The sequence below is a fragment of the Acinetobacter johnsonii CIP 64.6 genome (assembly GCF_000368045.1).
In the GTDB taxonomy this organism is placed as follows: Bacteria; Pseudomonadota; Gammaproteobacteria; order Pseudomonadales; family Moraxellaceae; genus Acinetobacter; species Acinetobacter johnsonii.
Genome location: NZ_KB849235.1, coordinates 888,601 through 971,917, shown reverse-complemented (window position 1 = coordinate 971,917; position 83,317 = coordinate 888,601). Strand labels below are relative to the sequence as shown.

The 83,317-nt window shown below is 42.4% G+C and carries 71 protein-coding genes and 6 pseudogenes; 50 read left to right on the top strand and 27 right to left on the bottom strand.

Translation table 11 applies throughout. The features are described 5' to 3' along the window. The 3 genes and pseudogenes from F986_RS10490 to F986_RS10480 all read right to left on the bottom strand — a co-directional run. Positions 1-342 (bottom strand): annotated as a pseudogene (locus F986_RS10490) (transposase); the annotation flags it as partial. Positions 343-566: 224 nt separating this feature from the next. Further along, positions 567-901, bottom strand: a pseudogene (locus F986_RS10485) (gamma-glutamylcyclotransferase family protein). Positions 902-914: 13 nt separating this feature from the next. Next, positions 915-2,168 (bottom strand): MFS transporter, encoded by a 1,254-nt coding sequence (locus tag F986_RS10480; RefSeq protein WP_004694810.1) that lies wholly within the window; start codon positions 2,166-2,168, stop codon positions 915-917. A gap of 96 nt (positions 2,169-2,264) precedes the next feature. Here F986_RS10480 and F986_RS10475 point away from each other — a divergent pair, with 96 nt between their 5' ends. After that, positions 2,265-3,176 carry a LysR family transcriptional regulator gene (locus tag F986_RS10475; protein WP_004694809.1) on the top strand — a complete coding sequence of 304 codons (912 nt, stop codon included), beginning with the start codon at positions 2,265-2,267 and terminating at the stop codon, positions 3,174-3,176. A gap of 159 nt (positions 3,177-3,335) precedes the next feature. Here F986_RS10475 and rarD read toward each other — a convergent pair whose 3' ends face one another. Further along, the gene (gene rarD, locus F986_RS10470) at positions 3,336-4,241 is read right to left on the bottom strand and encodes an EamA family transporter RarD (RefSeq protein WP_004694807.1); all 906 of its coding nucleotides are present in this window, start codon (positions 4,239-4,241) and stop codon (positions 3,336-3,338) included. 107 nt (positions 4,242-4,348) lie between these two features. Between rarD and F986_RS10465 the strand changes: the two genes are divergently transcribed. The 6 genes from F986_RS10465 to F986_RS10440 all read left to right on the top strand — a co-directional run bounded on the left by F986_RS10465 (position 4,349) and on the right by F986_RS10440 (position 9,716). After that, complete coding sequence (locus F986_RS10465; RefSeq protein ID WP_004694805.1) at positions 4,349-4,810, top strand: Lrp/AsnC family transcriptional regulator; 462 nt, start codon at positions 4,349-4,351, stop codon at positions 4,808-4,810. A gap of 296 nt (positions 4,811-5,106) precedes the next feature. After that, positions 5,107-5,928, top strand: a complete 822-nt coding sequence (locus F986_RS10460) for a hypothetical protein (RefSeq protein WP_004694803.1) — start codon at positions 5,107-5,109, stop codon at positions 5,926-5,928. Positions 5,929-5,997: 69 nt separating this feature from the next. Next, positions 5,998-7,650 carry a nitrite/sulfite reductase gene (locus F986_RS10455; protein WP_004694801.1) on the top strand — a complete coding sequence of 551 codons (1,653 nt, stop codon included), beginning with the start codon at positions 5,998-6,000 and terminating at the stop codon, positions 7,648-7,650. Position 7,651: 1 nt separating this feature from the next. Continuing rightward, positions 7,652-8,068, top strand: coding sequence for a CidA/LrgA family protein (locus F986_RS10450; protein WP_004694799.1), 417 nt, complete (start codon positions 7,652-7,654; stop codon positions 8,066-8,068). Further along, positions 8,061-8,771 (top strand): LrgB family protein, encoded by a 711-nt coding sequence (locus F986_RS10445; protein WP_004694797.1) that lies wholly within the window; start codon positions 8,061-8,063, stop codon positions 8,769-8,771. Before F986_RS10450 ends, F986_RS10445 begins: the two co-directional genes overlap by 8 nt. An 18-nt stretch (positions 8,772-8,789) precedes the next feature. Beyond that, positions 8,790-9,716 carry an HPP family protein gene (locus F986_RS10440; protein WP_004694794.1) on the top strand — a complete coding sequence of 309 codons (927 nt, stop codon included), beginning with the start codon at positions 8,790-8,792 and terminating at the stop codon, positions 9,714-9,716. A 128-nt stretch (positions 9,717-9,844) separates the two neighbouring features. On the opposite strand, the gene F986_RS10435 is transcribed toward F986_RS10440, so the two are convergent. The 8 genes and pseudogenes from F986_RS10435 to pdxR all read right to left on the bottom strand — a co-directional run bounded on the left by F986_RS10435 (position 9,845) and on the right by pdxR (position 21,488). Then, positions 9,845-11,251: an aminotransferase-like domain-containing protein gene (locus F986_RS10435; protein ID WP_004694792.1), complete on the bottom strand. Its 1,407-nt coding sequence runs from the start codon at positions 11,249-11,251 to the stop codon at positions 9,845-9,847. A 79-nt stretch (positions 11,252-11,330) separates the two neighbouring features. Next, on the bottom strand, positions 11,331-11,453 hold the full coding sequence (locus F986_RS18265) for a hypothetical protein (RefSeq protein WP_004694789.1): 123 nt from the start codon (positions 11,451-11,453) through the stop codon (positions 11,331-11,333). Between the two features lie 14 nt (positions 11,454-11,467). Further along, complete coding sequence (cydB, locus tag F986_RS10430) at positions 11,468-12,472, bottom strand: cytochrome d ubiquinol oxidase subunit II (protein ID WP_004694788.1); 1,005 nt, start codon at positions 12,470-12,472, stop codon at positions 11,468-11,470. Then, the gene (locus F986_RS10425) at positions 12,465-13,925 is read right to left on the bottom strand and encodes a cytochrome ubiquinol oxidase subunit I (RefSeq protein WP_004694786.1); all 1,461 of its coding nucleotides are present in this window, start codon (positions 13,923-13,925) and stop codon (positions 12,465-12,467) included. Before F986_RS10425 ends, cydB begins: the two co-directional genes overlap by 8 nt. Before the next feature lie 549 nt (positions 13,926-14,474). Continuing rightward, positions 14,475-15,172 (bottom strand): annotated as a pseudogene (locus F986_RS10420) (alpha/beta hydrolase). Positions 15,173-15,615: 443 nt separating this feature from the next. Further along, positions 15,616-17,724 carry a TonB-dependent receptor family protein gene (locus F986_RS10415; protein WP_004694781.1) on the bottom strand — a complete coding sequence of 703 codons (2,109 nt, stop codon included), beginning with the start codon at positions 17,722-17,724 and terminating at the stop codon, positions 15,616-15,618. A 400-nt stretch (positions 17,725-18,124) separates the two neighbouring features. Further along, a complete protein-coding gene (locus F986_RS10410) occupies positions 18,125-19,570 on the bottom strand; it encodes an amino acid permease (protein WP_004694780.1) in 1,446 nt (481 codons plus the stop codon). Positions 19,571-19,985: 415 nt separating this feature from the next. Then, complete coding sequence (gene pdxR, locus F986_RS10405; RefSeq protein WP_004694777.1) at positions 19,986-21,488, bottom strand: MocR-like pyridoxine biosynthesis transcription factor PdxR; 1,503 nt, start codon at positions 21,486-21,488, stop codon at positions 19,986-19,988. 578 nt (positions 21,489-22,066) lie between these two features. On the opposite strand from pdxR, the gene gabT reads away from it, so the two are divergent. The 4 genes and pseudogenes from gabT to F986_RS10385 all read left to right on the top strand — a co-directional run bounded on the left by gabT (position 22,067) and on the right by F986_RS10385 (position 26,871). Next, complete coding sequence (gene gabT / locus F986_RS10400; protein WP_004694776.1) at positions 22,067-23,329, top strand: 4-aminobutyrate--2-oxoglutarate transaminase; 1,263 nt, start codon at positions 22,067-22,069, stop codon at positions 23,327-23,329. A gap of 16 nt (positions 23,330-23,345) precedes the next feature. Further along, a complete protein-coding gene (locus F986_RS10395) occupies positions 23,346-24,794 on the top strand; it encodes an NAD-dependent succinate-semialdehyde dehydrogenase (protein WP_004694774.1) in 1,449 nt (482 codons plus the stop codon). Between the two features lie 623 nt (positions 24,795-25,417). Beyond that, positions 25,418-26,379 (top strand): annotated as a pseudogene (locus tag F986_RS10390) (IS5 family transposase). A 129-nt stretch (positions 26,380-26,508) separates the two neighbouring features. After that, positions 26,509-26,871 carry a hypothetical protein gene (locus F986_RS10385; protein ID WP_004694767.1) on the top strand — a complete coding sequence of 121 codons (363 nt, stop codon included), beginning with the start codon at positions 26,509-26,511 and terminating at the stop codon, positions 26,869-26,871. A 25-nt stretch (positions 26,872-26,896) separates the two neighbouring features. Here F986_RS10385 and F986_RS17910 read toward each other — a convergent pair whose 3' ends face one another. Further along, positions 26,897-27,115: a transposase gene (locus tag F986_RS17910; RefSeq protein ID WP_256732999.1), complete on the bottom strand. Its 219-nt coding sequence runs from the start codon at positions 27,113-27,115 to the stop codon at positions 26,897-26,899. Positions 27,116-27,157: 42 nt separating this feature from the next. Next, entirely contained in the window at positions 27,158-27,580 is a 423-nt protein-coding gene (locus F986_RS10380) for an Lrp/AsnC family transcriptional regulator (RefSeq protein WP_004694764.1), read from the bottom strand. A gap of 203 nt (positions 27,581-27,783) precedes the next feature. Between F986_RS10380 and F986_RS10375 the strand changes: the two genes are divergently transcribed. The 8 genes from F986_RS10375 to alr all read left to right on the top strand — a co-directional run bounded on the left by F986_RS10375 (position 27,784) and on the right by alr (position 38,415). Then, entirely contained in the window at positions 27,784-29,058 is a 1,275-nt protein-coding gene (locus tag F986_RS10375) for a Glu/Leu/Phe/Val family dehydrogenase (protein WP_171057595.1), read from the top strand. 76 nt (positions 29,059-29,134) lie between these two features. After that, the gene (locus F986_RS10370) at positions 29,135-30,352 is read left to right on the top strand and encodes an aspartate aminotransferase family protein (RefSeq protein WP_004694761.1); all 1,218 of its coding nucleotides are present in this window, start codon (positions 29,135-29,137) and stop codon (positions 30,350-30,352) included. 13 nt (positions 30,353-30,365) lie between these two features. After that, positions 30,366-31,397, top strand: a complete 1,032-nt coding sequence (astA, locus tag F986_RS10365; protein WP_004694759.1) for an arginine N-succinyltransferase — start codon at positions 30,366-30,368, stop codon at positions 31,395-31,397. Beyond that, on the top strand, positions 31,397-32,866 hold the full coding sequence (gene astD, locus F986_RS10360) for a succinylglutamate-semialdehyde dehydrogenase (protein WP_004694757.1): 1,470 nt from the start codon (positions 31,397-31,399) through the stop codon (positions 32,864-32,866). Before astA ends, astD begins: the two co-directional genes overlap by 1 nt. Positions 32,867-32,889: 23 nt before the next feature. Further along, complete coding sequence (gene astB / locus F986_RS10355; RefSeq protein ID WP_004694755.1) at positions 32,890-34,230, top strand: N-succinylarginine dihydrolase; 1,341 nt, start codon at positions 32,890-32,892, stop codon at positions 34,228-34,230. 21 nt (positions 34,231-34,251) lie between these two features. After that, on the top strand, positions 34,252-35,229 hold the full coding sequence (gene astE, locus F986_RS10350) for a succinylglutamate desuccinylase (RefSeq protein WP_004694752.1): 978 nt from the start codon (positions 34,252-34,254) through the stop codon (positions 35,227-35,229). A gap of 403 nt (positions 35,230-35,632) precedes the next feature. Then, the gene (locus F986_RS10345) at positions 35,633-37,132 is read left to right on the top strand and encodes an amino acid permease (RefSeq protein ID WP_004694749.1); all 1,500 of its coding nucleotides are present in this window, start codon (positions 35,633-35,635) and stop codon (positions 37,130-37,132) included. A 56-nt stretch (positions 37,133-37,188) separates the two neighbouring features. Further along, positions 37,189-38,415 (top strand): alanine racemase, encoded by a 1,227-nt coding sequence (gene alr, locus F986_RS10340; protein WP_004694746.1) that lies wholly within the window; start codon positions 37,189-37,191, stop codon positions 38,413-38,415. 79 nt (positions 38,416-38,494) lie between these two features. Here the strand turns inward: alr and pcaU are convergent, their stop codons facing one another. Beyond that, positions 38,495-39,319 carry an IclR family transcriptional regulator PcaU gene (gene pcaU / locus F986_RS10335; protein ID WP_004694744.1) on the bottom strand — a complete coding sequence of 275 codons (825 nt, stop codon included), beginning with the start codon at positions 39,317-39,319 and terminating at the stop codon, positions 38,495-38,497. A 279-nt stretch (positions 39,320-39,598) separates the two neighbouring features. Between pcaU and F986_RS10330 the strand changes: the two genes are divergently transcribed. The 14 genes from F986_RS10330 (at position 39,599) to F986_RS10265 (ending at position 56,429) form a co-directional block, all read left to right on the top strand. Next, on the top strand, positions 39,599-40,279 hold the full coding sequence (locus F986_RS10330) for a 3-oxoacid CoA-transferase subunit A (RefSeq protein ID WP_004694742.1): 681 nt from the start codon (positions 39,599-39,601) through the stop codon (positions 40,277-40,279). A gap of 13 nt (positions 40,280-40,292) precedes the next feature. Further along, positions 40,293-40,946: a 3-oxoacid CoA-transferase subunit B gene (locus tag F986_RS10325; RefSeq protein ID WP_004694740.1), complete on the top strand. Its 654-nt coding sequence runs from the start codon at positions 40,293-40,295 to the stop codon at positions 40,944-40,946. A gap of 109 nt (positions 40,947-41,055) precedes the next feature. Next, entirely contained in the window at positions 41,056-42,261 is a 1,206-nt protein-coding gene (gene pcaF, locus F986_RS10320) for a 3-oxoadipyl-CoA thiolase (protein ID WP_004694738.1), read from the top strand. Between the two features lie 22 nt (positions 42,262-42,283). Next, the gene (pcaB, locus tag F986_RS10315) at positions 42,284-43,639 is read left to right on the top strand and encodes a 3-carboxy-cis,cis-muconate cycloisomerase (RefSeq protein ID WP_004694736.1); all 1,356 of its coding nucleotides are present in this window, start codon (positions 42,284-42,286) and stop codon (positions 43,637-43,639) included. Continuing rightward, positions 43,636-44,424 carry a 3-oxoadipate enol-lactonase gene (gene pcaD / locus F986_RS10310; RefSeq protein WP_004694733.1) on the top strand — a complete coding sequence of 263 codons (789 nt, stop codon included), beginning with the start codon at positions 43,636-43,638 and terminating at the stop codon, positions 44,422-44,424. Before pcaB ends, pcaD begins: the two co-directional genes overlap by 4 nt. A 42-nt stretch (positions 44,425-44,466) precedes the next feature. After that, entirely contained in the window at positions 44,467-45,822 is a 1,356-nt protein-coding gene (locus tag F986_RS10305; RefSeq protein WP_004694731.1) for a 4-hydroxybenzoate transporter PcaK, read from the top strand. Between the two features lie 14 nt (positions 45,823-45,836). Further along, positions 45,837-46,271, top strand: coding sequence for a 4-carboxymuconolactone decarboxylase (gene pcaC / locus F986_RS10300; RefSeq protein ID WP_004694728.1), 435 nt, complete (start codon positions 45,837-45,839; stop codon positions 46,269-46,271). A 26-nt stretch (positions 46,272-46,297) separates the two neighbouring features. Continuing rightward, positions 46,298-47,023, top strand: a complete 726-nt coding sequence (gene pcaH, locus F986_RS10295; protein ID WP_004694726.1) for a protocatechuate 3,4-dioxygenase subunit beta — start codon at positions 46,298-46,300, stop codon at positions 47,021-47,023. Between the two features lie 15 nt (positions 47,024-47,038). After that, on the top strand, positions 47,039-47,668 hold the full coding sequence (pcaG, locus tag F986_RS10290; RefSeq protein WP_004694724.1) for a protocatechuate 3,4-dioxygenase subunit alpha: 630 nt from the start codon (positions 47,039-47,041) through the stop codon (positions 47,666-47,668). Positions 47,669-47,825: 157 nt separating this feature from the next. After that, the gene (gene aroD / locus F986_RS10285) at positions 47,826-48,683 is read left to right on the top strand and encodes a type I 3-dehydroquinate dehydratase (protein ID WP_004694723.1); all 858 of its coding nucleotides are present in this window, start codon (positions 47,826-47,828) and stop codon (positions 48,681-48,683) included. Between the two features lie 44 nt (positions 48,684-48,727). Further along, the gene (locus F986_RS10280) at positions 48,728-50,188 is read left to right on the top strand and encodes a right-handed parallel beta-helix repeat-containing protein (protein WP_004694721.1); all 1,461 of its coding nucleotides are present in this window, start codon (positions 48,728-48,730) and stop codon (positions 50,186-50,188) included. A 60-nt stretch (positions 50,189-50,248) separates the two neighbouring features. Further along, on the top strand, positions 50,249-51,568 hold the full coding sequence (locus F986_RS10275; RefSeq protein ID WP_004694720.1) for a carbohydrate porin: 1,320 nt from the start codon (positions 50,249-50,251) through the stop codon (positions 51,566-51,568). A 177-nt stretch (positions 51,569-51,745) separates the two neighbouring features. Beyond that, positions 51,746-54,169: a glucose/quinate/shikimate family membrane-bound PQQ-dependent dehydrogenase gene (locus F986_RS10270; protein WP_004694718.1), complete on the top strand. Its 2,424-nt coding sequence runs from the start codon at positions 51,746-51,748 to the stop codon at positions 54,167-54,169. A gap of 94 nt (positions 54,170-54,263) precedes the next feature. Further along, positions 54,264-56,429, top strand: coding sequence for a TonB-dependent receptor (locus F986_RS10265; protein WP_017396947.1), 2,166 nt, complete (start codon positions 54,264-54,266; stop codon positions 56,427-56,429). A gap of 99 nt (positions 56,430-56,528) precedes the next feature. On the opposite strand, the gene F986_RS10260 is transcribed toward F986_RS10265, so the two are convergent. From F986_RS10260 to F986_RS10245, 4 genes are all read right to left on the bottom strand, one after another. Next, a complete protein-coding gene (locus F986_RS10260) occupies positions 56,529-56,915 on the bottom strand; it encodes a carboxymuconolactone decarboxylase family protein (protein WP_004694713.1) in 387 nt (128 codons plus the stop codon). 255 nt (positions 56,916-57,170) lie between these two features. Next, a complete protein-coding gene (locus tag F986_RS10255) occupies positions 57,171-57,818 on the bottom strand; it encodes a 3-oxoacid CoA-transferase subunit B (protein WP_004694711.1) in 648 nt (215 codons plus the stop codon). 2 nt (positions 57,819-57,820) lie between these two features. Beyond that, positions 57,821-58,525: a CoA transferase subunit A gene (locus F986_RS10250; RefSeq protein ID WP_004694710.1), complete on the bottom strand. Its 705-nt coding sequence runs from the start codon at positions 58,523-58,525 to the stop codon at positions 57,821-57,823. Between the two features lie 237 nt (positions 58,526-58,762). After that, entirely contained in the window at positions 58,763-59,644 is an 882-nt protein-coding gene (locus F986_RS10245; RefSeq protein WP_004694708.1) for a LysR family transcriptional regulator, read from the bottom strand. A 575-nt stretch (positions 59,645-60,219) separates the two neighbouring features. Here F986_RS10245 and F986_RS18260 point away from each other — a divergent pair. From F986_RS18260 to F986_RS10230, 3 genes and pseudogenes are all read left to right on the top strand, one after another. Beyond that, positions 60,220-61,644: pseudogene (locus tag F986_RS18260) on the top strand (GntP family permease). 37 nt (positions 61,645-61,681) lie between these two features. Next, a complete protein-coding gene (locus F986_RS10235; protein ID WP_004694702.1) occupies positions 61,682-62,467 on the top strand; it encodes a 3-hydroxybutyrate dehydrogenase in 786 nt (261 codons plus the stop codon). A gap of 490 nt (positions 62,468-62,957) precedes the next feature. After that, positions 62,958-63,920 (top strand): IS30-like element IS18 family transposase, encoded by a 963-nt coding sequence (locus F986_RS10230; RefSeq protein ID WP_004691346.1) that lies wholly within the window; start codon positions 62,958-62,960, stop codon positions 63,918-63,920. Between the two features lie 78 nt (positions 63,921-63,998). On the opposite strand, the gene F986_RS10225 is transcribed toward F986_RS10230, so the two are convergent. Both F986_RS10225 and F986_RS10220 read right to left on the bottom strand, forming a co-directional pair. After that, complete coding sequence (locus F986_RS10225; RefSeq protein WP_004694700.1) at positions 63,999-64,193, bottom strand: hypothetical protein; 195 nt, start codon at positions 64,191-64,193, stop codon at positions 63,999-64,001. A gap of 218 nt (positions 64,194-64,411) precedes the next feature. After that, a complete protein-coding gene (locus tag F986_RS10220; protein ID WP_004694697.1) occupies positions 64,412-65,344 on the bottom strand; it encodes an IS5-like element ISAha1 family transposase in 933 nt (310 codons plus the stop codon). A gap of 344 nt (positions 65,345-65,688) precedes the next feature. On the opposite strand from F986_RS10220, the gene sbmA reads away from it, so the two are divergent. From sbmA to F986_RS10185, 7 genes and pseudogenes are all read left to right on the top strand, one after another. Next, on the top strand, positions 65,689-66,882 hold the full coding sequence (gene sbmA / locus F986_RS10215) for a peptide antibiotic transporter SbmA (protein ID WP_004694695.1): 1,194 nt from the start codon (positions 65,689-65,691) through the stop codon (positions 66,880-66,882). A 143-nt stretch (positions 66,883-67,025) separates the two neighbouring features. Then, positions 67,026-68,078 carry a hypothetical protein gene (locus F986_RS10210; protein ID WP_004694692.1) on the top strand — a complete coding sequence of 351 codons (1,053 nt, stop codon included), beginning with the start codon at positions 67,026-67,028 and terminating at the stop codon, positions 68,076-68,078. 59 nt (positions 68,079-68,137) lie between these two features. Then, complete coding sequence (locus F986_RS10205) at positions 68,138-69,001, top strand: hypothetical protein (RefSeq protein ID WP_004694691.1); 864 nt, start codon at positions 68,138-68,140, stop codon at positions 68,999-69,001. Positions 69,002-69,111: 110 nt separating this feature from the next. Then, the gene (locus F986_RS10200; protein ID WP_004694689.1) at positions 69,112-69,630 is read left to right on the top strand and encodes a hypothetical protein; all 519 of its coding nucleotides are present in this window, start codon (positions 69,112-69,114) and stop codon (positions 69,628-69,630) included. A gap of 174 nt (positions 69,631-69,804) precedes the next feature. Continuing rightward, positions 69,805-70,074: a hypothetical protein gene (locus F986_RS10195; RefSeq protein WP_228127907.1), complete on the top strand. Its 270-nt coding sequence runs from the start codon at positions 69,805-69,807 to the stop codon at positions 70,072-70,074. Between the two features lie 66 nt (positions 70,075-70,140). After that, a pseudogene (locus F986_RS10190) lies at positions 70,141-70,906 on the top strand (IS5 family transposase). Further along, entirely contained in the window at positions 70,907-71,251 is a 345-nt protein-coding gene (locus tag F986_RS10185) for a hypothetical protein (protein ID WP_017397167.1), read from the top strand. A 117-nt stretch (positions 71,252-71,368) separates the two neighbouring features. On the opposite strand, the gene F986_RS10180 is transcribed toward F986_RS10185, so the two are convergent. Together F986_RS10180 and F986_RS10175 are read right to left on the bottom strand one after the other, a co-directional pair. Beyond that, entirely contained in the window at positions 71,369-71,947 is a 579-nt protein-coding gene (locus tag F986_RS10180) for a DJ-1/PfpI family protein (protein ID WP_004694682.1), read from the bottom strand. A gap of 223 nt (positions 71,948-72,170) precedes the next feature. Next, a complete protein-coding gene (locus F986_RS10175) occupies positions 72,171-72,644 on the bottom strand; it encodes a hypothetical protein (RefSeq protein WP_004694679.1) in 474 nt (157 codons plus the stop codon). A gap of 248 nt (positions 72,645-72,892) precedes the next feature. Between F986_RS10175 and F986_RS10170 the strand changes: the two genes are divergently transcribed. Next, a complete protein-coding gene (locus F986_RS10170; RefSeq protein ID WP_004694678.1) occupies positions 72,893-74,101 on the top strand; it encodes a toll/interleukin-1 receptor domain-containing protein in 1,209 nt (402 codons plus the stop codon). A 48-nt stretch (positions 74,102-74,149) separates the two neighbouring features. Here the strand turns inward: F986_RS10170 and gatB are convergent, their stop codons facing one another. Genes gatB through gatC form a run of 3 tightly spaced genes read right to left on the bottom strand, consistent with a single transcriptional unit; the run spans position 74,150 to position 77,471 of the window. Then, entirely contained in the window at positions 74,150-75,625 is a 1,476-nt protein-coding gene (gene gatB / locus F986_RS10165; protein ID WP_004694676.1) for an Asp-tRNA(Asn)/Glu-tRNA(Gln) amidotransferase subunit GatB, read from the bottom strand. Further along, positions 75,625-77,103, bottom strand: coding sequence for an Asp-tRNA(Asn)/Glu-tRNA(Gln) amidotransferase subunit GatA (gatA, locus tag F986_RS10160; protein ID WP_004694674.1), 1,479 nt, complete (start codon positions 77,101-77,103; stop codon positions 75,625-75,627). The genes gatB and gatA overlap by 1 nt, the downstream gene beginning before the upstream one ends. Before the next feature lie 53 nt (positions 77,104-77,156). Further along, the gene (gatC, locus tag F986_RS10155; RefSeq protein ID WP_004694671.1) at positions 77,157-77,471 is read right to left on the bottom strand and encodes an Asp-tRNA(Asn)/Glu-tRNA(Gln) amidotransferase subunit GatC; all 315 of its coding nucleotides are present in this window, start codon (positions 77,469-77,471) and stop codon (positions 77,157-77,159) included. Between the two features lie 133 nt (positions 77,472-77,604). Between gatC and F986_RS10150 the strand changes: the two genes are divergently transcribed. The 6 genes from F986_RS10150 to F986_RS18590 all read left to right on the top strand — a co-directional run bounded on the left by F986_RS10150 (position 77,605) and on the right by F986_RS18590 (position 82,318). Next, a complete protein-coding gene (locus tag F986_RS10150; protein ID WP_004694670.1) occupies positions 77,605-78,651 on the top strand; it encodes a rod shape-determining protein in 1,047 nt (348 codons plus the stop codon). Between the two features lie 15 nt (positions 78,652-78,666). After that, complete coding sequence (gene mreC / locus F986_RS10145) at positions 78,667-79,524, top strand: rod shape-determining protein MreC (protein ID WP_004694667.1); 858 nt, start codon at positions 78,667-78,669, stop codon at positions 79,522-79,524. Further along, a complete protein-coding gene (gene mreD, locus F986_RS10140) occupies positions 79,511-80,002 on the top strand; it encodes a rod shape-determining protein MreD (RefSeq protein WP_004694666.1) in 492 nt (163 codons plus the stop codon). The genes mreC and mreD overlap by 14 nt, the downstream gene beginning before the upstream one ends. Then, positions 79,990-80,556: a Maf family nucleotide pyrophosphatase gene (locus F986_RS10135; protein WP_004694664.1), complete on the top strand. Its 567-nt coding sequence runs from the start codon at positions 79,990-79,992 to the stop codon at positions 80,554-80,556. Before mreD ends, F986_RS10135 begins: the two co-directional genes overlap by 13 nt. 38 nt (positions 80,557-80,594) lie before the next feature. Then, complete coding sequence (gene rng / locus F986_RS10130) at positions 80,595-82,049, top strand: ribonuclease G (protein WP_004694663.1); 1,455 nt, start codon at positions 80,595-80,597, stop codon at positions 82,047-82,049. A 131-nt stretch (positions 82,050-82,180) separates the two neighbouring features. After that, positions 82,181-82,318, top strand: a complete 138-nt coding sequence (locus tag F986_RS18590; RefSeq protein WP_004694661.1) for a PA1571 family protein — start codon at positions 82,181-82,183, stop codon at positions 82,316-82,318. A 16-nt stretch (positions 82,319-82,334) separates the two neighbouring features. Here F986_RS18590 and tnpC read toward each other — a convergent pair. Next, a partial coding sequence (gene tnpC / locus F986_RS10125) for an IS66 family transposase (protein WP_004694658.1) occupies positions 82,335-83,317 on the bottom strand: 983 nt, incomplete at its 5' end.

The window sequence follows — 83,317 nt, the reverse complement described above, 5'->3', positions numbered from 1 at the left end:
TATTGTTATGGATAAAATCCACCATTATTTGTGTGGGCGGTCGAGCTCCGACTGGGCGAAAAAAGCGGCTGCTTTGCGTAGAATTTCATTGGCACGTTTTAATTCTTTAATTTCACGTTCCATTTGCTTCATTTTTTCTTGGTCAGATATCTGTTGTACTTTGGCAGGATTTAGTTGATCCAGATGCTTTAAATACCAAACACGCAATGTTTCAGGAGTACAACCGATTTTAGGAGCAATAGCTGTGATTGCTGCCCAAGTAGAAGGATAATCTTTTTCAGATTCAATTAGTAATTGAACCGCTCTTTCTCTGATTTCAGGGGTATATTTTAATTTTGTCATCGGCATAGTCTCTCAGAATATTGACTCTCCGACAAACCTGGTACGGTTCAGTTGGTCTGGATTGCAGGCATGGTTAGAAAAACAGAACTTTGCATGAGTTTGATAATGCATATCAAGGATTCAAAAATTAGCGGTACTTGAATATTAGGAATAACATTCAAATACCGCATAAGTTTTCGATGTATGCACAACCTTTATACGCTAACGATATGATGTCATGCTTTTTATGTATTTGGGTTTAACGCATAAACATAAGCCTGTTGTATTTGTCCATTTTCTAAAGTGACTTCAGTTAAAACACGCTGATATTCACTTCCTTCAAATTCATCCAAGCTGTTCCACAGCGTATTAATTGCTCTGAACTAAATATATATCCATCAACAGTTGGTCCATCTGGGCCCAGCATCAGCCCAGGAAAACCAAGTTCTGCACCCCAACCCGCTTCCTTAAGCAAACCTTTCACAGAGCCTTTGTTCCATGTACCGGCAAGCGCTTCTAAAATATGAGCATTAGGTTTGTTTGGCGCTAAAGTACCGTAGACAAATAAGTGTTGTTGCATGATGTAAATGTTCCTAATGGGTAACAGATGGAGAATGAAGCGGTTTTATTGAAAAAATAACGATGAGTGCAATTAGAATCAGAAAAATATTTAATATAACGATGCCATTCCAGCCATGGCTTTGCCAGATATTTCCACCATAAGCACCTACAATGCTTGAACCTAAATAATAGAAAAGCAAATATAAAGAAGTGGCATGACCTTTATTGGATATTGCAAGTTCTCCAACACGACTGCTGGCAATGGCATGGGCAATGAAAAAGCCGGTGGTCACACAGCCAATACCGAGAATAATCAAAAGCAACGAGGCAGAAAGGGTGAGTAGCACGCCTAAGAGCATGCACAAAAAGCCTAAGATCATCACCTGCTTTTTGCCTATTCGGTCTGCAATATTGCCTGCAATCGAAGAGGAAATAATACCCAAACTATAAGATAAAAAAATGAGGCTAATCTGGGTTTGGCTTAAATGATACGGTGCTGCAAACAGTCTGAAGGTCACATAGTTAAACAGTGTGACAAATACACTGGTGAGTAAAAAGCCAATCCCATAGATTTTTAACAGCCGTGTATGACTTAAGTGTGCATACCATGCATGTAGATGGAACTTAAAAGAAATACTTTGCTGGGCAATGAAATTTCGTGAATTGGGTAAGAGTTTCAAAAAAACCAATGCACAGAACAGACAGATGACGCCGAGAATGGCCATGGAAATACGCCATGAGAAAAACTCGGTCAAAATGCCCATGCCAACACGTCCCATCATGCCGCCAAATGCTGTGCCTGCAATATATAGCCCCATGGTTTTACTTAGGTTTTTGGGACTAATTTCTTCTGCAATCCAAGCCATTGCAACAGCGGGAACTCCACCTAGAACAAAACCCTCTAAGCTTCTTGAAACCATGAGCACATGCCAACTCGGTGAAACCGCGCATACCACATTGAGTATAGAAGCCAAAAGCATAGAGAAAAACATCAGACCTTTTCTGCCCAATGTTTGTGAAAAGGCACTGGATAGCACGATCGACATAGCCAAAAAGCCTGTGGTTAAGGACAGTGCTAAAGCACTTGCACTGGGTGCAATATGGAAACTCTGACTTAAGTTGGGCAGTAAGGGTTGTACGCAATAGATCAGTGAAAAACTGGCAAAGCCCAACAAAAACAGCGCCATGCCCGCTCTTTTATATTCAACTGTACCTTGGCTGATGGTCTGTGGAATCGGCTGTTGAGGGGTAGACCAATCTGCTTCTAGTGAAGAGCTCAGTTTCATAACTTGGCGGATTTAAAATGGAGAGAAGCTTTATTTTAATAACTACATGCATATATGTATAATATATATAACTCAATAATGGTATAGCTTTAATATATGGAGTTGCGCAATATTCAATATTTTATTGCTATCGCGGAAGAGCAAAGTTTCTCTAAAGCTGCCTTGCGTCTTGGCATAAGTCAGCCGCCGTTGAGTATGCAAATTAAAAAATTGGAAAGGGAAATCGGTGTTGAACTTTTTTATCGCTACTCTCATGGTGTAGCTCTGACACCAGCAGGAGAAACTTTTCTTAAAATGATTTTGCCTGTTCAGAACCAACTGAAAAATGCGGTGAAATTGACCCAAAGTGCAGCAAATGGTGAATTGGGAGAACTACGGCTCGGTTTTACAGGCACCTCAATTCTAAACTCTTTAATTCCAACAGCCATTCAAGCATTTCAACAGCAATACCCTCATGTGAATTTGGTATTAAAAGAAGCCAACTCTTTGATTTTGATTGAAAGTTTATTGAATAATGAATTAGATATTGCGATTGTGCGGCCACCTGCGTATTATCCTAAAGCCATTACGATTCGTAATTTTATCGATGAAAAATTGATTGCAGCCTTGCCGATTCAATATCCCGCAGAAGATGAGGTAATAGATTTGGCAGAGTTTAAGTATGAAAGCTTCATTGTCTCTCCACCAGAGGTGAGTGCAGGGCTGTATGCTGCGATTTTAAATAGCTGCCAACAGCATGGCTTCACGCCTAAAATTGGACAGCAAGCCCCTCAGATTGTTTCAATTTTATCGTTGGTTGCGGCGAATTTGGGCATTTCTTTGGTGCCTGAGTCCACCCAACAGCTCAAAATTGAAGGGATTAAATATAAATACCTGAAGAATAAGACCGCGACAATTGGACTCGGTATTGCGTTCAAGGCGGATTTGCATAGCCAACCTGCAATCAACTTTTCCAGTTTATTGAATAGTATTGTGAGGCAGCATCATTATTTAAAAGGTTCGCTGTAATTCACTCTATGTTGTTTTAAATATGAATTGTCAGCACGTAACTCGCGGAGTCAAATAGCCATTTAAATACAATCAGATAGTCAGTTCTCGATTCAGCACCAAAACATGTCTAGACGGCTAAATTTGAGTAATCTAGAGTAAAATATGCATAAAAAATGCCTATGTCGCTAATTTACGATTCTTTTTAAAGCTGCGTAATCCTTCCAGCATGAGGGTAAAAACTGCGAGCCAAATGGCGATATAGGTTGGCCATTCTGCTGAAGTAATGCTTTCCCCTAAGGCGATTGAAACGGCCACTAACAATATCGGTTCAACATAAACCAACAGTCCAAACAGGCTTAAGTTTAAATGCGGGGCAGACAAGGACTGAAATGCCAAAGCCAGTGCACTGATTAGTCCAAGTCCTGAAATGAGCCAAAGCGTATGTGAGCTTTCAGATAGGCTTTCTGTGACGATACTGCCTTGCATGATAAAGAAAATACAAACAGGGAGACTCAACATCATGTCAAACCAAAGTCCGCCTATATTATTCGTCTTCGTTTTTTGTCTGAGCCAAAAATAGATCGGATAACCTAAGCAAATCAGTAGAGTGGGCCACGCCAGTGTTTGAGAACTCGCCAAGAGGTTCAAGATCCCCAGCACTGCAAAAATACAGGACAGTTGCTGAAAGCGTGACATTTGCTCTTTAAATGCGATGCGACCGACAATCACCATGCTAATCGGCATCATAAAATAACCGAGTGAAACATCCAGTCCATAGCCATGACTGGGTGCCCACATAAACAGCCACAACTGAATTCCAATTAAAAACGAAGATAAAATTCGCGTTAAAAAGAAAAAGCGCTCTTGGTAGAAGCGGCGATAAATAACAACTACCTGAGACCAATTGCCTTTGAGCCAAATAAAAAGCGTCAGACATGGAATAGTCAATACTATGCGCCAGCCGTATATTTCTGTACCTGCCAACGTGCCCAAAAGTGAGGTATAGGCAAACATTAAAGCAAATAACACCGAGGCTGTGACATTTAAGCTAATGCCAAGTGCTGTATTGGGATGCGTAGACATAGGTGGTTCTAAAACTGTATGTATAGATGCTATTTTATTGCAATAATCTTGAAAAAATGCTTGTAATCATTAGTTTGGATGAGAAAATTTCTCGCAGGAAGCTGCTCATGCAATTAGATAAGTTTGATTTCGCTTTATTGGAGCATCTGCAAAAAGATTGCTTAACGCCGCTCCGAGAATTGGCTGATTTAGTGCATTTATCAACGGCCTCGGTACAACGTCGCATTCAAAAATTAAGAGACAGTGGCTATATTATTGGCAATACCGCATTGCTTGATCCCGACAAATTGGGGCAAGTGATTACGATTTTTGTCGAGGTTCGTGTCAACCAAACCCATGTGACTGACCTTGACGAGTTGAAAGCAAGTTTTTCAATTCCAGAAGTACAGCAGTGCTATTACGTAACAGGCGAGGCGGATTTTATGTTGGTACTCTTGGTGCCAAGTATGAGTCGATTTCAAGCCTTATGTGATCAGCTTTTTCATCATAATGCGAATGTGCAATGGTTTAAAACTACCGTTGTATTAGAGCGTATCAAAACAACTTTAGAGGTGTCTTGTCAGCCATAACTTTTATTCTCTTTTCTATATTCCACCTTATATTCAATGGCTAAAGGGGCTGCTTGAAATAGGAAAAGAGAAAAGTCGTTTCTGAATTTTTAGGCACTCAAAATAACGCCATGATGGAATTGGGCTCCTATTTATATAACGAATTTATTTTTCTAATTTTGATGGTTTTGCACCTATAAAACTTGAGAAGGAGGCACGCTGTTATAGTTTTTTCAAGCCTTACTGTAGCTACTCATTCACACCAAAATAGCTGAAAATTTGACTCAAGAAGGGATCACAATCTTGATGGTGGCGTAATGTTTATAACACAGCAACTGAATACAATTTCTGAATTGGTTGAGGGGCAGGGTCTTTCAGATCAACTGCAACATCTACTTGCGCAGCAGTATTTAAACTTAGAAGCAACTTTGCTGCGTGCTAAAGTCTTACGTGATTTTTCAAGCGCTAAAGTTCAGTATATTGTGCAATCTGCCATTCAAGCAGAACATGCCGAGGTCGCATTTTTATTTGCGCCTTTTATCTTGGCAAATTTAAACCATCCTGTGATTTATAGCAGTCCCGCAACGCCGACCGTACTCAATATCCTCAATCGTTACTATCAAGCAGAGCAAAAACAAAACCTAAAAATAGATGATGTACTTGAGGCACTCAATGTTTATTTAGATTTGAGTGATAGCGTATTTAATGATGTCGATTTTTTCTATTTTTCATTGATCAAAGCACTATGTCGAACTGATGTCTCGCAGATTTTTTTGGTGACATCATTAGTGCTCAATACACAAAAACTCGCGGAGCTGGAACAGTTTTTTAAAGTCAAAATTAACTATATTTCTATCCATGCGCATGATGCCATCATCGACAGTAGTGAATGGAATATGCGGAAATTGTTCTTTAAAAACAAAGATCAGCAATATATCGATTTATGTGAAAAATTCGCCACATTGAATGCGCAATTATTGTTGAGTTATGGCAGTTATAACCAGCAGCAAGCGACCCAGTTGGTTGAAGATATGTTCTATGCGGAGCATATTTATGAAAAGTTATCGGTCTATGCCGAGTATATGCAGACCTGTTTACAACATGGTGTGTCCCGAAAGCAGGCGGCTTTTTTCGCCTAACTTGCATTTTTGATGTGCCATTCAAAACAGCTTTTCTTTCATATTGATGCATATACCTAGGTCATCCCCATGTTTTTATATACAGACTTTGATCAAAATTTATTAAATGAACGTGTCGCACAGTTTCGTGACCAAACGCAGCGTTATTTAGAGGGGAAACTGACCGAAGAAGAATACCGTCCCTTACGTTTACAAAATGGTTTATATGTTCAACGCTATGCACCCATGCTACGTTTGGCAGTGCCTTATGGCTTAATGAACTCAGCACAACTGCGGAAGGTGGCTGAGGTTGCACAGAAGTATGACCGTGGTTATGCGCATATTTCTACGCGCCAAAATATTCAATTGAATTGGCCGCAGCTTGCAGATGTCCCCGATATTTTGCAGGAACTCGCTACAGTACACATGCATTCTATTCAGACCAGTGGCAACTGTATTCGAAACACCACCACAGACCAATATGCAGGTGTAGTTGAGGGCGAGCTCACAGACCCGCGCCCCACCTGTGAACTAATTCGCCAGTGGAGTACTTTCCATCCAGAGTTTTCATTCCTTCCGCGTAAATTCAAAATTGCAGTTTGTGCACACCCTGAACAAGACCGTGCTGCCACAACTTTTCATGATGTTGGGGTCTATCTGGTAGAAAATGGAACGGGGGAGTTAGGTTATCAAATTAAAGTCGGTGGTGGGCTTGGACGCACCCCTTTAGCGGGACATGTGATTAAGCCATTTTTAGCCCGTGAAGATTTAATTGCCTATTTAGATGCCATCATGCGCGTATATAACTTGCATGGTCGCCGTGATAATAAATACAAAGCGCGTATTAAAATTTTAGTGAAAGCCCTCACTCCAGCGGGCTTTGCGGAAAAAGTGGAAGCTGAGTTTGCACATACTCAAACACTGCTCAAAGTTCAGCCTAGTGTTTTAGCGCAAATGGATGCCGTATTTCGACCGTTTGCCTATGAACCTTTAGATGCAGAAAATTTTGAGGCGTTGTTCCAACAGTATCCGAAGTTTAAACACTGGTTCAATATCAATACCCATGCACATAAAGTCGCGGGCTACCGCATCGTTACGATCAGCTTAAAACGGGCGGGTGTAGCACCGGGGGATATGACTTCCGATGAAATGCGTTTAATTGCAGATTTGGCTGACCAATATACCTTTGGTGAGCTGCGAACCACGCATGAGCAAAATATTGCCTTAACCGATGTACGCCAAAAGGATCTGTTTGAACTGTGGCAAGTCTTAGATCGTGGCAATTTGGCTCGTGCGCATATTGGCTTTCTGACTGACATGATTTGCTGTCCGGGTGGCGATTTTTGCTCCTTGGCAAATGCCAAATCTATTCCGGTGTATGAAGCGATTGCTCGCCGTTTTGATGATTTGGATGCTTTATATCATTTAGGCAAGGTCGATCTGAACATTTCAGGCTGTATGAATGCGTGTGGACACCACCATGTAGGCAATATTGGCATTCTAGGTGTCGATAAAAAAGGCGCTGAATATTACCAAATTAGTTTAGGCGGTAACTCAGATCATGATGCATCCATCGGTGATATTTTAGGACCATCATTTCCTGCAGAAGATATTCCCGATGTGCTTGAAGAAATTCTGAATACTTATCTGGATTTGCGTTTGGAGCATGAATCTTTTTTAGAAACCTGCAAACGTGTCTCGATTCAGCCGTTTAAAGAGCGGGCTTATGCGGACATAAATTGAGATGTTGGACGACCGAACTCGGCTGAAGAAGTTAAAAACTGCGAGCTACCAAATCATCATTATTTTGGCCGTTTGGAGCTGTGCTGATGTGTTACAAAAGTTGGTGAATTTGCCTGTGGCATCAGGGGTACTTGGGTTTTTTCTGCTGTTGTTTTTACTTGAAATGAAATGGTTGAAATTAGCCCACGTTGAACGCGGTGCCAATTTGTTACTGGCGGAACTGCTGCTGTTTTTCATTCCGCCAGTGGTCGGTGTGATTCAATATCAGGATTTATTGATCACCAGTGGTTGGAAAATTCTGCTAGTGATTTTAATCAGCACCGCTTTAGTGATGATGGTTTCTGTATATAGCGTGCGGTTGTTGTTAAAGCAGCCAGAGCTAAATCAAGAACCAAAACTGGAAGATCAGTATGACTGAATGCTGGGGGCTTTTTTACTTGGTTTGGACTGTGCTGTGCTATTTCATGGCAAAGCAGCTTTTTGTTCGAACACAAAAAATTTATTTATCCCCCATTATTGTTGTTCCTAGCTTGAGCATCGTACTGATCTTTCTTTTACAGCATCAGTTCCAAGACTATTACTTTTATACCCAATATTTGGTGGCCATGCTCGGTCCAATCACAGTGGCTTTTGCTATTCCTGTTTTTCGTTATCGCCGCATGATTCAGCAACATTTTAAAGTGTTGCTCTTCAGTTCTAGCCTCGCCATGTTGGTGGGTATTTTCAGCAGTTGGTTTTTGGCGAGCCTATTGGATTTTGATGACATCGTTAAAAATAGCCTGTTGGCGCGTTCCATTTCGATTCCTTTCGCTTTGGTGCTTACCGAAAAAGTGGGGGGCTCTATCAGCCTGATTCCGCTATTTACCGTGATTACAGGTTTGGTCGGTATGTTGTTGGGAGACCTCCTCTTGCTTTGGATCAAATATAAAAATCACTTTGCTTCAGGCGCAGCACTGGGTAATGCCGCACATGCTATGGGCATAGCTCGGGCAAGACAGCGGCATGAATTGGAAGGCGTCATTGCCAGTCTCTCGATGATTATTTCAGGAATCATTATGGTGCTATTTGCGCCATCTTTGATTGCAGTGACGAAGTATTTACTTGGCTTTATATCGTTTTAAATCAATAAGGAATCGAATATGAATCCTATGTCACATGCAAAGACACTCTTAAACCCCAAAAGTTATCTCGCGGCCTTTGTCTTTATAGTACTCATAGTGGCGGCTGCCTATGGACTGAATGATCGTGAAATTATTCTGCCTGAAATGGCGGCGATGGCCGTTGGGCTGTGGGTCTATCGAGATAAACAGTGGCTGAATCAGCCAGATAAAATTTTTATTTTACCCAGTTTGACCGCTGTTATTGGCTTCTGTATTAATTTGATGCCAATTTCATATCTGTTCAAACTGGTTTTGGTTCTCTGTGCCATGTTGCTCGTGATGCTGATGTTTAACTATATATTACCGCCCGCACTGGCTACAGGTTTCTTGCCGATTGTGACCCAAGCCTATGAAATATCGTTTTTGATTTCGATTTTTGCCACCAGTTTTATCCTGATGTTGGGTGTTGTGCTCTTTAAACTGAACCAAGGTGTGGAGAGGAAAGGCAATTTTGATCGACGAAAAATAGGTGTGTATGCCAGTATTACTTTAATCGGTTTTGCACTCGCTGCTATTTTCAAGATTGAAGCGATGGCACTGATTCCACCGATTACAGTGGTGGTGTACGAATCATTAAATATGATGATGTATTCGTTGAAAATGTATCTTAAGCAGGTTGCTGTGTTGACACTGTCGATTTCAATGGCCGTGCTTATGCAGTTGTGGATTCAAGATTGGATACTGCTCAGCCTCATATATATGCCCTTGATGTTTCTTTTGCTCAAGCTCTTTGATATGCGAATTCCTGCAGTATATGCCTTTCCATTTTTGGTTTTCGTCTTTCCACAAGACAGTGTGATGCATTTACCTGTCGCATCTGGTCTGATGGCTGGTTTTTCACTCGGCTGTGTCTATATCTATCGCACCTATTTTCAGAATATGAGTGCTGAGAAATCCTATACCTAACTTGAGAGGAATGACATGATCTGATCATGTCATTTTATCTCTGGGATGGTGATATTTGCAGTATGGGCAGTGAGTCTCTTCAAATAAAAAGATGGTTTAAATCAGTCTGGATTTAAACCATTCAACTTTTATTCAAATGCTTCTGGATAAATACATTGGATCAAGGCATCTAAGGCATTTTGAATACGTTCATTGATTTCAAATGAACAATTGATCCGAATATGATGTGGAATATTATCCGTTTGATAAAATAATGAGCCGGGCGCAATGCTGATATTTTTCTCTAAGAGCTGCTCATAAATCAAATTTCCATTGATCTGCTCAGGCAAGGTAATCCATAAAAAATAGCCCGATGGATAATAATGAATTTGATAATCTTCAGACAAATGTTCAGATAAATAATTGTAATACTGATTTTTGAGACGTTTTAAGGTGTTACGTAAGGTTTTTAAGTGCTTTTCATAGTGTCGATGCGATAAATAATCGACCAAGGCATTTTGAATAAATGAGTTGACGGAGAGCGTGCTCATCAGCTGTAGATGTTGAATATGCTCCGAAAATTTACCCGCATAGACCCAACCAATCCGAAAACCCGCACCTAAAGTTTTTGAAAAAGAAGAGCAGTGTAAAACCAAATTTTTCTGATCAAAGTATTTCATCGACAGCGGTTTTTTATGATCAAAATAAAGTTCTTCATAAACATCGTCTTCAATTAAATAAATATCGCGCTCATGCAGTAGCTTTGCCAGTTGATATTTGATGTCATCACTGACCGTAAAACCAATTGGGTTGTGACTGTTGAGCATCAGCAAACAGACTTTAATTGGATAACGTTCAATTGCATCTTTAAAAGCCTCAAGGTCAATACCGTGTTCTTCATGTTCAGGAATACTAATGACTTTTAGGCCCAAATGTTCAGCCGCTTGCCATGCGCCATAAAATATAGTTTTTTGAAGTAAAATATAGTCACCCGGTTGGGTCATAGCTTGTAAGGAGAGGTTTAAAGCATCTAATCCGCCCGAGGTGATTACGATATCGGAGGGGTCTGTTGGAATCCCTTGCATACAGTAGCGCTGCGCAATCAGTTTTCGCAGCTCAAAGTTTCCGGGAGGTAAACTTGGCATCTGTTCATAACTAAGACGGTGTTTGGCACGTTGTCCTAACGTTTGCATCAGCTTGGCAGAGTAGAGCAGTTGGCTGTTGGGAAAGGCAATGCCAAAGGGGACCATTTGTTCAGATTGGATCGATTTTAAATATCTGAAAATTTTAGAGTTGATTTCAATTTTTTCGTTGAGGATGACACTATTGGAGTTGCTGTCTGAGCGTGCATCGCCTGTCACAAAGTAACCGAGTTTTTCTTGTGAATAAATCAGCCCTTGCGCTTCGAGTTCTTGATAGGCATTCATCACCGTCATCAGGCTAAAACCCGATGTTTCAGCTTGTTGACGGAGTGAGGGCAGTTTATCGTTGGCTTTCCAAAAACCACTTTCAATCAAATGTTTCAGGCTGAGCGCAAGTTTTTCTGATTTATACATATGGGTTCGCTGCAATTAAAAGGCACAGGACATGTATTGAAAGTCCCGTGCCTAATTCATAAAAAATGCTTGGCTGGCTTTAGTAAGCAAAACTCAGCAACAGCTTAAAGAAACCCGCAATCAGTGCGAGAGAAATAAAGCCAAAGCACCACAATAAAATAAACCATAATCGTGGGCTGAGTCGATCAACAAATTTTTTCATGTCTATCTCCTCAATTAATGATAACCCTGATCCCCTATACGTACTTTGTCACGGAACACCCAATAGGACAAGAAGGTATAGGCAATGATGATTGGGATTAAAATTGCAGCTCCCACCAAGGTGAACTTCAAACTTGACTCAGGTGCAGCGGCCTGCCAAATAGTGACCGATGGCGGAATAATATTGGGCCATAAGCTGATGACGAAGCCAGTAAAAGCCAAAAAGACTAAAGCCAAAGTATAGATAAACGGTTTTAGTTCATGCTGCTTTTTGCATGCAGATAGAATCAAGCCAACAAACAGTAAGACTAAAATTGGCACGGGGCTAAAATAGTATAGATTCGGCAGAGAGAACCAACGCTGTGCAATTTCAGGATGGGTCAGTGGGGTATATAAACTCACGGCACCGAAGATAATGAGTAAAGCAATAATCAGCCTAGGCATCAGATGATACATCCGTTGCTGTATCTCTTTTTCGGTTTTCCAAATGAGCCAGCCACAGCCTAAAGTGGCGTACATGACCACGACCCCTAGACCGGTAAAACATGTAAATGGCGTGAACCAGTCCCATCCACCCCCGCTGTAAATACCATTGGTGGTCTGAATACCTTGGATATAAGCCCCTAAAATCACGCCTTGGAAAAAGCTTGATAAGATAGAGCCCCAGATAAACGCGAGATCCCAGAGGTATTTGGTACGCGTGGCTTTGAAACGAAACTCGAAGGCCACACCGCGGAAAATCAAGGCAACCACCATAAAGATAATGGGCAAATACAGTGCCGATAAAACAGTTGAATAGACCAAAGGAAATGCTGCGAATAAACCAGCACCACCCAGTACCATCCATGTTTCATTGCCGTCCCAAACGGGCGCGACGGTATTCATCATCACATCGCGTTCTTGCGTTCCGTTCATAAAGGGAAACAGAATGCCAATGCCTAAGTCGAAACCATCCATAACCACATAGATGAGTACCCCGAGCCCGATAATACCGACCCAAACCAAAGCGAGATCAATCATGTGGTTTCTCCTTACTATTTTGAGCAGAAGGATCAGTGGTCTCGATAGATTCTTCAACAGCACTGAGTGGACGTAAAGGGGTTTTAAAATGCCCCGGGCCAGTATCTTGCACGGCATCTAAAGGCGTAGAAAAAGCAGGGCCTAATTTGATTAAGCGCAGCATGTAGTAAATACCCGCGCCAAAGACGACGGTATAGACCAGAACAAAAATAATCAGGCTCAAGCCGACTTGATCTGCGGTGACTGTATGCGATAAACCGTCTTTAGTTCGAATCACACCATACACCACCCAAGGCTGACGGCCAACTTCTGTTGTGACCCAACCTGCTAGGAGCGCGATATAACCTGTAGGCCCCATGATGAGGGCAAATTTATGAAACCAACTGCTTTCGTATAGAGAGCCTTTTTTACGTAGCCACAGCGCTGTTAACGAGAGTAAAACCATTAACATGCCCAAGCCAACCATGACCCGGAAACTCCAGAATACAATCAGTGCATTCGGACGGTCTTCAGCTGCGAAGTCTTTTAAACCAGTAACCTGACCCTCTAGGGAATGCGTCAGAATCAAACTGCCCAGATTGGGAATACCAATCTCAAGATCGTTCGATTCTGTTTCCATATTCGGTAAAGCGAACAATAATAAAGGCATGCCATGATCACGATTGGTTTCCCAATGACCCTCAATGGCTGCCAATTTTGCAGGTTGGTGTTTTAAGGTATTTAAACCGTGGTTATCCCCAATCACAACTTGTAAGCAAGACGTGACCAGTACCATCCATAAGCCCATAGAAAAAGACTTTTTTACCAATTCATCACGACGACCTTTCAGCAAATGCCAGGCTGCCGTGCCAACCACCAAAAGTGATGAGACAAGGAAGGCCGCTGCTGCCATATGAGCAAATCGGTAGGGGAAGGATGGGTTAAACACAATTGCCCACCAGTCTGTGGGGACAATAATGCCATTTTCGATGGCAAAGCCTTGAGGTGTCTGCATCCAACTGTTGGAGGATAAAATCCAGAACATGGAAATACAGGTACCGATAGCGACCATTAAAGTGGCAAAAAAGTGGGCTTTGGGGCTAACCCGTCCCCAACCAAATAGCATAATGCCCAAGAAACCGGCCTCTAAAAAGAAGGCGCTCATGACTTCATACGTGAGTAGTGGTCCAGTGACACTACCTGCGATGCGTGAAAATTCACTCCAGTTGGTCCCGAACTGGTAGGCCATGACAATGCCCGAAACAACCCCCATAGCAAATGCCACGGCAAAAATCTTAATCCAGTACTTAAATAAGTCCTTATAAATTGGATTTTGGGTGCGCAGCCACTTCCATTCCAGTATGGCAAGAAAGCAGGCTAAACCAATAGAGGTTGCAGGAAAAATAATATGAAAGGAAACAGTAAAGGCAAATTGAATTCTTGCCAACTCAAGTGCGGTTAATCCGAGGCTCATTGCGTCCTCCATGGCTGGCAGGAATATCGACGGTTCGATACCCAGTTGCTGTCTAAATCGGAATGATAAAAAAGCATAGATCGTTTCATTAAAAACTACCTACTTAAAATACTGATGATGATCTTGCATTAGGATGTCTAGAAGATGTAGGTACAAGAATTGGAGAGAAAAAATATAACAAAATAGAAAATTGCACTTAGTCTGTTATATTTTTTGAACTGTTTTTATGATCTATTCATTCTTATTGCTTAATTAAAATATACAGAAAGTTTTGATGCTGAGTTAGTTAAAAAATGTTATTCAAAACCCGCATAACACATTGTTTGAAATAGTGTAGTTTGAATAAAACTTTTAACGAGGGAGCTTCATTATAAAGGATAGTTTCAGTAGTAAAAGCTGAAGTCTAGCTGACAGCCATCGAACCGAGTATGTGCGAATATTTACACCTACAGGATAATGATATTGCGCTATCTATTGTGATTCGAAGTCGTTTGATACTTAAAATAGCTCTAAAAAGGGAGTTTGTAGACTCCCTTCAATATAGATAGTTTAACGCGCAAGGAAAGTTGCGGCTTCATCAATTAAATCAGCAACGGCTTTGGGTTGAGACGCGAGTGAAGCATGACTGGCATCTAAAGAAATGACTTTTTGAGCATTTAAGCGTGAAGACATCATGGCTTGGTTTTCAGGGTGAATCATGCGGTCTTCAGTTGAAATTTGGTACCAAGATGGTTTGTTTTTCCATGCTGGGTTTGAAATGGTATCGCCAAAAGTACTCGCAACAGGGGCTTTCTGGGTGATGCCCATGACCAGTCCTTCATCATTCGTTAAGTCCTGACAGAAGCTTTCATGGTATTTATCGGCTTTGACCCAAAGGTATCCGTCACTGTCGGGTTCTAAGTTGGGGGCACCAACGGGTAAATGTTGCTGCGTAATGCCACCTGGACTTTCACCAGCATCGGGTGCAAAAGCTGCAATATAGACTAGACCCACAACATTAGGTTGATTACCCACTTCGGTAATGACCGCCCCCCCATAGGAGTGGCCAACTAAAAGTACATCGCCTTGTACTTGAGCAATCATTTTACGGGTTCTTTCGACATCATCCGCCAAAGAGGTGAGGGGCACAGTTCAACGGCGCGTAGGGCTTCATAACCTCGGTGAGATAGGTCAGTAATGACTTTAGACCAATGGGCAGCGCCGCCCCAAAATCCATGTACTAATATAATTGTTGGCTTCTTATTTATCTTCTTATCCCTAGAGTAAAAATATCATCTTATCGTGAAAAATTTAGTGAGACTAGCTTGGTTTTATGCTTCTCTGTATTGTTACAATCAACTGATTGTAAGTTAAAGAGATGAGTGGGCTAAATTTTCGCAGTCATTTTGAAAACATATTTATTATTTAAATACTTAATTTTTATATTGAATCTAAAATTTAGTAAAAATAGGGCATAACCTTTTATCGGTTTATTTTAAGGGATTCTAGTATCTTTTATTAGATTTGAAGGTTGTAGGTTGAGTTGAGCAGCTTATGCCGAGGGGCTGACATTTATCAGATAGAGTATCCATTTCAGCTTTTGGTGCTGTCTAGAAATAAAGGGAAAGTTGTTTCAGGCGAGGACATCACTTTTGCAAAGATGAATGAGAGGTGTCTCTGCCTGAATATTTGCTTTTCTAGAATTGAGTGTCTAGAAATCAAATGAGGTTTGTAGATAATACGTTTGTGGCGCACCTACATACATTCCACCGACTTGATCCGCTGAACGAGTGTAGTATTCACGGTCAAATAGGTTCTTCACACCGAAGCCCACTTTGAGACCATTGAGTTGTGTGTTGGAAAAATCATAGGATGCCCGAACACCCACTAAACCATAACCAGGAATGTTGCCATAGCGTCCAGTAGCATCATGGGTGCCCGATGCGGTTTGACCAGATTGACCGTAGAAATTAGTGTTTAGTGTCCATTGATCAACTTTATAGTCTATTCCAGCATTGCCGACCAATTGTGAATAAAAGTCGAGATCTTGTCCTTTGTTTTCCCCAGCAGATGCGGTTGCTTTGGTATAAGTGGTATTGGCATATAGCGAAATACCGCTGAGTTCGTCACTGATTGCACCGAGATTATATTTAAATCCGAACTCGGCTCCTTTGTGTTCAGTGGCACCTAAATTTGAGTAAGTTTGAGTTGCATCATCTCGTTTTAATTCATCAGAAAAATCAATATAAAACAGAGTGAATTCTAGGGATAGATATGGGTCTAAATAGTGTGTACCAATTTCATAATTATTGGCTTTTTCAGGTTGCAAGCCTTGCATGGTCAGATAGGCACCTGACGCATTGGTATTAGCCATTTGGCTATATTGTAGTGGTGCAAAAGATTTACCGTAGTTTGCAAAAATATTCCACAAATCATTGGCTTTATACATGACTGAAAAGATTGGTAATACTGCATCATAGGATTTTTCAGCATGTACTCCGTTGAGTACCGATGCATCTTTATTTAATTTGTACATATTTTCGGTGGTTTTGATTTTCTCAAAACGAACACCAGGAATCAGAGACCATGCACCCACATCTGTGCGGTTGTCGATGAACAATGCATGTGCATCTGTTTTCCCGTCTGCTTTGGTCCAAGCATATTCATTTGTAGGGACTGTGACCGTGTTATAGCTTGCACGATTAACCGCTTCTTCACTGGTTTCATGTAGATAGCGATAGCCCACAGAAACTTCATTTTCAGTAGTCCCAAGTTGGTATGCATGCGAATACCGCGGCTCGATTGCCGTCACTTTATAATTACGTGGCGCCGTTTGGTACAGTTTTGATCCACTACGTTCCATTCCTGCATCACGGAAGGTGTCAGTGTGATAGGCCAAAAGCTCAAAGGCATTGTCATCTTTTTTATAGCTGTATTTAACTGAACCGTCAGTACGATGCCCTTTCATATAATCATGATTGCGCAAGGACTGATATGGATTTTCAGCAAATTGAGCAGGGGTTAAACCTCCAGGCATATCTACATCTGCATCGTAGCGGTGTAGATTGGCTTCAATTTTTGCATATTCATCTATTGCATAAGCTGCTTTTAAGCGAATATCGTTGATGTCAGAGTCATCATTTTTATCGCGAAAACCCTCTCCATTAACGCCAGAATATAACAACGCTAAGCCTAAACCGTTGTCTAAGGTTCCACCCACAAATAAGTTGGGGCTAAATTTTACATGACCGTTTTCTGCAATTTCTGTAGTGAGGTCTACCGTTCCAGCAAAGGTTTCAGGAATTGTACGCGAGTTAAAGTTAATAATCCCGCCTACATTTTGTGGCCCAAAGCGAACAGAGCCCGCACCACGCACCACGTCGATGCTTTCAATATTGCCTAAGCTAGTGGGTGCTAAGGAGAGTTGTGATTGACCATAAGGGGCAAATGAAAGTGGAACACCGTCCACGAGTACCTGTGAGCGTGGTGAAAACCGTGACGTTAAACCACGGACACCGATGCTTAACGATGCATCACTCCCAGCTGTTCCTGCATTTTCAGGAGCTTGAATACCAGGCACAGTGCGTAAAGCCTCTTTGACAGAAGTTGCGCCTCGGTTAATCAACTCATCACGCTGAATGACTGTACGCGCTCCAGCATGATTTAGTACTTTCTGTGCATTGGCTTCATCTAACCAGTTGCCTTCGGCTTGCACAGTTATCGGGTTAAGCGTCACAGTAGGGGCTGTATCGGCTGCATAAAGTATGGAGGGAAATAAGCAGAGTGCGAGGACTGATTTTTTGAACTGAGGGAGCGACACAAGAGATCCTTAAAATGATGTATAGGTTAAATGTGAAGAAAATATGGAGAATTTGTAAGTTTGTGAAATGATAAGCTGACTAGCGAAATCCGTAAATGATAATCGTTTGCTTTTTATTCAAGTGTTATATAAAAATTATTAGAATAAAGGGAATAGTGAAAGCACTTAAAAGTGAGGCGGCAATCTATACAAAATTTTTTTCTGAAAGGGCTCTGCAATATCAAACAGACTGACAGTTTTCTAGTATATGAATACAAAAAGATAGATAAAAACGGCGGCTAACATTTGAGTGAAAATTAAACTTATTTCTGAGTTTAGCCTAAAAAACCAATGGCTTTCACTGGGAGGCCATTGGTTTTAGTGTATGTTGAATTTTGCTCAATCTGACATTAGTTTAACATTACAGATTGTTGGTCAAGTCCGCCTGAGTGTTCATCGGCTTATCTTGAGCATGCTTTCCCCAGTTAAATTTCTGTGCACAGATGCCCAATCCAACAATAAACAGAGCAAGTAAACTAGTGTAAGTCACTTCTTTGAAGTAGGTGCCTTCCACAAGCATGGTAATGAGTGCGCCAATGATAAATGCGATGGCAAGATAAGTGAGCCAAGGGAATAACCACATTTTAAAGTCAATCACTTGTCCTTCGGCTTCTAATTTTTTACGCATACGTAATTGTGAGAAGGCAATGGTCAGGTAGACATACAACGCTGCTGTACCTGTTGCTAACATAAAGATGTCATAGACATTCATACTTTCAGTTGCAGTAAGGTACGTTGCCACCAGTGCAAATAATGACGACACTAGAACGCCCATCCACGGACTACCATTACGGTTGATTGAACCGAAGCTTTTCGGTGCATCGCCACGTTTTGACAGTGAAAATAACATCCGTGAACAGGTATAAAGTGCCGAGTTAAAGCAGCTACATACCGAGGTCAGTACTACAAAATTTACAATGTGTTTTGCTTCTGGAATGCCAAGTGCTGACAAAGTCACACTATAGGTTCCCCACGTTGGATCTTTTAATAGTGGATTGTTATGTGGAATTAGGCAGACGGTAATAAACATTGAACCGACATAGAACAACATAATTCGCCAAACCACGGAGTTAGACGCTTTACGGATTTCACGGGCTGGATTTTCTGATTCTGCCGCCGCAACCGTAACAATTTCAGCACCGATGTAGGCAAACATAACCCCGAGTAAGGCGGTGATGACTGCCGAGAAACCATTCGGCATGAAGCCGTCCGCAGTTAAATGTGTGATTCCTGATGCAGTTGCTTGACCCCATGGCCATAAATGCATGATAGCCAAGCTACCAATTACTAAGAAAATCACAATCGCAATTACTTTGATGAGTGCAAACCAAAACTCAAATTCACCATAGTTTTTGACATTTTGTAAGTTAACCAAAACTAAGGACATAATTACGACCAGCATGTAACCCCAGATTGGGATAAAGGGAAACCAACTGTTGAGAATTTTACCTGCGACATAGGCTTCCCAGCCCATCAGCAAAGCCCAAGAACACCAATACAGCCAGCCAATGGTAAAACCAGCCCAACGCCCAATGGCACGATCTGCATAGGTTGAAAATGACCCACTGTCTGGATTGAGAACGGCCATTTCACCTAGCATACGCATGATTAACAGAATGAGTAATCCACCAAACGCATAGGCCAAAACTGCAGCAGGGCCTGCTGAATAGATAACATTTCCCGAGCCGATGAACAGTGAACCACCAATGACACCTGCAATCGAGATCATGGTGAGATGACGCGACTTAAGTCCATTTTTTAAGCCCTGAGATGCATCCGGCACAGCGCTTTGTTTAGGTGCTTCCATATAATTTTCCTTAATCTTAAGGAGGTAGTTTCAAAAGGGGGCAAAGCCTTTTTCGGACTACTCATCCTTTAAAACTGTAACCGAATGATCAGAGGCTTTATCATTATTAAGGCAAAAATGAATAAATCTGATATTTCTGTCAAAGCGTGAAAAATCACACTTTGGCTACAAAACGGTTACATGTTGTTTATGTATGCACCTAATCTCTCTTTTTTGTTCTCAGTAAACGAGAGCCATTTTTTAGCATTTGGAAGGAGCCAATTGCAGCTAAAATATGAAAAGCTGGGGAGCCAATGTTTACTCTCATCTCAATAATTTATAGAATGAAGCAGCAAAACTCAGCTTTGTAACTGCGTCTTTAGTCGTAAGTAGAATGGTTGTAAAAAAAACTTAAGTATCTAATTTATAAAAACAATCAACTCAACGTACGAACTCCTGAATTTCGCAGACATTTGAGTAACACACCAAAAGCCACCAATATTTCCTGTTCACGGACACAGGCAAAGCCTAATAGTAGTCCTTTCTGCCGTGTTGAATAATGCTTGGTATAGTACTGTGACAGCGCTCGAACTTTTACGCCTTGATCAAGTGCATTGCTGGCAATCAACACATCATCCATGTTGCTCGGCAGCTTTAAAATCAAATGTAAACCAGCAGCGGTATTGTATTCATGCAGGAAATCTGCCCCAAGATGACGTGTAATCAGATCGATTAAAAAGGCGTGACGCTTGCTATAGAGTAAACGCATACGACGAATATGTGCTTCATAATGGCCCTCACGGATGAACTCTGCCAAGACTTTTTGATCCAGTAAATGCCCGCCCCGATATAGTTCCGATGCCACAATACGCAGCGGTGAAAACAGCTTTTTAGGGACCACCAAATAACCAATGCGCAACGCAGGGTAGATAGTTTTACTGAAGGTTCCCATATAAATGACAGGTGCATCTGGCTCCAAACCTTGTAAAGAAGGGAAGGGCTGACCCGAAAAGCGGAACTCACTGTCATAGTCATCTTCCACAATCCAGCTTTTATGCTGGCGTGCGATGGCAATCAGTTGTTTACGACGCTCTAAACTTAAGTGAGAGCCTAAAGGGTATTGATGTGAAGGCGTCACAAAAATCAGTTTAGGTGGGGTTTTAGGGTCTAGGTCAGGAATAATGCCTTCTTGATCGACAGGCAAGGAGCGTAGATTTACGCCATTAATGCGTAAAATATTACGTGCCCCCCAATAAGCAGGATCTTCAATCCAAACTTCATCGCCAGGGTCACTTAAGGTCCGTGAAACCAAATCGATCGCCTGGTGTGTCCCTTCAGTAATAATGATTTGGTCTGCATCGCATTGCACCGAACGTGCAATTTTGAGGTATTCCGCCAGTTCTTGGCGCAGCTCTAAACAACCGCCCGCATTGCTATAAATGAGACTGTTGATTTCGGGTTCACGGCTGAGGCGGGTCTGAATACGGCTAAAAATATGGTGCGGAAATTCTGTGACATCGGGTGCACCGGGCACAAACGCGCCCCATTGGTAAGGCGATGCAGCTGAATAGCCGATGAGATAGGAACCGCGTTGCGACAAATTATAATTCTGCTGGGGCTTTTTTTCTTGAGTTTGGCTATTGGTATTTTCAGCTTTGACCAAAAAGGATTCAGGTAGTTTTTCAGCGACCCATGTGCCTTGGCCTGTACGTGCTTCAACATAACCTTGCGCTTGTAATTGTTCATATGCACTGAGCACGGTATTGCGTGAGACTTTAATTTCTTTGGCCAAATCACGTGATGCAGGTAGGCGAGTTTTGGGTGCGAGCACACTGTCAATAATGGCGTTGCGTAAGCAGCGAAACAACCGCAATTGTAGGGTTCCGTCAATATCTTGCTGTAATCGTTGCAGTAAATAATCTCCAAGCAAGCTACGCAATTGGCTCTCTCCTACAATATTAAAATGGCTTTTCGTGAGCGATTACCATAAATGCAAAATTATCTCGTCAGGCAGCCGTTGTAAAGCATTTCGCTTGTAGACGTTGGGAGCAAATGCCCGCGACTAAGGGGCTGGAAATATACACAAGTCGCATCCAAAGCAAAAGTTTTTTTAGATGATTTACATAATCGCGTACAACGGCTTGAAAATACAATTAGAAAAGCCTAAAGAAGGACATAAATGGTTTCTAGGTTAGCCTAGTCATTTGCTGAATTTTGGGCTTCTTTAGCATTTTGGGTGATTCGGTTGAATACCGTAATGGCCCTCTTGTATAAGTATGCCTTTTTTAAGTTTATATTTTTTAAGTTATTAATTTTTAATAAATAAATATTTTATCTGGAAAATGATTATAAAGGGGGAAGGTGAATTGGCTCCATCTGTCTGATGAAAAGTGGCTCTCGTCTAGTGCCAATAAAAGCGCAAAATGCAATAAACCCCACGTCCTTTGTATATCAGCAAAAAGCATGATCGGGACGCTGAAATTTTATAAATGTATGAATCAAGAATGAGGATACAAAATGGACAGTAAACACTCTGCACTGAACGCACGTAAACTAAAAGCGACTCCTCGTGGCGTTGGTGTCATGTGTCAATGGTATGCGGAGAAAGCAGAAAATTCCACCATTTGGGATGCTGAAGGGAATCAATATACTGACTTCGCAGGCGGTATTGCGGTACTGAACACAGGTCACCGTCATCCTAAAATTATTGCTGCTGTTACTGAACAATTAACTAAATTCACCCATACAGCGTACCAAGTTGTCCCGTACGAAATTTATGTTTCTTTGGCTGAACGTATTAATGCACGTGCGCCAATTGCAGGTGAAGCGAAAACAACATTCTTCTCTACTGGTGCTGAAGCTGTAGAAAATGCAGTGAAAATTGCACGTTCTTACACAGGTCGTCACGGTATTGTGACTTTTGGTAACGGTTTCCACGGTCGTTCATTTATGACCATGGCAATGACGGGTAAAACTGCACCGTACAAACGTGACTTTGGTGTGATGCCTGCAGGCGTTTTCCATGCACGCTACCCAGTAGAGTCAAAGGGCATTACTGTAGATATTGCAATTGAAAGCATTGAAGACATTTTTGCAGAAGATATTGCGGCACATGATGTAGCCGCTATTGTGCTTGAACCTGTTCAAGGTGAAGGCGGTTTCAACGTTGTTCCTGCTGAATTCTTAAAACGTTTACGTGCGCTGTGTGATCAACACGGTATTTTGATTATTGCAGATGAAGTACAGACAGGCTTTGCACGTACTGGTAAGTTATTTGCCATGGATCACTACGAGACCAAAGCCGATTTAATCACGATGGCGAAAAGTCTTGGTGGTGGTTTCCCAATCTCTGGTGTGGTTGGCCGTGCTGAAGTGATGGATGCACCAAACCCAGGTGGTCTAGGTGGGACTTATGCAGGTAACCCAGTGGCTGTAGCTTCTGCACATGCCGTACTGGACGTGATTGAAGAAGAAGGTCTTTGCGAACGTGCAAATGTATTGGGCGCAGAGTTGGTTGAAGTTCTGAATGAACTCAAACAGTCTTCGTCTACAGTCCAAGAAATTCGTGCGTTGGGTTCAATGGTCGCGATTGAGTTGGAAACGGCGGATCAAGCGAAAGCAATTCAAAACTATGCAATGCAAAATGGCTTGCTTATTTTGACCTGTGGTCGTTATGGTAATGTGATCCGCTTCTTATATCCTTTAACGATTCCTGCAGAACAATTCCGTGCTGGCTTAAACATTTTAAAACAAGGTTTTGCACTTTCTGCTGCAGCATAATTGAAGAGTAATGACTATGCTTCAAGCGCAATATAAAGATTTATTACAGCATCCAGATATCCGTTTTGATCAGCCTGAAAATGGCGGTTATATCGAAGTGAAAGATGCAGCAACACATGACACCTTGGCATGGGTGAAATCCCATGACCGCGCGTCAGTTGAGCAAGTGATTGCTCGTTCTCAAAAGGCACAAACTGCGTGGAAAGCACAAACAGCTCTACAACGCGCTGATGTGCTTTGGGCTTGGTTTGATTTGATGCAGGAAAATAAAGAGTCATTGGCTCAGATTTTGACTGCTGAACAAGGTAAGCCTTTAGCTGAAGCACGTGGTGAAATTGGCTATGCTGCTTCATTTATTCGTTGGTTTGCTGAACAAGCACGCCGTATCGATGGTGAAGTTTTAACACCAACACTGCCGAACCAGCGTTTGTTGGTGATCAAACAGGCGATTGGTGTTACGGCAGCAATTACGCCGTGGAACTTCCCCGCAGCAATGATCACACGTAAAGCAGCACCTGCCATTGCAGCAGGGTGTTCAATGATTGTGAAACCTGCTGAGCAAACGCCTTTAACAGCTTATGCTTTAGAAGTGTTAGCACTGCGTGCTGGTTTGCCACAAGACGTGTTATTACACATCAGTGGTGATTCAAGCGAAGTGGGTAAAACATTGTGTGAAAGCGACACGGTGAAAAAGTTGAGCTTCACCGGTTCAACTCAAGTCGGTCGTATCTTGATGCAACAATGTGCGCCAACCATCAAAAAACTGTCTTTAGAATTAGGCGGTAATGCACCTGTTTTGGTGTTTGATGATGCCAATCTTGAGCAAGCAGTACAAGGCATTATGGCCAGCAAGTTCCGCAATAGCGGACAGACCTGTGTATGTGCCAACCGTATTTATGTACAAGATGGTATTTACGATGCTTTGGTTGAAAAACTGGCAGTTGCTGTCGCGAACTTAAAAGTGGGTGATGGCCGAGTTGAGACTTCAACCCAAGGGCCGCTGATCGATGAAGCTGCGATTGAAAAAGTACAGTCGCATATTGCCGATGCCATCAGTAAAGGTGCGCAGGTTAAAACCGGTGGTCAACGCTCAAGCCTAGGTGGTACTTTCTTTGAACCGACACTTTTAACCGAAGTGACGCAAGAGATGAAAGTCGCGAAAGAAGAAACCTTTGGTCCATTGGCACCCTTGTTCCGTTTTAAAACGGAAGAAGAAGCGGTTCAAATGGCCAATGACACTGAGTTTGGTCTGGCAACTTACCTATTTACGCAAAACACGGCACGTCAGTGGCGTGTTGGTGAAGCGCTTGAATACGGTATGGTTGGCATCAACACGGGCGCGATTTCAAATGAAGTGGCACCCTTTGGTGGTGTGAAGCAGTCTGGCTTAGGTCGTGAAGGTTCTAAATTTGGTATCGATGAATATCTCGAAATGAAATATTTGTGCGTGGACTTATCTGTTTAAGATAACCCCGCAACCATCAGTTAAAGAATCAGCCTTGCCCATTCAAGGCTGATTTTTTATGGGCGTATTATTGGAGGAGGGGGATTCATTTTAGACTATTGTGTGATTCAAAAAATGGTTTGATCATGAGGATTGTAAATATAATGTATAATTAACCTGATAAAATTAAATTTCTGTTTTTAAATTATTGTTAAAGCATAACAAATATAGGAATAAAATATTAAAATAAATATAGGAAATGTAAAAAATATAAATAATTTTATTTTCATTCTTATATTTTTCAATAAAATACTCTTCAGTGAAGATGTTATCTCTAGCTTTATGTAATATAGATAGTTTATCCCACTCTCCACAGATAAATATTTAAAAAAACCTTCTTATCCAAATAATAACCTGGATTACATTTATCTAAATAATAACCTAGATTACATTTATCCAAATAATAACTGGATTACATTTATCTAAATATAACGAAAAATAAACTTTAAATTTTCTTCCGCTATCTAAATCATACAATATATAATTATTTTTCTTATAAAATGGGAACTCACCTCTTTTCATTCCAGAGCGGCTTTGTTGCACAAAGCTGTTCTTAAGGGCTTCTTCAGCAATATAATTTCCACATGAAGAAGCCTACACACAAAATCTACCGCACAACCAATTGGCCCGCATATAACCGAGCGCTCATTAATCGTGGGAATATTGCCATTTGGTTCGATCCAAAGACCCTGTGGTATGCACAATTACAAGGCAAGCATGGTCGAAATCAAACTTACTCTGACACCGCTATTCAATGCTGTTTAATGATCAAATCTTTATTCAGACTCTCTTTATGCATGGTCACAGGTTTTGTTCAAAGTCTGATTAACCTTTGCGGATTAAATTGGGCAGCACCAGATTACAGTACGCTTTATAGAAGACAAAAGCATATTGATATTCAAATTAGCTATGAGAAGAGTTGCAATGGACTGCCTTGCGCAATATATTGCTCATCGTCGATTCCGCGAGCTTGAAGATCTTAGGTGAAGGTGAATGGAAACGTAAGAAACATCAACCTGAATATCGTCGCCAATGGCGTAAACTACATATTGGGATAGATTCTAAAACCCTACAAATACGAGCAGTTCAGCTTACAACCAATAACGTGAGTGATTCGCAAGTCCTTGTGGATTTACTAGATCAAATTCCGTTGAATGAACACATTGATTCAGTCTATACAGATGGGGCTTATGATAAAAAACAATGCCGTCAGGTCATTGCAGATCGGCAAGTACATGCAGTGATTCCTCCTAGAAAAAATGCGAAGCCTTGGAAAGATACAAAGACCAGGTCGCTAGAGCGAAATGAATTACTACGAACAGTTAATCTTGCGAAGCAGTGCTTCTCAGGCAGGACACTATGGAAAAAATGGTCAGGCTATCATCGGCGAAGTTTGGTTGAAACTAAGATGCATTGCATCAAGTTATTAGGCGATAAACTCAGTGTAAGGAATTTTGACAGCCAAGTGAATGAGATCCATGCACGCGTAGCCGTATTAAATAAATTTACAGAATTAGGCAGACCTCATACACAAGTTGTAACCTAAATTTTAGTAACTTAGGAAAACTCTGCCTCACCATACTACTGTCAGCATTGTTACGTTAAGCTACAATAGTAATTTAACAAAGATAGGAGTTTAAGTCTTACTCCTATCTTTTATTCTAGAGACAAATATATGACTAGCAATCCTAAAATTGGACCACACGAAGAAATAGAACTTGAGTTAATGAAAGTAAATCAAAAAAAAATTGCATTATTTGATTTTTTTCCAGAAGAATTCAGAGAACCTTGTGATAATGGTGAGATAAATTTAATTTTTAGTAAGATTAAATCTAGACTGAAAGACTTAGAGATTGATGTATATATTTTTTATATACATAATGAAAAAGATAATGCTTATAGATTATTAGAATTAATTAATAAACAATTAAATATCACAAAAATAAATATAGATTTAGAACGAGAAATCGGGCATCTTTTAGGCTATAAAGAAAAAGATATTGATTTTTATATTGATAAAATTCAAAAAGCAAAATAGGTGAATTATGAACCTCTTTCATAAATCATTTTTTACTCAATTCTAGATTATAGATTCCAGCAATTAAATTGAATCTCAAACCTAGTCTTTTACCTCTATTTCGATAGCGTTCTGCAAGGATTTTGAACGTTTTTAGGCTGCCAAATACATGTTCAATCCCAATTCTTCTTTTGTTGATCTCTTGGTTGTAGAGTTTCAGTTCAGGATCTAATTTACAGTGTCTTTTCGCTTTTAAAGGAAGCAGGTTAGAGAGAAGTATAAATTTTCCAGATTGTCTTTATCGACTTTAAACTTTATAGGTTGACAGTAAAATGCTGGTTTCAGTATTGTAAATTCCTGAAATATTTCGAATTCGTTCTAAAATTCGGTCAAAGTTTTCTAAACTGTCAGACTTCAATTCTACCAACAGATCCCACTTACCATTGGTGCTATGCAAGGTATGCACGGCAGGGTCGATTCGGAGCTCTTTGACCACCGCACTGGTCTTGGTGCCTTCGACCATAATATTCATCCAAGCACGGATACTATTTTTCTCAGTCCCCGGTTTAATCCGCACTGTATAGCCTGTAATGACGCCACTGGTTTCCAAATATTCAATACGCTTTTGCACCGTATTTCGAGAGATACGGAGCTTGTTGGCAATCTCGGTAATCGAGATACGCGCATTGTCTTGCAGTAAGCCGAGGATTTGACTGTCCGCATCATTCATTTTGATTTTTCCTGTTATCAATTTGATGAAATTTATTTCATTTTAATCAAAATTACAACTTTTTCGGCGCAGTTTGATTTTTCATACTATGCATATTGAGCAGTATTCACATGAACGTTACATCGAGCTGAGGCGATGTGTTCTGCGGGTAATGTCTCATATCTATTTAATGGATTTGATTCACCAAATTTTCAAAGGGAAACATCATGTCTTTGTCATATGAAATGGACAATAGTGGCGCTTGGCAGACCTATCTTGCACAGATTAACCGTGTTGCGCCATATCTGGAAGACGACTTAATTCCATTCATCGATACTTTAAAGCGTCCAAAGCGCGCTTTGATTGTTGATGTACCAATCGTGATGGACGATGGTTCGATCCAGCACTTCGAAGGTTATCGTGTACAGCACAATTTGTCGCGTGGACCGGGTAAAGGTGGTATTCGTTATCATCCAGACGTAGAACTCAATGAAGTCATGGCACTCTCAGCGTGGATGACGATTAAAACTGCGGTATTGAACTTACCGTATGGCGGCGCTAAAGGTGGTGTTCGTGTAGACCCTCGCAAATTGTCTCCACGTGAACTTGAACGCTTAACTCGCCGTTTTACTAGCGAAATTAGCCTAGTGATTGGCCCACAAGTCGATATTCCTGCTCCAGATGTAGGCACCAATGCAGACATCATGGGTTGGATGATGGATACCTATTCAAGTATCAAAGGCCATACCGTAACAGGTGTTGTGACAGGTAAGCCTGTGCACTTGGGTGGCTCTTTAGGCCGTGTGCGTGCAACAGGTCGTGGCGTATTTGTGACTGGTTTAGAAGTTGCTAAGAAAATCAATCTTGCGCTTGAAGGCAGTCGTGTAGCGATCCAAGGTTTCGGTAACGTGGGTAGCGAAGCGGGTTACTTATTCCATAAAGCCAATGCGAAAGTGGTGTGTGTACAAGACCATACAGGCACGATCTTTAATGCTGAAGGTATGGACGTTAAGCAGCTACAAGACTACGTTGCGATTCATAAAGGTGTAGCTGGCTTCCCAGATGCGACTTTAATTGAAGACGAAGCGTTCTGGTCAGTTGAAATGGATATTTTAATTCCAGCGGCTTTAGAAGGTCAGATTACTGCTGAACGTGCGCAAAAATTGACTGCAAAATTAGTTTTGGAAGGTGCGAACGGTCCAACTTATCCAGACGCAGAAGACATTCTATTAGAACGTAAAATTACGATTGTACCTGACGTACTGTGTAACGCAGGCGGTGTAACCGTGAGTTACTTCGAATGGGTTCAAGACATGGCGAGCTACTTCTGGACAGAAGAAGAAATTAACCAACGTTTAGACAAACTCATGATGTCAGCAGTTGAAGACGTTTGGTTCACTGCAAGCGAAAAGCAGTGCAGCCTACGTACGGCAGCATATATCTTGGCGTGTAAACGTATCTTAAAAGCACGTAAAGAACGAGGAATTTTCCCAGGTTAGGGGAAGTTCCGTGCCCTTCGGGGCACACCATATTATTAGAAAGAACAACATCAGATTTATTAAGGACGAACAAACCATGAACCATAATACTCAACCCGCTCGCCAAGATTTTAATCAGTACATGGTGCCAGTTTTTGCACCCGCTCAGTTTATTCCTGTGCGTGGCGAAGGTTCTCGTTTATGGGATCAGCAAGGTAAGGAATATATCGATTTTGCAGGCGGTATTGCGGTCAATGCGCTTGGACATGCTCACCCTGTGGCGGTGAAAGCTTTGGTTGAACAAGGTCAAAAGCTTTGGCACATTGGCAATGGTTATACCAATGAACCCGTACTTGCGCTTGCAAAACAATTAGTTGATAACACCTTTGCAGATAAAGTGTTCTTCTGTAACTCTGGTGCAGAAGCCAATGAAGCGGCTTTGAAACTTGCGCGCAAAGTGGGCCTACTTTCAGGCTCTGCACGCAAAAATAAAATTATTGCATTTAAAAATGCTTTCCACGGTCGTACTTTATTTACGGTTACGGCAGGTGGCCAACCGAAATATTCACAAGATTTTGCACCACTTCCAGAAGGTATTCACCACTTACCATTCAATGATTTAGACGCAGTACGTGAAGCGATTGATGCAGACACGTGTGCGGTGATTGTTGAGCCGATTCAAGGTGAAGGTGGTGTAATTACGGCAAGTCCTGAGTTTTTAAAAGGCTTACGTGAACTGTGTGACCAACATGGTGCGGTACTGATTTTTGATGAAGTGCAAACAGGTGTCGGTCGTACAGGTGCTTTATATGCGTATATGAATACGGATGTGACCCCAGACATTTTAACCACAGCCAAAGCACTCGGCGGCGGTTTCCCAATTGGTGCCATGATCACAACAGATAAGTTTGCCAACGTGTTTGTGGTGGGTGACCATGGTACGACTTATGGTGGTAACCCATTGGCGTCTGCTGTAGCCAATGCCGTATTTGGTTTGATCAATACCCCAGAAGTGTTGAATGGTGTACGTACACGTGCGCAAATTTTTGCCGACGGTTTAAACCAGTTAAATGCACGTTATGGCCTATTTGAAGAAGTCCGTGGTCAAGGTTTATTAATCGGCTGTGTACTGAAAGCTGAATATGCAGGCAAAGCCAAAGACATCGTGACTTTAGCGGGCGAAGAAGGCTTATTGGCGCTGGTTGCAGGTCCAAATGTCGTTCGTTTCACGCCATCATTAATTATTCCAGAAGCAGATATCGAAGCAGGTTTACAACGCTTTGAACGTGCGCTCGCGCGCTTTGTTGGCGCGTGATAGGCCACTGGTTATGATGATTGTTAGACATGCAGAGCATCGAGATTTAGATGATATCTACATTCTGGCGGGGAAGTCTGGCATTGGCCTGACTTCTTTACCCCAAAATAAAGAGATCTTATCGGCTCGTATTGCACGCACGCAAAAGACTTTAGCGGGTCAAGCAACACCAAGTGAGCAGGGTTATTTATTTGTCCTAGAAGACACCTTGTTACAACGTGTGGTTGGCGTCAGTGCAATTGAAGTTTCAGTGGGTTTAACTGAGCCTTTCTATAACTACCATGTGGGCAAACAAGTCCGTGCCTCACAAACTCTGAATGTTTATAAAACCTTAAATACGCTGTTTTTAAGCAATGACCATACTGGTTGTAGCGAACTCTGCACGCTGTTTTTAGATCCAGCGTACCGCAAAGACCAAAATGGAAAACTTCTGTCGAAGATTCGTTTTCTGTTTATTGCTGCTTTTAAACAGGCTTTTCAAAATAAGCTGATTGCAGAAATGCGTGGTTATTCGGATGAAAATGGCCGTTCGCCATTTTGGGATGCCTTAGGCCATCACTTTTTCAATATGGACTTCTCGACTGCGGATTACCTCAGTGGTATTGGACAAAAAGTCTTTATTGCGGAGTTGATGCCACGTTTTCCTGTGTATATCGACTTACTGCCGATGGCCGCACAACAAGTGATTGCACAGGTACATCCTCAGACCGTTCCTGCCTCTCGTGTGTTGGAGTCGGAAGGGCTGTGTTACCAAGGTTATGTCGATATTTTTGATGCAGGCCCGACGCTTGAAGCGGAAGTCAGTAGCCTGCGTGCAGTCAAAGAAAGTCGCACTTATGCCGTCAAAATTGTCGATAGCGTACCAGAAGGTGCAGGGCGTTATTTGGTGGCGAATGATCGCTATCAAGACTATCGCGCGATTTTAATTCAGCATGCGGCTGAGACAGACAGTTTAAGTTTAACGGTAGAACAAGCGCATGCCCTTGGTGTGCAAGCAGGGCAAAGCATTCGTATGTTGCCTTTAGATAAGATGGAGCAAAAATAATGTCACAAGGGAATTTATATATAAACGGGACATGGTCTCCAGCGCAAGGTACAGCATGGGACAAACTTGATCCTGTCACACAAGAAACAATTTGGCACGGTGCGGAAGCGACTGCTGAGCAAGTTGAACAGGCTTGTCAGTCTGCTCGTACTGCATTTGCCGCTTGGGCACGCCGTCCTTTAGCTGAGCGCCTTGAAATTATTCAACGATTTGCCAGCTTGTTAGAACAAAACAAACAACAGCTTGCAACGATTATTAGTCGTGAAACCAGTAAGCCGATTTGGGAAACATTGACTGAAGTCCAGTCAATGATTGGCAAAGTGGCGATTTCAGTACGTGCTTATCACGAACGTACAGGTGAAAGTCTGACGGAAATGCCAGATGGTGCTGCATCTTTACGTCACCGTCCGCATGGTGTGTTGGCTGTATTTGGCCCATATAACTTCCCAGGTCACTTGCCAAATGGTCACATTGTCCCTGCCCTGATTGCGGGCAATACCATTGTTTTTAAACCAAGTGAACTTACGCCGTGGACAGCAGAAGAAACCGTGAAGTTGTGGCAAGAAGCAGGCTTACCAGCAGGCGTATTGAACTTGGTACAAGGTGGTCGTAGCACAGGTGAGGCACTTGCGCAGTCGCATGAAATTGATGGCTTGTTGTTCACAGGCAGTGCCAATACGGGTTACCACCTGCATAAACAATTGGCTGGTGCTCCAGAAAAAATTCTTGCTCTAGAAATGGGCGGTAACAACGCATTAATTATCGATGAAATTACAGATATTGATGCGGTCGTGAACTTAACCGTCCAATCTGCCTTTATTTCAGCGGGTCAGCGCTGTACTTGTGCACGTCGTTTAATCATTAAAAATGGTGCTGTAGGTGATGCTTTCATTCAACGTTTGGTTGAAGTCAGCCGTAACTTGGTCGTGGGTCAGTGGGATGCTCAGCCACAACCGTTTATGGGTGGTGTGATTTCATTACATGCTGCACAGCAAATTTTACAAGCACAACAACGCTTGATCGATTTAGGGGCTCAAGTTCTGCTCCCCGTGACTCAAGCGGATGCCAACAGCAGCTTGTTAAGTCCGGGTCTTTTAGACGTGACCCATGTCAGCGATGTGCCAGATGAAGAATATTTTGGCCCACTCAGCTGTATCTATCGTTATGACCATTTCGATGAGGCTTTGGCACTAGCGAATGCCACTCGATTCGGTTTGTCGGTGGGTCTAGTTTCACCTGACCGTGAGCTGTTTGATCGTTTATTGATTGAAGCGAGTGCAGGTATTGTGAACTGGAACAAACCATTAACAGGCGCTTCAAGTGCCGCGCCATTTGGTGGTGTTGGTGCATCAGGAAACCATCGTGCCAGTGCCTTCTATGCCGCAGATTACTGCGCATGGCCAATGGCATCATTGGAAAGTCAGCAGGTAAGCCTACCTGAAAAATTATCGCCAGGCATTGTGCTGTAAGTCGACAAAAAGGGAGTTTAGAAATGTCAGGCTATGAAATTAATTTTGATGGTTTAGTCGGTCCAACGCATCACTATGCGGGATTGTCATTCGGAAACGAGGCATCCACCAAAAACCAAAATAATCTTTCCAACCCGAAGTTGGCTGCCAAGCAAGGTCTGTTAAAGATGAAAGCTTTGGCTGACATGGGCTTAAAGCAGGGTGTATTTGCACCGCAAGAACGTCCACATGTCCCGACTTTGCGTAAATTGGGTTTTCGTGGGGATGATCACAGCGTAATTGAACAAGCGATGCGAACTTCACCTGCATTGTTGTCAGCGTTGAGTTCTGCATCGTGTATGTGGACTGCCAATGCGGCAACCGTTTCACCTTCGGCAGACAGTGCAGATGGTCGTGTGCATTTTACTGCGGCAAATTTGAATAACAAATTCCACCGTTCAATTGAGCATGACACTACGTCACGCGTGATGGCAGCGATGTTTAAGGATGAGCGTCACTTCGCCCATCATGAAGCGCTGCCACCTGTGGCATTGTTTGGGGATGAAGGCGCGGCAAACCATAACCGTTTAGGCGGTGCTTATGATCAAGCCAGCGTGCAAGTGTTTGTCTATGGTCAGCAGTTCCTCGGTGGTGGTATCGGTCCGAAACACTATCCTGCACGCCAGTCGCGTGAGGCGAGTGAAGCAGTCGCACGTTTACACCAACTCAAAGCGGAACAAACGGTATTTGTCCAGCAGCATCCCGATGTGATTGACCAAGGGGTCTTCCACAACGACGTGATTGCGGTGAGTAACCAAAACGTCCTATTCCACCATCAGCATGCATTTTTGAACCAATCGGAAGCGTTGGCAGAAATTCGCGAAAAAATGGCGCGCTTGGGTCAAGAATTCGTGTCCATTGAAGTGCCTGATCAGCGTGTATCTGTGAAAGATGCGGTCAATACTTATTTGTTCAATAGCCAATTGCTCACGCGTGCCGATGGCGGGATGAGCATTGTGGTGCCTGAAGAGTCACGTCAAAACCCAGCAGTGTGGGGTTATTTAAACGACATGATTCAAATGGGTACGCCGATTGATGACATCAAAGTCTTCGACCTACGTGAAAGTATGCGCAATGGCGGTGGCCCTGCATGTTTACGTTTACGTGTCGCGGTGAATGAAGCAGAACTGAATGCGATCAATCCAAACCTGTTCATGAATGATGCCTTGTTTACCCGTTTAAATACGTGGGTGGATCAGTACTATCGCGATCAGTTGGCGCAGCAAGATTTGGCTGATCCGCAATTACTGATTGAAAGCCGTACTGCGTTAGATGAACTGACGCAAATTTTGAACTTAGGTTCGGTGTATCACTTCCAACGTTAAGCAATCGTGCAGGGAAAGCAGATGATAGATTTTCTAGGTGATGTTTTAGCACAACGTGTCCCGACTTTAGCGCATGGCGTACAGCATGATTTTCGTTGGGAATGGTTGGCTGAAGGGGTGCTATCTTCTACGCCGAAACAGGCTTATGAAAAAGCGGTCGTGCTTTCCGCGGGTGTGCATGGCAATGAAACTGCGCCAATCGAGTTGTTGGCGCAGTTGAGTCAAGATTTGTTTGCAGGGGCATTAGAGCTCAAGGTTAAGTTATTACTGATTTTAGGTAACCCTATCGCGATTCGCACAGGGCAACGTTATGTTGAAAATGATATGAACCGCATGTTCTGCGGGGCTTATCAACAATTTACCGATACAGTTGAAGCGCAGCGGGTGGCGGTCTTAGAACAGATCGTCACCGCTTTTTTTAATGATAGTCCAGCTCAAGTGCGACGCTATCATTACGATTTGCACACTGCGATTCGCCCATCTTTGTTGCCGACTTTTGCCTTATTTCCTTATCAAACCCATGACTATGATGCGGTGATGCTGGACAGCCTAAAAGCTGCGGAATTGGATGCCTTGGTGTATCACAATGCAGTAGGTCGTACCTTTACGCACTTTAGCAGCTCTCAGTTTCAAGCAGCCAGTTCGACGCTTGAACTTGGTCATGCCAAACCCTTTGGCCAAAATGATTTGGCAGCTTTCGCCGCGATTAATCATGTGCTTCGCGCCGTGGTGAGTGAACAGTCCTTACCTATCCGTCAAAAACAAGCAATTCAAACTTTTCGAGTCGTTGATTCGATCATCAAAACTGAAGATGACTTCCAGCTTAATTTGGCAGATTCTGCGCCTAATTTTTCCGTGTTCGAAACCGATGCCGTGATTGCTCTGCAACAGGGCAAACCGTATGTGACTGCACCTGAGCAGGTTCGAATTTTATTTCCGAATACTCAAGTGAAAAAGGGATTAAGAGCAGGGCTGATATTAACTGAGGTTCATCCTTGATGATTTCAGTCAATTTATTAAATGTGATGATGGTGGTTTATCGAACTTAAGTCGTTAAATTAATTTTCAATGGAATTGAATATATGGATATTGAGAAAAATATTAATTCAATATTTTCATCTGTCGATCATAAGCGTACTTATAATCGATGGATGATTTTGCGTTGTGTTTTTATTAAGTTACTGTTTTTTAATATTAAATAATTAAATTAGGCATGGGTTTTGCAGCCTGTGTGAGTGTTATTTTGCCGCCATAAAGAGATGAATAGTGTGGTGCTGAATAATAAAAATTAATGTTATTGAAAAATAATATGTAGCTTAAATTTGGACTGAGATGAAATAAGGAATTATCTAAATCTGAGTCCCATATTTACACCCATTGGGTTGTAAATTGGAGTAAAAACATGATGAATGGAAAACAGACCCATCAACAAAAAGAGCCTTTAGACGGTGATTTACTGGGTGGACATCATTACGAGTCAGTTGAGGAAGAACAACTGCAACGCTCACTGACCAATCGTCATATTCAGATGATTGCGATTGGTGGTGCCATTGGTACAGGTCTTTTTATGGGGTCGGGCAAGACACTCGCTGTGTCGGGTACTTCGATCATCTTAACTTACCTCATTATTGGCTTCTTCTTCTTCTTCGTCATGCGTGCGATGGGGGAACTACTGCTTTCTAATACCAATTACAAATCTTTTGCAGACTTTGCAACTGCTTATTTGGGACCGTGGGCAGGGTTCTTTTTAGGCTGGTCGTACTGGCTCAGTTGGATTGTCACCGCAATTGCAGATGTGATTGTGATTGGAGGTTATGCACAGTTTTGGTATCCCGATCTCCCCGCATGGATACCCGCCTTCACCTCCATTGCCATTTTGACTTTATTGAACTTTGTTGCAGTAAAACTGTTTGGTGAAGTGGAGTTCTGGTTTGCTTTAATTAAAATTATCGCGATCATTATGTTCCTCTTGATCGGTATTTATCTGATTACGATTGGTTTTGTCTCTCCAGATGGTGTGAAAGCATCTTTAGCCCATGTGGTCGAGAAAGAGTCACTGTTCCCTTATGGTCTAACGGGCTTCTTGGCCGGTTTTCAAATCGCAGTATTTGCTTTTGTCGGTATTGAATTGGTGGGAACCACAGCAGCAGAAACTAAAGATCCGCATCATGCTTTACCACGCGCGATTAACTCAATTCCATTACGTATTTTATTGTTCTATATCGGTGCTTTGGTTTGTATTATCGCAGTCACTTCTTGGTCGCAGATTTCTCCAGACAAAAGTCCATTTGTTGAAATGTTTACGTTGATTGGCTTGCCCGCAGCAGCCAGTATTGTCAACTTTGTCGTGGCTACTTCTGCGATGTCTTCCGCGAACAGTGGTGTGTTTGCCACCAGTCGTATGTTGTTCGGTTTAGCGGTAGAAAAAGATGCACCGAAAAGTTTTGCTCGACTGTCGAAAAGCAAAGTGCCAGTACTGAGCTTAATGTTCTCGATGTTCTGTGTGGTGGTGGGTACTTCAATTTTGTTCATTGTGCCTGATGTCATGACGGCATTTATCATCATTTCAGCCTTCACCTCGATTTTGTGTATTTTCACCTTTGCCATGATTATTTTGTCGTACTTGGCTTATCGCAAAAAAGCGCCTGAACTGCATGAACAGTCGGCGTATAAAATGCCGGGTGGACGTTTTATGGCATGGTTTACCTTATTGTTCTTAATCTTTGTGGTGGCGATTTTGGCGCTCGATCATGACACCATGATTTCTTTGGCGTTCTCTCCACTTTGGTTTATTGGACTGGGTATTGCTTATTACTATAAAACGAAAAAATATGCTGAGCGTAACTGGATTTTGACCCATGGTCGCCGCATTGAACAGGATGAAATGCCAGAAAATAATTAAGGAGCAGAGGGGGAATATTCCCCCTTTATTTTTATCGCAAAACAGAGGGATTTATTTTGAAAAAAGCAACACTTTGGGCATGCATGTTGGGTGCAGGATTACTACATATACAGAGCAGTTTTGCCGCACCGTTATTGACGCCACATCTTTCAGCGACACAAGTGGCAGCACCACAGGCCAATGCATGGGTCGAAATTAATGTGCAGACCTTTGAGCAGAATATTCAGACCTTACAACAGCAGCTACAGGACAAAAGCCAGATTTGTGCGGTTATGAAAGCCGATGCTTATGGTCACGGGATTGAACTGTTGATGCCGAGTATTATTAAGCTCAATGTGCCCTGTGTTGGCATTACCAGTAATGCTGAAGCCGCGATGGTGCGCAAGTCTGGTTATCAGGGAAGGCTGTTAAGACTACGTGCTGCGACTGACCAAGAAATCCAAAATGCTGCTTCCTTAAACATGGAAGAGTTGTTGGGGAACTATGAACAAGCACAGCGCCTGTCAGAATGGGCAAAACAACAAGGTTTAACCCTTGCGTATCATTTGGGTTTAAATGCAGGGGGGATGGATCGAAACGGTTTAGAGCTGAACAGTGCACTAGGTAAACAGCAAGCGCTACGCATGACCAAACTGCCAAATTTAAAGCTGGTGGGCATCATGACGCATTATGCTGTGGAAGATGAACAATATGTGCGTGAACGTTTGGCTGTCTTTAACCAGCAAACGGATTGGATAATTAAAAAAGCCAAATTAAAGCGAGAAGCACTGACTTTACATACCGCAAATTCTTTTGCGACCTTGACGGTTCCAGAGTCACACCTAGATATGGTACGTGCAGGCGGTGTGATTTATGGTGACAGCCTTCCAGATCGAGTTGAATATAAAAAGCTGATGACCTTTAAAACTCAAGTGGCAACAGTCAATGCCTATTTGAAAGGCACAACAGTTGGCTATGACCAAACGTATACTTTGAAGCGTGATTCACTATTGGCGAACTTACCACTTGGTTATTCAGATGGTTATCGACGGGCGTTTAGTAATAAAGCCTATGTATTGATTCGAGGGCATAAAGTGCCTGTAGTCGGGCGCACCTCCATGAATACTACTATGGTGGATGTCACTGATTTTCCAGATATTCGTGCCAATGATGAAGTGGTCTTGTTTGGCGAACAAGGGGGTGCAACAGTGAAGCAAAGTGATTTGGAAGAATACAATGGCGCTTTGCTGGCAGATGTATACATCATGTGGGGTAACTCTAATCCAAAAGTTGTGGTGAAATAATATTTTCAACAGAAAATGCTGTACGTGCTGAAGTGTGTACAGCATGAAATTAAATAAAGTTATGCCGAAGGTGGAACAGTTAAAGAATATTACGTAGTTCGCGTGCGGTTTCTTGTAGTAATGGCAGTATGTGTTGAATTAAATACTCTTTGGTTGTGCGCATGGTAGGGGAAACAATATTTAAGGCTGCAACCACTTTTAACTGTTGCCCATAAATCGGAACCGCAAGGGCATGTACGCCCAATTCATGTTCCTCGCATGAATAACACCAACCTTGCTCTCGAATTTCATGCAATAAGGCCAGAAACGTTTCATTGTTGGTATGGGTATATTTGGTTAGGCGTTGTAGCGGATACTGATTCAGCCATTCACACTGTTCCTGATCATCTAGATAGGCCAGTAAAATTTTGCCTGCCGATGTCGCATGTGCAGGTAAACGATTTCCCAAATGCAGGCCATAAGGATTGACACGATCCGTTTGCTGGTGCGCGGCACTGCGTGCAATGGTAATGGCTTCATAGCCATCTAGAACCATAACGGAAAAAATGAGTGAGGTTTGATTGGTGAGCAAGTTTAGCAAAGGCTGAGAAATTTTGGGAAGATGTGCTCCACCCAAGTAAGACCCTGAAAATTTAAGAATTTTAGGGGTTAAATAAAAATAATGACCATCAGATTCTAAATAGCCTAAATATTCAAGGGTGAGTAAATGGCGTCGTGCCGCGGCACGGGTCATGCCTGTGCGTTCTGCTGCCATAGTGATATTTAAACGATGTCGGTCAGTACCAAAGCTGTCGAGAATAGCCATGCCTTTACTAATACCTGCGACAAAATCTTCATGTCGAATGGTTTTTTTATTGTCTTTGTGTTGAAGACACTTTTCTCTTGTCTCGGTTGTTTCTTCCATCGTGTTCCCTTTATCCATTTTTATTTCTTCATTATTTTTACTATAACGTGAAATCAGAGTGAAATAATCAGGTTTTGTTCGATATATAGGTATTTTGTTCGATGATCGAACAAAACCTATGATCACTATCTATCCCAAAGCGGAGAAATTATAAAAAATGAACAGATAAGGAAATCGAACTGAAAAACTAGGGAATGTGGTTTTAGCTGAATCATCCTCCAGTATAAGTTAGTTTTCCGCGCCTTTTCAAATTTGCATGATGCACAATGGAGTTATCTAATGATAGATAAAAGCGCGGCATCCCTCGCGGAAGTGCTCTCCCAAATCACCGACGGCTCAACCATCATGATTGGTGGTTTTGGCACCGCAGGACAACCTGCTGAACTGATCGATGGCTTAATTCAACTCGGCATTAAAGACCTTACCATCGTCAGCAACAATGCTGGTAATGGCGACTATGGTTTAGCCAAGCTACTCAAAGCGGGTGCCGTGAAAAAAGTCATCTGTTCGTTCCCGCGTCAGTCCGACTCTTGGGTCTTCGATGAACTCTATCGTGCAGGCAAAATCGAATTGGAACTGGTGCCGCAAGGCAATTTGGCCTGTCGTATTCAAGCCGCAGGCATGGGACTTGGTGCAGTCTTCACCCCTACAGGCTACGGTACCTTATTGGCCGAAGGCAAAGAAACCCGTCACATCGACGGTAAAGATTATGTACTGGAATATCCAATCAAAGCCGACTTTGCTTTGATTAAAGCGCAGCAAGGCGACCGTTGGGGGAATTTGGTCTACCGCAAATCGGCACGTAACTTCGGCCCGATTATGGCTATGGCGGCCGGTGTAACCATTGCACAAGTGTCTGAAGTGGTAGAACTGGGTGAATTAGACCCTGAACACATCATCACCGCAGGTATTTTTGTTCAACACGTGGTGCAGGTCCAACCTGAACCTGTTGCTGTGTAATCGGGAGAACATCATGAGCTATCAAAAACTCAGCCGCAATCAGATTGCGGAACGTGTGGCACAAGATATTCCAGATGGCGCTTATGTGAATCTTGGGATTGGCTTACCGACCAAAATTGCCAGTTACCTACCAAGTGACAAAGACGTGTTCTTACATTCTGAAAATGGCTTATTGGCTTTTGGTCCACCACCTGAAAAAGGTCAAGAAGACCCAGAACTGATCAACGCGGGTAAAGAATATGTGACCATGCTGCAAGGTGGTAGCTTTTTCCATCACGGGGATTCTTTTGCCATGATGCGTGGTGGTCACTTAGATATTGCCGTTCTGGGTGCCTTCCAAGTGGCAGCCAATGGTGACTTGGCCAATTGGCATACCGGTGCACCTGATGCGATTCCTGCGGTCGGCGGTGCAATGGACTTAGCCGTCGGTGCCAAGAAAGTCTTTATCACCACTGACCATGTGACCAAACAAGGTGAACCAAAGATCGTAGCTGAACTGACTTACCCTGCGACAGGTTTGAAATGTGTCGATCGTATTTATACCGACTTGTGTGTGATTGATGTCACCACTGAAGGTTTAAAAGTGATTGAGAAAGTCGACGGTCTAAGCTTTGCAGAATTGCAGGCAATGACGGGTGCAACTTTAGTGGATGCGACTCAAGGATAATAAATCTCCCCTAACCCCTCTTTTCAAAGAGGGCAACTTCTCCCTTTATCAAAGGGACTTGCGGAACGTTGTTCCTCAGGAGGGATTTTAGATAAAGGACAAAATTTAAATGAAAAACGCATACATCATTGACGCCATCCGTACTCCATTCGGACGTTATGCAGGTGGTCTCGCGCCAGTTCGTGCAGATGATCTTGGTGCATTACCAATAAAAGCTTTAATGGAACGTAACCCATCTGTAAATTGGGAATTGATCGACGACGTGATCTACGGCTGTGCCAACCAAGCGGGAGAAGACAACCGTAATGTGGGTCGTATGTCGGCTTTACTTGCAGGTTTACCGGTTGAAGTACCTGCCACGACAGTCAATCGCTTATGTGGTTCATCACTTGATGCTATTGCGATGGCAGCTCGTGCCATTAAAGCGGGTGAAGCCAACCTGATCATTGCTGGTGGTGTGGAAAGTATGTCTCGTGCACCCTTTGTCATGGGTAAATCAGAAACAGCCTATGGTCGTAGTCAAAAGATTGAAGACACCACCATGGGCTGGCGTTTTATCAATCCTAAGTTGAAAGCGATGTATGGTGTAGAGACCATGCCACAAACTGCGGAGAACGTGGCACAACACTTTAATATTGATCGCGCAGATCAAGACCAGTTTGCCTTGGCGAGTCAACAGCGCACCGCAACCGCGCAAGCTCAAGGCTTTTTTAAACACGAAATCATCCCTGTAAATATTCCACAGCGTAAGGGTGATCCGATTGTGGTCGACACGGATGAACATCCACGTGCATCAACTACCTTAGCTGCTTTGGCAAAACTCAAGCCAGTCGTGACAGCAGAAGGCACCGTCACTGCGGGGAATGCATCAGGCATCAATGACGGTGCGGCTGCTGTACTAATTGCTTCGGAACAAGCAATCGAGAAGTTCCAACTTAAACCCCGTGCCAAAATCATTGCTTCAACAGCAGTGGGTGTAGAACCACGCATTATGGGTTTTGCACCTGCACCTGCCATCAAGAAGCTCCTCAAACAAGCCAATCTGACATTAGAACAGATGGATGTAATTGAATTGAATGAAGCCTTCGCAGCACAAGCACTAGCGGTAACGCGTGATCTTGGTTTAGCAGATGACACCACTCAAGTGAATCCAAACGGTGGTGCGATTGCGATCGGTCATCCACTGGGTGCATCGGGCGCCCGTTTAGTCACCACAGCTTTGAACCAGTTAGAACAAACCGGTGGAACCTATGCCCTGTGTTCGATGTGTATTGGTGTAGGTCAAGGCATTGCAATGATTATTCAACGCGCTTAAAGCAGATTTAAGGATAACGATCATGAGCCAGTTATATGCCAGCTTATTTTACCAAAATGAGGTGACTGAAATTTTCAGTGATCGCGCGTTGGTGTCATACATGATTGAGGCTGAAGTTGCCTTGGCACAAGCGCAGGCTCAGGTCGGTGTCATTCCAGAATCTGCGGCAACAGCAATTTCAAACATCGCAGCAACTGCAATTGATCAGATTGACTTTGATGCTTTAGCTCTTGCTACAGGTTTGGCGGGCAATATCGCGATTCCTTTTGTGAAGCAATTAACTGCGATTGTGAAACAAAATGATGAAGATGCTGCACGTTATGTACATTGGGGTGCAACCAGTCAAGACATTTTAGACACTGCCTGTATTTTGCAATGTCGTGCAGCAATGACGCATGTTGAAGCTTTAATTCACCAATGTTACCGCACTGCATTGACCCAAGCTGAACAGTATCGTGCACAAGTGATGATTGGACGCACATGGTTGCAGCAAGGTTTGCCGATTACGTTGGGGCATAAATTCGCGCGTTGGGCCTCGGCATTTTATCGTGATTTAGCCCGTATTGAAGCCATGAAAGCGCGTGTCTTCACTGCGCAATTGGGCGGTGCAGTTGGTTCGTTGGCATCTTTGCAGAATCAAGGCACAGCAGTTGTGCAAGCATTTGCAGCACAGTTACAACTTTCTGTTCCAAGCTGTACTTGGCATGGTGAGCGCGACCGTCTTGTTGAAGTGGCGAGTGTTCTAGCGATAGTGACGGGCAGTTTGGGAAAAATGGCACGTGACTGGTCATTGATGATGCAAACTGAAATTGCAGAAGTATTTGAGCCCGCAGCGAAAGGGCGTGGTGGGTCATCAACCATGCCACACAAACGTAATCCTATTGCTGCGGCATCCGTTTTAGCCGCAGCCAATCGTGTGCCTGTGCTGATGTCGAGTTTGTACCAAAGCATGGTGCAGGAACATGAGCGTAGTTTGGGTGGATGGCATGCAGAATGGCTGGCATTGCCTGAAATTTTCCAGCTTTGCGCAGGTGTCTTGGAGCGGACTTTAGACGTGTTACAGGGCATGCAAGTCAATGCTGAGAACATGCAACGCAATCTTGATTGTACGCAAGGCTTGATCATGGCGGAAGCGGTGATGATGGCTTTGGCACCGCATATCGGACGCTTACAGGCACATCATGTGGTTGAAGAAGCATGCAAAACAGCCGTGGAAAAAGGCGTTCACTTAAAAGAGGTCATTTGCGAACTCGATCAAGTTAAAGCCTATTTTAGCGCAGCCCAGATTAACGATATTTTTAAACCCGAATCTTATCTTGGCAATATCCAAGACCAAATTGATGCGGTTTTGCAGGAAGCAAAAGGAGAGGCAAAGTGAATATCACGATGACCAATCGTCAAGGCAAGACCTTATCCGTTGCAATCAGTGGGCAAGACCATGCCCCTGTGATTGTATTTTCAAACTCATTGGGTACAGATAAAGGCATGTGGCAGCCACAAGTTGCTGCCTTCGAACAGCAGTTCAAAGTGGTGACTTATGACACGCGTGGTCATGGGCAAAGTGATGTGATTGAGCAGACCACTGTACAAAACCTTGCAGAAGATGTGATTGATATCCTGAATGGTTTAAACATTGAAAAAGCGCATTTCTTCGGGATTTCAATGGGAGGTATGACCGCTTTGTGGCTTGGCATTCATCATGCAGATCGCTTTCACAGTATTACCGTGGCGAACTCAGCAGCCAAAATCTGGAACGAAGAAGGATGGAATGCTCGTGCCGATGCTGTGACAGCCAATGGCTTAGCAGACTTGGTCACGACTACGCATACACGCTGGTTTAGTGAGCAGTTTGATTATCAACACGATGCTTTGGCGCAGCGCACCATTCAATCTTTAGCGACTACGCCAGCACTGGGCTATGCAGAATCTTGCCGAGCGCTCGCGCAAGCAGATCTATCTACTCAAATTCAACAGATTCAGATTCCAACTTTAGTGATTGCAGGCGCATTTGACCCAGTTACGACAGTGGCAGATGGCGTCTTTATGCAACAACAGATTCAAAATAGTGAACTCGCGGTGATTGATGCATCGCATCTTTCCAATATTGAGCAACCTGAGCTGTTTACCCAAACCCTCAGTCAGTTCATTGGATCGCTTCAATAGTTTAAGGATTTTTAAAAGGACTTTCAGCCCAAGGAGGCAGGTATGGCGTCTCAGGAATACGCTACTCAAAAAACGAGTATAGACGCACAAGCACTGATTAATGATGCCCCGATTAGCAAATATCAGTGGTTGATCGCAATTGTATGTTTTCTCATTGTTTTTGTTGACGGTATTGATACTGCGGCAATGGGTTTTATTGCTCCAGCCTTGGCACAAGACTGGGGGATAGACCGCTCGCAACTGGGTCCAGTCATGAGTGCGGCTTTAGGCGGTATGATTATTGGGGCTTTGGTGTCTGGTCCAACCGCTGACCGCTTTGGGCGAAAGATTGTTTTAAGTGTTTCGATGCTGATTTTCGGTGGCTTTACTTTGGCATCAGCCTATGCGGCGGACTTAAATACCTTGGTAATACTGCGCTTTTTAACTGGTATTGGTTTGGGTGCTGCGATGCCGAATGCAACCACGCTATTTTCTGAATATTGCCCGCAGCGCTCACGCTCGTTACTCGTGACCTGCATGTTCTGTGGTTACAACTTGGGTATGGCGACAGGTGGTTTCATCAGCAGTTGGTTGATCCCAACCTTTGGTTGGCACAGCTTATTTTTACTGGGCGGTTGGTCGCCACTGATCTTGATGATCTTGGTGATTTTCTTTCTGCCAGAATCCTATCGTTTCTTGATTGTGAAAGGCCGTGACAGCGAAAAAGTCCGCAAAATTCTAACGCGTATTGCACCGACGCAAGTACAGGGTGTTACTGAGTTTCATGTACCTGAAGAAAAAACCGAAGGTGGAGAGAAGAAAGGTGTGTTTGGCATGCTGTTCTCTCAGAAATATGTCAAAGGTACGGTTTTATTGTGGCTAACCTATTTCATGGGTTTGGTGATGATTTATCTACTCACCAGTTGGTTACCAACCCTAATGCGTGAAACAGGCGCAACGATGGAACGCGCTGCATTTATCGGTGGTTTATTTCAGTTTGGCGGTGTCCTCAGTGCTTTATTTATTGGCTGGGCAATGGACCGTTTCAACCCGAACCGCATTATTGCAGGCTTCTACTTTGTCGCTGGGATCTTTGCCTTTGCCGTGGGGCAGAGCTTAGCAAATCCAACCTTACTTGCCATTTTAGTGCTTTGTGCGGGTGTTGCAATTAATGGTGCGCAGTCGGCTATGCCAGCACTGAGTGCGCGTTTTTACCCGACGCAATGCCGTGCAACAGGTGTGGCGTGGATGTCTGGGATTGGGCGTTTTGGTGCGGTATTTGGTGCATGGATCGGCGCAGTTTTACTGGGCAATGACTGGTCGTTTACTGCCATTTTAAGTCTGCTGTTGATTCCTGCAACGGCAGCAGCAGTCGCTATTTTTGTTAAATCACTGGTCGCACATACCGATGCGACCTAATTGAGGTTTCTCCCATGAATGATGAACAACGTTATGAACAAGGAATCACTGTACGCACCGAAGTGCTGGGTGAAAAGCATGTCGGTCGTTCACTTGAGAACTTGAATGATTTCAATGCCGACTTTCAAAATTTTATTAGCCGTTTTGCGTGGGGCGAAGTCTGGTCTAGACCAGGCATGCCGCGTCATACCCGTAGCTTAGTCACCATTGCCGTGTTATTGGCATTGGGCCGTGAAGACGAACTACGTATGCATTTACGTGCTTGTTTTAACAATGGTGTGACCAAGGACGACTTAAAAGAATTGATTTTGCACTGTTCACTGTATGCAGGTTTGCCCGCAGCCAATGCAGCCATGCATATGGCAGAAGAAGTTTTTGCAGATTTGGGTATTGCCCCGCAAAAGCTGAGCGAACAGCAGCTTAGCCAAGCACAAACGAATCAAGAGTAATGGAACAAGATTAAGAGGGACGTCACATGTCGCAACTTATTTTAGGTGCTTATGCACAACGTAATACCGAAGATCATCCGCCAGCATACGCACCTGGCTATAAAACCAGTGTGTTACGCTCGCCAAAAAATGCGTTGATCTCAATTGCCGAAACCTTAACTGAAGTGACTTCACCACAATTTAGTGCGGAGCAGTTTGGGCCTAAAGATAACGATTTGATTTTGAACTATGCTAAAGAAGGTTTGCCGATTGGCGAGCGCATTATTGTGCATGGCTATGTGCGTGATCAGTTCGGTCGTCCAGTCAAAAATGCCTTGCTTGAAGTGTGGCAAGCCAATGCTTCAGGTCGTTATCGCCATCCAAATGATCAGTTTATTGGTGCGATGGATCCGAACTTTGGTGGTTGTGGCCGCATGATGACCGATGCCAATGGCTATTTTGTGTTCCGTACCATTAAGCCGGGCCCGTACCCTTGGCGTAACCGTATTAACGAATGGCGTCCTGCGCACATCCATTTCTCTTTGATTGCCGATGGTTGGGCGCAACGTCTTATTTCTCAGTTCTACTTTGAAGGCGATACGCTGATTGATTCGTGTCCAATTATTAAAACCATTCCTTCGGAAGAACAACGTCGTGCATTGATTGCCTTGGAAGACAAGAGCAACTTCATTGAAGCAGACAGCCGTTGTTATCGTTTTGACATCACTTTACGTGGTCGTCGTGCGACTTATTTCGAAAATGATTTGATTTAATTCAGGGAGAACAACATGAACCATTGGAACTTTCAAGAATTGCACGAAACGCCATCTCAAACAGGTGGACCATACGTACACATTGGTTTGTTGCCACAACAAGCCAACATTGAAGTCTTTGAAAATAACTTTAACAACCAGCTAGTTAAAGAAAATACTTTAGGCGAACGTATTCGCTTAGAAGGTCAAGTGTTCGACGGTTTAGGTTTACCGCTACGCGATGTATTGATTGAAATCTGGCAGGCGGATGCCAACGGTGTGTATCCAAGTGCGGCCGATATTCAAGGCAAAGTGGTCGATCCAAACTTCCTCGGTTGGGGTCGTACAGGCGCAGACTTTGAAACTGGTTTTTGGAGTTTCAATACCATTAAACCGGGTGTGGTTCCGGGCCGTAAAGGGACAACTCAGGCACCGCATATTGCACTGATCATTTTCGCACGCGGTATCAACATTGGCTTAAACACCCGTGTGTATTTTGAAGATGAAGCAGAAGCCAATGCGCAAGACCCAGTGCTGAAAGGCATTGAGTGGGCACCGCGTCGTCAGACTTTAATTGCCAAGCGTGAGGAGCGTGATGGTGAAGTGGTGTATCGCTTTGACATTCGTGTGCAAGGCGAAGACGAAACAGTTTTCTTAGACATCTAATTGTCGGAATTGGCAAGAGCAGCTAGTTCATTATTGCTCTTGTTGAAATGATTCAAGTTTAGGCGTGGTGATGGCATGACCCATTTCATCCATCCTACGTATATTTGCTGCTGACGATAGAAGTCAGACAATAAGTTTATAAATACAAGGAAATGTAATGATGAAGATTAAAAAAATTGCGATGCAACTTTGCTTAAGCAGTGCTGTTTTAGCGGCAATTCCAGCATTTGCAGCAGAAGCGGTTCAATCAAGTGCGCGACATTATGTGGTGAAAAATCTCAATATTGGCGATTTACCTGTCAAAACCATTGTACCGATTACCGCAAAAACAGCAGAGCAAGCCACTGCCCAAGCAAAAGTGATTGCCAGTAACCCCAATGCAGATGTGGCTGAGTTTCGCATCGATTTACTCGAATTTTCTGCGGACACCAAAAAAGTCATCGCACTGGGTCAGCAGCTGAATCAAATTTTAAAAGATAAACCGTTGATTGCCACCATTCGTACCCATAACGAAGGCGGAAAAATGACGGTGTCTGATCAAGACTATGAAAAGATTTATCGTGAATATCTGAAAAAGCCATTTATGCAATTGCTGGATATCGAAATGTTCCGTGATGCAGGCAGTGTCGCCAAATTAACCAAATTGGCACATGACAAGAAAGTGTTGGTGATCATGTCAAATCATGATTTTGCCAAAACACCTGAGCAACAAGACATTGAAAACCGCCTGCTAAAACAAGATCAGATGGGCGCAGATATTCTTAAAATTGCGGTGATGCCAAAGTCAAAACAAGATGTCTTTACCCTCATGAATGCCACGTTGGCTGTGAGTCAAAAAAGTCAAAAACCACTGCTAACCATGTCGATGGGACAGTTGGGCACGATTTCACGTGTGGCAACTGCCAATATGGGTGGCAGCCTAAGTTTTGGCATGATTGGTGAAGCCTCTGCACCGGGTCAAATTGATGTAACTCAACTCAAACAGTTGCTGAAAACAGTACAACCGACGCCTTAATGCACTGTGTTATTCATCTTCAAGGATAGAAAAGGATTTAAAATATGAAACCATCAACTTTACGTTTGACCACATTAGTTTTGAGTTTAGCGGCATCAGGTTTTGCTAGTGCAGAAACTTATATTGTGGATCGTTATCAGGACGATACTGCAAAAGGTTCACTGCGTTGGGCGATTGAACAATCGAATGCCCATGCGACACAAGAAAATGAAATTCAAATCCAAGCTGTGGGTACAGCACCCTATGTAATTAAACTGAATCAAGCTTTACCGCCAATTAAGTCTTCAGTGAAGATCATTGGGACGCAATGGGACAAAACAGGCGAGTTTATTGCGATTGATGGTTCAAACTATATTAAAGGTGAAGGTGCTAAAGCGTGTCCGGGGGCAAACCCTGAACAGTATGGTACCAATGTCCGTACTACGACTTTACCGGGTTTAGTTCTGCAAGATGTGAATGGCGTGACCTTAAAAGGTCTCGATATTCATCGTTTCTGTATTGGTGTATTGGTGAACCGCTCAAGCAATAACTTGATTCAACATAACCGGATTAGTAATAACTACGGTGGCTCAGGCGTGATGTTGACGGGTGATGACGGTAAGGGTAATCCGACTTCGACCACCACCAATAACAACAAAGTTTTGAACAACTTGTTTGTCGATAATGGTGATGGTTTAGAGCTGACGCGTGGCGCGGCATTTAACCTTGTGGCCAACAACTTATTTACTTCAACCAAAGCCAATCCAGAGCCGTCTCAGGGGATTGAAATTCTGTGGGGCAATGACAATGCCGTGGTCGGGAATAAATTTGAAAACTATTCTGATGGTTTGCAAATCAACTGGGGTAAGCGCAATTACATCGCTTATAACGAACTGACCAACAACTCGATTGGCTTTAACCTCACCGGTGATGGCAACATTTTTGACAGCAATAAAGTTCATGGTAACCGTTTAGGGATAGCCATTCGTTCAGAAAAAGATGCCAATGCCCGTACAACCTTGACCAAAAACCTAATTTGGGACAATGGCAAAGACATTAAACGCTGTGAAGCGGGTGGTTCTTGCGTCCCTAATCAGCGATTAGGTGCCATTGTTTTTGCTGTGCCTGCGCTTGAACATGCTGGCTTTGTCGGTTCTCGTGGTGGCGGCGTAGTCATTGAAGCGGCGAAACTGCAAAAAACTTGCACACAGCCAAATGAGCAGGGCTGTAACGCGATACCAAACCAAAACATTCAAGCACCACGTTTAAGCTATAGCAAAGGTCAAGTCACCGCTACAGTTCAAGCACAGCCAAATCAACACTATCAGGTTGAGTTCTTTGCCAATCGTCAAGCGAAGAGTCAAGAAGCAGAGCAGTATTTAGGTACTCAAGTGGTGACCACGAATGCTCAAGGTCAAGGTCAAGCAACATGGAAAGTGGCAAGTGGTGTGGCCAATGTCACAGCCAATGTGACCGACCATTTGGGTGCAACTTCTGAACTGAGTCCAGCCGTTCGCATTAAATAATAAAAACCGCATGGAAAGCTCACCTGCGTTGAGCTTTCCTCACAGAAAAGGATGTTTGGTATGCAACAACTATTATTAAAAATCGGCACACTGTCTTTGGCGCTGCTTGGTTGCCAATTGGCTTCAGCCAATGAATTTTATTCAGCAGACCGTCAATGGTTATTCGGAGATTGGAACGGTGAACGGAAGCAACTGGAAGATCAAGGTTATAAATTTACAGCAGCCATTATGAGCCAAGCAGCGACCAATTTGGCGGGTGGTTATAACGATGACAGAAGTTTTGACAATGCCGCGCAGCTCACACTGGGTGCCAATTTTGATTTAAACAAAATTGCAGGTTGGGAAAATACCACAGCCGGCTTAATGATTACCAAACGTGATGGTAACGCCCTAACGCTTGAACGAATTAAAGACCCTCGTGCCAGTACCTTGGGCAACAGCCAAGAAATTTATGGTCGTGGCAAAATTTGGCGCTTAACTCAGGCTTGGATCAAAACAGGATTTGACGACAACCGTGTCCAATTCAAAATTGGTCGTATGGGCATGTCTGATGACTTTAACAGCTCGCAATGTGAGTTTCAGAACTTACTTTTGTGTGGTGGACAGTTAGGGAAGTCCATCGGTTCGATTTGGTATAACTGGCCTGTCAGCTTATGGGGCACCAATGTGAAATACCAATTTGCACCAGACTGGTCACTTGGCGTTGGCGTCTATGAAGTCAACCCAGACAATGTCAAAACAGACTCAGACAGTGATGGCTTTAACCTCGATATGGACAATGTCGAAGGGGCGACCATCCCAGTTGAACTGGCGTGGAAACCAAAACTTGCCACATTTAATGGCTTACCGGGTGAATATAAACTCGGTGCACTGTATTCCACGGCTGAGGCAAAAGACATTCGCAGTGGCGAAATGCAAGATGGAAAATACAGTTTTTGGCTGAATGCACAACAACAACTGACCCAACACGGGGCTGATTCTAAACGTGGTTTATATATCAGTTTTAATGGCGTAGTGAGCGATAAGGCCACAACATTTGTAGAAAGTACACAACAACTGGCGCTTTGGTACAAAGGTCCTTTTGATAGCCGTCCAAATGATTCTATTGGTTTTGGTTTGGCCAACTATGTGGTGAATGATCGTGTGACGGATAAGCAAATAGCCACCAACGAAGGCCGTGGTTATTACAGTTATGACGTGCTTGCCAGTGACTATGTCCCAATTCAACATGACGAACTCAATGTTGAGTTGAACTATACCTATCAGTGGTCACCTGCGGTGATGCTCAGACCCAACCTGCAATATATCTATCAACCTTCTGGCGTGAAAGAAGTGGATGATGCTTGGGTGGCGGGTCTTAGCGTTAAGGTGAATTTTTAACCGTATTTAAAGTGAAAGAGTGTTTAAAATGTAAGCAATACTGTTGCTGAATTTAAACACTCTTTTTGATTGTTGAAGCAAGTTAATTGTGGATGCTCAAAGTTTGGATGTGGTGTGAATGATGCTCAAAACAAAGTAGGAGAGATCATTTAAAACACAGCATTTGGAGTAAAAAGTATGTCCGAAGCACAATCTCAACCCATATTTAAAATATGGTGCTTTATATTAGGCTTAGCTTTATTGCTGACTGGCTTATTTTATTTAATCGGTGGTGGAAAACTGATTAGTCTAGGGGGTTCATGGTACTTCCTCATTGCAGGTTTATTGACCACCATTTCCGCAATATTTATTTTTAGAAAAAAAGCACTGGGTGTCTGGATTTTTGCACTGGTTTTTCTTGGAACCGTGGTTTGGGCACTGTTTGATGCAGGTTGGGATTTTTGGGCACTCCATTCACGATTAATGTTTCCTGCGGGTTTATTTGCCGCACTGTGTTTTACTTTACCTGCTATTCGTAAGTACCAATTTCAAATTGCACCTTCAGCACCTGCTTATGCCTTAGGTGGTTTGACGGTGTTAGGTATGCTGGGTGGTTTATATGGCATGTTTATTCCACATCCAACGGTAAAAGCCAGTGGTGAAGAGCTCCCTCTAGTGCCTGTAACGGCTCAAACCCAACAAGTGAATTGGTCGCACTATGGTAATGATGCTGGTGGAAGTCGTTTTGCCGCACTGGATCAGATTAACCGTAATAATGTTTCTAAGTTAAAAGAAGCATGGCGCTTTCAAACAGGCGATATGACTACAGGTAAGGGTAATGGCGCAGAAGACCAGCTCACGCCTTTGCAGGTCGGTGATAAAGTCTATTTATGTACACCGCATAACAACATTATTGCTTTAGATGCAGACACAGGTAAACAAATCTGGAAGGCTGAAGTGAACTCTAAAGCGGATGCTTGGGAGCGTTGCCGTGGTGTGGGTTACTTTGACTCGACTCAAGTCTTGGTACAACCGACTTTAGCAGGTGCAAGTGCGGTGACTGCGGTGGCAAATAATACTGCATGTCCACGTCGTGTTTATACCAATACACCTGATGGTCGTTTAATTGCAGTCAATGCCGATACAGGCGAACGCTGTAAAGACTTTGGTGTCGATGGAACGGTGAACTTACTGGAAGGTCTAGGTGCGGGTACGCAAGCGCCTCGTTTTGAAGTGACCTCAGCGCCAACCATTGCAGGCACTAGCGTCATTGTCGGGAGTCGTATTGCTGACAACTTTGCAGCCGATATGCCGGGTGGTGTGATTCGTGCTTATGATGTGATTACTGGGCAGCTGCGTTGGGCTTTTGATCCACGTAACCCAAATCCAAACTATGTCCTAAAACCGGGTGAAATCTATAAACGTAGTTCAGCTAATTCTTGGGCGGCAATGTCCTACGACCCGCAAATGAACACGGTGTTTTTACCGATGGGGAGTTCGTCGGTCGATGTCTGGGGCGGAAATCGTCAACCTGTCGATCATAAGTACAATTCTTCCGTTTTGGCTTTGGATGCAACCACAGGTAAAGAGAAGTGGGTTTATCAAACCGTTCACAATGACCTTTGGGACTTCGATTTACCCATGCAGCCAAGCTTGGTCGACTTTCCAATGCAAAATGGGCAAACCAAACCTGCTGTTGTCATTGGCACCAAGTCCGGTCAGTTCTTTGTACTCGACCGTGTGACAGGCAAGCCTTTAACCAAAGTGGTTGAGCAACCTGTAAAAGCTGCAGATATTCCTGATGAGCAATACAGTGCAACTCAGCCACGTTCAGTTGAAATGCCACAGATTGGCAATCAAACTTTGACTGAATCGGACATGTGGGGCGCAACGCCATTTGACCAGTTGATGTGTCGTATTAACTTTAAATCGATGCGTTATGACGGTCTCTTTACTGCACCGGGTTCTGATATATCTTTAAGTTTTCCGGGTTCGTTGGGTGGGATGAATTGGGGCAGTATCGCATTTGACCCAACGCATCGTTATATGTTTGTCAACGACATGCGCCTAGGTCTGTGGATTCAGCTGATTAAACAAACGCCTGAAGACTTAAAACTTGAAGCCAGTGGCGGAGAGAAGGTCAACACTGGTATGGGCGCAGTGCCAATGAAAGGTACACCGTATAAAGTGAATAAAAACCGCTTTATGTCGGTATTGGGCATTCCATGCCAAAAACCACCTTTCGGAACCATGACGGCGATTGATATGAAAACCCGTCAAGTGGCTTGGCAAGTGCCTTTAGGTACGGTTGAAGATACTGGTCCAATGGGCATCAAAATGGGCTTAAAAGCGCCGATTGGTATGCCAACTATTGGTGGTCCAATGGCGACGCAAGGTGGTTTAGTGTTCTTTGCTGCAACACAAGACTTCTACTTGCGTGCCTTCAATTCATCTAATGGTGAAGAGTTATGGAAAGCGCGTTTACCTGTAGGTAGCCAAGGGACACCGATGAGCTACATTTCTCCAAAAACAGGCAAGCAATATGTGGTCATTTCCGCAGGTGGGGCACGCCAGTCGCCTGATCATGGTGATTATGTGGTTGCGTATAGCTTAGCCGATTAAAACGTTTTATTGTATGGGAAGCCTGTCGAGATGATAGGCTTCCCATTTTTATGGTAATAACAAGCAAGGAAATATTGTGCGATTAACTTATTTGATGCCTGCGCCTTTTAAACAAGCCTTATTGACAGCGGTTATTTTACAATCTATGCATGCTTATGCAGAAGCGACAGAATATCAACTTCCTGTCATCACCGTCCAAGCGGTACATACCGATAGCGAGTTGTTATCGACTTCTGCATCCATTCAAAAAGTCCAAGCGGCTACAGTACAAAACAATGCCAATGTGAACCTATCCGAAGTATTACAAGGGGTTGCAGGCTTACAAATTAATAACCGCGAAAACTATGCGCAAGACTTACAGATTTCGATGCGTGGCTTTGGCGCTCGTTCAACTTTCGGCGTACGTGGCATTCGGATGTATGTCGATGGTATTCCTGCGACCATGCCTGATGGTCAAGGGCAAAGTTCCAATATTGACCTCAATAGTTTAGATCACATCGAAGTACTGACAGGGCCATTTTCATCTTTATATGGTAACTCATCAGGTGGAACCATTTTAGCTGAGAGCAAAGAAGGACAAGGGAAAGACTCAATTCAAGTGGGTCTAAATGCAGGCAGCCATCATAAGCAACAAGCCAATATCCAATTACAAGGGGGTTCCGAACAGGCCAATCAACCTGCTTATGTGATTAGTTCTTCTTATTTTGATACTGATGGTTTTCGAGACCATAGTGTTGCACAAAAAGTATTAAATAATGCCAAACTAACATGGAACTTAGACGATGGCAGTAAAATCAACTGGGTGATGAACCGTGTCGATATTGATGCCGACGACCCGCAAGGTCTCAGTCGTGAGCAGTGGAAAGCTAATCCGAAACAAGTGAATGACCGTACCAATACTTATAATGTGCGTAAAGAAATTGAACAAACCCAAACAGGACTGACGTGGACTAAACCACTGAATGACCAGCAAGAGTTGTATAGCATGTTCTATTTGGGCAATCGACAAGTTGTACAATATCAATCAATTCCTAAATGTACGTTAAGTAAAACGACAGGGGAATGTATTGAGAATACATCACAATTAAACCCTCGCCATGCAGGTGGCGTGATTGATTTTGATCGGGATTATTATGGTGCGGACTTCCGTTGGACGGGTAAAGCGCTTTTACCGAATACAACCTTGGTTGCCGGTGTGGCTTTAGACCGCATGGTCGAAGATCGGAAAGGTTATAATAATTATAACGAGCAAAATATATTTGGGGTAAAAGGTGCGGTACGCCGTGATGAAAAGAATACCCTGTGGAATTTAGATCCTTATGTACAAGCCTCATGGCAGTTCTTACCCACGTGGCATCTTGATACAGGCTTACGCTATAGCAATGTACATTATGAGTCAGATGATCATTACATTGTAGCTGGCAATGGTGATGACAGTGGTTCAACGGATTATCAAAAATTATTGCCTTCTGTGGCTTTAGGTTGGGAAATTTTACCTGAACTTTATGCTTATGCCAGTTATGGCAAAGGCTTTGAAACGCCAACCTTTACCGAAATGGCTTATAACACTGATCCTACGAAATCGGGTATAAATTTTGCGTTAAAAGCAGCAAGTAGTGATAACTATGAGCTGGGTCTAAAGTCGCAGAATCCATTTGGGTTCTTCACTTTTGCTATTTTCCAGACAGATACAGAAAACGATATAGTGACAGCGGGAACACGTGATGGTCGTGCGACTTTTCGTAATGCAGATCAAACCACACGACAAGGTTTAGAGCTTTCATGGCAACAAACGATTTGGAAAGAACTCAACATTCAATCGAGTTTTAGTTATATTGATGCTGAATTTGATAGTTATACAGCAGAAATAGCGAATCCAAATAACCCAACTACTCCATATGCAAAAGCAATTGATAAAGGAAATAAGATTCCCGGGGTTGCCAAAAACCAAGCGTTTACTCGTATTGCATGGCAACCAGAGCAGGGCTTTCAAGCAGGCTTAGAAGCACGCTATATGGATAAAATTTATGTCGATGATATCAACTCAGATACTGCGCCAAGTTATACCGTTGTGGCTGCAAATGTCGGCTATTTATGGGTAAACCGTGACTGGAAAGTAAACAGCTATGCCCGAGTCTATAACCTGTTTGACCGTAACTATGTTGGCTCAGTGATTGTGAATGACGGCAATAGTCGCTTCTTTGAACCTGCCGATGGTCGAAACTTTAGCGTTGGCATGAGTGTGACCAAAGCCTTTTAATGGAAATGGTTTGGTTAGGCAAAAAATGCTGCATAGCCAAACCAGATGAATCGCGCCATACGACTGCAAAAGACGCTTTTGTATAGGCGCTTAATCTATTTATGGATTGCTTTGATATTCCTGAATCACTTCCAGCGCAGCACGGAACGCCTCTTGAGTCGCAGGTGCGCCGCAATAAGGCAAACTGTGTAAAAGGACTTCTTGAATTTCTTCAACCGTTGCACCGTTATTTAACGCACCACGAACGTGACCTTTCAGTTCCGTTGGACTCTTTTGTGCCGTCAAAAATGCAATAGTAATTAACGAGCGATATTTACGTGGTAAAACACCTTCACGTTGCCATGTTGAGCCCCAAGCATGTTCATTAATCCAGTCCTGCAAAGGTTGGGTGAAAGGTACAGTATTGTCTTGAGCACGTTTAACAAAAGATTCGCCCATGACTTCTGTGCGAACTTTTAAACCATTTTCATAATCTTGTTGTGACATGGAAACCTCTGAATGTGGAATGCAAATATAGTAGCCGAGCGGCTTAGTTTTTCATCAGCTATTTGGGTTAAAAAGATGTGCGCGGGAGTCATCCTTCAATATATTTGGAAGTATAGAGATGCTCTTGAACAAGCTGATGATGGTTTTTATGCTTGATTCAAAGGCTATAAAGAAGTCTCTTTCTAACTGAAAATCTTTTTGATTGAGCCCAATAAGAAAGCAGCCGAAGCTGCTTTGAATGATGCTGTTTTGTACTTAAGCAGCTTTAAAGTCATTGATGATAAGTTCTAATCCAGTCGCTTTCTGGATTTGTTCTAGGTTCACATCGCGTGCCAGTTCAACCAGTTTCATACCTTCAGCAGTGATATCCATCACGCCTAAGTCAGTAATGATACGGCTAACGACAGCTTTACCCGTGAGTGGTAGGGTACATTGAGGCACAATTTTTGGCGTGTCATCTTTGGCGCAGTGTTCCATGAGCACCACGATTTTTTGTACACCAGAGACCAAGTCCATTGCGCCGCCCATGCCTTTGACTTTTTTACCCGGAATCATCCAGTTTGCCAAGTCACCTGTTTCAGAGACTTCCATTGCACCTAAAATAGCAATATTGACATGTCCACCCCGAATCATGGCAAAAGATTCTGAGCTTGAGAAAAATGCAACCCCTTTACGTGCGGTGACGGTCTGTTTTCCTGCATTAATTAAGTCTGCATCGACTGCATCACGGGTTGGAAACTCATCAATACCGAGCAAGCCATTTTCTGACTGCAACCAAACATTGATCCCTTCTGGCAGATAATTTGCCACTAAAGTCGGTAAGCCAATACCTAAGTTGACATAAAAACCATCTTCGAGTTCAAGGGCAGCACGCTGCGCCATTTCATTACGTGTCCAAGCCATGATTAAGCTTCCTCTGCTTTAATGGTCAGTTGTTCGATCTGCTTTTTTGGGGTGGCGTTCAGTACCACACGGTTGATGTAGATACCCGGTAAATGGATGTCATCTGGATCGATTTCACCAATTTCAACCACCTGTTCAACTTCGGCAATGGTGAATTTGCCTGCCATGGCACAGTCAGGGTTAAAGTTACGTGCTGTTTTACGGAACACTAAGTTCCCTGCTTTATCGGCTTTGTAGGCTTTCACTAAAGCAATGTCCGCAGTAAGGGACATTTCTAAAATATGCGGACGACCATCAAAGTCGCGGACTTCTTTACCTTCGGCAATGAGGGTGCCTACACCTGTTTGGGTGAAAAATGCAGGAATACCTGCGCCACCTGAACGTAGTTTTTCTGCGAGTGTACCTTGTGGAGTAAGCTCAACTTCAAGTTCGCCATTGAGATACTGTCGCTCAAACTCTTTATTTTCACCGACATAAGAGGCAATCATTTTTTTAATTTGTTTGGTTTCTAATAATTTACCTAAACCGAAGCCATCCACACCTGCATTATTCGAAATACAGGTTAAACCTGTGACACCTGTATCTTTTAAGGCATCAATTAATGCTTCTGGAATACCACAGAGGCCAAAACCACCCACGGCAACCGTTTGATTATTGGCAACTACATCAGCCAATGCTTCGGCTGCATTTGCGACGACTTTATTCATGTTTTATTTCCTGATCTTCCTTGCTTGTTATTTTTTTAGCATTGCGCTGTACTTTTTAGAAATTGAATCTTTCTAACGTATAATAAGAAAAACTCATTAATGCAGAATATTTACGAAGAAAAATAAATAAAAGAAGAGTCAAAGCATGTGGTAAAGCCATGCAAATAATCATACGGCTTATTCTGAGCTATCAAGGTTTAGCTTCAGTTTCGCCCAGAGAAGGGGGGAGAGCTTAGCTTAGAAATGATGCCAAAGTGTGGTTTCAATAAATTGAGACGACATGTTAGACAGTTCATAATCTTTTTTATAAATAATGCCCACCGCGAGTTGCGCTTGGTTGTCCTCAATTTCAACCAACACATTTTTTTCAAGATCGATGAATTTTTGGAAGTGTCGTGGAATAGCACTCACGCCCATACCGTAGGCAACAAAATGTGAAAGCGAACTGATTTGGTGGCATTCGACTTTCAAGTCCAACACCACTTGAAGCGCAGCACAATGTTCCTCAATCACATGGCGAATAATCGAGGGGTTTTGTAAGGTCACAAATGGACAAGAGCAGAGTTCAAGCCATGTCACGCTTTTTTGTTTGGCTAAGACGTGGTGTTTGGGCAAGAGAGCTAAAAAGTCTTCATTGAATATAGGCTGAAAAATCAGTTGGTCATTGGCCTTGGGTTCAAAACAAATACCAATCTCAAAAATACCTTCTTGAACTTTTTCAATGATTTTTTCATTGGTGATGTCATGGATTGAAAAACTGATGTTGGGGTGCTGCTGTGCAAAATCATGCATCACTTCGGGGAGTACCGCATGAGTGGCAAAGGGCATTGAGGCAATATTTAAAGTGCCACGGTTGAGTTTAAAGCGCTGTTTGACATCTTTTTCCATATCCTCCCAGTTGGCCAGAAGCTTTTTGGCATAGGGAATGAGGGACTGACCTTCAGTGGTGATTTCTACTCGGCGCGTGTTGCGTTTAAACAGTTTTCCACCCAGTTCTTCTTCTAATGTTTTAATACTTAAGCTGAGAGCGGATTGGCTCAGACACAGTTCATTGGCTGCATTGGCATAATTAAGCGTACGTGCAAGGACCAAAAAGGCTTTTAATTGTTTGAGTGTCATGAGCTTCCCTGAGCAATGATGCAACACGATGTTGAATGAAAATGAACGTGTTTTTCTCAAATGGTTTACATGAAAAATACAACAGACGGTCAAAACAGATCAAGTGATGGAAGTGGGTGTTATTTTTATCAAGTCGTCAAAGCAGTATAAGTCGAACAGCATGATAGTCTGTAAAAATATGTTTTAACTGAATGAAAAATATAAAAATTGGTCATTTCGTACGATTTTGAAATTTTACCTTTAACTTGATGTAATTAGTTTTATCAGTCTTGCTAGGGCTTGGATATTAATCAATTTTTCTTCTTACTCAATGATTATTTTCAAACAATGTGTGGGTTTATATGCATTATAGTCTGACCTATAAGCTGAAATATTAATGCTCTGATGGATAAATATAGTACATAGATCAGAGTGCAAATAGACATCTCGTCATGAGGGAAATAGACGGTCTATGAATGCGTATTCGGTCTTTCCGCACAGGCTGATTGCACTGTGACTCAACTAGATTTGACATCATTCGCCATTAATATCACAGCACATCAAGACATATTTTCTTTAAGGATGGAGTAAAAAATATGTGGGATTTGGGTGTAATTTTATTGTCTCTTGGGCTACTGATGTATACAGCCTACAGAGGTTTTTCTGTCATTCTTATGGCACCGATTTGTGCCCTGTTAGCGGTTTTACTGATTAACCCTGCTAACGTTTTGCCTTTTTATTCAGGCGTATTTATGCCCAAAATGGTTGGGTTTATTAAAGATTATTTCTTGGTGTTTTTACTCGGTGCCATCTTCGGTAAAGTGGTTGAAATGTCAGGGATTGCCGAATCCATTGCCAAAACCATTGTGAATTTGATTGGCTCTAAAAATGCAATGTTAACCGTTGTACTTTTAGGGGCAATTTTAACCTATAGCGGCGTCAGTCTCTTTGTGGTGGTCTTTGCAGTTTATCCATTTGCAAATCAACTCTTTAGACAAGCCAATATTCCAAAGCGTTTGATTCCGGGAACCATTGCCCTTGGTGCATTTACGTTTACCATGGATGCCTTGCCGGGAACCCCGCAAATTCAAAACGTTATACCGACGACCTTTTTTGGTACAGATATTTATGCAGCGCCGTTTCTTGGTTTGATTGGTGCGGTATTTGTTCTAGCAACGGGCCTGAGCTATTTGGAATGGCGTCGCCGTGTAGCTGCTCGAAATGGCGATGGTTATGCCACAGGTATTGAGCTGACTGAAGCCGAGCAATAACAACTGAAGCAAAACTTAGATACAACCTCGAATGGTTCTACCGCACGTCAATGGTTGGCTTTTGTACCGCTCATTTTAGTTGCCGTGACCAATAAGTATTTATCTACTGCGATTAAAGAATGGTATCCAAACGGTTTCGACTTTAATGCTATTGGACTTGCAGCTTACACCGTCGATGTTGCCAAAACTTCTGCCATTTGGGCAGTGGGTTTAGCCTTAATTGTGGGGATCATTGCGGCAATTTCCTTTGACTTCCGTCGTGTCTATACGGGCTTCAAAGATGGTGTCAATGCCAGTATTGGCGGGTCTTTACTTGCCGTGATGAATACCGCATCTGAATATGGTTTTGGTGCGATTATTGCGGCTTTACCAGGCTTTGCGATCATTAGTCATGCGTTGGGCAATACCTTTACCAATCCGCTGGTCAATGGTGCAGTTACCACGACAGTCTTAGCTGGTGTGACAGGTTCAGCCTCTGGCGGTATGAGTATCGCCCTAAGTGCGATGGCCGATCAGTACAATGCTGCGATTTTAGCCATGGGTATTCCACCTGAAGTCATGCACCGTATTGTTGCGATGGCATCAGGCGGTATGGATACCTTACCGCATAACGGCGCCGTGATTACCTTGCTTGCTGTGACAGGTTTAACCCATAAACAATCGTATAAAGACATTTTTGTCATCACCATTATTAAAACCATCGCGGTATTTGTTGCCATTGCTGCCTTTACTTGGTTTGGTATTGTTTAAGACTTTGGAATGAAAAAAGAAGACAACGGAGTACATCATGAGTCAACTGTTAAAAGATAAAGTTGCATTTATTACCGGTTCAGCCAGTGGTATTGGACATGAAATTGCAAAGAAATTTGCCAGTGAAGGTGCAAAAGTTGTCATTTCTGATATGAATGCAGAGAAGTGTGCTGAAACGGTGGCGGCACTTCAAAAGCAAGGCTTTGAAGCATTGTCTGCGCCTTGCGATGTGACCAATGAAGAGGCATATAAAACAGCAATTGAACTGACTCAGAAAACCTATGGGCGGTTGGACATCCTCATCAATAATGCGGGTTTTCAGCATGTTGCTGTCATTGAAGACTTTCCAACTGCAGTCTATCAAAAGCTGATTAATGTCATGTTGGTGGGGTCGTTCATTGGCATTAAGTACGCATTTCCAATCATGAAAGCGCAGCAGTTTGGTCGCGTGATTAATATGGCTTCGATTAACGGTCTGATCGGTTTTGCTGGCAAGGCCGGCTATAACAGTGCTAAGCATGGTGTAATTGGTTTGACCAAAGTTGCGGCTTTAGAGTGCGCGCGCGATGGCATCACTGTGAATGCTCTGTGTCCGGGCTATGTCGATACGCCGTTGGTACGTGGTCAAATTCATGATTTGGCTAAAACCCGAAATGTCAGTGAACAAAGTGCGTTAGAAGATGTGATTTTGGCGATGGTGCCGCAAAAACGCTTACTCAGTGTAGAAGAAATTGCGGATTATGCGATCTTTCTTGCCAGTGATAAGGCGGGCGGTGTAACTGGTCAAGCCGTGGTGATGGATGGTGGTTATACCGCGCAATAACTTAGCTCAGCATAGATTTAAAAATTGAAAAGCCTCGGATGTTTGCATCTGAGGCTTTCTTATAGCGAGAAGTTTTGCAGAAAGACCTAGGTTTAAATAAGTGGTGAGCTTGGTGAATGAGTCGGTAAATAGAGAGTTATAGACTGAAGATTTTCAAATCCTTTCTCTTTTTCTGATTTATAGTTCATTATTTTAAGTACCAAGGATGAAGGGCTTAATGTAGAGTAATTAAATCAATAGATTAAAGAGAAAATGAATGCATAACGATGCTACAAATGAGTCCTAGAAATCACAAAATCCATAGTTACAGAAAACTCTCAGCACGGCTTCATTTGCTGATTGGGTATAAAAAACTAAATTTTAATAAAAATAACCAGTTTTAAATCCGCAGATTCAAATCCCAAGTGCAACACATTTGTAGTTAGTTGAAAAAGTTAGGTGTATTCATAGAATCATTAGACTTTTTCAACTCGTAATTGGAAAGCACACAATGAAGAAATACACCCAACTTTCTCAAGATGAAAGATACGAAATTTATGCTACTTTGAAAAGTAAAAGTTCAATCGCTACCCTTGCTCGGGAATTAGGACGTTCACGATCAACCATCTACCGTGAATTAAAAAGAAATACTGGGCAACGTGGATATAGAGCTCAACAGGCAGCTAAATTTGCAAGTCAAAGACGGTACCGTCCTTCATCATCAATGACAGCATTTGCCTTCGCTTATATTGATTATTTGATTGGTTTGGACTGGTCACCCGAACAAATTTCAGGTGCTTTAACACAACGCGGTTGGCTGGATGTACCTTCACATGAGTGGATTTACCAGTACATTTATCAAGATAAATCAAAAGGCGGTAAACTTCATCTACATTTAAGGCATCAGAAGAAATATCGAAAACGCGGTTACAAAAACACGGATCGTAGGGGTCAAATCATTGATAAAACAAGTATTCACTGCCGACACCAGGTCATTGATCAACGACAACGTTTAGGAGATTTCGAAGGTGACACGGTGATTGGTAAACATCATAAAGGTGCTTTATTGACTCTCGTTGATCGAAAGAGCCTGTATGTACATATTGTTCATTTAGGGCCAACAAGAGCATCCTCTCAAACGATTACTTGTGCATTAGATCGTTTACAAATGAGCCATGCTTATAGTGTGACATTTGATAATGGCAAAGAATTTTCCGAACACAAAAGAATTACTGATGCTGGCATAGAGACGTATTTTGCTGATCCTTACAAGTCTATTCAGCGAGCTAGAAATGAAAATACGAATGGTTTAATCCGTCAATATCTGCCAAAATCATCATCGTTTGATGGCGTGTCAAACGAACAAATAGAGCAGATAGAATTTGCACTCAACCATCGTCCTAGAAAAACACTAGGTTGGTATACACCGAGTGAAGTTATGGCTGGTTTTTATACTGTTGCACTTGCCGCTTGAATCCGCCATCAATAAAAAGATGGATTTTTATTTTTATCTTATTGAATGGATTATTCTTTTATTAAAGAGCATTGCAAATTACAGCTTCTGCCACACTTGATTTTCATCATCAAAAGACACCGTAAAATTAAAACGAGAATCTGCCGTTACCAAGTAACCAGTAGGTGTTTTCATGAGAACTTTGAGCACAGTGCCTTCTTCAAAGTTAATGGGTGGAAAGTCTTCTTTTGTCAGTGTGAGTGGTTTGATCAGTTCAAGTACTAGGGTTTCCATGTCATAGATCCAATAGTTTTTAATGAAAAGATAGTAGCATGAAGTCATTTTAAAATGTGCAAACTTCATTCTTTTATACATAAAATCAACAAGTAATCGTATCGTTGTCATAGAAATACCATTAGTGTATTCGCTTTAAATCCTAAGCAATTTTTTAGTTTGAAACGGCTTTGTTGCACAAACATTCAAAAGCTAAACTTCTTCCAAGTTATCTAAATTTAAGTGGCAACTTGGGTGTGAGGTCGACCTAAATCTGTAAATTTATTTAATACGGCCACACGTGCATGAATCTCATTGACTTGGCTTTGAAAGTTTCTCGCACGGAGTTTATCGCCTAATAATTTAATGCAATGCATCTTGGTTTCTATCAGACTTCTGCGATGATAGCCTGACCAATTTTTCCATATTGTTCTTCCTAAACGTTTAACTGTTCGAAGTAATTCATTTCGCTCTAGCGAGCTGGTCTTTGTATCTTTCCAAGGTTTCGCATTTTTTCTTGGCGGAATCACCGCATGTGCTTGTCGGTCTGCAATTACTTGACGGCATTGCTTGGTGTCATAAGCCCCATCAGTATAGACAGAGTCAATCTGCTCATCTTGTGGAATCTGATCGAGTAAATCACCAAGCACTTGTGAATCACTCACATTATTTGTAGTGAGTTGAATAGCGCGTATTTGAAGGGTTTCAGCATCTATACCAATATGAAGTTTACGCCATTGGCGACGATATTCAGGTTGGTGTTTCTTACGCTTCCATTCACCTTCGCCTAGAAACTTTAAGCCAGTAGAATCGACGAGTAGCTGGAGGCCATTACTGCTTTTATGATAGTTAATTGCAATATCAATATGCTTTTGTCTTCTGCAGATGGTGGAATAGTCTGGTGCTGTCCAATCTAATCTACAAAGATGAATGAGACTTTGCACAAAGCCAGTGACCATGCGTAAAGAAAGATGAAATAAGGATTTGATCATTAAACAGCATTGGATGGCTGTATCTGAATAAGTTTGATTTCGACCATGTTTACCTTTGGGTTGAGCGTACCATTGAGTCTTGGGATCAAACCAAATTGAGAGATTTCCTCGATTTATTAATGCACTGTTATAAGAAGACCAATTGGTTGTACGATAGATTTTAGGTGTGGGCTTATTCATTTGAGAATTATATTGTGGAATAAGCCTTTAGAGATAGGTTTGTGCAACAAAGCCGTTTGAAACCCAAAAGTTATAAACAATAAAATATTATTTTAAATCTGGGAAAGCCCGTTCTTATTTTTATAAGTTATTGAAATAATTAATTTTTAATGTGATGTGACTGATCAAGTCGGAAAATAATGTCCTGAGCTCTTGTGAAGGGACATACAAATCAAATAACGTATAACCCAATAAGGATAAGTAAAGTGTACAAACTTGCTGTAATGCGATTGTACTAAATTAAGAAATAAGGATTAGTATGCACGGATTGCATACCTGAAACATAAAAGGGATATATATCGTTCATGTTTAAGTCATTTTTCCCAAACCCTAGATGGTTCTTCATTTCAGTATTACTTTGGTCGGTGATCAATGTCGTACTGTGGTACACAGGGGGAAATACATGGGGAAGCGCCATAGGTTGGCCGCAAGGATATGCAACGGCTGAATTAGCTATTGGGGTAAGCCGTTTTTGGTCTCCAGCTTTTTTGTGGTTCTATCTCTGGTTTTTTATAGCGACAACACTCTTTGCCTTATTTTGGCGTTTTGTTTCAGACAATAAATGGCAAAGATGGTCGATTTGGGGCTCCGCATTTATTCTGTTTAACATCTGGTTTGGTGTACAGGTCAGTGTTGCCATCAACGCATGGTATGGACCATTTTGGGATCTCATTCAAAGCATGCTTGGTAAAGGTGGTAACATTAAAGACCTATATATGGGTACTTTAACCTTCTTGTATATTGCGATGGTTGCGGTCACTTTTGCAGTGATCAATGCCTTTTTCACCAGCCACTATGTATTTCGGTGGCGTACAGCGATGAATGAATACTACACCCAACACTGGGAAAAATTACGTCATATAGAAGGGGCATCACAACGTGTGCAAGAAGACACTATGCGCTTTGCTACTATTTTAGAAGATTTGGGCGTTGAGTTGATCAAGGCTGTGATGGTGTTGGTGGCTTTCTTACCAATTCTATTTGAGCTTTCAAAGCATGTTCCTGAATTGCCTATTGTGGGTGAAGTAAAGCATTCCCTAGTTTGGGCTTCTATTATTTGGGCTATTTTTGGTACGGTCTTGTTAATGGTAGTAGGAAGTAAACTACCAGGTTTAGAGTTTAATAATCAGAAGGTTGAAGCGGCTTACCGTAAAGAGTTGGTGTATGGGGAAGACCATGCAGACCGTGCCCAACCTGCAACATTGGTCGAACTGTTTAGCAGAGTAAGAAAGAATTATTTTAGACTTTATTTTCACTATGCTTATTTTAACTTAGTCGCGACATGGTATCGACAACTGGATATTTTATACAGTTTGGTGGTGTTATTTCCCGCAATTGCAGCAGGGAAAATGACTCTAGGTTTAATCAACCAAATTGGTAATGTGTTTGATAAAGTACGAGAGTCATTTCAATATCTAATTTTGTCATGGAAAACCATTATTGAACTGCTCTCGATTTATAAGCGTCTAAAAGCTTTTGAATCGACTTTGGATGACTAAATATTTTTGATGTATCTCACCTGCCTTTCACGGCAGGTTTTTTATGTGCTCAAGCATCATTTTGTCTGTAACTTTTGTTGTATGGTTCAAACTAAATTTATGAAATGTTGTTGAGGTTATCATAAAACAAAGCAGAATGATGTGTGCGTCAAGCTAAAATAAATAATAAAAACAGTTGTTTAAGTTTGTTATTTTATGTGCTTTCCGCTAATGTTTTTATGCGGGTGTTTAAGAGTAAAGTCGTAGTGAATTATAAAATTTTATGTGTATTTGGGGTTTTGGGGAGTGTGTTGCAGGGCTGTACCAGTCTGGGAAATATAGCACAAGCACCTTTTACAAATATTGCATCACCACAAGAACTAATCGTAGAACGAAAAATTAATGATACCGATAAAAACAGCAAAGAATACGTCTATCACACGGTAGGCGTAAAAAATGAAAAAGATATCGAGGCGCTATATCCGCGCAGCATGTTTAGTCAGTATTGCCAAGCACATGGTGGGCGCTTTAATCAGACACAAAAAAGTAGTTTCAGCTTAGTGAAAGATCCGTGGGCGAAAAAATTACTTCGTACCTATAACAGTTTAAAACAGGGCACGGGTACTTTTCGTTGCCAGCTCAATAATGGCGAACAGTGGCTGGTGAGTATTGAGGCATTGTCTGAACGCAAACTGCCTAACTCAAATGATACTCGTGTGGTGAATCTACAAAGCAAAGTACTGACTGAGTCAGCACCACGAAGTATGACCCCTATTACGCCAAGCAAAAAAACGGTGACGAAGGCACCTGCCACCAAGGCAGAAGTGAAGAAAGAGGAAGAAAGCAAAAAAGAAGTTGAGCCTAAAAAAGAAAGCAAAGTTGAAGTACCACCTAAAGTCGTCAAAGCTGTAGAAACACCACAGCAGCAACAGGCCAAACTGTATGTGTCTGCACGCCGTGACATTAACAGTGGGCGCAACCAAGTCGCTGCTTGTAACAGTGCACAACGCGCATATAACTATGGTCGTTTGCCGGGGTCGGATGCCTCAAATGTCTATACCGAATCGGGCATATTAGTTGCACGTTGTTTAACGGGTATTCCAAGTTATAGCAGTCGTTTTTCCAACCCTAAAGGGCAGGCAAAATATGTTTTGCAGAACTTAGCCAAAAACCACAATCACACAGCTGCTAAAAATATGCTCAAGCAAATGAAGTAAGATTTTCGGCTGTTTGCGACCGCACTTCATGTGAGCACCTCAACCAAAGGAAATACATCATGAGTAATGTCCAAACACCAGCCACCTATTTTACTGCGCCTTTGCTGGATCAGACCGTGCAAGAAATAGACGTTGATATTTCGGCTCAGCCTTATTTTTACAACAATGGCGGAACACCCGAGTATTTAGCCGAAGTATCAGATGCTATTAAGTTGATTCAAGTATCATCGACCAATGCCCATATGAGTATGGGACATGTTTATGATGTACCCAAAGAAATAGCGACGATCCAAACCCATTGGGGAGAGCAGACCCAATTAGCGTTCGCAGGAAACTTTTTTGAGTTTATGCCACTCAAAGCCACGCCTGAAACAGCTGCTGCATTTGGTATGACTTTGGTGAAAGCTGGACAGGCGATAGAGGTGCAGGCCACGCAGAAAAAGTTGTCTCAAATTAAATATCAATATGGCATGTTGGCCGGTCATTTTTTCCCTTATGACCCAACTCAAATCAATCTAGACGCAAAAACCTTATACCCCTTTGTCGTCACAGACTTAGAGCATCATGACTTTCCGCATGTGTTTGCTTCGACCGATCCAAATCAATTGCCGTTGGTGATCTCAGCAGGACGATATTTTCCAAAAAACCAAAAAATTTACTTGGCTGATTTGTGGGTAGAACATGGTGACGCACTTTATATTCCTGAAATGCCGAAGCAAGTCGCTCCTGAATTTATCGATTTACATAATAACCGTAATGCGGCTTTAGCGTGTTGGAAGGGCGAAAGTAGTCAATCTACGATTCAAATGCATACTTTGCTTGACCCCAACGGTTATTTTTATTGGTTTTGGAATGGCTGTCCGACCATACACCCACAGCTCACTGCATTTGAAACTACTGAGCTAAATAGAGAAATTGCTTGAGTTGAGCTTTATTTTTTCCTTGAACTACACGGTAATTTTACAGTTCCATAACAGGCTGATAGACGGGCTTTGTGATACAAAGAATGCAATTGTTGATTGGAGTCGAGTTTATGTCACAGCCTGTTTTAAGCGTTTTACGTGGTCGGTCTTCGGTTATTTTTCGTCATGTTCTTTTGGCAGCAGCCTTGTGTGGTTCAGTCCAAGTTGCCACGGCCAGTACCACAGTCGATCAACTGAGTAATTGTTTGGTGAAGTCAACGACAGCAACAGATAAAACTACCGTGTTGCAGTGGACGTTTGCGGCACTGGCTGCACATCCTGATCTGAAGGTGTATAGCAATGTCACCGATGCACAGCGTACACAGCTAGATAAAAACTTAGCACAGGTTTTACAACGCATTTTGGTGGAGCAATGTTCAGCGCAGACCAAAGCGGTGATTCAAGCTGAAGGCTTACAAGCGGTTGGAGACAGTTTTCAGGAACTTGGACAGATTACGGGTGAGGAAATTTTAAAGAACCCTGAAGTGAAGGGCCAGTTGCAAGGTGTGCTGCGCTATGTGGATTTGAATAAATTGGTCACGACTTTTTTAACCCCAGAGATTTGGAATAAGTTGGGTGTGACGAGGTAGTTGTATTTAAATGCTAATCTAAGAATCATATAAAGCCTCTCTCTAAAGAGGCTTTTTTATTCGGAAGATCAAAATAACATTCTTAAATAAGAATTACAGGTTGTGCAACCTATTATATTTGCTAGTATTTGATGCAAATTTTTAATTGATTTTTACAAGTAGATGAAAAAAATAGTGATTGGCTTTTTAGTCTTGGGATTAGCTGGTTGTAGCGCAGGAATGGTGAATCAATCAAAAAAAATGTTGGGTCTTAAGTTATATCAAGACTCTAATGCTGAGCATACAGCAAAGCTTCGGATTGAAAATAAAAATAACTTTGGAGTACGTTTATACCCAAATGGATGCATGACATCAATGCAGCCAAACTTCCAAATGTTACCCGAAGTCGAAAGTATGGGATCATTTAAAGAACGAATGCAAAGCAGTCAGATTAGGGTGTGTTGACACTTTTAGCTTAAAAAATAGCGAAGTAGTAAAATCAAATCGCCAAACCCAATTTTACTATTCGCTATGCCTCGTACCATGCTGACAGATCAACACTGGCAAAAGTTGAAAGCTATTCTGCGTAATTTATCCATTCACCACAACTCAACTTTACGCAATTTTATTGAAGCTATTCTCTATAGAATTAGAACAGGCTGTCCGTGGCGAGATATTCCTTCTTGTTTTGGTCATTCAAACTCTATTTTCAAACGTTTTAATCGTTGTTCAAGCAGCGGTAAGTTACTTAGATTATTCAAATTGCTAGCCTCATGCCCCGATATGGAGTGGATTTTTATTGATGGCTCTCATGTACGTGCTCATCAACATTCTGCTGGCATAGCGAATCAATCTATTTCTAAAAGTGTAGGAGGAAACTCCTCAAAAATACATTTGATTGTTGATGCACATGGCAATCCTATTGATTTCATAATTACCGATGGAACCACACATGATGTTAAAGTTGCACCTGATTTAATATCAACATTAGATTTAAAAGAGACAAAAGTGGTATGCGCAGATAAAGGCTATGATTCAGAACCACTGCGTGAACAGATCAGGAAAACAGGGACTAAAGCGAATATACCAAAGAAAACGAATAGCCAATCTAACAATGACCATATGGACTGGTATTTATATAAAATGAGGCATTTAGTTGAAAATATGTTTTGTAGATTAAAGCAATTTAGAGGAATAGCTACTCGATATGACAAGCTCAAAAGAAATTATCAAAGTTCTGTTGCTTTAGCCTGTATATTTTTATGGCTACCTTTATAGGGTTAATTATGAACAGTAAGTGTCAACAGACCCTAAGTACAAACAAAAATTATTAGACATGCCTTTTCCGCCAGCTGAAATTAATTTTGCTGAGTTTAAAGTACCTGCTGAACGCTTTTTAGCAATTAGTACATATAAGAGTTACCACAATGGTGTAGAGTTGCGTGGTTGTAGTGTTGATGCCGTTTATAAGTTTGCGACAAATAAAAATTATGAGTTATTGGATAACGCTGGCGGAATGCAATGTTCTTTGGCAATCAATGAAATCATGCCCACTGGTGAAAGGGTTGAACTAAAACCACTTAGATCTTTAAATTATGTAAATGAATGGTCGGGATGTGATGCCCAACTCGAAGGTTTGTAGTACTTTAAAAAGAACAGCGATTAAAAAAAGCTCCTTGAGTCGCAGGAGCTTTTTTATTTTTGAATCTAAAAAGATGATAAACCATGCCATAAAAAATTCAGTTGAGGAACAACACAATTAAATCGTCACAGTCGCTCCTAAAGCTTGAATAAACTGTGCCATCCAAGCAGGGTGTGCAGGCCAAGCCGGCGCTGTGATCAAGTGTCCATCGGTTACAGCTTCTGTCACTTCAATGTCCGCATAAGTCCCACCTGCTAGTTTCACCTCGGCTGCGCACGCAGGGTAAGCGGAACAAGTACGGCCTTTGAGTACATCGGCTGCCGCAAGAATTTGTGCACCATGACAAACCGCTGCAATTGGTTTTTTCGAAGTATCAAACTCACGTACGATCTCAAGGATACGTTCATTCATGCGTAAATATTCGGGCGCGCGACCACCGGGGATGACTAAACCGACATAGTCTGCAGTGTGTACCGCTTCAAAGTTGTAATTGATGGCAAAGTTATGACCGCGTTTTTCACTATAGGTTTGTTCGCCTTCAAAGTCATGAATGGCTGTGGCGATGCTTTCACCTTCATTTTTATCGGGGCAGACCGCGTGAACGGTATAACCGAGACCCGTTAAAAACTGAAAAGGCACCATGGTTTCATAGTCTTCGGCATAGTCACCCACGAGCATTAAAATTTGTTTTGACATTTTTAAACCCTCTTTATTGTTTGTGCGTATTTATGTTCAATTTTGATCTAAATTAGCACAGTTCAGATGTCATTTTTAAGTCATTCAGTGCTCTTTAGTCGTATAACTGAAGTCATTTTTTATAAAAAAGCCCAAGTAATTGAGGCATTGTAACTGGCTGTAAAAGCGTGTTAAATCAATCAGTTTATATATTCATTGATATGAAATTTACTATGCTGAGGTGTTAATAGTCTAATGAGCAGACTTTACCGTTATATTCATAATGGTTGACATCATATTTTTCACCATTCCAGCGGTAAACAGAAAAACAAAATCCGGGGCCACCATTTTCAATATCTGGCCAGCCGTCCTTCCCTTTGGTTTTTAGAAAAGTAGGAATGCCCATGTTTTCAAAAATGAGTTTCCATGTTCCAGTTTTTTGCTGAGTAACGATGTGGTAACCGACACCTGTGTTGCCATAGCACATGGTGCTGTAGTCTGAAATGACTGCGTCTTTTAGACCGTCACCATTGAGGTCTTTGTATGTGGTGATTTCACCTGTGTCGCAGCTACCTTCCCAGCCATGTTTTGTTGTTGAAAAGCCTGCTGCTTTAAAAATTTGGCTAGCTTCTTTGGTAGGAACATTGGGTTTGGTTTCTGCAAAGGTAGTGGTGCTGAGAAAGGCAAGGGTAGAAAGTGTGAGAATGGTTATTTTCATTTTTGTCCTTTGATTTTTTGCAAGTGGTTAATTTTTAAAAATAGAATGTGGTTAGTGTAGTGGATCTTGGAAAATTAGTTAGAGGGTATGGTTTAGCCCTTTCTTCTAAAGCAGTACTTCTCATCACTTATGATTGATTTTTAAGTGAGATAGATCCTAAATGACAATTTTAGTAATTGAGTTTTTAAGTGTAATTTTTATAATAATCTTATATAGTCAAAAAAATTAAATTATTTTATTAAGTCTATATGATTAAAATTCCTAAAGTATTTATAAGTTATGCACATGAAAGCGAAGCACTTAGTGATCAAGTTTTAAGTTTTTCAAATGAATTACGTTCTTTAGGAATTGATTCTGAAATCGATCAATATGAAGAAGCACCACCCCAAGGTTGGGCTAAATGGATGCTTAAACAAATAGCAGAGTCTGATTATGTTTTAGTAGTTGCTTCGCCTACATACTATGCTAGAAGTAAAGATTATAGTGATAATACTAAAGGTTTAGGGGCAAAATGGGAAACGACCCAAATCATTCAGAATGTATATGAAAATGTAAATAATAATACTAAATATATTCCTATTTTTTTTGATAGTGATGGTAGGCAATATATTTTAGATCCTCTAAAACCTTATACATATTACGACATATCAAATCATAAGCAAAAAGAGAAACTGATTAATAGATTATCTGGTAAATCAGAAAAAATAAGACCAGAGCTAGGGCGACAAAGTGAGCTAGAGGGGACTTTGAAGCCATTAGAGGAAAAGTCTCGTAGAACCCTCTTTGTATCAAGTTTGATCGATATTGAAATGTGGAATAAAGCCAAGTGGAAAGGAACAGCTTTTGCGTATAATCCATTTGATGAAAATGATATTCCAATTTTGGGATTTGGGTTTGAGAATCCTGATTATGGGAAGCTGATTTTTAATGCGATTAGTAATCGAATTGGGGAAATTGATATTTTTGAAAAACTTAGAATATCAATTGTGACAGATGTTGATAAGGAAAACCTTGCACATTATAAAGTTATGATTGGACCAAATGAAAGTTATTTAAATGAATTATCAAATGGTACATATCTAAAAAATGAAGAAAAGCTTTTTATGGCTATTTCTCGTGTAAATCTAATGACCCCCTCTAGTAGTATGAATTTAGATAGTTTTTTAGAGCGCTATAGACGTGTTGGAAAATTTTACATAACGAATATTTTAGAGATGCCAGAGGGATTTAGCTTTAGCCCGAGTGCAATAGACCAAGATAATTTAATTTTAAAATCAGAGTTAATTGTTAAAACTTTAAAAGATGTTTTAAAAGAAAAGAACAAATCTCTGGAGTGGGCTGCGATAGTCCCTAAAAAACTTAAATCTAATAAAGATGTATTTAAATCTATAAAGCAGAAACACGAAAAGGAAAAACGCAGAAAAAAATCAAAACTCAAGAAAAGGTTAAAAAAATAGAAGAAACCCGTCCTAAGACGGGTTTCTTTATTCAACAATCAATTAGCCTTAACCAATCAATTTCTTCATTAATTCATTCACTTGCGCAGGGTTAGCTTTACCCTTAGACGCTTTCATCACTTGACCAACAAGACCATTGAAAGCTTTCTCTTTACCAGATTTAAACTCTTCAACCATCTTCTCATTGGCAGTAAGCACGTCTTTAATAATCGCTTCAATCGCGCCTGTATCAGTTTCCTGCTTCAAGCCTTTTTCCGCAATAATTTCGTCCGCAGTTTTGCCTTCATCCCACATAAAGCCGAATACTTGCTTCGCAATCTTGCCGCTAATGGTGTTATCCACAATACGTGCAACCATGCCACCCAATTTTTCAGCCGAAACAGGAGAGTCTGCCAGTTCTAAGCATGCTTTGTTTAAAGCACCAGAGAACTCTCCCATCACCCAGTTGGCAGACACTTTACCTTGTGCAGCACCGCCAGCAGCAGCCACAACCACTTCATAAAAGTCTGACATTTCGCGGGTCAGCGTCAATACATGCGCATCGTACTCAGTGACACCAAAGTCCGCGACGAAACGCTCACGACGTGCAGCAGGAAGCTCAGGCAATGCAGCACGAGCTGTTTCAATTTGCGCATCTGAAATAATCACAGGCAGCAAATCAGGGTCTGGGAAGTAGCGGTAGTCGTTCGCTTCTTCTTTCGAACGCATCGAACGTGTTTCCATCTTCACTGGGTCGAATAGACGTGTTTCTTGGTCAATCGTGCCATCCCATTCCAAAATTTCCATTTGGCGTTCAATTTCAACATTGATCGCTTGTTCAATGAAACGGAATGAGTTGAGGTTTTTCAACTCGCAACGTGTACCGAACGGTTGACCCGGACGACGTAACGACACGTTACAGTCTGCACGGAACGAACCTTCTGCCATGTTACCGTCAGAAATACCTAACCAACGCACTAAAGTGTGAATCGACTTGATATAAGCTACAGCTTCTTCAACCGAACGCATATCAGGTTCAGACACGATTTCAAGTAAAGGTGTACCTGCACGGTTTAAGTCAATGCCTGACATCCCTTCAAATTGGTCATGGATCGATTTACCTGCATCTTCTTCAAGGTGGGCACGCGTTACGCCAATGCGCTTTACCGTACCATCTTCAAGCTGAATGTCGATATGACCCAAGCCCACAATCGGGTTATCCATCTGGCTAATTTGGTAGCCTTTTGGAGAGTCAGGGTAGAAGTAGTTTTTACGTGCAAACACAGATGCTTGGTCAATATAAGCATCAATACCCAAACCAAAGCGAATAGCTAAATCGACCACTTCTTTATTCAATACCGGCAGTACACCCGGCATTGCCAAGTCAACGAGGCTGGCTTGCGTGTTTGGATCTTGACCAAATTCAGTCGAAGAGCCTGAGAAAATTTTAGATTGGGTCGCAAGCTGAGTGTGAATCTCAATCCCGATCACGACTTCCCAACCTTCAATCAATAATGATTTTGGTTTAGCAGCATTTTTAGTCATTATGCATTCTCCTCAGCAATTGCCGCACGTTTCGTATGCCAATCCGTCGCTTGTTGGTACTGATGTACCACAGACAACAGTTGAGATTCTGACCAATAGTTACCAATCAGCTGTAAGCCCACAGGTAAGTTGTCTTTGTCAAAACCAACAGGTGCATTAATCGCAGGAAGTCCCGCAAGGTTGACCGCGATGGTGTAAATGTCGCCCAAGTACATTTCAACTGGAGACAAGTTCGCGCCAATTTTATAAGCCGTGGTTGGTGCAGCAGGTGCCGCAATCACATCAACCGATTCAAACGCTTTTAAGAAGTCTTGTTGAATCAGACGACGGACTTTTTGTGCTTTGACATAGTAAGCATCGTAGTAACCCGCAGACAACGCATATGTACCAATCAAGATACGACGTTGCACTTCTGCACCAAAACCTTCAGAACGTGAACGTTTGTATAAGTCCATCAGGTCAACAGGGTTCTCTGCACGGTAGCCATAACGCACGCCATCGTAACGAGACAAGTTTGATGACGCTTCAGCAGGCGCAATCAAGTAATAGGTTGGAACATAAGCTTCAGTCATGTTGAGGTCAATCTCAACCAAAGTCGCACCCATCTCTTCCAATTTTTTCAATGATTCTTCAACGCGTGCTTTTACGTCTGCGTCTAAACCAGCGACATTGAAGTATTGCTTTGGAATACCAATACGTAGACCTTTAACAGATGTGCCGTTTAGGTTCGCCACATAGTCATCAACGTCTTTTTCAACGGATGTTGAGTCTTTTGCGTCATGGCCTGCCATCACATTCATGAGGTAGGCACAGTCTTCAGCCGAACGTGCCATTGGCCCGCCTTGATCCAGCGATGATGCATACGCAATCATACCGAAGCGCGAGACACGGCCATAAGTTGGCTTAAGACCCGTTAAGCCACAGAACGATGCAGGTTGGCGAATTGAACCACCTGTGTCTGTACCTGTGGCAAATGGAGCAAGGTCCGCTGCAACCGCTGCCGCAGAACCACCTGAAGAACCACCTGGTACATGACCTAAGTTCCAAGGGTTTGCTGTAGCGCCGTAGAATGAATTCTCAGAGGTTGAACCCATTGCAAATTCGTCCATGTTCACTTTACCTAAAGTGACTAGACCAGCGGCTTTACCTTTCGCTACAACGGTAGCGTCGTAAGGAGAGATAAAGTTATCCAACATTTTTGAGCCCGCAGTGGTTTTAATGCCTTGGGTGCAAAAAATGTCTTTGTGTGCAATTGGCACACCTGTCAATGCGGTTGCTGTACCTGCTTTAATTGCAGCATCGGCAGCATCGGCTTGTGCAAGCGCTTGTTCTGCAGTCACGGTTACATAAGATTTAACTTGTGTATCCAGTTTTGCAATGCGCTTTAAATAATGTTCAGTCAGTTCGCGAGATGAAAATTTAGCCCCAGCTAAACCCTCAGAGAGTTCACGAATCGATAAGCGATGTAAATCTGTCATGAGAAATGTCTTTACGTTAATTTTTACAAAATAATGGTTTAACTGAATAGAAATTATTCAATCACGCGAGGAACAAGGTACAAACCATCTTGCACTTGCGGTGCAATGGCTTGATATTCATCACGATGATTGGTTTCTGAAACCACATCTTCACGTAAGGGTTGTGGGTGATCAAATGGGCTTTTAAGCGGCTCAACACCATCAGTGTCGATGCCTTTTAAGGTTTCCATCATGCCTAAAATTTTATTTAGACTTTGAGCATATTCAGCAGATTGCGTATCATCTAGCGACAATCGAGCAAGATTGGCGATTGCTGAAACTGTTTGTGCATTTAAATCTGCAGAATGCTGTGCATCCGATGTAGACATAACATCACCTGAGTCAGTATTAAAAAATTTCAAAATATCGTGCGTTATAATAAGCGATTGACTTGTTCAAATCATCACATTTAGTTAAAGTTGCCACCTTGCGTCCACATAAAGTTTAATCGAGAACGTCTCCGTGATTCTAAAAAGACTAATTGGCTTGTTTTCGCCCGATCTAGCCATTGATTTAGGTACAGCAAATACACTTATTTATGCACCAGGACGAGGCATTATATTAAATGAACCGACAGTTGTGGCGATTCGTCACAGTGGTTCACAAAAAATCGTTGCCGCGGTAGGTCTTGATGCAAAGCAAATGCTGGGCCGTACACCTGCAAATATCTCTGCCATTCGTCCAATGAAGGATGGCGTGATTGCCGATTTTGAAGTGACCGAAACCATGCTGAACCAATTTATTGGTAAAGTACATGAAAAACGTCTGTTCCCACCTGCACCTCGTGTTGTGGTGTGTGTGCCTTGCAAATCAACTTTGGTTGAACGTCGTGCTATTCGTGAAGCTGTATTTAATGCAGGCGCGCGTGATGTTCGTTTGATTGAAGAACCAATGGCTGCTGCAATTGGTGCAGGTATGCCAGTTGAACAAGCATGCGGTTCAATGGTGGTGGATGTTGGTGGTGGTACAACTGAAATTGCGATTATTTCGCTTCAAGGTTGTGTCTATGCTGACTCACTACGTATTGGTGGTGATGTATTTGATGAACAAATCATTAACTATGTACGTAAAGCACATGGTTGCGTGATTGGTGAAACTACCGCTGAAATTATCAAGAAAGAAGTGGGTATGGCTTTACCAGAAGCCGATGCCAAAGCACTTGAAATTGAAGTTCGCGGCCGTAACCTTGCTGAAGGTGTGCCACGTGCGATCACTGTGACTTCGGACGAAATTACGCAAGCGATTTCTGATCCATTACAAAGTATTGTTTCAGCAGTGAAATCTGCACTTGAGCAAACGCCTCCTGAGTTGTCTTCAGACATCGCTGAGCGCGGTATAGTGTTGACAGGTGGTGGTGCATTACTGCGTAACCTCGATAAACTTCTTGCACAAGAAACAGGCTTACCTGTGGTGGTTGCAGAAGATCCTCTAACTTGCGTCACTCGTGGTGGTGGTAAAGTTTTAGAATTCTTCGATAATCCAAATCACGACATGTTATTTGTAGGCTAATAAAGGAATCGGCGGGTGCAAACAAATCTGTTTTCCAGACAACCGCCATCTTTTCGCTCATTTATCATTGCAGTGATCACATGTTTGGTCGTGCTGTTTTTTAACTGGCGCATGCCACATGTGATTCAACCTGCAAGAGATGTCTTGTACGCCGCTTATAATCCAATTTATGCCGTAGCAAGTTATCCCGTGTTATCGCGAGAGTGGCTGAATCAACAAACCAAGTCTGAAGCTCAATTGCGCCGTGAAAATACCGCGATGCAAGCCGAGTTATTGCAGGCGCAGGTGCGTTTACAAAAATTATCTGAATTATCTGCGGAAAATACGCGTTTACGCGGTCTGTTAGATACTCCGTTGATCATTGATGGTCGTATGGAAATTGCAGAAGTCATTGGGACAGATGCCGATCCACTACGTCATATTATTGTGGTAAACCGTGGTGCCAACAGTCAGTTAAAGGTCGGGCAAACCGTGCTCGATGACAAAGGGATTATGGGACAGATTATTAATGTCTATCCGCATAGTAGTCGCGTCATGTTGCTTTCAGATAAAGAACATTCTCTTTCGGTTCGCTTAGAGCGATCTGGAATGCGTGCCATTGTTTCAGGGACTGGAGATTTGGGTCATTTGAAAATGGAATACGTGCCGACCAGTGCCGAAATCAAAGTGGGTGAAAAAGTGTATAGCTCTGGTTTAGGTGAGCATTTTCCAGCAGGTTATCTGGTGGGCACCATTTCAAAAATCAGTCGTCATAATTCAGGCGAGTTTGCTCAAATTGATGTTGTTCCTGCTGCACAGTTAGCAGGTGGGCATCATGTCGTTGTGTTATTTTCCGATTCTTTAGCGATGGAGCAACCGCATGCCGATCGCTAAACTTCGTGCTGCCAAACAGCGTGACCCTTTATTTCCGATCATTTTTTCGGTGATCATTGCTTCAGTGTTGATGGTTTATCCCTTGTCTTATGCGCTCTCTGGTTGGCGTCCACTGTTTATGATGATGGTAATGCTGTTTTGGGTGCTATGCCAGCCGACATGGAGCGGGATTTGGTTTGCCTTTGCAGTCGGGATTTTCACCGATTTACTGCTCGATGCACCTTTGGGCTTAAACGCGCTCAGCTTTGTCCTGATTACATTTGTGTCCCGTTTTTTAACACGGGAACGTCGGATTATGACCTTTGCCAATATTTGGGTCATTGCCACCTTGGCTGTGGTCGCGCATTTGTTTATTACCTGGATCGCACAAATTATGATTGGGGCACAGTTTTCCCTTGCACGTCATTGGCAACCACTGTTGAGTAGTGTGCTGACTTTCCCGATGGTCTATTTCATCTTGAAGAAATGGCGCGTTTAATTTTAGCATCCAGTTCGCCCCGTCGCCGCGAGCTGCTTGAGCAGCTCGGTCTTGTCTTTGATATCTATAGTCCAGATATTGATGAATCTGTACAAGCAGGCGAGTCGGTAGCTCATTATGTGGAGCGGCTGGCATGTGCCAAAGCTGAGGCAGTACAGCTTCAATATCCTGATGCAATTGTGATTGCTGCCGATACCAGTTTAGGGGTCGATCAAGAGATTTTAGGCAAACCTGAATCTAAGCAGCATGCATTTGAAATGTGGGAGAAAATTTCTGGGCGTAAGCATGATGTATATACTGCGGTTTGTGTCCGTACAAATACGCAAATTTCAAGTATAGTAGTTCGTACTGAAGTCGAATTTCAGCATTTAAGCCTGAATGATATGGAAGCATATTGGGCCACATCTGAACCCATTGGCAAGGCGGGAGCCTATGCTATACAAGGCATTGCAGCACGTTATATTCCACGTATAGAGGGAAGCTATAGCAATGTCGTGGGACTTCCGTTGCATGAAACGGTACAATTATTACAGGCAGTTAAGGCACTAAATTAACTGTCTCAAAAGATTTTTTATAATGTTTTGAGTTTGTTATGTCTGACGAGTTATTAATTAACGTCACGCCTATGGAATGTCGCGTCGCGTTAATTGAAAACGGCACGGTCAATGAATTATTTATTGAACGTACGGTGAAACGTGGTTTAGTAGGCAATATTTATAAAGGTAAAGTGGTGCGGGTTCTTCCGGGAATGCAGGCTGCTTTTGTCGATATTGGACTGTCACGAACTGCTTTTTTACATATTAATGATATGGTTTGGTCACGTAATCAACCCACCCCGAATGTTTTTGAACTCTTACAGCCGGGACAAACTCTTACTGTTCAAGTCATGAAAGATATGCTGGGCACCAAAGGGGCTCGGCTTTCGACCGATCTTTCCATTCCTTCTCGCTATTTAGTGATGATGCCTTATGGCAATCATACGGGTGTTTCTCAACGCATTGAATCTGAAGCTGAACGTGATCGTTTACGTTCGATGATTGAACGTATTCAAGCGGAACACAAACTGCCAGGTTCAGTGATTGTTCGTACAGCCGCTGATGGCATAGCAGAAGCTGCAATTGCACAAGATATGGCTTACTTAGCAAAGCTTTGGGAATTTATTCAGCGTAAACAGATCAGTATTGTTGCGCCATCACTTATCTTTGAAGAACTACCTTTACCTCAGCGTATTATTCGCGATCTTGCGAGTGAAAAGACCGCTAAAATTTCAGTCGACTCGCGTGAAATTCATGGCAAGCTCCAAGAGTTCGTAGAAGAATTTGTCCCTAATATCAAAGAACGTCTCATTCATTATCCGGGTGAGCGCCCAATTTTTGACTTGTATAATGTCGAAGAAGACATTCAAAGAGCTCTACAGACGCGTGTTGCGTTGAAGTCCGGTGGTTATTTGATGATTGACCAGACTGAAGCTATGACGACTATTGATGTCAATACAGGCTCATATGTGGGTGGTCGCTCTTTAGAAGACACCGTGTTTAAAACCAATATGGAAGCGACACAGGTCATTGCGCGCCAACTGAGACTACGCAATTTAGGCGGTATTATTATTATCGACTTTATTGACATGCAAGAGCAGGAGCATCGAACTGAGGTCATGACTCAGTTTGAACGGATGCTAGAGCAGGACCATGCAAAAACCAAAATTACACAGGTTTCTGAGCTTGGTTTGGTCGAAATGACACGTAAACGTACGCGTGAATCATTAGAGCACTTATTATGTGAATCTTGCCCGACCTGTCAGGGACGGGGTTATGTGAAAACAGCGGAGTCTGTATGTTACGAAATCTTTCGAGAAATCATGAGATATACACGTGCGTATCAATCTCAGACTGGCTTTACTGTCGTTGCGCATCCATCCGTGATTGACCGCTTGTTAACCGCAGAAGCGCCAGCAGTCGCGGATTTAGAGCATTTCATTGGTCGTGTGATTAAATTTCAGGTGGAAAATTTATATACGCAAGAGCAATACGATATCATTCTGAGCTGAAATTGTAACAATATATGGTTAAATAGTTGTTACAACTGAAATTTTACTTTCGATCTTAGATTTTTAATACTAGAAACATGGAAATAGCCAAAGCTTATTCTCCCAAATAGGTTTAGCAAATGAGGTGTGATATGGGTGTTAGAGAAGCAATTATTCAACCTAGTTTGAAACATTTATTAGATACGAAAGTAACGCATAATGCGTATATTTTGGATGATCAGGGTAAAGAAGTACAAATTACAACTGCTATGATTGTAAGCGTCCGCTGAACCCCATGCCTATTTTTTAATTTGAGTTGGATTTCCAGCGATGTGGCAGTAATTCTTCTATTTGGGTCGCTTTATGCGTCGGCAGCCTTTTCAGCACATCACTTAAATAGGCATACGGATCCAAGCCATTCAGCTTTGCTGACTGGATTAAAGTCATGATATTCGCCGCTCGCTGGCCGCTGCGCAGCGAACCTGCAAACAACCAGTTCTTACGGCCCAATGCCCAGGGACGCATTGAGTTCTCTGCCCAGTTATTGTCAATGGGTAGATTGCCATCATCCAGATAGCGGCTTAAGGCTGGCCAACGCTTCAGAGTGTATTTGATGGCCTTGGCGGTTGGAGAACTCGATGGCACCGTCAGATAATGTTGGTTGAGCCATTCATACAGTTGTTGCATCACCGGTTGGCTGTGCTGTTGTCGGTATTCGCGGCGGTGTTCTGCTGTACTATCGGTCTTTTTCCTGAGTTCTGCTTCTATCGCATACAGTTTCTGAATCATCAGTAATGCCTGTTCAGCGATCTGACTTTTCCCAGTCACATGTAGCTCATGGAATTTACGACGTGCATGCGCCATGCAGCCCACCTCAATGACATCGCCTGATTTAAAGCGTGCTTTATAACCACTGTAATCATCACAGACCAGATGGCCCTGCCAGCCATTCAGGAACTCTTCTGCATGCTGACCTGAACGGCTATCCTGAAAGTCATAGATCACCGCTTGAACTGGATTGTACTGTGTGGTGGCATAGGCCCAGACATAACCTTTCTTCGGTTTTTTCTCATTCTCACCCATCCGCATGATGGTGACCGGCGTTTCATCGGCATGGATTACCCGCTGTTGCAACACCACCTGTTTTAAGGCATTGGCCAGAGGTTCCAGTTCCACACCGCAGCGACCAATCCAGTCAGATAAAGTGGATCTGGACAGATCAATGCCAGCCCGCTGATAGATCAGGCGCTGACGGTACAGCGGCAAATGATCGGCATACTTCGATACCA

Bases quoted from the DNA above. Each gene is read 5' to 3' on its own strand.
- F986_RS10480 (WP_004694810.1), bottom strand. From the start codon at position 2,168: ATGAAACTGAGCTCTTCACTAGAAGCAGATTGGTCTACCCCTCAACAG.
- F986_RS10475 (WP_004694809.1), top strand. From the start codon at position 2,265: ATGGAGTTGCGCAATATTCAATATTTTATTGCTATCGCGGAAGAGCAA.
- rarD (WP_004694807.1), bottom strand. From the start codon at position 4,241: ATGTCTACGCATCCCAATACAGCACTTGGCATTAGCTTAAATGTCACA.
- F986_RS10465 (WP_004694805.1), top strand. From the start codon at position 4,349: ATGCAATTAGATAAGTTTGATTTCGCTTTATTGGAGCATCTGCAAAAA.
- F986_RS10460 (WP_004694803.1), top strand. From the start codon at position 5,107: ATGTTTATAACACAGCAACTGAATACAATTTCTGAATTGGTTGAGGGG.
- F986_RS10455 (WP_004694801.1), top strand. From the start codon at position 5,998: ATGTTTTTATATACAGACTTTGATCAAAATTTATTAAATGAACGTGTC.
- F986_RS10450 (WP_004694799.1), top strand. From the start codon at position 7,652: ATGTTGGACGACCGAACTCGGCTGAAGAAGTTAAAAACTGCGAGCTAC.
- F986_RS10445 (WP_004694797.1), top strand. From the start codon at position 8,061: ATGACTGAATGCTGGGGGCTTTTTTACTTGGTTTGGACTGTGCTGTGC.
- F986_RS10440 (WP_004694794.1), top strand. From the start codon at position 8,790: ATGAATCCTATGTCACATGCAAAGACACTCTTAAACCCCAAAAGTTAT.
- F986_RS10435 (WP_004694792.1), bottom strand. From the start codon at position 11,251: ATGTATAAATCAGAAAAACTTGCGCTCAGCCTGAAACATTTGATTGAA.
- F986_RS18265 (WP_004694789.1), bottom strand. From the start codon at position 11,453: ATGAAAAAATTTGTTGATCGACTCAGCCCACGATTATGGTTTATTTTA.
- cydB (WP_004694788.1), bottom strand. From the start codon at position 12,472: ATGATTGATCTCGCTTTGGTTTGGGTCGGTATTATCGGGCTCGGGGTA.
- F986_RS10425 (WP_004694786.1), bottom strand. From the start codon at position 13,925: ATGAGCCTCGGATTAACCGCACTTGAGTTGGCAAGAATTCAATTTGCC.
- F986_RS10410 (WP_004694780.1), bottom strand. From the start codon at position 19,570: ATGGAAGCACCTAAACAAAGCGCTGTGCCGGATGCATCTCAGGGCTTA.
- gabT (WP_004694776.1), top strand. From the start codon at position 22,067: ATGGACAGTAAACACTCTGCACTGAACGCACGTAAACTAAAAGCGACT.
- F986_RS10395 (WP_004694774.1), top strand. From the start codon at position 23,346: ATGCTTCAAGCGCAATATAAAGATTTATTACAGCATCCAGATATCCGT.
- F986_RS10385 (WP_004694767.1), top strand. From the start codon at position 26,509: ATGACTAGCAATCCTAAAATTGGACCACACGAAGAAATAGAACTTGAG.
- F986_RS10380 (WP_004694764.1), bottom strand. From the start codon at position 27,580: ATGAATGATGCGGACAGTCAAATCCTCGGCTTACTGCAAGACAATGCG.
- F986_RS10370 (WP_004694761.1), top strand. From the start codon at position 29,135: ATGAACCATAATACTCAACCCGCTCGCCAAGATTTTAATCAGTACATG.
- astA (WP_004694759.1), top strand. From the start codon at position 30,366: ATGATGATTGTTAGACATGCAGAGCATCGAGATTTAGATGATATCTAC.
- astD (WP_004694757.1), top strand. From the start codon at position 31,397: ATGTCACAAGGGAATTTATATATAAACGGGACATGGTCTCCAGCGCAA.
- astB (WP_004694755.1), top strand. From the start codon at position 32,890: ATGTCAGGCTATGAAATTAATTTTGATGGTTTAGTCGGTCCAACGCAT.
- astE (WP_004694752.1), top strand. From the start codon at position 34,252: ATGATAGATTTTCTAGGTGATGTTTTAGCACAACGTGTCCCGACTTTA.
- F986_RS10345 (WP_004694749.1), top strand. From the start codon at position 35,633: ATGATGAATGGAAAACAGACCCATCAACAAAAAGAGCCTTTAGACGGT.
- pcaU (WP_004694744.1), bottom strand. From the start codon at position 39,319: ATGGAAGAAACAACCGAGACAAGAGAAAAGTGTCTTCAACACAAAGAC.
- F986_RS10330 (WP_004694742.1), top strand. From the start codon at position 39,599: ATGATAGATAAAAGCGCGGCATCCCTCGCGGAAGTGCTCTCCCAAATC.
- F986_RS10325 (WP_004694740.1), top strand. From the start codon at position 40,293: ATGAGCTATCAAAAACTCAGCCGCAATCAGATTGCGGAACGTGTGGCA.
- pcaF (WP_004694738.1), top strand. From the start codon at position 41,056: ATGAAAAACGCATACATCATTGACGCCATCCGTACTCCATTCGGACGT.
- pcaB (WP_004694736.1), top strand. From the start codon at position 42,284: ATGAGCCAGTTATATGCCAGCTTATTTTACCAAAATGAGGTGACTGAA.
- F986_RS10305 (WP_004694731.1), top strand. From the start codon at position 44,467: ATGGCGTCTCAGGAATACGCTACTCAAAAAACGAGTATAGACGCACAA.
- pcaC (WP_004694728.1), top strand. From the start codon at position 45,837: ATGAATGATGAACAACGTTATGAACAAGGAATCACTGTACGCACCGAA.
- pcaH (WP_004694726.1), top strand. From the start codon at position 46,298: ATGTCGCAACTTATTTTAGGTGCTTATGCACAACGTAATACCGAAGAT.
- pcaG (WP_004694724.1), top strand. From the start codon at position 47,039: ATGAACCATTGGAACTTTCAAGAATTGCACGAAACGCCATCTCAAACA.
- aroD (WP_004694723.1), top strand. From the start codon at position 47,826: ATGATGAAGATTAAAAAAATTGCGATGCAACTTTGCTTAAGCAGTGCT.
- F986_RS10280 (WP_004694721.1), top strand. From the start codon at position 48,728: ATGAAACCATCAACTTTACGTTTGACCACATTAGTTTTGAGTTTAGCG.
- F986_RS10275 (WP_004694720.1), top strand. From the start codon at position 50,249: ATGCAACAACTATTATTAAAAATCGGCACACTGTCTTTGGCGCTGCTT.
- F986_RS10270 (WP_004694718.1), top strand. From the start codon at position 51,746: ATGTCCGAAGCACAATCTCAACCCATATTTAAAATATGGTGCTTTATA.
- F986_RS10265 (WP_017396947.1), top strand. From the start codon at position 54,264: ATGCCTGCGCCTTTTAAACAAGCCTTATTGACAGCGGTTATTTTACAA.
- F986_RS10260 (WP_004694713.1), bottom strand. From the start codon at position 56,915: ATGTCACAACAAGATTATGAAAATGGTTTAAAAGTTCGCACAGAAGTC.
- F986_RS10255 (WP_004694711.1), bottom strand. From the start codon at position 57,818: ATGGCTTGGACACGTAATGAAATGGCGCAGCGTGCTGCCCTTGAACTC.
- F986_RS10250 (WP_004694710.1), bottom strand. From the start codon at position 58,525: ATGAATAAAGTCGTCGCAAATGCAGCCGAAGCATTGGCTGATGTAGTT.
- F986_RS10245 (WP_004694708.1), bottom strand. From the start codon at position 59,644: ATGACACTCAAACAATTAAAAGCCTTTTTGGTCCTTGCACGTACGCTT.
- F986_RS10235 (WP_004694702.1), top strand. From the start codon at position 61,682: ATGAGTCAACTGTTAAAAGATAAAGTTGCATTTATTACCGGTTCAGCC.
- F986_RS10230 (WP_004691346.1), top strand. From the start codon at position 62,958: ATGAAGAAATACACCCAACTTTCTCAAGATGAAAGATACGAAATTTAT.
- F986_RS10225 (WP_004694700.1), bottom strand. From the start codon at position 64,193: ATGGAAACCCTAGTACTTGAACTGATCAAACCACTCACACTGACAAAA.
- F986_RS10220 (WP_004694697.1), bottom strand. From the start codon at position 65,344: ATGAATAAGCCCACACCTAAAATCTATCGTACAACCAATTGGTCTTCT.
- sbmA (WP_004694695.1), top strand. From the start codon at position 65,689: ATGTTTAAGTCATTTTTCCCAAACCCTAGATGGTTCTTCATTTCAGTA.
- F986_RS10205 (WP_004694691.1), top strand. From the start codon at position 68,138: ATGAGTAATGTCCAAACACCAGCCACCTATTTTACTGCGCCTTTGCTG.
- F986_RS10200 (WP_004694689.1), top strand. From the start codon at position 69,112: ATGTCACAGCCTGTTTTAAGCGTTTTACGTGGTCGGTCTTCGGTTATT.
- F986_RS10180 (WP_004694682.1), bottom strand. From the start codon at position 71,947: ATGTCAAAACAAATTTTAATGCTCGTGGGTGACTATGCCGAAGACTAT.
- F986_RS10175 (WP_004694679.1), bottom strand. From the start codon at position 72,644: ATGAAAATAACCATTCTCACACTTTCTACCCTTGCCTTTCTCAGCACC.
- F986_RS10170 (WP_004694678.1), top strand. From the start codon at position 72,893: ATGATTAAAATTCCTAAAGTATTTATAAGTTATGCACATGAAAGCGAA.
- gatB (WP_004694676.1), bottom strand. From the start codon at position 75,625: ATGACTAAAAATGCTGCTAAACCAAAATCATTATTGATTGAAGGTTGG.
- gatA (WP_004694674.1), bottom strand. From the start codon at position 77,103: ATGACAGATTTACATCGCTTATCGATTCGTGAACTCTCTGAGGGTTTA.
- gatC (WP_004694671.1), bottom strand. From the start codon at position 77,471: ATGTCTACATCGGATGCACAGCATTCTGCAGATTTAAATGCACAAACA.
- mreD (WP_004694666.1), top strand. From the start codon at position 79,511: ATGCCGATCGCTAAACTTCGTGCTGCCAAACAGCGTGACCCTTTATTT.
- F986_RS10135 (WP_004694664.1), top strand. From the start codon at position 79,990: ATGGCGCGTTTAATTTTAGCATCCAGTTCGCCCCGTCGCCGCGAGCTG.
- rng (WP_004694663.1), top strand. From the start codon at position 80,595: ATGTCTGACGAGTTATTAATTAACGTCACGCCTATGGAATGTCGCGTC.
- F986_RS18590 (WP_004694661.1), top strand. From the start codon at position 82,181: ATGGGTGTTAGAGAAGCAATTATTCAACCTAGTTTGAAACATTTATTA.